88 protein-coding genes and 3 riboswitches (1 of these 91 cut by a window edge) are annotated in these 115343 nt (G+C 65.6%); of the genes, 57 read left to right on the top strand and 31 right to left on the bottom strand.

Annotated elements, in window-relative coordinates; translation table 11 throughout:
- On the bottom strand, positions 1-472 hold the 5' portion of the coding sequence (locus tag RAD10_RS21105; protein WP_461619095.1) for a LysR family transcriptional regulator. The gene continues 416 nt to the left of window position 1, outside the view; 472 of the gene's 888 nt are visible here — the first part of the coding sequence; its start codon is at positions 470-472; the stop codon falls past the left edge of the window.
- Between the two features lie 126 nt (positions 473-598).
- Here RAD10_RS21105 and RAD10_RS21100 point away from each other — a divergent pair, with 126 nt between their 5' ends.
- The 8 genes from RAD10_RS21100 to RAD10_RS21065 all read left to right on the top strand — a co-directional run bounded on the left by RAD10_RS21100 (position 599) and on the right by RAD10_RS21065 (position 10736).
- Positions 599-2020 (top strand): amidase, encoded by a 1422-nt coding sequence (locus RAD10_RS21100; protein WP_461619190.1) that lies wholly within the window; start codon positions 599-601, stop codon positions 2018-2020.
- 84 nt (positions 2021-2104) lie between these two features.
- Entirely contained in the window at positions 2105-3055 is a 951-nt protein-coding gene (locus RAD10_RS21095) for an ABC transporter permease (RefSeq protein ID WP_461619094.1), read from the top strand.
- A complete protein-coding gene (locus tag RAD10_RS21090) occupies positions 3052-3945 on the top strand; it encodes an ABC transporter permease (protein ID WP_461619093.1) in 894 nt (297 codons plus the stop codon). Before RAD10_RS21095 ends, RAD10_RS21090 begins: the two co-directional genes overlap by 4 nt.
- A 2-nt stretch (positions 3946-3947) precedes the next feature.
- A complete protein-coding gene (locus RAD10_RS21085; protein ID WP_461619092.1) occupies positions 3948-4961 on the top strand; it encodes an ABC transporter ATP-binding protein in 1014 nt (337 codons plus the stop codon).
- Positions 4958-5962 carry an ABC transporter ATP-binding protein gene (locus RAD10_RS21080; RefSeq protein WP_461619091.1) on the top strand — a complete coding sequence of 335 codons (1005 nt, stop codon included), beginning with the start codon at positions 4958-4960 and terminating at the stop codon, positions 5960-5962. The genes RAD10_RS21085 and RAD10_RS21080 overlap by 4 nt, the downstream gene beginning before the upstream one ends.
- A gap of 55 nt (positions 5963-6017) precedes the next feature.
- Positions 6018-7514 (top strand): ABC transporter substrate-binding protein, encoded by a 1497-nt coding sequence (locus tag RAD10_RS21075; RefSeq protein WP_461619090.1) that lies wholly within the window; start codon positions 6018-6020, stop codon positions 7512-7514.
- Positions 7515-8075: 561 nt separating this feature from the next.
- Positions 8076-9278 (top strand): calcium-binding protein, encoded by a 1203-nt coding sequence (locus tag RAD10_RS21070; protein WP_461619089.1) that lies wholly within the window; start codon positions 8076-8078, stop codon positions 9276-9278.
- 252 nt (positions 9279-9530) lie between these two features.
- Positions 9531-10736 carry a calcium-binding protein gene (locus RAD10_RS21065; RefSeq protein WP_461619088.1) on the top strand — a complete coding sequence of 402 codons (1206 nt, stop codon included), beginning with the start codon at positions 9531-9533 and terminating at the stop codon, positions 10734-10736.
- A gap of 149 nt (positions 10737-10885) precedes the next feature.
- Here RAD10_RS21065 and RAD10_RS21060 read toward each other — a convergent pair whose 3' ends face one another.
- The 3 genes from RAD10_RS21060 to RAD10_RS21050 all read right to left on the bottom strand — a co-directional run bounded on the left by RAD10_RS21060 (position 10886) and on the right by RAD10_RS21050 (position 13000).
- Positions 10886-11038, bottom strand: coding sequence for a hypothetical protein (locus RAD10_RS21060; RefSeq protein WP_461619087.1), 153 nt, complete (start codon positions 11036-11038; stop codon positions 10886-10888).
- 400 nt (positions 11039-11438) lie between these two features.
- Positions 11439-12065 (bottom strand): alpha/beta hydrolase, encoded by a 627-nt coding sequence (locus RAD10_RS21055; protein WP_461619086.1) that lies wholly within the window; start codon positions 12063-12065, stop codon positions 11439-11441.
- Entirely contained in the window at positions 12062-13000 is a 939-nt protein-coding gene (locus RAD10_RS21050) for a ring-cleaving dioxygenase (RefSeq protein ID WP_461619085.1), read from the bottom strand. The genes RAD10_RS21055 and RAD10_RS21050 overlap by 4 nt, the downstream gene beginning before the upstream one ends.
- Before the next feature lie 128 nt (positions 13001-13128).
- Here RAD10_RS21050 and RAD10_RS21045 point away from each other — a divergent pair, with 128 nt between their 5' ends.
- Together RAD10_RS21045 and RAD10_RS21040 are read left to right on the top strand one after the other, a co-directional pair.
- On the top strand, positions 13129-14061 hold the full coding sequence (locus RAD10_RS21045) for a LysR family transcriptional regulator (protein WP_461619084.1): 933 nt from the start codon (positions 13129-13131) through the stop codon (positions 14059-14061).
- A gap of 314 nt (positions 14062-14375) precedes the next feature.
- Complete coding sequence (locus tag RAD10_RS21040) at positions 14376-14852, top strand: hypothetical protein (protein WP_270169555.1); 477 nt, start codon at positions 14376-14378, stop codon at positions 14850-14852.
- 137 nt (positions 14853-14989) lie between these two features.
- Here RAD10_RS21040 and RAD10_RS21035 read toward each other — a convergent pair whose 3' ends face one another.
- From RAD10_RS21035 to RAD10_RS21025, 3 genes are all read right to left on the bottom strand, one after another.
- Positions 14990-15949 (bottom strand): c-type cytochrome, encoded by a 960-nt coding sequence (locus tag RAD10_RS21035; protein ID WP_461619083.1) that lies wholly within the window; start codon positions 15947-15949, stop codon positions 14990-14992.
- A 220-nt stretch (positions 15950-16169) separates the two neighbouring features.
- Positions 16170-18863 (bottom strand): hybrid sensor histidine kinase/response regulator, encoded by a 2694-nt coding sequence (locus tag RAD10_RS21030; protein WP_461619082.1) that lies wholly within the window; start codon positions 18861-18863, stop codon positions 16170-16172.
- Positions 18860-19891 (bottom strand): ABC transporter substrate-binding protein, encoded by a 1032-nt coding sequence (locus RAD10_RS21025; RefSeq protein WP_461619081.1) that lies wholly within the window; start codon positions 19889-19891, stop codon positions 18860-18862. The genes RAD10_RS21030 and RAD10_RS21025 overlap by 4 nt, the downstream gene beginning before the upstream one ends.
- 293 nt (positions 19892-20184) lie before the next feature.
- Here RAD10_RS21025 and RAD10_RS21020 point away from each other — a divergent pair, with 293 nt between their 5' ends.
- From RAD10_RS21020 to RAD10_RS21010, 3 genes are all read left to right on the top strand, one after another.
- Entirely contained in the window at positions 20185-20934 is a 750-nt protein-coding gene (locus RAD10_RS21020; RefSeq protein WP_461619080.1) for a hypothetical protein, read from the top strand.
- A gap of 69 nt (positions 20935-21003) precedes the next feature.
- Complete coding sequence (locus RAD10_RS21015; RefSeq protein WP_461619079.1) at positions 21004-38040, top strand: leukotoxin LktA family filamentous adhesin; 17037 nt, start codon at positions 21004-21006, stop codon at positions 38038-38040.
- Between the two features lie 11 nt (positions 38041-38051).
- Positions 38052-39740 carry a ShlB/FhaC/HecB family hemolysin secretion/activation protein gene (locus tag RAD10_RS21010; RefSeq protein ID WP_461619078.1) on the top strand — a complete coding sequence of 563 codons (1689 nt, stop codon included), beginning with the start codon at positions 38052-38054 and terminating at the stop codon, positions 39738-39740.
- Positions 39741-39904: 164 nt separating this feature from the next.
- Here RAD10_RS21010 and bluB read toward each other — a convergent pair whose 3' ends face one another.
- Genes bluB through cobU form a run of 3 tightly spaced genes read right to left on the bottom strand, consistent with a single transcriptional unit; the run spans position 39905 to position 41824 of the window.
- Complete coding sequence (gene bluB, locus RAD10_RS21005) at positions 39905-40537, bottom strand: 5,6-dimethylbenzimidazole synthase (protein WP_461619077.1); 633 nt, start codon at positions 40535-40537, stop codon at positions 39905-39907.
- A 4-nt stretch (positions 40538-40541) separates the two neighbouring features.
- The gene (gene cobS, locus RAD10_RS21000) at positions 40542-41324 is read right to left on the bottom strand and encodes an adenosylcobinamide-GDP ribazoletransferase (protein WP_461619076.1); all 783 of its coding nucleotides are present in this window, start codon (positions 41322-41324) and stop codon (positions 40542-40544) included.
- Entirely contained in the window at positions 41321-41824 is a 504-nt protein-coding gene (gene cobU, locus RAD10_RS20995) for a bifunctional adenosylcobinamide kinase/adenosylcobinamide-phosphate guanylyltransferase (RefSeq protein ID WP_461619075.1), read from the bottom strand. The genes cobS and cobU overlap by 4 nt, the downstream gene beginning before the upstream one ends.
- 121 nt (positions 41825-41945) lie before the next feature.
- Between cobU and cbiB the strand changes: the two genes are divergently transcribed.
- Entirely contained in the window at positions 41946-42887 is a 942-nt protein-coding gene (gene cbiB, locus RAD10_RS20990) for an adenosylcobinamide-phosphate synthase CbiB (protein WP_461619074.1), read from the top strand.
- An 11-nt stretch (positions 42888-42898) separates the two neighbouring features.
- Complete coding sequence (gene cobD / locus RAD10_RS20985) at positions 42899-43864, top strand: threonine-phosphate decarboxylase CobD (RefSeq protein ID WP_461619189.1); 966 nt, start codon at positions 42899-42901, stop codon at positions 43862-43864.
- Here cobD and RAD10_RS20980 read toward each other — a convergent pair.
- Together RAD10_RS20980 and cobO are read right to left on the bottom strand one after the other, a co-directional pair.
- Positions 43853-45301 (bottom strand): cobyric acid synthase, encoded by a 1449-nt coding sequence (locus RAD10_RS20980; RefSeq protein ID WP_461619073.1) that lies wholly within the window; start codon positions 45299-45301, stop codon positions 43853-43855. The genes cobD and RAD10_RS20980 overlap by 12 nt on opposite strands.
- A 5-nt stretch (positions 45302-45306) precedes the next feature.
- A complete protein-coding gene (cobO, locus tag RAD10_RS20975) occupies positions 45307-45942 on the bottom strand; it encodes a cob(I)yrinic acid a,c-diamide adenosyltransferase (RefSeq protein WP_028142439.1) in 636 nt (211 codons plus the stop codon).
- Positions 45943-45982: 40 nt separating this feature from the next.
- Positions 45983-46202, top strand: a riboswitch (cobalamin riboswitch).
- Positions 46203-46297: 95 nt separating this feature from the next.
- Here cobO and RAD10_RS20970 point away from each other — a divergent pair.
- From RAD10_RS20970 to cobJ, 7 genes are read left to right on the top strand one after another with little or no spacing between them, the layout of a single operon-like run.
- The gene (locus tag RAD10_RS20970) at positions 46298-46672 is read left to right on the top strand and encodes a DUF1636 family protein (RefSeq protein WP_461619072.1); all 375 of its coding nucleotides are present in this window, start codon (positions 46298-46300) and stop codon (positions 46670-46672) included.
- The gene (gene cobW / locus RAD10_RS20965) at positions 46669-47703 is read left to right on the top strand and encodes a cobalamin biosynthesis protein CobW (protein WP_461619071.1); all 1035 of its coding nucleotides are present in this window, start codon (positions 46669-46671) and stop codon (positions 47701-47703) included. The genes RAD10_RS20970 and cobW overlap by 4 nt, the downstream gene beginning before the upstream one ends.
- Positions 47703-50951 (top strand): cobaltochelatase subunit CobN, encoded by a 3249-nt coding sequence (gene cobN / locus RAD10_RS20960; protein WP_461619070.1) that lies wholly within the window; start codon positions 47703-47705, stop codon positions 50949-50951. The genes cobW and cobN overlap by 1 nt, the downstream gene beginning before the upstream one ends.
- Positions 50948-52111: a precorrin-3B synthase gene (cobG, locus tag RAD10_RS20955; protein ID WP_461619069.1), complete on the top strand. Its 1164-nt coding sequence runs from the start codon at positions 50948-50950 to the stop codon at positions 52109-52111. The genes cobN and cobG overlap by 4 nt, the downstream gene beginning before the upstream one ends.
- A complete protein-coding gene (locus tag RAD10_RS20950; RefSeq protein ID WP_461619068.1) occupies positions 52111-52740 on the top strand; it encodes a precorrin-8X methylmutase in 630 nt (209 codons plus the stop codon). The genes cobG and RAD10_RS20950 overlap by 1 nt, the downstream gene beginning before the upstream one ends.
- 2 nt (positions 52741-52742) lie before the next feature.
- Complete coding sequence (locus RAD10_RS20945) at positions 52743-53474, top strand: precorrin-2 C(20)-methyltransferase (protein ID WP_461619067.1); 732 nt, start codon at positions 52743-52745, stop codon at positions 53472-53474.
- Positions 53471-54205, top strand: coding sequence for a precorrin-3B C(17)-methyltransferase (gene cobJ, locus RAD10_RS20940; protein ID WP_461619066.1), 735 nt, complete (start codon positions 53471-53473; stop codon positions 54203-54205). Before RAD10_RS20945 ends, cobJ begins: the two co-directional genes overlap by 4 nt.
- Here cobJ and RAD10_RS20935 read toward each other — a convergent pair.
- The gene (locus tag RAD10_RS20935; RefSeq protein ID WP_461619065.1) at positions 54181-54924 is read right to left on the bottom strand and encodes a cobalt-precorrin-6A reductase; all 744 of its coding nucleotides are present in this window, start codon (positions 54922-54924) and stop codon (positions 54181-54183) included. The two genes, cobJ and RAD10_RS20935, sit on opposite strands and share 25 nt — an antisense overlap.
- Before the next feature lie 10 nt (positions 54925-54934).
- Between RAD10_RS20935 and cbiE the strand changes: the two genes are divergently transcribed.
- The 8 genes from cbiE to cobT all read left to right on the top strand — a co-directional run bounded on the left by cbiE (position 54935) and on the right by cobT (position 62136).
- Positions 54935-56116: a precorrin-6y C5,15-methyltransferase (decarboxylating) subunit CbiE gene (gene cbiE / locus RAD10_RS20930; protein WP_461619188.1), complete on the top strand. Its 1182-nt coding sequence runs from the start codon at positions 54935-54937 to the stop codon at positions 56114-56116.
- Positions 56113-56481 (top strand): cobalamin biosynthesis protein, encoded by a 369-nt coding sequence (locus RAD10_RS20925; protein ID WP_461619064.1) that lies wholly within the window; start codon positions 56113-56115, stop codon positions 56479-56481. The genes cbiE and RAD10_RS20925 overlap by 4 nt, the downstream gene beginning before the upstream one ends.
- Complete coding sequence (cobM, locus tag RAD10_RS20920) at positions 56478-57260, top strand: precorrin-4 C(11)-methyltransferase (RefSeq protein ID WP_461619063.1); 783 nt, start codon at positions 56478-56480, stop codon at positions 57258-57260. Before RAD10_RS20925 ends, cobM begins: the two co-directional genes overlap by 4 nt.
- On the top strand, positions 57260-58570 hold the full coding sequence (locus tag RAD10_RS20915; protein WP_461619062.1) for a cobyrinate a,c-diamide synthase: 1311 nt from the start codon (positions 57260-57262) through the stop codon (positions 58568-58570). The genes cobM and RAD10_RS20915 overlap by 1 nt, the downstream gene beginning before the upstream one ends.
- Positions 58567-59298, top strand: a complete 732-nt coding sequence (cobA, locus tag RAD10_RS20910) for a uroporphyrinogen-III C-methyltransferase (RefSeq protein WP_461619061.1) — start codon at positions 58567-58569, stop codon at positions 59296-59298. The genes RAD10_RS20915 and cobA overlap by 4 nt, the downstream gene beginning before the upstream one ends.
- Positions 59299-59343: 45 nt before the next feature.
- A riboswitch (cobalamin riboswitch) is annotated at positions 59344-59562 on the top strand.
- 37 nt (positions 59563-59599) lie between these two features.
- Entirely contained in the window at positions 59600-60277 is a 678-nt protein-coding gene (locus tag RAD10_RS20905; protein WP_461619060.1) for an energy-coupling factor ABC transporter permease, read from the top strand.
- Positions 60278-60323: 46 nt separating this feature from the next.
- Positions 60324-61073 (top strand): precorrin-6A synthase (deacetylating), encoded by a 750-nt coding sequence (cobF, locus tag RAD10_RS20900; protein ID WP_461619059.1) that lies wholly within the window; start codon positions 60324-60326, stop codon positions 61071-61073.
- 10 nt (positions 61074-61083) lie between these two features.
- Entirely contained in the window at positions 61084-62136 is a 1053-nt protein-coding gene (gene cobT, locus RAD10_RS20895; RefSeq protein WP_461619058.1) for a nicotinate-nucleotide--dimethylbenzimidazole phosphoribosyltransferase, read from the top strand.
- Here the strand turns inward: cobT and RAD10_RS20890 are convergent.
- On the bottom strand, positions 62129-62701 hold the full coding sequence (locus RAD10_RS20890; protein ID WP_461619057.1) for a histidine phosphatase family protein: 573 nt from the start codon (positions 62699-62701) through the stop codon (positions 62129-62131). The genes cobT and RAD10_RS20890 overlap by 8 nt on opposite strands.
- A gap of 72 nt (positions 62702-62773) precedes the next feature.
- A riboswitch (cobalamin riboswitch) is annotated at positions 62774-62975 on the top strand.
- A gap of 118 nt (positions 62976-63093) precedes the next feature.
- Between RAD10_RS20890 and RAD10_RS20885 the strand changes: the two genes are divergently transcribed.
- Together RAD10_RS20885 and RAD10_RS20880 are read left to right on the top strand one after the other, a co-directional pair.
- Positions 63094-65442 carry a TonB-dependent receptor gene (locus tag RAD10_RS20885; RefSeq protein WP_461619056.1) on the top strand — a complete coding sequence of 783 codons (2349 nt, stop codon included), beginning with the start codon at positions 63094-63096 and terminating at the stop codon, positions 65440-65442.
- A 12-nt stretch (positions 65443-65454) separates the two neighbouring features.
- Positions 65455-66876 carry a PepSY domain-containing protein gene (locus RAD10_RS20880; protein ID WP_461619055.1) on the top strand — a complete coding sequence of 474 codons (1422 nt, stop codon included), beginning with the start codon at positions 65455-65457 and terminating at the stop codon, positions 66874-66876.
- A gap of 49 nt (positions 66877-66925) precedes the next feature.
- On the opposite strand, the gene RAD10_RS20875 is transcribed toward RAD10_RS20880, so the two are convergent.
- The 3 genes from RAD10_RS20875 to RAD10_RS20865 form a co-directional block, all read right to left on the bottom strand.
- On the bottom strand, positions 66926-67681 hold the full coding sequence (locus tag RAD10_RS20875; protein ID WP_461619054.1) for a siderophore-interacting protein: 756 nt from the start codon (positions 67679-67681) through the stop codon (positions 66926-66928).
- A gap of 35 nt (positions 67682-67716) precedes the next feature.
- Positions 67717-68409: an O-methyltransferase gene (locus RAD10_RS20870; RefSeq protein ID WP_461619053.1), complete on the bottom strand. Its 693-nt coding sequence runs from the start codon at positions 68407-68409 to the stop codon at positions 67717-67719.
- A gap of 107 nt (positions 68410-68516) precedes the next feature.
- Positions 68517-69311, bottom strand: coding sequence for an AraC family transcriptional regulator (locus RAD10_RS20865; protein WP_461619052.1), 795 nt, complete (start codon positions 69309-69311; stop codon positions 68517-68519).
- 637 nt (positions 69312-69948) lie between these two features.
- Here RAD10_RS20865 and RAD10_RS20860 point away from each other — a divergent pair.
- From RAD10_RS20860 to RAD10_RS20840, 5 genes are all read left to right on the top strand, one after another.
- Complete coding sequence (locus RAD10_RS20860; protein WP_461619051.1) at positions 69949-71958, top strand: hydantoinase/oxoprolinase family protein; 2010 nt, start codon at positions 69949-69951, stop codon at positions 71956-71958.
- Positions 71955-73535, top strand: coding sequence for a hydantoinase B/oxoprolinase family protein (locus RAD10_RS20855; RefSeq protein ID WP_461619050.1), 1581 nt, complete (start codon positions 71955-71957; stop codon positions 73533-73535). Before RAD10_RS20860 ends, RAD10_RS20855 begins: the two co-directional genes overlap by 4 nt.
- Positions 73536-73545: 10 nt before the next feature.
- Positions 73546-74841: an aminotransferase class III-fold pyridoxal phosphate-dependent enzyme gene (locus RAD10_RS20850; protein WP_461619049.1), complete on the top strand. Its 1296-nt coding sequence runs from the start codon at positions 73546-73548 to the stop codon at positions 74839-74841.
- A gap of 130 nt (positions 74842-74971) precedes the next feature.
- Positions 74972-75904, top strand: coding sequence for an N-carbamoyl-D-amino-acid hydrolase (locus RAD10_RS20845; RefSeq protein WP_461619048.1), 933 nt, complete (start codon positions 74972-74974; stop codon positions 75902-75904).
- Positions 75901-76569 (top strand): flavin reductase family protein, encoded by a 669-nt coding sequence (locus RAD10_RS20840; RefSeq protein WP_461619047.1) that lies wholly within the window; start codon positions 75901-75903, stop codon positions 76567-76569. Before RAD10_RS20845 ends, RAD10_RS20840 begins: the two co-directional genes overlap by 4 nt.
- Here the strand turns inward: RAD10_RS20840 and RAD10_RS20835 are convergent.
- Positions 76566-77228 (bottom strand): aspartate/glutamate racemase family protein, encoded by a 663-nt coding sequence (locus RAD10_RS20835; protein ID WP_461619046.1) that lies wholly within the window; start codon positions 77226-77228, stop codon positions 76566-76568. The two genes, RAD10_RS20840 and RAD10_RS20835, sit on opposite strands and share 4 nt — an antisense overlap.
- Before the next feature lie 56 nt (positions 77229-77284).
- Between RAD10_RS20835 and hydA the strand changes: the two genes are divergently transcribed.
- From hydA to RAD10_RS20770, 13 genes are all read left to right on the top strand, one after another.
- Entirely contained in the window at positions 77285-78754 is a 1470-nt protein-coding gene (hydA, locus tag RAD10_RS20830; protein WP_461619045.1) for a dihydropyrimidinase, read from the top strand.
- Between the two features lie 16 nt (positions 78755-78770).
- A complete protein-coding gene (locus RAD10_RS20825; RefSeq protein WP_461619044.1) occupies positions 78771-79745 on the top strand; it encodes an NAD-dependent epimerase/dehydratase family protein in 975 nt (324 codons plus the stop codon).
- 1 nt (position 79746) lies between these two features.
- Entirely contained in the window at positions 79747-80496 is a 750-nt protein-coding gene (locus RAD10_RS20820) for an SDR family oxidoreductase (RefSeq protein WP_461619043.1), read from the top strand.
- Positions 80493-81929 carry an NAD(P)-binding domain-containing protein gene (locus RAD10_RS20815; RefSeq protein WP_461619042.1) on the top strand — a complete coding sequence of 479 codons (1437 nt, stop codon included), beginning with the start codon at positions 80493-80495 and terminating at the stop codon, positions 81927-81929. Before RAD10_RS20820 ends, RAD10_RS20815 begins: the two co-directional genes overlap by 4 nt.
- A 118-nt stretch (positions 81930-82047) precedes the next feature.
- A complete protein-coding gene (locus RAD10_RS20810) occupies positions 82048-83667 on the top strand; it encodes an ABC transporter substrate-binding protein (RefSeq protein ID WP_461619041.1) in 1620 nt (539 codons plus the stop codon).
- A 28-nt stretch (positions 83668-83695) separates the two neighbouring features.
- Positions 83696-84730 carry an ABC transporter permease gene (locus RAD10_RS20805; RefSeq protein ID WP_461619040.1) on the top strand — a complete coding sequence of 345 codons (1035 nt, stop codon included), beginning with the start codon at positions 83696-83698 and terminating at the stop codon, positions 84728-84730.
- Complete coding sequence (locus tag RAD10_RS20800; RefSeq protein ID WP_461619039.1) at positions 84727-85575, top strand: ABC transporter permease; 849 nt, start codon at positions 84727-84729, stop codon at positions 85573-85575. Before RAD10_RS20805 ends, RAD10_RS20800 begins: the two co-directional genes overlap by 4 nt.
- Positions 85572-87242: an ATP-binding cassette domain-containing protein gene (locus tag RAD10_RS20795; RefSeq protein WP_461619038.1), complete on the top strand. Its 1671-nt coding sequence runs from the start codon at positions 85572-85574 to the stop codon at positions 87240-87242. The genes RAD10_RS20800 and RAD10_RS20795 overlap by 4 nt, the downstream gene beginning before the upstream one ends.
- Before the next feature lie 141 nt (positions 87243-87383).
- The gene (locus tag RAD10_RS20790; RefSeq protein ID WP_461619037.1) at positions 87384-88985 is read left to right on the top strand and encodes an ABC transporter substrate-binding protein; all 1602 of its coding nucleotides are present in this window, start codon (positions 87384-87386) and stop codon (positions 88983-88985) included.
- 17 nt (positions 88986-89002) lie between these two features.
- Positions 89003-89944, top strand: coding sequence for an ABC transporter permease (locus RAD10_RS20785; protein ID WP_028142475.1), 942 nt, complete (start codon positions 89003-89005; stop codon positions 89942-89944).
- Positions 89941-90864: an ABC transporter permease gene (locus RAD10_RS20780; protein WP_461619036.1), complete on the top strand. Its 924-nt coding sequence runs from the start codon at positions 89941-89943 to the stop codon at positions 90862-90864. The genes RAD10_RS20785 and RAD10_RS20780 overlap by 4 nt, the downstream gene beginning before the upstream one ends.
- 15 nt (positions 90865-90879) lie before the next feature.
- Entirely contained in the window at positions 90880-91869 is a 990-nt protein-coding gene (locus tag RAD10_RS20775; RefSeq protein ID WP_442547257.1) for an ABC transporter ATP-binding protein, read from the top strand.
- On the top strand, positions 91866-92858 hold the full coding sequence (locus RAD10_RS20770) for an ABC transporter ATP-binding protein (RefSeq protein ID WP_028142478.1): 993 nt from the start codon (positions 91866-91868) through the stop codon (positions 92856-92858). The genes RAD10_RS20775 and RAD10_RS20770 overlap by 4 nt, the downstream gene beginning before the upstream one ends.
- Positions 92859-92948: 90 nt before the next feature.
- On the opposite strand, the gene RAD10_RS20765 is transcribed toward RAD10_RS20770, so the two are convergent.
- From RAD10_RS20765 to RAD10_RS20715, 11 genes are all read right to left on the bottom strand, one after another.
- Entirely contained in the window at positions 92949-93236 is a 288-nt protein-coding gene (locus RAD10_RS20765) for a YciI family protein (RefSeq protein ID WP_038970499.1), read from the bottom strand.
- Positions 93237-93309: 73 nt separating this feature from the next.
- Positions 93310-94284: a sugar ABC transporter substrate-binding protein gene (locus tag RAD10_RS20760; RefSeq protein ID WP_461619035.1), complete on the bottom strand. Its 975-nt coding sequence runs from the start codon at positions 94282-94284 to the stop codon at positions 93310-93312.
- Between the two features lie 44 nt (positions 94285-94328).
- A complete protein-coding gene (locus RAD10_RS20755; RefSeq protein ID WP_461619034.1) occupies positions 94329-95306 on the bottom strand; it encodes an ABC transporter permease in 978 nt (325 codons plus the stop codon).
- Positions 95303-96253 carry an ABC transporter permease gene (locus RAD10_RS20750; RefSeq protein ID WP_461619033.1) on the bottom strand — a complete coding sequence of 317 codons (951 nt, stop codon included), beginning with the start codon at positions 96251-96253 and terminating at the stop codon, positions 95303-95305. The genes RAD10_RS20755 and RAD10_RS20750 overlap by 4 nt, the downstream gene beginning before the upstream one ends.
- Positions 96246-97769 carry a sugar ABC transporter ATP-binding protein gene (locus RAD10_RS20745; protein ID WP_461619032.1) on the bottom strand — a complete coding sequence of 508 codons (1524 nt, stop codon included), beginning with the start codon at positions 97767-97769 and terminating at the stop codon, positions 96246-96248. Before RAD10_RS20745 ends, RAD10_RS20750 begins: the two co-directional genes overlap by 8 nt.
- Positions 97766-99160, bottom strand: coding sequence for an FAD-linked oxidase C-terminal domain-containing protein (locus tag RAD10_RS20740; RefSeq protein WP_461619031.1), 1395 nt, complete (start codon positions 99158-99160; stop codon positions 97766-97768). The genes RAD10_RS20745 and RAD10_RS20740 overlap by 4 nt, the downstream gene beginning before the upstream one ends.
- Before the next feature lie 58 nt (positions 99161-99218).
- On the bottom strand, positions 99219-100103 hold the full coding sequence (locus RAD10_RS20735) for an intradiol ring-cleavage dioxygenase (protein ID WP_461619030.1): 885 nt from the start codon (positions 100101-100103) through the stop codon (positions 99219-99221).
- Between the two features lie 16 nt (positions 100104-100119).
- Positions 100120-101022, bottom strand: a complete 903-nt coding sequence (locus RAD10_RS20730) for an NAD(P)-dependent oxidoreductase (protein ID WP_461619029.1) — start codon at positions 101020-101022, stop codon at positions 100120-100122.
- Positions 101023-101048: 26 nt separating this feature from the next.
- Positions 101049-102413: an amidohydrolase family protein gene (locus tag RAD10_RS20725; protein WP_461619028.1), complete on the bottom strand. Its 1365-nt coding sequence runs from the start codon at positions 102411-102413 to the stop codon at positions 101049-101051.
- Between the two features lie 4 nt (positions 102414-102417).
- Positions 102418-103497 (bottom strand): maleylacetate reductase, encoded by a 1080-nt coding sequence (locus tag RAD10_RS20720; protein WP_461619027.1) that lies wholly within the window; start codon positions 103495-103497, stop codon positions 102418-102420.
- Complete coding sequence (locus RAD10_RS20715; protein WP_461619026.1) at positions 103494-103817, bottom strand: Dabb family protein; 324 nt, start codon at positions 103815-103817, stop codon at positions 103494-103496. Before RAD10_RS20715 ends, RAD10_RS20720 begins: the two co-directional genes overlap by 4 nt.
- Before the next feature lie 107 nt (positions 103818-103924).
- On the opposite strand from RAD10_RS20715, the gene RAD10_RS20710 reads away from it, so the two are divergent.
- The 7 genes from RAD10_RS20710 to RAD10_RS20680 all read left to right on the top strand — a co-directional run bounded on the left by RAD10_RS20710 (position 103925) and on the right by RAD10_RS20680 (position 112423).
- Positions 103925-104848, top strand: coding sequence for a LysR family transcriptional regulator (locus tag RAD10_RS20710; protein ID WP_461619025.1), 924 nt, complete (start codon positions 103925-103927; stop codon positions 104846-104848).
- Positions 104849-104860: 12 nt separating this feature from the next.
- Complete coding sequence (gene xylB / locus RAD10_RS20705; RefSeq protein ID WP_461619024.1) at positions 104861-106306, top strand: xylulokinase; 1446 nt, start codon at positions 104861-104863, stop codon at positions 106304-106306.
- A gap of 130 nt (positions 106307-106436) precedes the next feature.
- The gene (locus tag RAD10_RS20700) at positions 106437-107960 is read left to right on the top strand and encodes a sugar ABC transporter ATP-binding protein (RefSeq protein WP_461619023.1); all 1524 of its coding nucleotides are present in this window, start codon (positions 106437-106439) and stop codon (positions 107958-107960) included.
- Positions 107953-108993 carry an ABC transporter permease subunit gene (locus RAD10_RS20695; RefSeq protein WP_461619022.1) on the top strand — a complete coding sequence of 347 codons (1041 nt, stop codon included), beginning with the start codon at positions 107953-107955 and terminating at the stop codon, positions 108991-108993. Before RAD10_RS20700 ends, RAD10_RS20695 begins: the two co-directional genes overlap by 8 nt.
- A 63-nt stretch (positions 108994-109056) precedes the next feature.
- On the top strand, positions 109057-110004 hold the full coding sequence (locus tag RAD10_RS20690) for an ABC transporter substrate-binding protein (protein ID WP_461619021.1): 948 nt from the start codon (positions 109057-109059) through the stop codon (positions 110002-110004).
- Positions 110005-110175: 171 nt separating this feature from the next.
- Positions 110176-110655 carry a MarR family winged helix-turn-helix transcriptional regulator gene (locus tag RAD10_RS20685; protein ID WP_461619020.1) on the top strand — a complete coding sequence of 160 codons (480 nt, stop codon included), beginning with the start codon at positions 110176-110178 and terminating at the stop codon, positions 110653-110655.
- A 67-nt stretch (positions 110656-110722) separates the two neighbouring features.
- Entirely contained in the window at positions 110723-112423 is a 1701-nt protein-coding gene (locus tag RAD10_RS20680; protein WP_461619019.1) for an FAD-dependent oxidoreductase, read from the top strand.
- Here RAD10_RS20680 and RAD10_RS20675 read toward each other — a convergent pair.
- Positions 112406-113941 (bottom strand): glucosamine inositolphosphorylceramide transferase family protein, encoded by a 1536-nt coding sequence (locus RAD10_RS20675; protein WP_461619018.1) that lies wholly within the window; start codon positions 113939-113941, stop codon positions 112406-112408. The genes RAD10_RS20680 and RAD10_RS20675 overlap by 18 nt on opposite strands.
- A gap of 29 nt (positions 113942-113970) precedes the next feature.
- Positions 113971-115146: a glycosyltransferase family 4 protein gene (locus RAD10_RS20670; protein WP_461619017.1), complete on the bottom strand. Its 1176-nt coding sequence runs from the start codon at positions 115144-115146 to the stop codon at positions 113971-113973.
- Positions 115147-115343: the final 197 nt, after the last annotated feature.

Below are 115343 nucleotides of genomic sequence, written 5' to 3'. Positions count from 1 at the left end.
CCACCTGGATCTCAGGATGGTTGATGGCCGGCATGCACAGCGCGACCGTGACGCTGCGGTCGAGCAGCCTGGCCTCGCGCGTCGATGCGCTGAGCTCGGCAAAATCGAGATCGACGCCCGGAACCGAGCGGCGTAGCTCAGGGATGAGCCGCGGCAGCATCGCATTCGCCAGGACGAACATGTAGCCGACCGAGAGCCGCCCGCGCTTGCCGGCGGCGACCGCGCGCGCGGCTTCGGCGCCGTCGACGGCCAGCGCCAGAGCTTCGCTCGCACGCGCCAGCAGCGCCTGGCCTGCCTCGGTCAGGTCCATGCCGCGGGTGCCGCGGCGGAACAGCGGCGCGCCGATCTCGGCCTCGAGCTTGCGGATCTGGACGGACAGCGGAGGCTGAGCCATCCGTAGCCGCTCGGCGGCCTTGCCGACGCTGCGGGTCTCGGCGACGGCGACGAAATAGCGGAGGCGGCGAAGATCCATTGGCATACCGTAAACGTATGGGTTGGCCATCAAAATCGTATTGGACGGCGAGTTAACAAAACTGTCATTCTCGCTGTCAATGCTTTGGGCCAACGGCGGCCCGCTTCGGAGCGTGATGTGACGACGATGAACGGCGATCCCTGTCTCCTGTCCGCAACCGAGTTGCGCGGCCTCATCGCCGAAAAGCGGATTTCGCCCGTCGAGATCGTCAGTGCCGTGCTCGCGCGCGCCGAGGCGCTCCAGCCCGAGTTGAACTGCTTCATCACGCTCTGCGGCGACGAGGCGATGGCGCAGGCGCGCGTCGCCGAGCGCAAAATGATGGCCGGCGAGCCGCTCGGTCTGCTCCACGGCATCCCCGTCACCGTCAAGGACATCGTCAACACCAAGGGCGTCAAGACCACCTTCGGCGCCGTTCCCTACAAGGACAATGTGCCGAACGAGGATGCCGTCGCGGTGGCGCGGCTGCGCGCCGAAGGCGCAATCCTGATCGGCAAGACCACGACGCCGGAATTCGGCAGCAAGTGCCTGACCGATTCACCTTTGTTCGGCCGCACCCGCAATGCGTGGGATCGGTGCCGGTCCTCCGGCGGCTCCAGCGGCGGCGCGGCAGTTGCCGTGGCCAGCGGCATCGCGCCGCTCGCGATCGCGACCGACGGCGGCGGCTCGACGCGAATTCCCGCCGCCTGCAATGGTGTGGTGGGCTTAAAGCAGAGCAACGGAGTTATCCCCCATAGTCAGGCGCTGGATGCGTTCGGCAACCAGACCTATGTCACGCCGACCACGCGGACCGTCGCCGACACCGCGTTGATGATGCAGGCGATGGCAGGCGAGGATGCCTGCGACCCCTGGTCGATCGGCGTTCCCGTGCCCGATTTCATCGGCGCGTCCGCCCCGCGCGGCGATCTGCGCGGGCAGCGGATCCTGTACTGCCTGACGCCGCCGGGCCGTCCGGTGTCCGCCGAGGTCGCAGCCAGCTTCAAGGCGAGCCTCGACCGGCTGGCGGGGCTAGGCGCCGAGCTCGAGGAATTCTCCGGCGACGGTTTCGACATCGAGCCGATCTGGCGCGCTATCAACCACACGGTCTGGCGCACGCGCTTTGCAAAACTCGCAGCCGAGCACAAGGACGAGCTGAGCGAGGCCTTCCTCAAGCAGCTCGCGCTTGCGACCGAAGTCAGCGGCGTCGACTACCAGGAGGCCATGTTCGCGCGCACCGCGCTGTTCCGCCGTGTGCAATCGCTGCTTGCGCGCGGACACTTCCTGGCGATGCCGACGCTCACGCGCACCGCGCTGCCGATCAAGCAGGATTTGTTCGGCTCCATCGAGATCGACGGAGCGCATTTCGACAGTGTCCGGCCGCACTGGTTCCCCTGGACCATGCCATTCAACATGACCGGCCATCCCGCCGTCAGCCTGCCCTCTGGCTTTGGCCGAGACGGCCTGCCGATCGGGCTTCAGCTCGTCGGCCGCTTCCGTGCCGATGCGGAATTGCTGCGCGTCAGCGCGCTGTTCGAGGCTTCAAGCGACCTTCTGTCCCGCTGGCCGGCTTGAGGAGATGGGCATGCAGCAAAAGGCTTGCCTCAGCCGCCCGGACATGTTGATCGTGCCGCAGCTGAGCCCTGAAGCCGAGCGCGCATGAGCGTATTTGTCCTCCGACGTCTGTTGACCTTGCTGGCGACGCTGGTCGGTGCATCCCTGATCATTTTCCTGGTGCTCGATGCTCTTCCCGGCAATGCCGCGCAGATGCTGATGGGCGCCGATGCCTCGGCGGATGCGGTCCGCGCGCTCACCGTCAAGCTCGGGCTCGACCAGCCGCTGGCGGTTCGCTATTTGCAATGGATCAAAGGCCTCCTCGTCGGCGATCTCGGCAACTCCTATGTCTACGGCACCCCGGTCGCCAGCCTGATCGCGGAGCGGCTGGTGCTGACCATTCCGCTCGCGATCATGGCCATGACGATCACGGTGACGCTGGCGCTCTCGGCCGGCATCTACACCGCCGCCAACCACAACAAGCTCGGCGACGTCGGCGTGATGTCGCTGACGCAGGTCGGCATCGCGTTGCCGAATTTCTGGTTCGCGATCCTCTTGGTGCTCCTGTTCGCGGTGCGGCTGCAATGGCTCTCGGCGGGGGGATTCTCCGCCTGGGAGGATGGCATCTGGCTCGGCGTCAAGTCGCTGCTGCTGCCGGCCATCTCGCTCGCGGTGGTGCAGGCCGCGATCCTTGCGCGGGTCACGCGCTCGGCGGTGCTGGAAGTGCTGCGCGAGGACTTTGTTCGAACGGCGCGCGCGAAGGGGCTCGGCAAGCGCGAGGTGCTGTGGAGCCACGTGCTGCGCAATGCGATGATCCCCGTCATGACGGTGATGGGGCTGCAATTCGCCAATCTGCTCGCCGGCACCATCGTGATCGAGAACGTGTTCTATCTGCCGGGCCTTGGCCGCCTCATCTTCCAGTCGATCGCCAACCGCGATCTGATCGTGGTGCGCAATTGCGTGATGCTGCTGGCGACCATGGTCGTCATCGTCAATTTCGTGGTCGACGTGCTCTATGCCTTCATCGATCCCCGCATCAAGGTCCACGACCTGTGAGCGCGCCCCTGACCACTCCGATTGACGCGCCGATCGCGGCGCGCCGCGTGCCGGCCAAGAGCTTCTGGGGCCGCGCGCTGCGCCATCGCAGTTTCGTGCTCGGCGGTTTGCTGAGCCTGCTGGTGCTCGCCTCGGCGCTGCTCTCGCTGGTGTGGACGCCGTGGTCGCCCTACGAGATCGACATCGCCTCGAAGCTGCGGCCGCCGTCGGCGGCGCATTGGCTCGGCACCGATTCCTTCGGCCGCGACATCGTCTCGCTGCTGCTCGCCGGCGCCCGCGCCACCATCATGGTCGGCGTCATCGCCGTCAGCATCGGTCTCAGCTTCGGCGTCACGCTCGGCCTGATCGCCTCGGCCCGACGCGGCTGGACCGAAGAGATCATCATGCGCTTCTCCGACTTCACCTTCGCCTTTCCGGCCGTGCTGTCCGCGATCATGCTCGCCGCGGTGGTGGGGCCGGGGATGGTCACCTCGATCGTCGCGATCGGCATCTTCCAGATCCCGACGCTGACACGGCTGACGCGTGGCTCGGCCAACGCGATCTGGGCGCGCGAATTCGTGCTGGCCGCGCGTGCTGCCGGCAAGGGCGCCTTCCGCATCACCATCGAGCATGTGCTGCCGAATATTCTGTCGATCCTGATCGTGCAGGTCACCATCCAGTTCGCGCTCGCGATCCTCGCCGAAGCCGCGCTGTCCTATCTCGGTCTCGGCACGCAGCCGCCGCAGCCGTCCTGGGGGCGGATGCTGAACGATGCGCAGACGCTGCTGTTCCAGTCGCCGATGCTCGCGGTCTACCCGGGTGCTGCGATCGCGATCGCAGTGCTCGGCCTCAATCTTCTCGGTGACGGATTGCGCGACCTGCTCGATCCCAGACTGGCACGGGAGCGATGACGATGGGCGAGCAACGCGTCATGCCGCTGATCGAGGTTGAAAATCTTGGTGTCCGCCTCAATACCAGCCGCGGGCCGGCGCAGGCCGTGCGCGGCGTCAGCTTTGCCCTGAAGCGCGGCGAGACGCTGGGACTGGTCGGCGAGTCCGGCTGCGGCAAATCGGTCACCGCGATGTCCCTGATGGGGCTGCTGCCCGATAGCGCCGTGGTCTCGGGCAGCATCAAGCTGGACGGCAACGAAATCGCGCGATTGCCGGATGCGGATTATTGCCGCCTGCGCGGCAACCGCATCAGCATGATCTTCCAGGAGCCGATGACTGCGCTCAATCCGATGCACACGATCGGGCATCAGGTCGCCGAGCCGCTGCGACGTCACAAGAAGCATTCGGCGGCGCAGGCGCGCAAAGAGGTAATAGCCTTGCTCGACCGCGTCGGACTCCCCGATCCGGCGCGGCGCGTCGATGCCTATCCGCACCAGTTTTCCGGCGGCCAGCGCCAGCGCATCACTATCGCCATGGCGCTTGCCTGCGAGCCTGACCTCTTGATCGCGGACGAGCCGACCACCGCGCTCGACGTCACCATCCAAGGCCAGATCCTCGACCTCATCGCCGATCTCGTCGAGGAGCGCGGCATGTCGATGATCCTGATCTCGCACGATCTCGGCGTCATCGCCGAGAACGTGCGGCGCATGATGGTGATGTATGGCGGCACCGTCGTCGAGAGTGGGTCGACCGACGAGGTGTTCCGCCGGATGGGGCATCCCTATACGCAGGGCCTGTTTCGCGCCCGGCCGAAGCTCGGCGCGCGCAAGGGGACGCGGTTGAAGACGATATCGGGCACGGTGCCAGAGCTTGCAGATCTGGCGGCGGGGTGCACTTTCTCCGACCGATGTCCGCTCGTGATCGATCAGTGCCGCGCCGCGCTTCCGCCGATGGTCGACGTCGGACCCGGGCACGTCGTGCGTTGCATCAGGACGGATGTCTCGATGGCTGAGAACGTCGGAGCGCTGACCGCATGACCGCTGCGCCTCTTCTCGACGTGAAGGATCTCGAACAGCGCTACGCCCTGCCGCGGGAAAGCCTGTTCCGTCCGCCGGGGCAGGTGCGCGCGCTCAATGGCGTGAGCGTGCGGGTTGCCGCCGGCAAGAGCCTCGGCGTCGTCGGCGAATCCGGTTCGGGCAAGTCGACCTTCGCGCGGCTGGTGATGGCGCTGGAGCGGCCGACGTCGGGCAAGGTCGCGCTGCTCGGCCGTGATCTCAATCGCATCTCGGCCGACGAACTGCGTCGCGCCCGGCGCGATTTCCAGATGGTGTTCCAGGACCCCTACGGATCGCTCGATCCGCGCCAGACCATCGCCCGCATCGTCGCCGAGCCGCTCACCGTGCTGGAAGACGCCGACCGCACCACCTTTCGCGCACGCGTCTCCGCAGTGTTGCGCCAAGTGGGCCTGCGCGATGCCGACATGGAGAAATATCCGCACGAGTTCTCCGGCGGCCAGCGCCAGCGCATCGCGATCGCACGTGCGCTGATTACCCAGCCGAAGCTGATCGTCGCCGATGAGCCGGTCTCCGCGCTGGACGTCTCCGTGCAGGCGCAGGTGCTGAACCTGATGCAGGATCTGCAGGAGCAGTTCGGGCTGAGCTATATCCTGATCAGCCATGACCTCGCCGTCGTCGACTATCTCTGCGACGAGGTCGCGGTGATGTATCTCGGCCGGATCGTCGAGCAGGGACGGCCCGAAGATCTGTTCGAGCACTGCGCCCATCCCTATACGCGGGCGCTGCTGGATGCCGTGCCGCGGGCGCGCGCCGGCGGCGGCCGGCGAAGACGCGGTGGCCAGGCGATCGCCTCGCAATCGGCGGCCACGACCGGATGCCCCTATGTCGCGCGCTGTCCGCTCGCCGACCAGCATTGCCGCGAGGCCCTGCCTGAGTTACGCAAGGTGGGCGAGGGGCACCTTGCCGCCTGCCACAAGGCGGAGGCTGTGATGGCGTTGCCGCAGGCGGCCATGGAAGGTTAGTGTCCGGAGCAGGATTGGCGTAAGCTTAAGAACAGAACTGGCCGGGGAGTTACGCATGTTCAGGAAATTGTCGATCGTTGCATTTGCCGCCGCGTTGGTCGCAACGCCTTTGCCCGTGCTGGCGCAGAGCAAGAAGGACAGCGTCGTCATGGCGATGGCGCTGGAGCCGCCGGGGCTGGATCCCACCAACGCCGCCGCGGCTGCGATCGCCGAGGTCACGCTCTACAACATCTACGAGACCCTGACCAAGATCAACGAGGACGGCTCCGTTTCGCCGTTGCTGGCGGAGAGCTGGACCGCCTCGCCCGACCTGAAGACTTATACGTTCAAGCTGCGCAAGGGCGTCAAATTCCACAACGGCGAGGCGTTCGATTCTGCCGCGGTGAAGTTCTCGTTCGAGCGCAATGCCGCGCCGAACAGCACCAACAAGGACAAGAGCCTCTACCAGGCCTTCGAGAAGGTCGAGGCGCCCGATGCCGACACGGTCGTGATCACCTTGAAATACGGCGAGCCGAACCTGCCGTTCCTGCTGGGGCAGGCGGGCGGCTCGATCGTCGAGCCGAAGAGCGCGGCCACCAACCTCACGCAGCCGGTCGGCACCGGGCCCTATCAGCTCGGTGCCTGGGCCAAGGGCTCCTCGATCACCTTGACCAAATGGGCAGGCTACCGCAACGCCGCCGCGGTCAAGCTCTCCAAGGTGACGATCCGCTTCATCTCCGATCCGGCGGCGCAGGTGGCAGCGCTGCTGTCGGGCGACGTCGATGCGTTCCCGCGCGTCTCGGCCCAGCGCACCATTGCCCAGTTCAAGGCCGATCCGCGCTTCACGGTGCTGGTCGGCGGCTCCAGGGCCAAGACCATCGTCGCGATCAACCACCGCAAGAAGCCGCTGGACGACGTCCGCGTCCGCCGCGCCATCCTCGCCGCGATCGACCGCAAGGCCATGATCGACGGCGCCGTCGATGGTTTCGGCACGCCGATCGGCAGCTTCTATGTGCCGGGGGCGCTCGGCTATGTCGACACCACCGGAATCAATCCCTACGATCCCGAGAAGGCCAAGAAGCTGCTCACTGAAGCCGGCGTCACCACGCCGCTCGAATTGTCGCTCAAGCTGCCGCCGCCGTCCTATGCGCGGCAGGGCGGCGAGATCGCCGCGGCCCAGCTCGCCAAGGTCGGCATCGTCGCCAAGATCGAGAACGTCGAATGGGCGCAATGGCTGTCGCAGGTGTTCGCCGGCAACGGTCCGCACAATTTCGATCTCACCATCATCAGCCATGTCGAGCCGTTCGATCTCGTCAAGATCACCGAGGCGGATTACTATCTCGGCTACAACAACGAGGCCTTCAACGCACTCTACAAGCAGATCGTGTCGACGCCGGAGGAGGCCACCCGCGCAAAACTGCTCGGCGACGCCCAGCGCATGCTCGCGACCGACGCCGTCTCCGCCTACCTGTACCAGCCGCAGCTCATCACCATCACCAACAAGAAGCTGAAGGGCGTCTGGAAGGACGTCCCGCAATACGAGAACGATTTCTCGACGTGGTCCTGGGAGTAGGGGCTGCATCGGCGCAGCATCCGTGTTGCTCTGCGCCCTCTCCCTTGTGGGAGAGGGCAACTCCTGTCCAAGACAAAAACCTGAAAAACAACCCCATGCACAGTAGCCGGGGATAGTCATTTCAATGGCTTGCGCGTTGCTGGTTCAACCGTCGGCGCGATGCGCTGGACCTTGACCCGTCGGCCAAAACACAACAACGCCTGTCGACGACAAGCCCGACCGACCACACCGGGTATGACGAGCGCTCCGCCTTCCTGACCGAGGTGGACGGAGGCAAGTTCCGCCTGGTGCCGTAGCAAGCAGACACGCCGACGTTCGCCAGCGCGCTTTTGCAGGCAGGTCATCAGAGCTTCACGGATGCGCAACCTGCGGCGAGGTTCCTCGCGATGTCAGCGCGGTTCCATGTGCGCAATCAAACTCTCTCCCGAATTCCTGCAAATCTCTGCCATCTACCAAAGGTAGATTCGCTCCCGGTGAAGCGTGGTCAACAACGCGTCTTGCAAAAAACGAAAGCTCTGCAGGCGTCAGGTCCGCTTCCGACAATGAAATGGGAGTTACGCCATGCAGCATCTGCCGAACGATACCCATGACGTCACGCTTGACCAATTTGGCCAAATCGCGACCGTCTACGGCGACCCCGGCTTTCCAGTAGCCACCGATGTCGTGGGCGGCAACGACACCGTGACGGCCACCGTCGCCGCGCTTAATGCCAAACTCACGATCTTCGGCGACGACCAAACGATGTTGCTTGGTCATTCCCAGGGCGGCAACGACACGCTGATCGCCGACATCGACGGCGGCTGGGACACCGCCATCGTGATCGGCGATACCCAATCGATGATCGATGATTCCAAGGGCGGCAACGACACCATCGTCGCGGATGCCGGCCGCACCGTCTACACGACGATCTCGGCCTTCGGGGATGCCGCGGGCGACATGTCAGGCAATGCGCAGGGCGGCCATGACGACATAACCGGCTCAATCGCGTGGCGCGGCGGCGCCAACTTGTTCGCCGGCGATGCCGGCGGTTCCATGATGGACACCTCGCGCGGCGGCAACGACACACTCGATGTCAGCGTGCTCACGACGGACGGCGGGGCGACTGTCAGCGGCGACGCCATCGGTTCCCTGAGGGGGCTCGCGCATGGCGGCAACGACAACCTGACCGTCACCTTGAACGGCGGCAGCGCCATCTCAGGTGGAACCTTGTTCGGGGATTCGGCTGAAACCCTGATGGACTTCGCCCAAGGCGGCGACGATGTGCTCACCGTCAAGCTCGACGGCCAGTACACGGATGCCGGCGCGCAGATGTACGGCGATGCGCCGACCATGGCGGGCAATTCCCATGGCGGCAACGACATCCTCAATGGCGGCGCGGGCCGCGATTTCATGTATGGCGATGCGCGAATCTATGAACCGGCGACACCAGGCTCGATCACCGGCGGCGCCGATATGCTGAACGGCGGGGCCGGCGACGATCGGATGTGGGGTGGGGGAAACAGCGACTTGTTCGTCTTCAACACCGGCTCGGGCAACGACACGATCGTGGACTTCGATCAGGGCAACAAGGCCGTCGGCAGCACCGCGGTGGAACAGGATTTGATCGACGTGCAGGGCTACGGCTTCGCTGACTGGACGGCGCTGTCGAAACTGATCAGCGACAACACCGCCGGCGATGCCGTGATTCATCTCTCCGCCAACGATTCGATCACGCTGGACGGGATTCACGCGGCAAACCTGCATCCGACCGACTTCATCATCTGACGAGGCAGAGCAGGAGCGGCGGTGTCGCCCCGCGACGCGCGGAGCGGCATCGCGATTGCGACTGCGCAATGACGAGTTTCGCCGCGTGGCGCAGCGAAACCCGTCGCGATCAAACTCTGTCCTGAATTCCAGCAAACCTCCGCCATCGACCAGAACTAGATTCGTCTCCGTGAAGCGTGGTCAACAACGCGTCTTGCAAGAAAATTCTGCAGGCGTCAGGCCCGCTTCCGACAATGAAATGGGAGTTACGCCATGCAACATCTGCCGAACGACACCATCGACGTCCTGCTCGACCAGTTTGGTCAAATCGAAACCATCTACGGCGATCCGAACTTTCCGACCACCACGGACGCCTGGGGCGGCAACGACACCGTGACGGCGACCATCAGCCAGCCCGAAGCAGAAGTCACGATGTTCGGCGACGACAATACGACGCTGCATGGCCAATCCCACGGCGGCAACGACTCGCTCACGGTCAACTTCAACTACGGCTGGAACGAAGCCCTCGTGGTCGGCGATGCCCAGGCGATGACCGACGACGCCAGGGGCGGCAACGACACGATCAATGTCCTGGCCGACTCAATGTACACAAACGTGCATGCTTTCGGCGACGTCGCCGGTGACATGTCGGGCAATTCGCACGGCGGCAGTGACACCATCACCGGCGCGGTGGGCTGGCGCAGCTACGATAATGTGTACGCCGGAGATGCCGGTGGTTCCATGAGCGGCACGGCGCAGGGCGGCAATGACACGCTCGACATCAGTCTGAACACCATGGAGGGCTCGGCGGTAGCCAGCGGCGACGCAATCGGCTCCATCAGCGGCGATGCGCATGGCGGCAACGACAACATCACCTTCATCTTCGGCACCGACATCGTCTGGACCGCCGGATTTGGCTACGGAGATTCGGCGACCTCGCTGACCGACAATGCCCAGGGGGGCGACGACATTCTCACGCTCAAGACCGATAGCCCCGACACCCTCCATTTTACGAACCCGGAGCTCTTCGGCGATGCGCGGACCATGTCCGGCAATGCCCAAGGCGGTAACGATATTCTCACCGGCGGAGCAACCAACGATCACCTCTATGGTGATGCCGCGAACTATGCCCCCGCGACGCCGGGCTCGATCACCGGCGGCAGGGATATCCTCAACGGCGGCACCGGCGATGACCAGCTTTCGGGCGGGGGGAACAGCGACACCTTCGTCTTCAACAAAGGCTCCGGCAACGACCTGATCACCGACTTCGATCAGGGAAACAAGGCGGTCGGCAGCACCGTGACGGAGCACGATCTGATCAATGTGCACGATTACGGGTTTGCGGACTGGGCGGCGCTGTCGAGCCTGATCAGCGACAATGCCGCCGGCGATGCCGTGATTCATCTCTCGGCGAGCGACAGCATCACGCTCGACGGCGTCCAGACGGCAAGCCTGCACCAGACCGACTTCCTCATCTGAGCGAGTTGCTTGGGGAGTAACGATCTCGCCCCGCTCACAGCGGGGCGAGACGCGGGTTGCACTCTTGGCCGCCCAGCAGCGCAACCACTTCCGCGCTTGGACGAGCGCTTCTGACCCGAAGCGGGCTTGCTGTGCCAGGCCGAAGCTGATTATTCAGTCTTATCAGCTGAACCCTTGCGCAGCGCCTCTAAGGCTATACGGGCGTGGTGGGCTGCTTTCTGGTTGCCCACCGTTTCGATCTTTTCCAGTGCCCAGGTCAAATACTGCATAGCAGCCTGGACGTCAGCACTTTGGTCGGTCATATGACCGTTTCTATCGAATTATGATCGGTTCGTCCCGCACTTGCTGCGCATAAGCGAGTTGCATCAGCGATGGCGGCTGTGGCCAAAAGTGAACAGTCTCGCGGTGACGGAAGGAGCATTATCGGCTGTTACTCCCCGAGTTCAGCGCCATACTCCGTCCTGAATTGATGCAGAGGTCACGCAGTGATCGAGGGTAGTATTCCCATTTTGAGCCCTTGGGCTAAGCGCCTCTTGCGGCGCTTAGCCCAAGGCTGCTCTGACCACACCATTGCGGTTCAGATCGGCGGAAGAGCTGATCAAGTTGGCGAACAGCGGAAGCGGCTGCTGGGTGCGACCTACGACGGGCGGTTCGAGTGAAGGAGGCGGCGCACCGTTTGGAAACGATGCGCCGCCTGCCAGGTCATGCTGCCTTGGCGTCGACGTTGCCGATCCAGTCGCGGGCGAGCGTCAAATCGGCTTGCGACAATTGATGGCCCGCCGGCAGGACCCTGTGGGTCACGCTCGCGCCTGCTTGCGAGAGCAGAGCCGCAAGCTTGGCTGAATTGCTGGCCGGCACGATCGGATCAGCCTGCCCGGACAGCAGCAGGATCGGCTTGCCTGCAAGATCGGCTGTGGGCGGATCCGACAGCGGCACCATCGCGCGCAGCAGGATCGCGCCGGCCAGAACGTCCGGCTTCAGCAGCAACAGCGCGGCTGCGATGTTGGCGCCATTGGAGAAGCCGACGGCGACCGGCGCGGCGATGCCGTAGCGCTGCCGCGCCGCGTTGACGAACTCGCCGAGCTCGTTCGCGCGGTGGCGGACGTCGTCCTCGTCGAACACACCTTCGGCGAGACGGCGGAAGAAGCGCGGCATGCCGTGCTCGAGCACGCGGCCGCGCGGCGAGAGCAGGGCGGACCCCGGCGCGATCATCTTGCCGAGCCCGAGCAGGTCGTTCTCGTCGCCGCCGGTGCCGTGCAGCAGTAACAGCGGAGGGGAGCCCGCGCTGGCCGCGGGCTCGAAACGATGGATGAATTCAGTCTCGGTCATGACACGGTCTCTTCCAGATTCGGCAGAACGCCCTCGATCTGCTTGCGCTGCGCTTCGAGGAAAGCAGGCAGCTTGAGGTCTTGTCCCAGCGTCGCGACAGGTTCGTCGACGGCGAAGCCGGGGATGTCGGTCGCGATCTCGAACAGCACGCCGCCGGGCTCGCGGAAGTAGATCGAGCGGAAGTAGTTGCGGTCCCTCTGCTCGGTCGGATGCAGGCCGTGATTGCTCACGAGCTTTTGCGCCATCTTGCCCTGCTCGGCATCGTCAGCCGCGCGGAACGCGATGTGATGCACCGAGCCGCCGCCCTGATGGCCGCGCAAGAAGCCCTTGGCTTCGTAGACGTCGACGACGCTGCCCTCGGCATCGCCGGGCGCCTTGAAGCGGATCACCGAGCCTTCGCGGCCGGTCTCCTTGAAGCCGAACACGTCGGTGAGGACAGCGGCCGTCTTCGCCGCGCTGTCGAGCAGCAAGGTCACGCCGTGGAAGCCGCGGATCGCATGCTCCGCCGGCACGTCGCCGTTACTCCAGCCGGGCTCGCTCTCGGCACCGGGAATGCCGACCAGCGCCAGCGCCATGCCGTCGGGATCGGTGAACGGCAGCACGGACTCGCCAAAGCGCTTTTCCAGCGCCTCGTAGGCAATGCCCTTCTCGGTGAAACGCTGGGTCCAGTAGCCGAGCGAGCGCTGCGGCACGCGGAAGGCGGTCTGATGAGTTTCGCCGACGCCGCGGCGCCCGGCCGGAACGCCCGCCCACGGAAAGAAGGTCAGGATGGTGCCGGGGCGGCCGGTCTCGTCGCCATAATAGAAGTGATAGGTGCCGGGATCGTCGAAATTGACCGTCTTCTTGACGAAGCGCAGGCCGAGATCCCGCGTGTAGAAGCCGAAATTCCTGATGGGGTCGCCGGCAATCGCGGTGACATGGTGCAGTCCAGACATTGTCGTCCTCCAGAGTTCGGGGAGCGTCTTGCTCTGCCCGGAAATATCGTTCCGCTTTGGATTGGAGACAATCCATGCAAATATGACGGCTATGTCTACGATTTGGAAACAATCGGCGGGGCCGGCCCTTGGATAAGGTCGCCAGCCTCCGCGCGTTCGTGAAAGTGGTCGAAAGCGGCAGTTTTGCCGAAGCGGGCCGGCAGTTGCGGCTGTCGCGCTCGGCGATCAGCAAATACGTCGCCGACCTCGAGGAGAGCCTCGGCGTCCAGCTCCTGAACCGGACCACGCGGCATGCCAGCCCGACCGAGAACGGCCAGCGCTATTTCGAGCGCGCGCTCGTCATCCTCTCGGAGATCGAGGCCGCCGACCAGGCGGTGACGCAGGCCCAGTCGGCGCCGCGGGGGCTGCTCCGCGTCAACGCGCCGATGTCGTTCGGCACGATGCGGCTCGGGCCCGTGCTGGCCGATTTCATGGCGCGCTATCGCGAGCTGCAGCTCCAGATCGTGCTCAGCGACGACCTGCTCGATCCCGTCCAGGACGGTTTTGACGTGACCTTGCGGATCGCGGAACTGGAATCGTCGAGCTTGATCGCGCGAAAAATCATGCCGGTGGCGCGCATGATCTGCGCTTCGCCGGATTATCTCGCACGTCACGGCACGCCAAAGCACCCGCAGGATCTGCGCGAGCACGCCTCGCTGACCTACGGCTTCCTGCTCACGGGCAATCAGTGGAAGCTTACCGGCGCCGATGGCGATCACTGGATCCAGCCGGCCTGGTCGCTCTGCGTCAACAATGCCGAGGTGCTGCGCGACGTCGCGATCAAGGGCAGGGGGCTGGCGCTGCTGCCGGAGTTCATCGCTGCCGACGCGTTGAAGAAGGGCGAGCTGCGGGCGGTACTGCAAGACTATTCCGCGCCGCCGCTGGCGCTCTATGCGGTCTATCCGCCGACGCGGCATTTGTCGGTGAAGGTGCGGCTGTTCATCGACTTTCTCGTCGAGCGCTTCAGCCGTGACGAGGACGAAGCCGGCGGCGTGGGCAGACGTGCGGAGACCAGGCCGTGACCCATAAATCTGCCGGGCGACTTGCCCCCGCTAAGCGAGTCTTGGTCAGCTTGATCATGTCGCCCGTATCGGCCCACTGAGAGTCCCGCGCAGGTGGCTGGACACTATTATACCGTAACGGAAACCTGAACTTTCTTCCCATCGCGCGGGACTCATACTTGCGTCCCGACATCTCGCCTTCAGATACGGACAGCTTCAGCCGCTGCCGGGGCGTCGCCGAGGGCCCTCTTTCGCGCCGCCGCGAAGAGCCGGGGCATGATGTGTGGCTCGCCGGCGCTTCTCGACTTTGATTTCAACAAGCTCAGGAGGAACACATGCGGAAGTCTCTCAGCTTTTTCCTTTCTGGCGTGGCATTGGCCGTCGCGGCATCGACTGCTGTAGCCGGTGAGCGGGTGCTTGAGTTCAAGCTGGTTACGAAGCCAATCGACCTCAAGGTCATAGAGGCCGCAAACGTCGAGGGACAGACGGTCGTGTCTGGCAAATTCTTTGGGGTCGCCGTCTTCAACGATGGCCGTATCGGAGTGAAAGAGTTCGTCAATAGTTCGGACTTGCTCAAAGGGTCGGGCCCCTTCTTCGGCTACAGCACGTACACGTTCGAGGAAGGCTCGATTACGGCGCGCTACACCGGTTCGGCCAAAGACGGCAAATCAACGGGCGAATACACCATCCTGTCGGGCACAGGTGCCTACGCGAACGCCACGGGTACGGGAACAATCGAAAGCGCGCCGAACCCATTCAAGGGCGTCAACCTGCTGAACATAAAGCTCGTCGTTAAAACGTCCGGTTCGTGACAGCGCAATGGTCACAGGCCGCAAAGGAAGTTGACGCGGCGCGTTAGCCCGGCCGGCGGCAGATTGCCGGCCGGGCGACCTGCCGAAGAACCGACCGCGCCAAGCGCGCCGGCTGGCTGCACAGCAACCGAAGAATTTCAGTGCTTGAGCGAAACTGAAAAGGCGACCAGTGCGATCATGTCGTCGACGCTGAGATTCTCGACAACCGGTTTCATGAGTTCGCTGTTGGCGCCCTTCCGCGCACCCGATTTGAAGTCATAGAGCTGCCGGAACATGTAGGTGGGCGAACGGGACGCAAGCCCCGGCGCGATGGCAGTCCCGTTGAGGTCAGCACCGTGACAGGTCCCGCACTGGACGCGCGGATCGCTGTTCGTTGCCAGCGTCCGTCCCTTCTCAACGCTGCCTACCGGGACGTAGGCGATGAAACGAGCGCGCGAGTCCCGGCTGACAAAGTGTTCAACGTTTTCCGGTATCTCGATGATGCGCTGGCCGATGGGCTCTTTCTCGGCGCCGTCCAGCGGAGCCAGGAACAGGTCTCTCACCTGCGTTCTTGGCACCGCCTCGGCCTCAACGACGACAATATTCGATCTCGGCTTGATGGAGGCGAAGTAGCCTGCCGCCTCTGCGAGTTCCTGATCGGTCACCGCTTTGGACAACTTGATCATCAGGTCGGTGGCGACGCGAGACGCAGAGTTCGTGCGCAGGCCCGTCTTGAACTCCGCCGTTTGCTGAATGATGTATTCCGCGGAGAGGCCAAATAGGCTGGCATTCTCAGGACCGCCCGGTCCGTCTGCCCGGTGGCAGACGCCGCACGCGAACACATCTGGCTTTCTTCCCCTCGCCACGATCTCTGGCATTGGTAGATGATCGTCCGGATGCCAGTCGGGCGCGGCGAACAGATCGCGCACTTGCGTGAGCGTAAAACCGGCTGCGCTGTCAGGAACGTGCCTGACCGTGCCATCGTCTGGCGTGCGTTGAAAATTGGGCGGGTTGACCGGGTAGGCCCATGCTGGCGGGCCCTCCTGGATTTGCGCACGCGCCCCCGCCGCGGTGAGCAATGCCAACGAGAACACCCACAGAGCGGTTGGAAATCTCATGGCTCTCGACCTCCCAGCGCGTCGGTGAAGCCAAACTGTACTTCCCGAAGGCGAAGATCAGGAGCGGCTAACCGACCGCTTGTCGGGCGACGGGACGCCGCAGCTCCTCCGCCACATCGAAAACACCATTCAACGCCGGGGACTCGCAGACGTCAATGTGCGATTTCAGCCGTCTTGGTCTGCTCCGGGGCAAAACGCTAAGAGCTCGATCTGAGCAAATCTAGCTGACCGACCGCTGCTCGGCGGGCCGGAGCAGATCGTCGAGCGCGCTCATCGAGGCTGCTCGCAGCGCGGCGAGCTCACGCGCGGCACTCTGGCACTCGGGTGGAGACATCGTGGCCGCCGCCAGCTCGATCTCGCGGCAGCGCTCGAACATGCTGACGAGGCCGAGCGCGCCGGCGGCGCTGCCGAGTTGATGTGCGTGTCGGGCGAGCTGTTTGTGGTCGCCAGTCGCGGCAGCCTTGGTGATGTCGTCGATCAGCTTTTCGCTGGTCTCCTCCAGCAAGTGGTGGAGCTTTGTGATTTGCGCGGCGCCGAGCAGCTCTTTCTGGTCGTCGAGATAGTGCCGGTCGATCAAGGCGCCCGCGGCGAGTTGCGCGGCTGCCGGCTCGACCTCCGGATCGTCCTCGATCGCCTCGCGCAACGCGTTGATCAGGATCGGCTTGCTGACGATCTGGACAATGCCTGCGTCGGCAAGCCGCTCGCGTGCGCTGGAGGACACGTCCGCGGTGACGGCGATGATGCGCGGCATCTTCGGCAGACCGAGCTTGCCGATCCGCGACGCCGCCTCGACGCCGTCCATGTCGGGCATGTGCAGATCCATCAGGATGATGTCGAACGTCTGACCGCTGGCGAGCTCAATGGCCGACGCACCGTTTCTGGCAATGATCGCGCGGTGGCCGAGCCGCTTCAGGATCGCTTCGCCGACCTCGCAATTGACGGGATCGTCGTCGACCAGCAGCACGCGAAGCTGCCGCGACGGCGGCGGAAGCGCGCCTTGTGCGATACCGCTCGCGGCGAGGCCGAGCGACACTTCAAGCATGAACGAGCTGCCCGCGCCCGGCGTGCTCGCCACCGTCAGCTCGCCGCGCATCAAACGGCTGAGACGCCGCGCGATTGCGAGGCCTAGGCCGGTGCCGCCGAACCGCCGCGCGATACTGTCGTCCGCCTGAACGAAATCCTCAAAAATCCGCTCGTGCATGTCGGGGGCGATGCCGATGCCGCTATCGCGAACGGTGATACGCAGCAGAACATGATCGTCATGGCGCTCGGCGGCTGCGTTGACGGCGACCCCGCCTGATGGTGTGAACTTGATGGCGTTGCCGATCAAATTGAGCAGGATGCGATTGAGCCGCACGGGATCGCCGTGCACGGAGGTATTGACCGTGGCATCGCAGGCGAGGTCAAAAGTCAGTCCCTTGCCGAAGGCCTGGGGTCGCATCAGGTCGGCGGCCGTCTCGATCAGCTGGTCGAGACGGAAATTACGCGGCTCCAGGGTTTCGGCGCTGGCCTCCAGGCGCGCATATTCCAGGATGGCATCGACCAGCGCGATCAGCGTCTCACCCGATGCGGCCGCGGTCGTGAGGTGGCGCCGCTGCGCTTCGCCGAGTTTGCCGTCGTCGAGCAGCTGCAGCACGCCCATGACGCCGTTCAGCGGCGTGCGCAGTTCGTGGCTGACGACGGCGAGGAAGCGCGATTTGGTCTCATTGGCCGCCACCGCCGCGCTGCGCGCGCGCTCGGCGGCATCGTGCTCGGCAAGGGCCTGATCGCGCGCTTTCTCCAGCTCGGAGGTGCGCTCGATCACCTTGCGCTCCAGCGTCGCGTAGGAATAGCGCAGCTGCGCGGCCATGCGGTTGAACTGGTCGCCGAGCGCTTCCAGCTCGTCGCCGGTCTTGATCGCGAGCCGCAGGCCGAGATCGCCGCTCCCGATCCGCCGTGCGCCCTGCGTCAGGAGCTGGATCGGCCCCGTCATGCGCCGGCTGAGAAAGAGAGAGACCAGCACCGCACCGGCCAGCAGGACGACGAGGAGAAAGGTCGAACGGCCAATCGATGCATAGATCGGCGCATAGGCCTCGCTGAGCGGCAGCTCGACGAACACCAGCAAGCCGAGCGAGGGGACCGTCGCATAGGTCGACAGCACGCGCTGGCCGGACAGATCCTCCTTGACCAGGCCGCCGGAGGGCGGCCCCACGCCGTCGAGCGCGGCGCGGACGTCGGCATGGCCGGAGAGATCGCTGCGTTGCAGGGCTCGCCACAAATCGGGATGCGCGATCAAGACACCCGTGCGGTCCACCACGTAGGCCTTGCCGGTGTTGCCGACCCTGATCCCGGCGACGAGGTCCCAGATGAAACGCAAATTGACCTCGGCGACGATCACATTGGGATTGCGGCCAATTCCGCGCGTGGCGAGCGTCATGAATGGTTCGGTGTCGCCGAAGAAGTAGACCGGCCCGTAATAGGCCCGGCTTTCATTGGCTCCGCGAAAGGCGGGCGAGGCGGAGAGGTCGGCTTTACTGCCGATTCGGTCTGCCACACGGCGGGACACACGCATCTGTTCAAGCCCGTGCGAGTCGAGCTCGGCGATTTCCGCGATCGCCGGAGAGAGGCGCAGGAGACGGATGGCGTTCAGGCGCTCGTCTTCGTTGGTCGACAGCTCCGGCGGCAGGCGCGAGAGCCATCTGATCTGGTTTTCGATCTGGCCGATGAATTGGCCGATCTGAATCGCCGCGGACGCTGCCTGCTCGCGCTGGGTCGCCGCAAGAAGCTGCTTCTGTTCGCGATAGGAGAACCAGACGTCGAAGCCGGTGTTGATGGCGAGTGCGGCGAAGGCGAGGGCGACGATCGAGTAGAGATATTTGCGGAACAGCCGGCCGGGAGGCGTTCGCAAATGTCCCTGGTCGACCGTTTCGTTCACTCGCGGATCTCGTCGGCGCGCGCGAGCAGCGTGAATGGGATGGTCAATCCCAGCGTGCGGGCGACCGTGCGGTTGATCAAGAGCTCGTATTTGCGCGGCGATTGCACCGGCAGGTCGCCGGCCTTGGTGCCGCGCAGGATGAGATCGACATAGTCGGCCGAGCGCACTTCCAGCGTCGGCCCGTAGCTCATCAATCCGCCGGCCTCCATGAAGTAGTGGAACGGATAGATCGTGGGCACGCGATACTTGGCCGCCGCCGCAACGACCGCCTTCCGGTTGACGACCAGGAAGCTGTCGACCAGCGCAATCATTGCCGCCTTGGGCGGCTCGGAGAAGCGCCTGACGGCTTCGTCGATGTCCGCCGGCGCGTTGACGGGGGCGGGGATTGCGGACACTCCGGACTCGGCCGCCTCTTGCTCGATCGAGTCGAGGAAGAAGCGCCCGCCGCGAGGGGTGGTCGCCGGGTTAAACAGGATACCGACGCGCGCAAGATCAGGCACGGCCTCGCGGATCAGCTGCAGCCATTTGCCGCCCATCTCGGCGGTGCTGTTGGTGAAGCCGGTGACGTTGCCGCCGGGATGCGCAAGGCTTTCGACGAAGCCATTGCCGACGGGATCGTTGGCGGTCGCGAAGACGATCGGGATGGTCCTGGTGGCGGCAAGGACCGCCGCGGTTTCGACCGTCGACCCCGTCAGGATCACGTCCGGCTTCAGCTCCAGCAATTCCTGAATCGCGGCCTTCAGCCGGTCCGGTCCGCCGAAGGTCGAACGGAGCTCGAGGCGGAAGTTGGCGCCTTCGACCCAGCCGCGCTGCCTCAAGCCGGCGACGAGGCCACCGAGGCGGGAGGTCGTGCTGTCGATCAGGCTCCGCCGGGTCAGCTCGTCGTCGAGCGGCAATGCGGTCAACGATGCGACGATCCGCATGCGATCCGACGTTGCGCCGAGCGCGACCCATCCCGCGGCGGTTGCGCCCGCAAGGCGAATGAACCCGCGGCGATCGACCGCGAGAGCGGAACGCCGTTCGGTCATGATACTCTTCGCATGATGGCTTGCCCCGGAGCGGATGCTTAGCGCGAACGGCCGGCATCCACAATTGATGAAAAAATGCGCTTATGAATGCTCATTCGCAGCGTTTGGCAGCCCGATACCGTATTCCTACGCTGCCAAAGAGTCGCTGTTTCGAGCGTTGTCTCCTTCGTGACGCCTTGTAACGCCTTCGCGTTGCAACATTTTCCGTCTCGGTTGCGACGACGGTTCGCGGAAGGTGATTTCGCAGCTGCCGATTTTTGAAGCGTTGTTTCAAGTTTTTTCGAAGGTTTTCGATGCGCAAAATCTATCTCATCCCGGCCGTCGTCGGCCTGCTCACCTCCATTGCAGCCGGGCCGCTCGCGGCCCAGGGCGCCGTACCGAAGCAGAAGGCTGCGCCGGCACCTAGAGCCGCCGCGGCCGGCGCTCCCGCTGCAGCCGGCACGTCCGTCGCCGCCGGGGCGAATTCAGCCGAGACACCGGCCGCGGACGACAAGATCAAGGCGATCGACGGTTTCCGCTCCGCCAAGTTCGGCATGAACGAGGCCGATGTGCGCGCGGCGCTGACGAAGGATTTCAACGCCAAGCCCGACGCCATCAAGGCGCAGGACAATGCGTCCGAGCTGACGCACAGCCTGCTGTATTCGGCTCCCGACCTGCTGCCGAACGGCGGCACCGCCGAGCTCTCCTACGTGTTCGGCTACAAGTCGAAGTCGCTGATCCAGGTCGGCGCGGTCTGGTCGAAGGGAACTGACGCGGCGATCACGCCGGAGAAGCTGTTCTCCAACGCCAACATCCTGCGCGCCCATTTCATGGGCGAAGGCTTCAAGCCGGACTCCATCGCCGTCAACATGCCCGTGGCCGGCGGCATCGTGATGTTCCGCGGCAGCGACGCCAAGGATCGCTCGGTGATCCTGCTGCTCCAGGGCACGTTCGAGAACAAGGAGAACAACCAGCGTGTGCTGACGCCGACCAGCCTGCTGCTGTTCTACGTGGCCGACGCCAAGAGCCCCGATATCTTCAAGCTGCCGCCCGGCCAGTTCTGATGTCGGGATCGCACGACATTCTCCCACCCGGTTGTGGATCGGCGCCAATGCCGATGACGAGGATCTGAAATGCGCGGACCATCTGCGGCGCGAAACGATGACGAGCGGACGACGCTGCGCCGGCTGGCGCGGTTCCGTTCGATGTCGCTGCTCTGCGCGATGCAGATGGTCTTCCTGCCGGTGTTCAGCGTCCGCCTTCAGGCGCAGACGGCGAACGTCATCGTTCCCGATGGACGGACCGGGACCAGCCTTCAGACCTCCGGCAGCGTCACCAATGTCACGACGTCGACGGTCTCGGGCAGCAACGCCTTCAACTCGTTCTCGCAGTTCAGCGTCGGGCAGGGCAATACGGTCAATCTGCAACTGCCGACCGGGACGCGAAACCTCGTCAACATCGTTCGCGATGCGCCGGTCTACGTCAACGGCACGCTGAACTCCTACATGAACGGCTCAATCGGCGGTAACGTCTATTTCGCCGATCCCAAGGGGTTCGTGGTCGGCCGCAGCGGCGTCGTCAATGTCGGCAGCCTCAACGTCTCGACACCGACGCGCGAGTTCACAGACAGCCTGATCGGTCCCGGAGGCGCGATCAACGGCACGGCGGTCGGCAATCTCATGGCGGGCTCGTTCCCGGTCTCGCCCGACGGCAACATCCGCATCTACGGCCGCGTCAATGCCCAGGACGGCGTGCGGCTGACCGGGCAGAACGTCTTCGTCGGCGGCGCCACCCAGCGCGACATCGCCAATCTCGACCACGCCGCAAAGTTCGCGGCCTCGGTCAATTCCAAGGGCCTGCGCAGCGCCAGCTCGATCACCGTCAGCAACGGTTCGATCCATATCGGCGCCGTCAACAACGCTCGCGTCAACGGCCGCCTGACCGCGCACAGCAAGACCTCGACGCCGAGCAACATCACGGTGCAGGCCGGCAACAACATCGATATCGGCAAGAACGCCAGGCTGAATATCGCGAGCAGGACCGGCGATGCCGGCGAGATCCGCCTGAAGGCGGCGCAAAACCTGACCGTGGCGGGCGGGGCTAGGTTCAACGCCAGTTCGAAGACCGGCAATGCGGGCCTGGTCGATTTCAGCGCGAACGGGATCATCGATATCGGCCAGGGCATCAAGGTCAACCTTAGCGCGGCCAACGGCAAGGCCGGCACGCTGCTGATCGATCCGACCGACCTGGTTGTCGGCGATGCCGCCCAGGGCGACACCGGCGTGACGCTTTCGAACAGCTCCGTCGCGGCTGCGCTCGCCGGGCTCAGCGCCGGTGCCGACTACCTCATCCAGGCCGATCATTCCATCACGCTCGCCGCGCATGCGGTGATCGATGCCCGTCGCCTCGACGGCTCCGGCCATTCGACCGGCAATGCTAACAACGTCATCATCGACGCGCCGAACATCGAGATCATGAATGGCGCGCAGATCCTGGCCCAGTCGGTCAATTTCGGTGGGACGACCTATACCGACGGCAATGTGACGCTGCGGGCGACGGCGAGCGACATTAAGCTGTCCGGCCAGGCCACCGCGGCGACGGCGATCACCGTTGACGGCAAGATCACCGGCGGCACCGTCTCGATCACCGCGACGTCGACGGCCGTTTCGAGTTTCCTGGACGGTTCGGCAGCCGGTGCTTTCGCGCTCGTCGGCTCGACGCTCGCCGCCTCGCTGCTCGGGCTCAATGGCGGCTATGTCGCGGCCAGTGCCACGGCGACCATCAACATCAACAGCCATGCCGACATCAACGGTCGCGGCGATGTCAGTATTTCCGCGCATGCATCGGAGACCGCCTCGGATCCGGCCGTCGCGTCCACCTTGCTCGGCAGCCTGACGCCGGTCGCGGCCGGCGTCGTCGTTGGCAAGATCGACGGCACTGCCACCACCAACGTGGCCTCGGGCGCCACGATCAATGCCGGCGGCAACCTTGAAATCAAGGCGCTCAATGATGCGACCATCGCCGTCTCTGCCCTCGCGGCATCGACGAGCGCGCAGATCGTACCGACGGTGGCCTATTCCAAGGGCTCAGTGACCACGACCGCCAACGTCGAGACCGGCGCGCATCTTGCGGCGGGTCTGGTGAATACGAGCGGCAGCACCCTGAAAGTACGCGCGATCAACAACAACTCGTTCTCGACCAGCGCAACGTCGGTTGCGGCACCCGGGACGGGTGCGAGCGGCGCCGTCGGCGGTGCGTTGGCCATCAGCGACATCACGACGTCCGTGACCGCAACGCTCGGCGCATCGCTCGGAACCGATGCGGCCAACCGGATGAACGGCTCCGTTCTGGTCGAGGCGACGTCCGACACCACGAGCAATTCCACGATGGCGTCGTCCATCGCCGGTCTGCCGGCGCTGATCGCAGCGATCGAACGAGGACTGCGCGCCGTCACCTCGCCGACGTCGATCATCAGGGATCACATGGGATCGCTGGTGCCGCTGAACTTCGATTTCAAGGTTGCGGGCGCACTCTCGCTGGCCAACAGCACCCAGAGCGCGACCGCTGCGATCGCGCAGAATCCGAGCGGCGGCGCGCCGAGCATCTATGCCAGCGGCAACGTTGCCGTCGCCAGCAACGTCATCGATCGCGGCGTTCGCAGCAATGCGACGGCCAGCGCGATCACGAAGGACCCGGTGTCGGGTGAGAGCACGGCGATCAGCGCGGCGGTTGCCTGGGGCAATTTCACCCACAATTCGAACGCCTATGTCGGCGGGGGGACCCGAATCAACGCTGCGAACATCGCCGTCGATGCCACCACCGAATTGCCGATCACCAACACCTGGCTGAAGTGGGATGGGCTGGGTGCGGTGCTGAGCCATCTCAACGGCAATCTCGGCGTCGGCGGCAACATCCTGACCAGCTATGCCAATGCCACGGCCGACGCCGGCGACACGATCGGCATCGCCGGTTCGCTGAACCATTTCGTCGTGAACAACAACACGACGGCCTGGGTTGCCGGCGATGCGAATCTGACCACGACCTGCACGAGTGCGGCCTGCGGCAGCAGCTGGTCGGCCGGGATGGATAATGGCGACGTCCACACTTACAATGCCAGCCTTCAGGTCGTGGCCACAACGACCACGGCGTCGATCGACGCGGCCGGCAATGTCGGCACGCTCGGCTTCCTCCCGGGCAACACGTCGGGCGGCTCTTCGGTCGGCGGCGCGCTCAATATGGTCCAGTTCAATACCAACACGATCGCCGGCATTTCGGACGGCGCGACGGTGCGGGCGGCGGACGACATCGCCGTCAACGCGACCACGTCGGATCAGTTCGTGGCTGTCGCGCCGACCAACGGCAGGGCCGCCGGCACGCTGGCCCTGAACGGCATCACCTCGCTCGGCTTCCTGAACAACACGACGCACGCCTCGATATCGAGCCAAGCCACCGTCTATGCGCCGACAGTCGGCATCCTGGCGCAGCAGGATCTTTCAGTCGTCACGCTGGCCGGCGCGATGAGCCGAAACACCAGCGGAGGTTCGGCGGTCGGGTTGGCGGTCGCCTATCTGGGCGCGAATACCGACACCTCTGCCTATATCGGCGACAACCATTCCGACATTCGCCCCGGCCCGTTCAGCTCCAACGATCCGTTTGCCGGCAATGGCGGCGGCAGCGGAGCCGTCAATGTCGACAATCTCACGCTCAGCGCGACCACCTCCGGGCGCATCACCGCAGCCGCCGTCGCGGCATCGATCTCCGAGCCGCAAGCGTCCAGTTTCTCCGACAAGGCGGGTGCAGCGGGCGCCGGCGCGACCGGAGGGGCCGCCGGCGTGGCAACGGCTGCAAGCAAGATCGGCTCGACCTCGGGATCTAGCACGAGCGGCTTCAGCATCGATCTCGCCGGTAGTTCGTCGATCAGCGACGTTTCGCTCGGCACCAGCGCCTATATCAGGAATACGACGGTCAACAAGTACACCACGACCGGCACCGTGGTGACCAATACGATCGTTCAGGCGCTGAACGACACCATGCTTAACAACGGTTCCGGCTCCGCGGCGCTCAATCTGGCCGGGGCATCCGCCCAGGGAGCCGCGATCGGCGGTGCGATTGCCGCGGCGATGTCGAACAATGCGACGCTCGCCTATATTTACGGCACCACCCTGAACAACCAAAGTTCGGTGACCGTGCAGGCGCTCAACGGCGGCTCGGAGACCGTCGTTGCCCTCGGCGTGGCGGGATCGAAGTCGAATGCGGCGTCGCTGTCGGCCTCCGTCGGCATCATCACGGACAGCGCCAACGCCTATATCGAGAGCTCGACGATCACGGGCCAGTCCGCTGGCGTCAATCGCGCGCTCGAGGTCGATGCCTACCAGACCACGAACATCGCGATCGGCGGCGGCTCGCTCTATATCTCGGGCGGCCAGGCCGGCGTCGGCATCGGGCTGACCTATGCGTCGATCGCCGATCCCACCGGCGGCAACGCGACCGACGCGCATATCCGCAGCACCTCGATCTCGAACTACGACACCCTGCTGGTGCTGGCCGACAGCGCCAGCGTGATTGCGGCCGGTGCGGCCTCGGGCGGGGCGGGGTCCAACGGACTTGCCGGCGCGATCGTCGTCAGCGAGATCTCGCCCACCACGACGGCCTACATCAACAGCGGCTCGACGGTGAGCATCAACGTCGGGCGCGTGACGGTGCTCGCGGACAGCGGCGCGGTGTCGGCGCTGGATACGGCGCTCGGAAACCTCGTCAGGACGTCGAACAACAATCATCTCGCCACAGACACCTGCACGGTTGCCGGCGGCACGGGCGGGCAGAACTGCATCGACTTCAGCGCGGCGGCGCTTAACGACGGCACGGGGAATGGTCCGGGCGCCAGCATCGTCTCCGTCGCGGGCCTCATCCAGGCCGGCAAGAACAATATCGGCGCCTCCATCGTGTACGACACCATCGCAACGACGCATTCGGCCTATATCGCCAATGTCCTGATGTCGGCGGTCAGCAATGTCAGCGTGAGCGCGGTCGATTCATCGAAGATCCAGTCTGTCTCGATCGGCCTCGGTCTGGCGACCGGACAGTTTGCAGGCGTCGGCGGCACGACGATCAGCTCGATCGCCAATACCGTCTCGGCGGCCATCGGCAACAATCTGTCCAGCACGACGCAATCGTCCGTCACGGCCCGCAACATCTCCGTCAGTGCGACCGACAATTCCAGTATCACCGGAACCGCCGCGATCGCGAGCGCCTCGTCGCAAGGCAGCGCCGCAGGTCTGGCGCTGGTCTACAGCAGCATCGCCAACAATGTCAGCGCCGGCGTCACCGGCTCCAAGCTGACGGCCTCGGGCAGCGTTGCCATCGGTGCGAACTCGAACGCCAGCATCTCGACGGTCGCCGTCGGTGTCGCGATGTCCTCGCAGGTCGGGCTGGCCGGCTCGGTCGCCACCAATCTGATGGGAACCAACGTCACTGCCAGCATCACCGCTGCCGGTACCAACGGCATCAATGGCGCCGACGTCACCGCCGCCAATAATGTCGGCGTGATCGCCGGCAACAACGACAAGGCGGCCGTGTTCGCCGGCGCCTTGTCGATCAGCAAGGGCGCGGCCGGCGGCGCAGGTTCGCTGGTGACCAACCAGATCACGGGAACCACCGCAGCCTATATCAGCGGGGCGAACACCAAGGTCGATGCGCTCGGAACCAGCTCGTCCGATACGCTGTCGGTCAACAACGGCACGCTCGTCCACGCGTTCGATCTCGGCACCGCCCATGCGCCGACCGACACCACGCCCGACCTCTCCGAGAACCAGGACACCGTGCGCGGCCTTGCCGTGGTCGCGAGCTCGCACCAGGCGGTCGTGACCAACGTCGCCTCGCTTGCTGCGAGCTCCAGCATCGCCATCATGATCAATCCCATCACCAATGTGATGAGCGGGTCGACCAGGGCCTATATCGACAGCGCGAGCATCGACACGCGCCTGGCCTCGTCGACGCTGGCGCCGCAGATCGAGGTCGCCGCGTCCAGCTTCTCCTATTCCGGCGCGTTCGGTGCCGGCATCGCCTACGGCAGCAGCGGCGGCGGTGGCGCCACGATCATCTCGACGACGATGTCGCGCGAGACCTTGGCCTATATCACCAATGCCACGGTCGGCGGCGTGCAGTCGTCGAGCGCGACGGTCGGCGCCGTGACCGTGAAGGCCAATGCCGAGCAGGATGCGTCCTCGATCGCGATCGGCTTCAACACCGGCTCGGTCGGGCTCAACGTCTTCCAGGCGACCACGGAAGCCTATGTCGACGGCGGCGCGCTGACGGCCGCGTCCCTGACGGTGAATGCCACCAACAACACCGGCATCTTCTCCGCGAACGGCTCCGGCGCCTATGGCAGCCAGGCCGCGATCGGCGCGGCGTTCCTGGTGCAGGTCTCCTCGAACCGGACCGAGGCTTATGTCGGCGACGAATTCCACTATCAGGGCAATGGCGCGGCACACACCACCGCGCTCAACCTGAGCGGCGCGCTCGACGTCGAGGCCAAGACCAAGAACCGCTTCGAGGCCTATGCGATCGGCGGCGCGCTCTCGACCGGCACGGCTGCGATCGCGGGCATGGCGAACATCGAGATCGCCAACAACACCACGATCGCCGGCGTCTACGACACCACGCTGCAATCGGTGACGGGTGGTGCGGCGGGCGCGGTCACCATCAACGCCAACGAGGACGTGGCGATCAAGGAGATCGCGGGTGCGCTCGCGGTCGGCGCCAGCGGGGGAGGCGTCGGCGTCGGCGCCGCAGCCAACGTCATCGTGTTCAAGAGCCGCACCGTTGCCGAGAGCTGGAACAGCAATCTGAACTCGTCAGGCGCGATCAACGTCAATGCGCTCAGCACCAAGGAGGTGCTGTCCTACGCGGTCACCGCCGGCATCGGCGGCAGCGTCGGCATCGGCGCGACCGTCGGCGTCATCATCATCGGCACCAACACCGCGGATGCCGACACCCAGGGCCAGCAGACCGGCCAGCTCAACCAGAACGGCAACGGCACCATCGCGTCCGTGAACAATCGCACCAGCAACGCGCAGGGCAGCAACGCCGTCGCGAGCGGCACCGCTGGCAATCCGAACAGTGCCAATGTCAGCTCGACCTACGACGTCAGCAATGTGCTGAGCGGCGGCAACGACGTCGTCGTCGCGCAGATCGCGGGCGGCAACGTCACGGGCACACAGGTCAATGTCGCCGCGACCAGCGCCAACGCGGCCAAGATGTATCTGCTCGGCGCGGGCTTTGCGAAGAACGTCGGCATCGGGGCCGGCATTGGCTACACCAGCGTCAACAGCACCGTGCTCGCCAATCTGAGTGACTACGGACGCAACGGCTCCGGCGTGCTGGTGGCGGCCGATACGCCTTTGGCCGTCACGGCACCGATTGTCACCGTTGCGGCGGTCGTCAAGGACGCGACTACCGGGCCTTATGCCGGCAAGACCATCGACACCGAGGCCATCGCCGGCGGTGCGGCGCTTTACTTTGGCGCCCAGGCGGCTGTCGCGGTCGGCAATGTCAGCAACTCCGTGGTGGCGCTGCTCGGCGGCCAGATCACCGGCGCGAGCGGCACCGGCAATGGCGCCGCCGTCATGGCGCAGGATTCGACGACCCAGGTCGTCTTCACCGGCGGTGTCACCGGCGGTGCCGTGGCGGTCGGTGCTTCGGTCGCAACGGCAAGCCGAGCGAGCTCTGTCGCCGCGAGGGTTCTGAACGGCTCCACGGTCAACGTCGCGACCCTGGCAGTTGGCGCTAGCGGCGCCGGCACGCTGACGACGACGGCTACCGCGCTCGGCGGCGGCATCGTCGCAGGCGTCGGAGCGGATGCGGAGGCGCACGAGAACTCGTCCGTGCTGGCGGAGATCGGCAGCAGTGCCTCGATCACGACATCCGCGACCGGCGTCGGCACACTGGTGTCGGCCTCGATTACGCCCAATCTATCGAGCGAGGCGATCGGCGTTTCGGTCGGCGGCGGCGCGGTCGGCGTCGCCATCGCCCAGTCCACGGTCGGCGCCACGGTGACGGCCGATGTCGGCGACGACGCCAGCTTCTCGGGCGGCGCGCTCGGCGTGACCGCGATGGCGCTCGTCCCAATCATCGGCACGCAGACTAACGCTGACGGAACCACGACGACAATCTATGGCACGACGACCTACGCCAAGGCGCTCGCCGGCGGCGGCGGCTCGCTGATCGGCGCGCAGGGCAGCTACGCCAAGGCGTCCGAGAACGCGACGGTCAGCGCCTATGGCGGGACGGGGATCAGGCTTCCCAACGCGGACGTGACCATCGCAGCCGAAAACGACAGCGCCCAATATGCCGAGGCGACGGGCCTCTCGAGCGGATTCCTGGCGCTCGGCGCCACCGTCGCGCAGACCTCGTCCAGCGCGCACACCTATGCCTATCTCGGCGCGCCTGCCGATATGGATGCCCTGAATCACGGCAATTACACCGGCATCCTCCGGATCACGGCCACCGGCACCGATACCAACGTCTCCAACGCAACGGTCGGCGCGGGCGGCACCTATGCCGGCGCGGCGGCGGTCGCCACCACCAGCTCGACCGCCGTGACCAACGCGCGGTTCGACGGCGGAACGACGGACGACACGCTTTATTTCGGCGGTCTTCGCATCAACGCCCTGCACACCACCAATTATGCCGCGAACGGCGATGCCTATCAGGCGTCCACGGCCGGCGTCTCGGCCGGCAAGGCGCAGAACGACGTGAACTCGACCACCACGGCCGAGATCGGAACGCACCTGATCATCAATTCGGCGGGCGGCAACATGGTCGTCGTCGCCAACGACGTCGTCAACCAGGGCGGCGGCGGCGCGCGCTCGGGTTCCGGCGGCACGTTCTCGGGCGCGGCCGCGCTGAGCACCTCGACCGTCACCCAGACCGTCAACACCAATATCGGCGCCGGCACGGTGCTGAGCCTCAACGGCGATCCGCGCACGTCGGCGGCGTTCATCAATATCGAGGCCTACAACACGCTGAACACCAACGACACGGCGAGCCTCGCCACAGCCAGCTTCTTCGCCGGTGGCGGCGCCGAATCCAACATGACGGCGAATGCCACGCTTGCGGTCAACATCAATGCCCGCGAGCTGTTCAGCGCCGGCAAGATCTATATCGGCACGGCCGCGAAGATGGCGGCGGCGAATAACGCCAATGCCAGCCTCTACGGCGCGATCGCGGGCGTCGGCGCCAGCACCAACAGCTGGGTTCACGCCAACCAGTCCGTCAATGTCGGCGACGGCGCGAAGATCGTGGCCTGGCGCGACATCAACATCTACGCCGGCCTCGCCGGCGACGGCAGCGTCTTCAGCAGCGTGCAGGCGACGGCGACGACGGTCGTCTACAACAACACCGCCGTTCCGATCTCCGCGCTCTACCGCGGCACGGCCAATGCCGACGACACCACGAGCCTGACGCTCGCGCCCACCTCGAGCATCCTCGGCGCGCGCGACATCTATCTGGGCGCAACGCAGGGGCAGGTCACGGCGGCCGGCAACGGCAGCAATTACAATCCGTATCTGGACATCTTCAGCGCCAAGAACAGCGACAATCACAGCCACACCAGCGGAACCGGCGATGTCGCGCTCAACGGCCTGGTTGTGGCGGGCATCAACAACGACGTGACGATCACGATCGAGCTCGGCGCGAGCACGCCAACCCTGAGCACGACGAGCCCTTACTCTGCGCTGACCCTCGAGTCCGTTTCCGACGTCAATCACTTCAGCCCGGTGATGAGCTGGAACCACCAGACGGTCCAGTACACCGTGGTCGGCAACTTCAATCCCTACCAGCTGGTGGTCAACCAGCTGGCGTCGCTGACCGGCCTGACGGAGGCGCAGGTACGCTCCCAGCTTGCGGCGGCGACGCCGACGGCGCCCGCGACGATGGCTCCGTCCGGCACCGATCCGACCGGCGACATCCAGCGCCAGATCGACACCTTGATCAAGCAGGCGCCGTTCACCACCGACGCGCCCGGCAACGCCTTCGCGTTCGGCGACATCATGGTGTCCGCCGGCAACGTCTCGATCCTGGCCCAGAAGCTGACCGGAAACAGCGGCACGAATCCGGCCGCGCCGGCGGTGATCGCCCGCAGCTCGCCCTTGATCAAGATCGAGAACAAGGGCCTCGACTTCATGAGCCTCGGCAACCTCACGGTCACCGATGTGAGCGGCGGCACCATCACCTACCGCCAGACCGACCATGTCGACCCGGACTCGCATTCCAACGTGACCTTCACCGCGATGCCGAGCGCCACGCCGGTCATCGATGTCTCGGCCACCTACAACCGCCTGGATCCCGACTCCGGTCAGGGCATTGACCAGAACGGCAATTTGCTGACCCGCACGCCCGACATCTACTTCAACGGCGCCGCCAACAACGCGAACGGCCTGCTCAAGATCGTCAACAACCTCGGCAGTGTCGTCGCATCGCAGTCGCTCAGCGCCGCGACCGTCCAGATCGTGGTGCCCAAGGGCACGTTCACCTTCCTCGGCGGCATCGGGAGCTTCTACGACAGCGGCAGCGCGGTCACCTCGCAATGGGCGAGCACCGAAAACAGGCCGGAAGACGCGCTGACGGCGGTGATGACGGCGGCGACCTATCTCGGCGCCTACGGCGACTACTACACCGCTCCGCATATCGGCTCGGGATCGGATCATCCGTATTTCTACTATTGCTGCGCCGACGGCAGCCACGGCATTTATCAACCCGTCGGCAACGCCGACGCCAGCACGATCTTCACCGCGCGCATGCTGATGACGTATTACGACGGCACCTCGCTCTATTCGTCGATCTTCCTGCCGGTGGGCAGGGGTACGCCTGGGAACACCAGCACTCCCGATGCCGGCAGCGTGCCTGATGTCGCGACCCTCAAGATCATCGAGGGGCAGTCGCCGGACTCGACCAATGTCGTGCTCGCGCAGTGGAAGAAAACGACTTATGACGGCCGCAACGTTTACACGGATAGCGGTCCGTACAAGACGCCGTTCAATTGTGCGTCAGCCTGCGACAGCTCGGGCTTCTTCCAGGTCATCAACATCCAGCCGGATGCGATCACGCCGAAGACCGCGAATTCGCCGGCCACCGCGACAGCCACCCGGACCATCACCGGCCAGGCGGTCATCATCTCGGCGTCGGTGATCAACATCAACGGCACCATCCAGGCCGGCTCGAGCAGTAATTACTCGGTTAACATCGGCGCCGCGGCGTACGATGCCATCTATGGCAGCAACGGCCTCAAGAATCGCAACGGCGGCGCGGACTTTGCCGCGGCCCAGGCCAATGCGCGGAACGGCGTCTATTACGACGTCTCGGGCTCCGTGACGGCGTCGGCCAGCGGCGATGCCAAGATCGGGGTCAGGTACAACGCTCTCACTGACCAGCTCATCCTGAACGGCGTGGCGCAGGGCGCCGGCGGCTACGTCTATCTGAACGGCAAGATCATCTCGACCTCGACCGACAGCACCCAGACCCAGGGAAACATCGAGATCAAGGGCGGCGCCGGCACGGTCACGGTCAACAACACCAGCGGGCTCCAGCTGGTCACCAATACCATCAATACCAGCGCCACCGCCCAAAGCGTGGTCGAGATCGTCGATCAACTGAAAGGGAAAACGACGTGGTGGGTCTACGATCCCAAGGCGGCGAGCAACCAACAGGTCTCAAAGTACGAGGTCAATAGCGTCAATGCGGCCGCGATCGACCCGTCGATGCTTACAGCCAGGACCGGTACGGCAGGCATCCAGTACGCGACGCAGGAGAACATGCTCTATCAATGGGTCGACACTGCGACCCTCGATCGTCTGACCACCAGCACGCAGTTCGACTACGGCTGGCAGTTCACGCCCAATCAGGCCACCGGGGCAAACTGGACCACCACGACCAGCCTGGTTTCGGGCGTGCAGAGCACCAACTACCAGAAGGTCACGACCGCCACCGGCAGCTATCACTGGGCGGGGGGCGTGAACCCGGACGGGAGCCCCGTTGGACTCAATACCCACTCCAACGCTTGCTGCGGCGCGGATGCCCAGTACAACTGGTACCAGGCGATCTATGATCACCTGACGCTCACCCTGACCAACACCGTCAAGGCGTCGAACCCGATCAACATCAAGTTCACCGGCGGCAGCAGCAGCGACGTCGTGGTCAATTCGACCTCCGGCATCGTCATCAACGGGTCGATCAACAACCAGCAGGGGACGACGACGCTCGCCGCCACCGGCGCCAACTCGTCCATCACGGTCGGCGCCAATGCCAACAACCCGGTGATCTCGGGGACGAGCGTGACGCTTCGGGGTGACGGCGGCATCGGTACGCTCGGCACCAACAGGACCCCGGTCCAGGTGCAGCTCTATGGCGGCAGCCTGACGGCCAGCTCGATCGACCACGACATCGCGATCGCGGCCATCGGCGCGCTGTCGATCAACCAGGTGAAGGTGAATTCGGCAGGCGCCACGCCGCAGGGCAACGTCTTCCTCTCGGCGACCGGCGACATCAACTCGGCGGCCGCCTACAACCCCGCCAATCCCGTCGTGATCGGCAAGAACATCGAGATCAACTCCGCCTCGGGTGCGATCGGCGCGAAGAGCGCCGTCGTCAATGGCGCGTCCACCCTGACCAACATCAATCCGCTGGTGATCCAGGCGACGGGGACGGTGCAGGCGGGCGGCAACGTCGATGGCGGCGTGCTCGACAGCGCCTCGGCCACCGGCACCTACATCGTCCAGTCCAAGGGCGACCTCCGCCTCGGCACGATCCAGTCGACCGGCGGCCCGGTCTTCCTGGAAGCCGCCGGCTCCGACGGCAACCAGGCCAGCATCCTCAACGGCCGGGCGGCGGTCGGGCTCACCCAGGCGCAGAGCCAGCATCTCCAGGACGTCTGGGCCAGCCTCGACCTGCTCAGCGGCAACGCCGCCACCAACGCCGTCAACAGCTACCAGTCGATGGTGACGTCGGCCTATAACGACTACTTCCAGCTCAAGAACATCGCCTTCCCGAACGGTAGCACCTACAACCCGACGTCTGTTGGGCTGACGGTGCTGCGGGCGCAGGTGGCGGCCAAGCTCGGCATCGACCCAGCCAACGTCACGACGACGCAGATGAAGACCGAAGCCACGACGCGGTTCCTGCGGGATCAGTTCCTGCTCGGCCAGATCAATACCGCCGAGCTCAAGACCTCGCTGACGACGTTGCTCGGAACCGCACCTGCGGACCCGCTGGCGTCAGTGTTCGGCAGCTCGCTCTCGACGACCCTGTTCACCAAGCTGTTCGACGGTGTCGCAACCAATCAGCAATACCTGCCGACCAATGCTGCGCTGCAGTCCGCCCTGCAACCCGGCCATTTCAGCTCGAGCTACACCTATACGCTGGCATCGACCGAGCGGGTCTACGGCATCATCACCGCGGGCTCGCAATGGACCCAGAGCCAGCTCGCCTACACGGTGTCGTCGTCGGCTGTCGGCGCGGCACCGCCGCCGATCGACGACAACGTCATCGCCAATGTCAGCGCCAACCAGATCATGCTCTACGCGCCGCGCGGCTCGGTCGGCAATTCGGCGGCGCCCCAGACGTTCACCTTCACCAGCGTCGATTCCTCGTCGCTGACGCCGGAGCAGAGGGGATTGCTGGCCACAGCTGGTCCCGGCCAGCTCACCGTCGGCGCGGTCACGGACCCGACGACCCACGTCACGACCTATACGGTCAGCCTGTCGCAGCAGAACCTCGTCGTCGTCGACAATCCGATCGCGATCTCGGCCAAGGCGCTGACCAATGTCTATCTCGGCAGCAAGAACAGCCTCGCGCTCGGCGGCGTCACCGCGAATTACGGCCCGATCACGGCGGCGCAGGCCAACGGCATCGAGGTGACCGGCCGCGGCGACGTCAAGCTCGACGCCGTGACCAACATCTCCGCCAATGTCGGCGGGGCCGTGATTTCGGGCGACATCGCCAACCTGACCCTGATCGCCGAGCACGGCAATGTCGGCGCCCCCGGCGCCGCCGGAAGCAATCCCGCGACCAACGCGAACGCGCTTCAGATCGCGTTTGCCGACCCGGGTAACGACCAGCTCGACCAGGTCTCGTCGGCGCAGGGCATCTATGTGAAGCAGACAACCGGCGATCTCATCCTCGGCAACATCGCCGCCGGCAATGCGATCCAGCTCGCCGCGACCGGCAGCATCTACGCCGAAGCCGGCTTCACCGACCGCTCCGCGATCCACATCCTAGGCACCGACCTCGACCTGCGCGCCGGAGGCAGCATCGGCTTCAACGGCTCGACCTTCCAGCCGCTGCAGGTGAACATCTCCGGCGCGGTGACCGGCTCGGCGGTCGGCGATCTCAGCATCCTCGCGGTGACCGGCGATCTCGCGGTCGGCACGAGCGGTCCCTATGGGGCGCTGACGGCCGGCGGCGCGTTGACGCTGAACGTGGCGCGCGGCGCGCTCACCATCAATACTGGCATCACCAGCGCCGGCCTGATGCAGCTGCTCGCCAATCGCGGCATGACCTTCGCGGCCGGCACCAGTGCGGCGCCGGTGGTTGCGACCAGCAACTCGGGCGGCGTGACGCTGGTGGCTTCCACCCTGTCGATGGGCGCTTATTCGGCCGTCAACGCGGCCGGACTGATCTCGGTGACGACCACGGGCGATGCGACGATCGGCCAGCTGAATTCGTCGCTGTCCTATGCGGCCGCCTCGAACACCCCGTCGATCGTCGTCACCGCCGGCGGCGTCGCTTCGCTCGGCGCGATCATCGACAATGGCGACGGCCAGACCAAGTTCGTCGCCTCCGGTGCGGGCGCCGAACTCTCGCTGAGCGCATCGAACGGCATCGGCAGCGCGACCGGCCGGTTCACTCTCAGTGCCGCGCGTCTGTCGGCGAGCGCGAGCGCCGGCGACATCTACATCAGGGTTCTCACCGACAGCGAGGTGAGCCAGCTGTCCGCGGTGAAGGGCAGTGTGGACATCATCGGCACCGGCGGACTGACGCTCGACCAGGTGCTGGCGGGCACGGCGACGGGCGCGAGCGGATCTTTCCGCGCCGTCGCGAACAATGGCAGCATCCTCATCGGCACCGCCGACAGCAGCGGTTCACAGACGATCCACGCGACCCAGAACGTGACGTTCAAGTCGCTGGCGGCCACCGGCAACAGCGGCGATGCCGGCAGCATCAACGTCACGGCCGACACCGGCTTCATCCTGGCGCAGACGGTGACCTCGGGCGGCGTGACCACGCTGGGCTCGGTCTCGGCCCATGGCTCGGCGACGCTGCTGGCGGCGACGACCATCACCGGCAACACGCTCGCCGCCACGACCGGCTCGGGGCTGCTGACGGCCACCGGCCCGATCAACTGGAGCGCCCTCAATGTCGGCACCACACTGGGTGCGACGGCGAGCCAGAGCAGCATCACGTTCCAGACCGCGCAGAGCGGCGGGACGCAGACCATTCATGCCCACGACAACGTCACCTTCAACGCGCTGACGGCGATGGGCATCAACGGCGATGCCGGCAGCATCAACGTCACCGCCGACCACGGCTTCATCCTGGCGCAGCCGGTGACCTCGGGCGGCGTGACCACGCTGGGCTCGGTTTCGGCCCACGGCTCGGCGAGCCTCGTTGCGGCCACGACCATCAGCGGCAACACGCTCGCGGCTTCGACGGGCTCGGGCCTGCTGACTGCCGGCGGCCCGGTCAACTGGAACGTCCTCAATGTCGGGACGACGCTGGGCGCGACCGCGGGGCAGGGCAGCATCACGTTCCAGACCGCGCAGAGCGGCGGCACGCAGACCATCCGCGCCCATGACAACGTCACCTTCAACGCGTTGACGGCGACGGGCATCAACGGCGATGCCGGCAGCATCAACGTCACCGCGGACAACGGTTTCGTCCTCGCGCAGACCGTGATTTCAGGCGGCGTGCCGACGCTGGGCTCGGTCTCGGCCCACGGCTCGGCGAAACTGATCGCGGCGGGTGCGAACACCGGGCATAACCTCACGGCCACGACCGGCAATGCAGTCCTCAGCGGCACGGTCGTTCATTGGGATAATCTCAACGTTGGCGGCGCGCTCGACGTCACCGCGACGACCGGAGGGATCACCGTCGGCACCGCCATCAGCGGCGGCACGCAGACCCTGCATGCCGTGAACGACGTCGTCTTCAGCCAGCTCACCACGACGGGGATCCCGGGCGATGCCGGCGATCTCAACATCAAGTCCGACACGGGCTCGCTCCGCGGCGGATCGATCTCCGCCCACGGCGATACGCATTTCGATGTGGTCGGGCCGGTCTCGCTCGACCGGATCAGCGGCGACATCGTGAAGATGACCTCGTCGGGTGATTTGACGATCAACTGGGTCAGCGTCGTGCGGGAGCTCGACCTCGCGGCTGATACGATCAACGTCAAGGGCGAGCAGATCCGTTCGAACCCGGCGGTCCCGCTGATCCTGAACGTCACCGGCTACAACGGCGGCGTTGCGAAGTCCGCCAACATCTCGATCGACCCCGACCACATCATCGTCAACCAGTTCAGAGTGGTGGACGCGACCTTCTGGACCGATGCGCCGGCTGTCTCGATCCTGAACGGCTATGTGCCGGGCCAGCTCATGCTCACCACGGCGACCCAGCAAATACTCCTGAACAACCGTACGCCGGCGCCGTCCAATTGGCCGTCGCTGCAGCTCTACCAGCCGGGCGGCGTGTTCACGATGAGCCAGGTCGGCAACGCCAATGTCAGCAATGCCTATGTGGTGTTCTACACCGGCGACGTCTCGGCGACCGTCACCAATTACGGTTCGACCCACACCTGCTGCAATGTCTTCACCGGCGCCAGCATGATGCGCAACATCGCGGTCGACGGCGAGGGCAGCGAGAGCATCGAGACCTGGCTGGCGAAGAAGGACGGCGGCACGTTCTACCTGCTCGGTCTCTCCGGCCAGGCGCGGCTCGACGCGCTGCTGACGCCACGGCCGGTCGAGGCCGTCGGGTCCGGCCCCGCCGTCAACATCGAAGGGCTCAGCGACATGCGCAAGCTGCGCCAGAAGGGGCAGCGTGCGGGACGTCCGGGCTGGAAGGATGCGGCGGTTGAAACGGCGAAGCCGGCCGTTGGCCGTCTCGCACAGGCATGGTAATTGGATTCGGGATGCGGATTCTGGGGGCATCGTTGGGGATCGGGCTTGCAGCTTGCTGCATCGTGTCCGCGCGCGCCCAGTCGATCAATCCCGGCGTGATCCAGAACGATGTCGACCGCCAGCGGCGGCAGCTCGAGCAGCAGAGCGCGCCGCCCAAGCTCACCGGGCCGGCGGTGATCGGCGGCGAGCGGGAAAAGTCCCAGCTCCTGAAGCCAGGCGGGCCGAAATTTCGCCTGCGCAAGGTCACGTTCGACGAGTCCAAGTTCATCACGCCGGCGGAGCTCGACGGGATCGCGAAGAAATATGTCGGCAAGGACGTCGACATCGCCTCGCTGTTGCAGCTCGTTGCCGACATCAATGCGGTCTATGCCGCGCGCGGCATCGTCACGGGCATCGCGACCCTGCCCGAGCAGGATGCCAAGGGCGGCGTCGTCCGCGTCAAGCTGACCGAGGGACGGCTGCAGAAGACCACCGTCGAGGGCAACAAGCAGACTCGCACCGACTACATCCTCGATCGCGTGAAGGAGCCCGAAGGCGAGGTCCTTGACGTTCCAAAACTCAACCGCGACGTGATCTGGTTCAACCGGACCAACGACGTCCAGATCAAGGCGCTGCTGCAGCCCGGCACGAGCTTCGGCCTCACCGACCTGCAATTCGCGGTGATCGAGCCGCCAGTCGATACCTTGCAGCTCTTCACCGACAACCAGGGCTCCGAGAACACCGGGCGCTGGGAGGGTGGTGCCTTCTACAAGCGCCACGGATTGTTCGGCGTCGACGACCGCCTGACCTTCTACGGCGTCCGCTCCGACGGCAATCTCAACGGCAATGTCGCCTACAGCATCCCGGTCAATCCCTGGGGCGGCCGCGCCGGCGTCAGCTATACCGAAGGCAAGATCAAGATCGTCCAGGGACCGTTCGTCGCGCTCGACGTCACCGGTCGCTCGAGCCAGGCCGCTGTCAATTTCAGCCAGCCGGTCTGGGTGACGCAGGACTGGCTGGTGTTGCTCAACGCAGCCTTGACCGAGGGCAAGACCGTTAGCCGCTTCGCCACGGTCGCCGTGACCGACGACCACTACGACAAGACCACGGCTGGAATCTCGGTGACCAAGTCCGGCAACACCTATTCGATCACGGTCTCGCCGGCAGTGAACTACATCGCGTGGCATGACTATGTGCTCGGCAACAACCGTGCGTTCAACACCTATACCGGCTCGCTGATCGCGACCAGCGCCGCAGGGCCCCAGAACTTCAGCGCCAATGTGCTGGCGAGCTGGCAGTACACGCAGGAGAAGCTGCTGCCGGGCGATCAGATCTTCTCGATCGGCGGTCCCACCACCGTACGAGGTTATCCCTCCAATGCGGCCTCCGGCGACAGCGGCTATTATTTAAACGCCGAGCTGCACTACAACTGGTCGCAATGGCTCAGGGGTTTCGACACCTACATCTTCACCGACTGGGGTGCGGTGTATTCGACCTTCCCCGGCGTCACCGAAATGGCCTCTGTCGGCGTCGGCTTCTCCTGGACTTATGCGTCGTTCATGACGTTCGAGGCGAATTACGCGACGCCGCTGAAGATGGCGGTCTCGACCCAGAACCATTACGAGGCCTATGGCCGCGTCATCTTCCGGCCGCTGCTGATGTTCCAGAAGCCGGAGCCACCCGCGCCTGTGGCGGCGGTGGCCGGCAGGAGCAGGTCGTAGCGGAAGGTTGTGCCGCTCTCTCCGCCGTCATTGCGAGGAGCCCTTGCGACGAAGCAATTCAGAGTCTTTCCGCGGAAAGATTCTGGATTGCTTCGCTTCGCTCGCAATGACGGAGGATGGATCGACTGCCGATATCTGACTGGCGAGCTTGGGGCGCGATCCGCTTAACGCCGCAACGTAAACTCATCCGCTCCGCGCCGGTGCTCCCATTTCGCCTGCTCCAGCTCGGGCTGGTCGCATTCGACTTCCGGATAGCCGATGCAGAGATAGGCGATGAACTTCCAGGTATCGGGCACGTCGAGAATGGCGTGGATGCGATCCGGATTGAGGATCGAGACCCAGCCGATGCCGATGCTCTCGGCGCGTGCGGCGAGCCACATCGCGGTGATGGCGGCGACCACGGAATACTCGGTCGTCTCCGGCATGGTCGCACGGCCGAGGCCGTGGCCGATGTCGCTGCTCTTATCGGCGAACACGGCGAGGTGACCGGGGGCCTGTTCGAGGCCCGACAGTTTCAGCGTGGCGTAGCGGGCCGCACGTTCGCCGGAATAGCAATTCAGTGCTTCGGCGTTGCACGCCGTGAAATCGTCGATGATGGCGCGACGTCGCGCAGCATCATCGACGGTGACGAAGCGCCAGGGCTGGCTGAGGCCGACCGAGGGCGAGAGACAGGCGGTCTCGATCAGACGATCGATGGCGCCGGCCGGCAGCGGGTCAGCTCGAAAGCGGCGGACGTCGCGGCGCCACACGAACAGCTCGCGCAAGTGCTGACGGAAGGTGTCGTCGAACTCGACCATGAGATCAGCCTCCCATCCGGAAGGATGCCGCGACCAGCAGAATAAGGATCTCGCCGATCTGCTCGAATGCACCGAGGATGTCGCCGGTCTGCCCGCCGATCTGGCGCACGGCAAGCCGCGCCAGCAACAGGCCGGCGAGCGACAGCAGGATCAGGCCGACCAGCGCCTTGCCCGGCCCCAACGCGAGAGCGAGCGCGAGCGTTCCAAGAGCGAAGGCGATGGCGATGCTGCGGCCCGGCGGCGATCCCGCGCTCGCCGACAGCCCGTCAGGCCGCGCTGGCGGTACCAGTGACATGAAGGCCGGCACGCCGGCGCGGGCGGCGGCATGCGCTGACAACAGTGCACATGCCACCAGCAAGGGATCGGCGATCGCCGCGAGTGCGCTCCAGCGCAGGCCGAACGACAGGATCAGCGCGCAGACGCCGTAGGTCCCGATCCGGCTGTCGCGCATGATCTCGAGCTTGCGCTCGCGCGTGCGGCCGCCGCCGAGCCCATCGGCGGTATCGGCAAGACCGTCTTCGTGCAGCGCGCCGGTGATGAGGACGGTCGTGGCCAGCGCGAGCAGGGCGGCAATGTTCGGCGTCAGTCCGAAGCGGATGGCGACCTTGTAGACGAAAGCGCCGGCAAGGCCGACCAGCAGTCCGGCCACGGGTAGCGCCCATGTCGCACGCGCGACGGCGCCATCGGCCGCAGGCTTGGACGATGCCACGGGAAGGATGGTGACGAACGACGCCGCCATCCGGAGATCGGCGACGACGTCCTTGAAGGGCTCGGCGCGCGGCATCATTTCAATTTCATGGGCAAACCGGCGACGACGAACTCGACCTCGTCGGCGGCTTCGGCGATGATCTGGTTCATGATGCCGGCGGCGTCGCGATAGCTGCGCGCCAGCGCGTTGTCGGGGACGATGCCGAGACCGACTTCGTTGGTGACGAGGACGACGGGGCTTTTCAGGCGGGGCAGGGCGGCGGCGAGTTCTCCGACTTCGCGCTCCCAGTCGCGCTCGGCATGCATCAGGTTGGAGAGCCACAGCGTCAGGCAGTCCACGAGCGTTGCGCCGCCACCGTCGGTCGCGATCAGCGCGGGGACGAGATCGAGCGGCACCTCGCGCTCGATCCAGTCGGTTCCGCGGCGCGCGCGGTGCTTGGCGATCCGCGCTTCCATTTCGCTATCAAGCGCCTCAGCCGTCGCGACATAGACGGGCTGCCCGGGGAAGGCGCGCGTGCGCATTTCCGCACGCTTGCTCTTGCCCGATCGCGCTCCGCCCGTGATCAAGATGACGGCCATAAAGGTCTCCTGTGAGCCTGACTAATCACCAAACGCGGCCAAAGACAAAGCCGAAATCAGCCGGGCGGGGGCTTGCGCTCTGCCTTCGCTTTGCGCAACAGGGGCGGGACAGGAGGCGTGTGTGGGCTTTGCGGGTGCGATGGTGGTGGCGATGGCGGTGGATGCCCTCCTGGGCTGGCCGTCGTGGCTGTTCGCGCGGATCGGTCATCCCGTGACCTGGCTGGGTCGGCTGATCGGTGCAATCGATCGCGGCTGGAATCGCGCGTCAGATCCGCCGGCGCTCCGCCGCGCTGCTGGTGTCGCCGGAGCGCTCCTGGTGATCACATTTTCCGTTGCGATCGGCTGCGCGCTTCAGGCCTTGCTTTCCTCGAGTTGGATCCAAATCGTGCTGGTCGGTATCCTGGCCTGGCCGCTGGTTGCGCTGCGCTCGTTGCATGATCACGTTGCCGCCGTCGCAAATCCCCTGCAAGCCGCCGACATCGCCGGTGCGCGCGAGGCGGTCTCGCGCATCGTCGGCCGCGATCCCGCAGCGCTCGATGAAGCCGGAATCGCGCGCGCGGCGATCGAGAGCCTTGCGGAAAACGCCTCCGACGGCATCGTAGCGCCGGTGTTCTGGGGCGCGCTGTTCGGCCTGCCGGGCATCCTCGGCTACAAGGCGATCAACACGCTGGATTCGATGATCGGCCATCGCAGCGAGCGACATGAAGCCTTCGGCTGGGCGGCCGCGCGCATCGACGATGTCGCCAATTTCATTCCGGCGCGGCTGACCGGATTTTTGTTCGTGCTGCTAGCGCCGCGGCGATCGGAGGCGCTGTCGTGCATGACGCGCGACGCACGCCGTCACCGCTCGCCCAATGCCGGCTGGCCGGAGGCGGCCATGGCGGGGGCGCTTGGCGTCCGGCTCAGCGGCCCCCGCATCTATCACGGCAGCGCGACCGATGAGCCTTGGCTCAACGAGGGCGCGCGCGATCCGCGCGCCGCTGATATCGCCGAGGCACTGACGGTCTACCGCCGCGCCATGGTGCTGCTCGCTGGCACCCTTGCGATCCTGGCTTTCGCATGAAAGAACGGGACATGCTCGAGCACGGTGGAAATCTGGATCTGGCACAGCAGCGTTTCGGCGGACGCGCGGAAGACTGGATCGATCTGTCGACAGGGATCAACCGGCTGCCTTATCCCGTCGGCGAGATCGATGCGCACTATTGGAATGCGCTGCCCTCGCAATCCGACATCAACGCCCTGCATCAGGCGGCGCAGCATGCCTATCGCACCAGCGCACCGATCGTTGCGATGGGCGGCGCGCAGGCTGCCATTCAATTGCTGCCGCAGCTGGTACGAACCGGCCGCGCCCGCATCCTCGGACCGACCTACAATGAATACGCAGGGGTTCTGTCGACTGCAGGCTGGGATGTCGAGGAGGCCAGCGAACTCGACGCGCTGGCAGGCGCGGATCTCGCCATCGTCGTCAATCCCAACAATCCCGGCGGTCAGCATCATGCACCAAAGGATCTGCTCGCACTGCTGCCAAGCGTCGGCCGCGTCGTCATCGACGAGAGCTTCGTCGACGCCGTTCCGCAGCTGTCGCTTGCATCGGAGGCCGATCGGCCGGGACTGCTGATCCTGCGCTCGTTCGGAAAGTTCTATGGCCTTGCCGGCCTGCGGCTCGGCTTCGCGATCGGCAATGCCGCCGACATTGGCAAGCTTGCGTCGATGTCGGGTCCATGGCCGGTTTCGGGAGCGGCGATCGCGATCGGCTGTCGTGCGTTGCGTGACGACGCCTGGGCCGAGACCACGTCAGCGCGACTTGCCCGGGACTGTGTTCGCCTCGATGCCATAGCGCAAGCGCAAAGCTGGATGCTGCTTGGGGGGACGCCGCTGTTCCGTCTCTACGAGACGCCCGACGCGCTCGCCGCGCAAGACAGATTGGCACGAAGCCAGATCTGGTCGCGCGTCTTCGCGCAAAAGCCGACATGGCTTCGGCTCGGGCTTCCCGGCAGCGAAGCCGAATGGATGCGCCTTGCCGAGGTGCTAGCGCGCTAGCGCGAGCAGTCCTTCCAGGTCGAGATGCTTTTCGATGTGGTCGGCGAGCGCATCGAGCGCACTCTCGACCCTGGTGTGGTAGGGCTCGTTGCCAGCGGGAATGTCGAGCTTTGCCAGATACGCCTTGCGGAAATCATCCGACGTGAACAGGCCGTGCAGATAGCTGCCCTGCACGCGCCCGTCGCGCGAGATCGCGCCTTCCGGCTCGCCGTTCAGCTTCGCGAACGGGCGCGCACGATCGGGCCCATCGGTACGGCCGATGTGGATTTCGTACGCCTCGATCGGCTGGTCCGTGGCGGCATGCACAGCCGCGACGCGCGTCAGCGTCTTCTGCGGGTTCATCACCGTGTCCACATCCAGTAGGCCAAGGCCCGGCGTGTCGCCTGCGGTGCCTTCGATGCCGTCAGGGTCGGCGACGCTGCGCCCGAGCATCTGATAGCCGCCGCAGAGGCCGAGCACATGGCCACCCCTGCGGTGATGCGCGATCAGATCGATGTCCCAGCCTTGCGCGCGCAGGAAGGCGAGATCGCCGCGGGTGGACTTTGAGCCGGGGATGATGACGAGGCGGACATCGCCGGGGATCGCTTCGCCGGGGCGTACCATCACGAGATCGACGCCCGGCTCGAGCTTGAGTGGATCGAGATCGTCGAAATTGGCGATCCGCGACAGCGCCAGGCAGGCGATCTTGCATTGGCCGGGCTTGCGCGCGTCGCTCAGGCCGAGCGCATCCTCGGCCGGCAGCTCGCCGGCGCGGGCGAACCAGGGCAGCACGCCAAGGCCGCGCCATGCGGTCTTTTGCTCGATCAGATTGTAGCCATCGTCGAACAGGGTGGGGTCGCCGCGGAACTTGTTGATGACAAAGCCTCGGATCATCGCGGCATCGTTGGGGTCGATCACGGTCTTGATGCCGACCAGCTGGGCGATGACGCCGCCGCGGTCGATGTCGCCGACCAGCAAGACCGGCACGTCGGCCTTGCGCGCAAAACCCATATTGGCGATGTCGGCCTTGCGCAAATTCACCTCGGCCGGACTGCCCGCGCCTTCGACCAGAACGAGATCGGCGCGCGCCTTCAGCCGCTCAAAGCTCTCCAGCACTGCGCCCATCAGTGAGGGCTTCATGGCCGCGTAGTCGCGCGCACGCGCGGTCGCGATGCGCTTTCCGTGGACGATCACCTGCGCGCCGACATCGGTCTCGGGCTTGAGCAGCACGGGGTTCATGTCGGTGTGCGGCTCGACGCGAGCGGCCAGCGCCTGCAACGCCTGGGCGCGGCCGATCTCGCCGCCATCGACGGTGACGGCGGCATTGTTCGACATGTTTTGCGGCTTGAACGGGAGCACGCGCAGGCCGCGCCGCGTGAAGGCGCGCGCGAGGCCGGCGACGATGAGCGACTTGCCCACGTCCGAGCCGGCCCCCTGAATCATCAGCGCGCGTGTCATCGAACTCAGAACTCGACGCCGGCCTGTGCCTTGATGCCGGAGCGGAAGGGATGTTTCACTAGCGTCATCTCGGTGACGAGATCGGCGATCTCGATCAACTCGTCCTTGGCGTTGCGGCCGGTGAGCACGACATGCGTCATCGGTGGCTTCGAGGTGGTCAGAAACTCGACGACCTCGGCGATGTCGAGATAGTCGTAGCGCAGCGCGATGTTGATCTCGTCGAGCACGACCATGCGCAAGCTCTCATCGAGAATCAGCTCCTTGGCCTTCTCCCAGCCGGCGCGCGCGGCGGCGATGTCGCGGGCGCGGTCCTGCGTCTCCCAGGTAAAACCTTCACCCATGGCGTGGAACTGGCAGAGGTCGCCGAAATGGCCGGTGAGCAGGCGTCGCTCGCCGGTATCCCAGGCGCCCTTGATGAACTGCACGACCGCGCAGGGAAAGCCGTGCGCGACGCAGCGGACGATCATGCCGAAGGCCGAGGAGGACTTGCCCTTGCCGGCCCCGGTGTGGACGATGATGAGGCCCTTTTCGCCGCTCTTGGTCGCCATGATCTTGTCGCGGGCGGCCTTCTTCTTCGCCATTTTCGTGGCGTGGCGAGCATCGGTTTCCTCGGCCGTTTTTGTATCCGGTTCAGGCGTCATCGGTCCCGGTCCTTCGGCTTGACAAGTGGCGGCCACCGGCAAATGGTGGCCCGGCGTTGGTTCCTGTCCTATGACAGGCGAAGAGGGAATGCGATAGGGTCCGAATCGGCAAGATTTGGGTCCAAAATGCAGCCGCCCCCGCGACCGTGACCGGAGAGATGTCCGAAGCCACTGATTCCCGCGGGAATCGGGAAGGCGGGGATCGAAGGGGAAAACCCTGCTCCGCAAGCCGGGAGACCTGCCAGCGCGGACGAGTTTTGGACCGGCGGACGGGGTGTTCCGCGACGGGGAAAACGGGCCTCCAAAAGTGCGGTCCGTGTGCCTCATCGCCTCCCGCTGTTATCTGGAAGAGGCGATGACCGTCACACTTCACGTCTGCATCACCTGCCGTGCCGGCGAGACGCCCGGCGAGGGCGAGGCGACGCCCGGCAAGCGCCTGCATGGGGCGATCCTCGAGGCCGGCGTGCCCGAGGGCGTCAATGTGGTTCCTGTCGAATGCCTATCGGCCTGCAATCAGGGCTGCTCGGTCGCGCTCAGCGCGCCTGGCCGCTGGTCCTATGTCTATGGCCGCCTGTCGGATGCGAATGCGCAGGATGTGGTCGCGGGCGCCGCGGCCTATGCGGCCGCGCCTGACGGCCTCGTGCCCTGGCGCAGCCGGCCGGAAATATTCCGCAAGCAGTCGCTTGCCCGCATTCCCCCTATTGCCGTCGTGCCGGAGGCCGCTGAATGAACTCGCTCGCAAAAGTCCCGGTTACGGTGGTCACCGGTTTTCTCGGCTCCGGCAAGACGACGCTGATCCAGCATCTGCTCAGCAATGCCGGCGGCAAGAAGCTCGCGGTACTCGTCAACGAGTTCGGTAGTGAGGGCGTCGACGGCGAGATCCTGAAATCCTGCGCCGATGCCAATTGTCCGGAGGAGAACATCGTCGAGCTCGCCAACGGCTGCATCTGCTGCACCGTTGCCGACGATTTCATTCCGACCATGGAAAAACTGCTGGCGCGGCCCGTGCGGCCCGATCACATCCTGATCGAGACCTCGGGCCTGGCGCTGCCCAAGCCGCTGCTGAAGGCATTCGACTGGCCGGAGATCCGTTCGCGCATCACCGTCGACGGCGTGATCGCGCTCGCGGATGCCGAGGCTGTCGCCGCTGGCCGCTTTGCGCCGGATCCTGACGCCGTCGAAGCGCAGCGCGCCGCGGACGAGAATTTGGACCACGAGACGCCGCTGTCGGAAGTGTTCGAGGACCAGATCGCCTGCGCCGACATCGTGCTGCTGACCAAGGCCGACCTCGCTGGGGCGGCGGGACTTGAAGCGGCCAAGGCTGCCATCACCGCCGAGATGCCGCGCCGTGTGCCGATGCTCCCCGTGACCGACGGTGCGATCGATGCGCGCGTCATCCTCGGTCTCGGCGCTGCCGCCGAGAACGATCTCGCCGCGCGTCCCTCGCATCATGACGGCGAGGAAGAGCACGAGCACGATGATTTCGCCTCGGTCGTGGTCGACCTTCCTGAAGTCGCCGACGTCGATGCGCTGGTCGCATCCGTCCAGAAGCTGGCACGCGAGCAGAACGTGCTGCGCGCAAAAGGCTATATCGCGGTTGCGGGCAAGCCGATGCGCCTCTTGCTGCAGGCGGTCGGCGAGCGCGTGCGCCACCAGTTCGACAAGCCCTGGGGTGCTGGCAACAGGCGGTCGAAGCTCGTCGTGATCGGCGAGCACGGCGATATCGACGAGGCCGCCATCAAGGCAGGACTAGGTATCTGATGCACGTCGTCTTCCGCGAGAGCCGCGGTCTGGAGGAGACCGCGACGCCAAGGGATATCGGCCAGGACCCGGCCGATCTCGTGGTGCTCTCGTATTCGGATTCGGATCTCGCGGCGTTCGCAGCCGGCTGGCGGCGTGGTCGCGAGAGCCTGCCGACGCTGCGGCTCGCGAATCTTGCTGAGCTGCGTCATCCGCTGTCGGTCGACACCTATATCGAGCGCACGCTGTCGCAGGCGCGTGGCATTCTGGTGCGGTTGATCGGCGGTGAGTCCTATTGGTCCTATGGACTTGCGGCCCTGCAACAGCTCGCCAGGGATCGCAATATCGTGCTGGCCGTGCTGCCGGCCGATGGCCGTGACGACACGCGGCTCGATGCATACTCGACCTTGCCTGTCTCGACGCTGCGCCGGCTCAAGGTGCTCTGCGACACCGGCGGCCCGGTCGCGGCGCAGGCCGCGATTGCACAGCTCGCGCTGGCCTCGGGACTTTATGCCGGGCCAGTCATCGGCGAGACGACCGTGCCCGAGATGGGGTTTTACGAACCCGCGCGCGGCGTCATTGCTCCACCGGTGCACGGCGAGGGCAGGCCGCGCGCTCTGGTAACGTTCTATCGTTCATATCTTACCGCTGCGGACACGGGCCCGGTCGATGCTCTGATCGCAGCGCTGCGCGAGCGCGGCTTTGACGCCTGCGGCGTGTTCGTGACCTCGCTGAAGGCTGCGGGCGTCGCGGATTGGTTGCGGGCGCAGCTTGCGCAAAACCCTCCGGCGGCGATCATCAACGCGACGGCGTTCTCAGCGGCGGGCGACGACGGCATGACGCCGTTCGATGCCGCATCGTGCCCGGTGTTCCAAGTCGCGCTCTCCACCGCCCGGCGCGAGGACTGGACGGAGTCGCTGCGCGGCCTGTCGCCCGGCGATCTCGCGATGCATGTGGTGCTGCCCGAGGTCGATGGCCGTCTGTTCGCGGGCGTGGTGAGCTTCAAGTCGGCCGCCGAGCGCGATCCCGATCTGCAATTCGCGCATCTGGCGCATCGCGCCGATGAGAAGCGCGTGACGGCCGTCGCCGCGCGCGTCGCGGGCTGGCGGCGGCTCGCTGAGACGCCGGCCGGTGAGAAGCGGCTGGCGCTCGTGCTCTCGAACTATCCGGGCCGGCCGCATCAGATCGCGCATGCGGTCGGTCTCGACGCGCTGGCCTCGGTCGAGGCGTTGGTGTCCGATCTCGCTGAGGCCGGCCTCGATGTTGTTCCGGTCCATGCGCTCGGCGAGGCGCTGCTCAAGCAGAATCTCACTTGGAGGGTCGCAGACTACCGCGCGGCGCTTTCGCGCCTGCCGCAAGCCTTGCAGGATGATCTCGCGCAAGCCTGGGGCGCGCCGGAGGATGATCCGAGCTGCCGGGACGGCGCGTTTCAATTCGCAGCCGTCGCTTGCGGCAAGTCGATCATCGCGGTTCAGCCGGAACGCGGCGATGCGGCCACGCGCGATACTGATTATCACGATCTCGCCCGCACGCCGCGCCACGCCTATGTCGCGTTCTATCTCTGGCTACGGCAGCAGGCCTGCGATGCCGTCGTGCATATGGGCGCGCATGGCACGCTGGAATGGCTGCCCGGCAAATCCGTGGCGCTGTCGTCCGCGTGCTGGCCGGAAGCTCTGATCGGCGGTCTCCCTGTCATCTATCCTTTCATCGTCAACGATCCCGGCGAGGCCGCGCAGGCCAAGCGGCGCTTAGGGGCCGTCACCATCGGCCATCTGCCGCCGCCGCTCGCCGCATCCGCGGTGCCGGAAGGCTTGCGCCGGCTCGAACAGCTCCTCGACGAATATTCGACTGCCGATGGTCTCGATCCCGCGCGCCGCCAGCGATTGATCGCAGCGATCCGCGACGAGGCGCGCGTGGCGGGCCTCGAAGACGATCTCGGTTTGGATGCTTCGGCCGCGCCCGCCGAGGCCATTCCGCGGATCGATCGCTTCGTCTGCGATCTCAAGGAAAGTCAATTCGGCGACGGCCTGCATGTGTTCGGCCGCGGGGCCTGCGGCGATGCGGAGCGCGACGCGTTGCGTTCGGCACTTGCCGGCCAGCGCGTTGCGCCGGGACCGTCGGGCTCGCCCTATCGCGGCCGTCAGGACGTGCTCCCAACCGGCCGCAATCTCTTTGCCGTCGATCCGCGCGCGGTGCCGACGCCGTCGGCACATGCGCAGGGCATCAAGCTTGCGGAAGAGCTGCTGCGCCGCCACCTGCAGGATCATGGCGACTGGCCGAAGGGGCTCGTGGTCGATCTCTGGGGCTCGGCGACGATGCGCACCGCGGGCGAGGAATTTTCGATGGCGCTGCATCTGGCCGGCCTTGCGCCGCGCTGGGACCACGCCTCCGGCCGCGTCACCGGCTACGACGTCATCGCGCCGGCCGAGCTCGGCCGGCCCCGCATCGACGTCACGTTGCGGGTGTCGGGCCTGTTCCGTGACGTCTTCGCAGGCCTTGCGCAATTGTTCGAGGCCGGCTCCGAAGCGCTTGCGGCGCGCGAGGACGAGGGCGACGAGAATCCCTACCGCCACCGCGCCTCCCGCGTGTTCGCGCCGCGCCCCGGACAATACGGCGTAGGCCTATCCGCGATCCCCGACGCCTTCACGCCGGAGACGCGCGAGGCCGCCGGCGAAGCCTGGTTGTCGGCATCGTCCTGGGCGTTCTCGGCCGACGGCGAGCTGCAGCCGAATCGCGCCGGCATCGAGCAGCGCCTCGCTGCGGCCGATGCCTTCGTCCACCTCCAGGACTTGCCGGAAACCGATCTGCTGCTCGCCGCCGATTATGCCGCGCATGAAGCCGGTGTTGCGGCGGCTGCGGCGCATCTCGGCGCGGCAGGGCCTTCGCTCTATCACCTCGATACGACGCGTCCCGAGCAGCCCCACGCGCGCACGCTGATCGAGGAGATCTCACGCGTCGTCCGTGCGCGCGCCGCCAATCCGGCCTGGATCGCCGGCATGATGCGTCACGGTTTTCGCGGCGCCGCCGAGATCACGGCGACGCTGGAGCACATGGCCGCTTTCGCTCATCTCGCCGGTGCCGTGCCGCCACATCTGTTCGACCTCTACTACGATGCGACGCTCGGCAATGACGACGTCCGCGCTTTCATGGCGCGTGAAAATCAGTCCGCGCTCGCCGCGATGGAAACCTGTTTCGCGCGCCTGCACGATGCGGCGCTTTGGCAAACGCGCCGCAATTCGATCGCGGCGGCGCTGCGGGAGGCCTCATGAGCGCGGCCACGGTCAAGGGCTGGTGTCCCGGCGCGCTGCGCCCGATGCTCTCGGGCGACGGGCTCGTGGTGCGCGTGCGTCCGTTCGGTGGGCGGCTGGAAGCACCGCAAATCACAGGACTTGCCGAGCTCGCCGGGCAACACGGCAATGGTCTGATCGACGTGACGAGCCGCGCCAATCTGCAGATCAGGGGCGTCAGTGAAGAAGGCCATCGGCCGTTGATCGACGGCCTTGCGGGATTGGCGCTGCTCGATCCGGATCCGGCGACGGAAGCCCGTCGCAACATCCTCGTCACGCCGTTCTGGCGCGCTGGCGACGCGACTCAATCGCTCGCCGCCGAGCTTGAAGAAGCGCTTGAGGATAATTCGCTCGCGCTTCCAACGAAATTCGGCTTCGCCATCGATGACGGGACCTCGCGCGTGCTCGCCGGCGATTCCGCAGACATACGCATCGAGCGCGATCGTACAGGCCGTCTCCTGGTGCGGGCCGATGGCGCAAAGCTCGGCCGCTCCGTCGCACGTGGAGAGGCCGTGAGCACGGCGCTCGCGCTCGCAAGCTGGTTCCTGGTCTCCGGCGGCGCGACGGGCGGGCGAGGGCGCATGGCGGCGCACATTGCGTCCGGCGCGGCATTGCCTCAATCGCTGCGCGGCGAGACCGAACCCGCGCCCGTGATGGCCGCGTCGCGGCCAGGGCACTATCCGCAAGGCGCGATGGTCGGCGTCGCGTTCGGGCAGATGCTGCATACGACGCTGCATCAGTTCGCCGGTTGCGGACATGCGCTGCGCATGACGCCCTGGCGGATGGTGCTGAGCGAGGGCAAGCGCGAGATGCCGAGCGCGCCGGGCCTGATCACCGAGCCCTTTGATCCCGCGCTGCGCGTCATCGCCTGCAGCGGCGCACCGCGCTGCCGCGAAGCCCATGCCGATACGCGCGCGCTCGCAGCAGCGCTTGCCCCGCGCATCGCCGCCGATACGCGGCTCCACGTCTCCGGCTGCGGCAAGGGCTGTGCCCATTCCGGCACGGCCGCGGTCACGCTGGTGGCGACCCGTGCCGGATTCGATCTCGTCCGTGACGGCTCGATCCGCGACGAGCCGGTGCTGCGCGGCCTGAACGGCGCCGACATCGTCAGCGATCCCTCCATTCTAGTGGGAGGGAACTGATGCCGCACACTTACGAGACCGATGGCGCTGCGATCTACCGGCAGTCCTTTGCGACCATCCGCGCCGAGGCCGATCTTGCCCGCTTCACGCCGGACGAAGAACAGGTCGTGGTGCGGATGATCCATGCCGCCGGCATGGTCGGCCTGGAGGCGCATATCCGCTTCACTCAGGGCATGGCGACCGCTGCGCGCGCCGCCCTGCAGAGAGGCGCGCCGATCCTGTGCGATGCGCGCATGGTCTCGGAAGGGATTACGCGCGCGAGGTTGCCGGCAGCCAATACCGTCATCTGCACGCTCGGCGACGAGGCCGTTCCAGCGCTGGCGCAATCCATGCGCAACACCCGCTCGGCCGCGGCGCTGGAGTTGTGGCGGCCGCATCTCGATGGCGCGGTCGTTGCGATCGGCAATGCGCCGACCGCGCTGTTTCATCTGCTCAACATGCTGGAGGACGGCGATTGCCCGCGGCCCGCGGCGATCATCGGCTGTCCCGTCGGTTTCGTCGGCGCTGCCGAGTCCAAGGCCGCGCTGGTGGCTGATCCGCCTGTGCCGGCGCTGACGGTCGAGGGCCGCCTCGGCGGCTCCGCGATCACGGTTGCCGCGGTGAACGCGCTGGCGAGCCGGAGCGAATAGCGATGGGACACATCATCTGCTGCGGTCTCGGCCCCGGCGATCCTGATCTGATGAGCGTGCGCGCCGATCGCACCGTGCGCGGCGCTAGCCACGTCGCCTATTTCCGCAAGAAGGGCCGGCCAGGCCAGGCGCGTCGCATCGTCGAGGGCATGCTGGCGGCCGACGTCACCGAATATCCCATGGAATATCCCGTTACGACGGAGATCGCCTTCGACAGCGCCGAGTACGTGCAGCTGCTGGCCGGCTTCTACGACGAGTGGGCGGAGCGTCTGGCGCGGCTTTCGCGCGCGGTCGACGTCGTCGTACTTTGCGAGGGCGATCCCTACTTCTACGGCTCCTTCATGCATCTGCACGCGCGCCTGCAAGGTCGGGTCGAGATCGAGGTGATCGCCGGCATTCCCGGCATGGTCGGCTGCTGGAATGGTGTCGGACAGCCGATCGCGCTCGGCGATGACGTGACGACCGTGCTGATGGGGACGCTGGCCGAAGACGAGCTCGAGCGGCGTATGCGTGATTCCGATGCGCTCGTCGTCATGAAGACCGGCCGCAATCTCGCAAAGGTGCGCCGCGCGCTCAGCTCAGCCGGCCGGCTAGATGATGCCTGGCTGGTGGAGCGCGGCACCATGGCGGGCGAGCGCGTGGTGCGGCTCGCCGAGGTCGATGGCGCGGACTGTCCCTATTTCGCGATCGTGCTGGTGCACGGCAAGGGCAGGCACCTGGACGCCGCCGAATGACGGGCACGCTGACCATCGCGGGCCTGGGGCCGGGCAGCGATGCTCTGGTGACGCCCGAGGTCACGGCTGCGCTGGCCGCCGCAACCGATATTCTGGGCTATGCGCCCTATGTCGCGCGCGTGCCGCCGCGTGCTGGGCTTAAGCTGCATCCCTCGGATAACCGCGAGGAGCTGCAGCGCGCGAGCGAAGCTCTGCGGCTCGCCGCAGAAGGCGGACAGGTCGTCGTCGTCTCCTCGGGCGATCCCGGCGTCTTCGCGATGGCCTCTGCCGTGTTCGAGGCGCTCGAACAGGCGCCGCAATGGCGGGATCTTTCGATTCGCGTGCTGCCTGGCATCACCGCGATGCTGGCAGCGGCCGCACGCGTGGGCGCGCCGCTCGGCCATGATTTCTGCGCGATCAATCTCTCCGACAATCTCAAGCCGTGGGCAGTCATCGAGAAGCGGCTGCGGCTCGCCGCCGAAGCCGATTTTTCCATTGCGATGTACAATCCGCGCTCGGCAAGCCGGCCGGAAGGATTCGGCCGCGCACTCGCGGTGTTGAAAGAGGGCGGCTGCGGCGAGCGCCTCGTGATTTTTGCACGCGCGATCAGCACAGCTGACGAGAGGATCGAAACTGTCACGCTGCACGAAGCTCGGCCCGAGATGGCCGACATGCGGACGCTGGTGATCGTCGGCAATTCGCAGACGCGCCGCGTCGGCCGCTGGGTCTATGCGCCGAGGCGGGTAGAATGACCGAGCCACTGCATGATCTCGGCCACGCTCTCGACCCGCAGCCGCTCGGGCAGCTTCGGCCGCGAGATCATGAGCACGGGCAGGCCGAGCAAGCGAGCCGCGTCGATCTTGGCGCGCGCGCCATCGCCGCCGGAATTGCGGGCGACGATCCAGCCGATGCCGCGTTTGCGCATCATCTCGATCTCGCTATCGAACGTGAACGGTCCACGCGACACGATCACGTCAGCCGGGAAGGGCAGCGGCGCCTCGGGCGGATCGACGAACCGCAGCGTGTAGGCATGCGGCTTCATCGCAAATGGCGCGATGTGTTGGCGGCCGATGGCGAGGAACACGTTTGCGGGCGCCTCGGGCAGCGCGGCCGCCGCGGCGCTGACATCTGCGACTTCAATCCAGTTGTCGCTGGACATCCTGGCCCAGGGCGCGCGCTCCAACGCGATCAGGGGCGTATTGGTTGCCGCGCACGCCTCGACCGCATTGCGGCTCATCTCCGCGGCGAAAGGATGCGTCGCGTCGATCACATGCGTAATGCCCTCGCTGCGAACGTAGTCGGCAAGCCCGCTCACGCCGCCGAAGCCGCCGATGCGGGTCGGCAGCGGCTGGTCGGCGGGCGCGCGGGTGCGACCGCCATAGGAATAGATGGCCTCGATGCCTGCGCGCGCGATCGCCGCGGCAAGCTGGCTCGCATCGGCCGTTCCGCCCAGAATGAGGGCGCGCGTCATGGCTGATTCCTTGGCTGATCCCTGGCTGACCATCATCGGTATCGGCGAAGATGGCCTTGCCGGGCTGTCCGAAGCAAGCCGAAAGGCGCTCAATGAGGCCGAAACCGTCTTCGGTGGTGAACGGCATCTCGCGCTTGCCGGCGTCGGCAGCCGCGGCCGTCCCTGGCCGGTGCCGTTCGACGCCGACGTCGTTCTGGGCAGCCGCGGCCGGCCGACGGCGGTGCTCGCCTCCGGTGATCCGTTCTGGCATGGCGCCGGTGCAGCTCTCGCCGAGAGGCTGCAAGCCGGCGAGTGGATCGCGCGTTCGGCACCGTCGACCTTCTCGCTTGCGGCCGCGCGGCTGGGCTGGCGGCTCGAATTCGCCGTCTGCCTCGGGCTTCACGCCGCACCGTTCGAACGTCTCGTTCCGCATCTGGCGCGAGGGGCGCGCATTATCTGCCTCGTGCGCGATGGGAAAGCGGCAAGCGATCTTGCAACATGGTTGAGCGAGCGCGGATGGGGCGCCTCGGCCTTCTGGACGCTCGCCGCACTCGGTGGGCCGCGCGAAAGCATCCAAGAATATCGCGCCGACGGTTTCGCCGGTGATCCCGCTGGAAACCTGGTCGCAGTCGCCGTTGAGGCGAAGGGCACGCAGGGCATCCCCCGCAGCTCGGGAATTTCGGACGATCTGTTCGTCCATGACGGCCAGATCACCAAGCGGCCGGTGCGCGCGCTGGCGCTCTCGGCGCTGGCGCCGCGTCCCGGCGAGCGGCTGTGGGATATCGGCGCCGGTTCGGGGTCGATCTCGGTCGAGTGGGCGCTCTGCGGCGGGACGGCGACAGCAATCGAGCCGTGCGAGGATCGCGCCGCAAACATCGGCCGCAATGCAACGGCGTTTGGGCTTTCGCACCGGATCACCGTCGTCACAGGGAGGGCGCCTGAAGCTGTTGCTGCACTCGAAGCACCGGATGCGGTCTTCATCGGCGGCGGTCTCGACATCGCAATGTTCGATGCGATCTGGTCGCGGCTTGCGCCAGGCACGCGGCTGGTTGCACATTCGGTCACATTGGAGACGGAAGCGTTGCTCGGCGATCTGCACCAGCGCCACGGCGGTGAGCTGATGCGGGTGGAGATCGCGCATGCTGGCCCGCTCGGCCGTTACCGGTCCTGGGAGGCGTCGCGGCCGGTGGTGCAGTGGAGTACGGTCCGATGAAGGTGGCCGGGTTTGGGTTCAGGAGAGATGTCACTCTCGCTTCGCTGCGCGAAGCGCTGCTGGCGGCGGGTGATCCCGAAGGCCTCACGGCGATGGCAACTGTCAGCGACAAGGCCGACGCGGAGCCGCTGCAGCAGCTCGCGCGCGAGTGCGGTGTGCCAATCAAGGCTGTTCCGGCCGACATGTTGGCCAGGATCGCCACGCCGACCCGGTCCAATCTTGTGGCGGAGAAGTTCGGCACTGGATCGGTCGCCGAAGCCGCGGCACTCGCTGCGGCCGGGCCGCGCGCACGGCTGATCGCGACACGCGTTGTCTCGCAGGATCGCACCGCGACCGCCGCGATCGCGGAAGGAGACGGCGCATGACGGTGCATTTCATTGGGGCAGGGCCGGGCGCGCCTGATCTGCTGACATTGCGTGGCCGCGACCTGATCGCGGCCTGTCCGGTCTGCCTCTATGCGGGCTCACTGGTCCCCGAAGGCGTGCTCGCGCATTGCCCGCCCAACGCGCGTATCGTCAACACGGCGCCGCTGTCGCTCGACGAGATCATCGCGGAGATCGCCGCCGCGCATACAGAAGGCAAGGATGTCGCGCGGCTGCATTCCGGTGATCTCTCGATCTGGTCCGCGATGGGTGAGCAGCTGCGCCGCCTGCGCTCGCTCGGCATTCCCTACACGGTTACACCTGGCGTTCCCTCCTTCTCGGCTGCGGCGGCAGCGCTCGAGGTCGAGCTCACGCTGCCAGGGCTTGCCCAGACAGTGGTGCTGACGCGCACGCCGGGCCGAGCCAGCGCCATGCCTGAAGGCGAGAAGCTTGCGGCATTCGCTGCCACCGGCGCTGTGCTCGCGATCCACCTGTCGATCCATCTGCTCGACAAACTCATCGCCGAGCTATCGCCACATTATGGCGCGGATTGTCCGGTCGCGATCGTCTGGCGCGCGAGCTGGCCCGATCAGCGCATCATCCGCGCTACGCTAGCAACGCTCGATTCTGCTATTGCTGGCGAGATGGAACGCACTGCGCTGATCCTGGTCGGCAGGACGCTGGGCGCTGCGGATTTCGACGAGAGCCGTCTCTATGCCGCCGACTACGACCGCCGCTACCGCCCCGTCGGTGTCGAGCCGCGCTTTCCGGAGGTCTCGTGATGGCGGCAGGGCTCGTCATCTCCGCACCGGCTTCCGGCGTCGGCAAGACCACGGTGACGCTGGCGCTCGCGCGCGCCTGGCGCAATCGCGGATTGAACGTGCAGTGCTTCAAGAGCGGTCCCGATTACATCGATCCCGCCTTCCACGCCGCCGCCACGGGACGCGCTTCCGTCAACGTCGATAGCTGGGCGATGAACCGCGGGGCGATCTCGCATCTCGTCAGTCGCGGTGCGGACGCCGATATCGTGCTCGCCGAGGGCTCGATGGGCCTGTTCGACGGTGTCGCCGCGCCCGGTGTCTCCGGCACCGGTGCCACCGCCGACATTGCGGAGATGCTGGGCTGGCCGGTGCTGTTGGTGATTGATCCCTCCGGCCAGGCGCAGACCGCGGCGGCGATCGCCGCGGGACTTCGCGATTATCGCCCCGGCGTGCGGCTTGCCGGCGTCGTGCTCAACCGCGTCGCCAGCCCGCGCCATGAAGACCTCGTGCGGCGTGCGCTCGACGATTCCGGCATTGCCGTGTTCGGCGCGCTGCCGCGTCATGCCGGGATCAGCCTGCCGAAGCGACATCTCGGCCTGGTGCAGGCCGAAGAGCAGGCCGAGATCGGCAAGCTGATCGACGAGGCCGCGCGCTTCGTTGCCGAGCATGTCGATCTCGATGCGGTGCTGGGATCGGCTGCCAGCTGGTCGCCGCAACCTGCCGCGAATGGGCTGAACGTGACACCGCCGGGGCAGCGCATTGCGCTGGCCCGCGATGCGGCGTTCTCCTTCATCTATCCGCATATGCTGGAAGCCTGGCGCGCGGCGGGCGCGGAGATCTCGACATTCTCGCCGCTCTCCGATGAGGCGCCCGACGCGAGCGCCGATGTGTGCTGGCTGCCCGGCGGCTACCCCGAGCTCCATGCCGGCAAGATCGCGGCCAATGCGCGTTTTCGCAGCGGCCTGCGCGCGTTCGCCGAAACGCGGCCGGTGCACGGCGAATGCGGGGGCTATATGGTGCTGGGAACCGCTCTGACCGACGCGGACGGTGTCCGCCACGAGATGACAGGCCTGCTTGGCCTGGAGACGAGCTTTGCCAAGCGTCGCATGCATCTCGGTTATCGTCTGGCCGAACTCGCCGCGCCGATGCCGGGACATCGCTCCGGCGCGCGCTTGCGCGGCCATGAGTTCCACTATTCGACCATTCTTGCCCAGCCTGATACGCCGCTGGCAGTCGTGCATGATGCGACCGGCGCAGTCATCGCCGAGACCGGCTCGCAGCGCGGCCACGCCACCGGCACCTTCTTTCATCTGATCGCGGAGGACCGGTGAGCGGATTCGTCTCCTTCATCTCCGCCGGGCCCGGCGACCCCGAGCTTCTCACGCTCAAGGGCGCAGCGCGGCTGCGCGAAGCCGACGTCGTGCTCTATGACGATCTTGCCTCCGGCGCGATCCTCGATCTCGCCCGGGCCGGCGCCAATCTCGTCGCGGTGGGAAAACGGGCAGGGCGTCCCTCGACCAAGCAGCACCACGTCAACCGTCTGTTGGTCGACTATGCCGCAACTGGCGCGCGCGTGGTGCGGCTCAAGTCGGGCGACGCCGGCATTTTCGGCCGGCTCGAGGAGGAGCTGGAGACGCTGCGTGAGGCCGGTATCGGCTACGAGATCGTTCCCGGCGTGACATCGGCCTGCGTTGCCGCGGCGCAGGCCGGCATTCCCCTGACCCGGCGCCATACCTCGCGCCGGGTGCAGTTCGTCACCGGCGCCGATGTCACCGGCGAGCTGCCGCCCAACCTGAACTGGGGGGCACTGGCCGACCCGGAAGCGACGACCGTGGTCTATATGGGCCGGCGCACCTTCCCGGCGCTTGTCGCAAAGTTGATCGCGCACGGGCTCGCTGCGGATACCCCCGCGCTGTTCGCCGAATCCCTCGGACGCCCCGACGAACGGCTGGTCCGCACCACCATCGCCGAACTTGCCGAGCAGCTTGCGCGCGGCGGCGCCGCCTCGACGGCCGCCGTGATCCTGTTTGGGGCGCTGGCGGGGGATTATCCGTCATGACGGCCTTGGCCGCCGTTCGCCCCTTGACGCAGGCTCAGCGAAAGGGGCACACAAGAGAAGCATGGTGCTCGACGCGGCGCAAAGCGCCGGAGCATAATCGGGAATGGGGGTGGGCGGACCCAGTTGCGGCGCCCAAAACCCCAGCCGCCCCCGCGACTGTAAGCGGTGAGGGACTCCGATCAGCCACTGGGCCGCAAGGTCCGGGAAGGCCGGAAATCCCGGGGAACCGCGAGCCAGGAGACCGGCCCTGCACGTTTTGAGGCCAAGGCCGTCGGGTGTGACGGCAGGAAGGAATTGAGCCATGCATATCGAACCCGGCATAGTGACGGGCGCCAAGCTCGTGTTGAGTTACGCAACCGGCATCGCCGCAGGCGGCGTTGCGCTGAAGCTCGCGGTGGAGACCGTGCGTGAGCAGGGCATCACGTCGTTCGCGGCGCGGACGCTCGCCACCACAGTCCTCGTCTTCACCTTCTTCGAGATCCTGCCGCACTTCCCGGTCGGCGTCTCCGAGGTGCACTTCATTCTCGGCTCGACACTGTTCCTGCTGTTCGGTGCGGCGCCCGCGGCCTTCGGCCTCGCATTCGGCCTGCTGCTCCAGGGCGTGTTCTTCGAGCCCGCTGACATCCCGCAATACGGCATGAACGTCACCACACTGCTGGTGCCGCTGTTCGCGATCCAGGCGATCGCTTCACGGATCATCTCGCGCAACACCGCCTATGTTGATTTGAAGTATCGGCAGGCGCTGGCGCTTTCGACGACCTATCAGGCCGGTGTGATCGCCTGGGTGGCGTTCTGGGCGCTCTATGGTTCCGGTTTTGCCATGACCAATCTCGCCAGCATCGCGACGTTCGCGGCGTCCTATGCGCTGGTCATCGTGATCGAGCCGCTCGCCGATCTCGCGGTGCTGGCGCTGGCGAAGTCGCTGCGCGGCGTCACCGCGCCAGGCCTCGTCACCCCGCGCCTGCATAACGCGGCCTGAGAGACAAGCGAACGGGCGGCCTGCAGGGCCGCCCGTCGCGTTCGCGATGCTCACGCTCTCTTTGATAGGCATCGGTTGCGGTGATCCCGACCAGCTCACGCGCGCCGCTGTTCGAGCGATCAACGCCGCCGATCTCGTCCTGATTCCGCGCAAGGGGACGGCGAAGTCCGATCTCGCCGATCTCAGGCGGACGATCTGCGCGGATGTGCTGACCAGCGACAAGACAGCCATCGCTGAGTTCGACCTTCCCGTGCGCGACGTCGCTGAAGCTGACTACCGCAAGGGCGTGGACGATTGGCACGACGCGGTTGCCGCGACCTGGTCGCAGACGATCGCAAAGCATCTCGAAGGTGAGGGCAGGGTTGCGCTGCTGATCTGGGGCGATCCCTCGCTCTATGATTCCTCGTTGCGCATTGCGCGGCGGCTCAATCCCTTGCCTGACATCGAGGTCGTACCCGGCATCACGTCGATCCAGACGCTGTGCGCGGCGCATGCGCTGCCGCTCAACGACATCGGCGAGCCCTTTCTGGTCACGACCGGGCGGCGCTTGCGCGAAGGCGGCTGGCCGCAAGGTGTCGACACCGTGGTGGTGATGCTCGACGGCGGCACGGCGTTCCAGTCGCTCGATCCGGAAGGCTTGCAGATCTGGTGGGGCGCCTATCTCGGCATGCCCGACCAGATCGTCATGTCCGGCGTGCTCGCCGAGGTCGGCCCGCGCATCGTGGCGTTGCGTCAGGAGGTGCGCGAGCGGCATGGCTGGATCATGGACAGCTACATTCTCAAGCGCAGGCCGTAAGCGAGGCAGTATGCTCCCCGAATGGGTCACCCAAAATTGCCCCGATGTCTCCGTAGTGCATCGCGAGGCGGCCATCGCGCGGCAGGCGCAATTGACAAAGCCGACCGGTGCACTCGGCCGGCTGGAGCAGCTCGCAATCGAGCTTGCGGGCCTGCAGGCGACCGAGCAGCCGCGTGCCGCACGGGTGCCGATCATCGTCTTCGCCGGCGACCACGGCATCGTCGCGCAGGGCGTCTCGGCCTATCCGCAAGAAGTGACCATCGCGATGATGGCGAATTTCGCCGCTGGCGGCGCCGCGATCTCGGTGTTGGCGCGCGAGCTTGGCTCGAGCCTGGACGTCGTCGACGCCGGAACGCTGGCAACAGAGGCAATGGCGGGTGTCATCACCGACAAGCCGCGCCTTGGCACGCTCGATTTCAGCGTGGACGCCGCGCTGACGCCTGCGGAGCTGGCGTTCGCCTTCGAGGCTGGCCAGAGCGCGGTTTCACGTGCCGAGGCGGGCAAGCCGGATCTGCTGATCTTCGGCGAGATGGGGATCGGCAACACCACCACGTCGGCGGCGATCGCGGCGAGCCTGCTCGGCATCAGCGCCGAAGAGATCGCGGGCAGCGGCACCGGCGTCGATGCGGCCGGCCGTGCGCACAAGGCCCGTGTCATCGATGCTGCGATCGCGCGTCACGGCGTTGGCGGCGCTTCGCCGGAAAAAATCCTATGCGCCGTTGGCGGCCTGGAGATCGCGGCGATCTCAGGTGCGATCATCGCGGCCGCGCAGCGCCGCATCCCTGTATTGATCGATGGCTTCATCGTATCGGTGGCAGCGCTCGCAGCAGTGCGGCTTAATCCGTCGTGCCAGCCGTTCCTGCTGCCGTCGCATCAATCGGCGGAGCAGGGGCATCGGCTGGTGTTGCGCGCGCTGAACGTGCAGCCGTTGATCAGCCTCGATCTCAGGCTCGGCGAGGGATCGGGTGCCGCCATCGCACTGCCGCTGGTGCGGCTCGCCTGCAGCCTTCACAACGGCATGGCGACGTTTGCGCAGGCCAATGTGCCTGACAGACCTAACTGATCCGCTGATTGACGGAGACGACGCGCCAGCCGCTCGCAAGGCGATCGATCCGGGTCAGCGACAGCGGATCGACCACGAAGCGCAAGGCGGCCTGCGGCGTCAGATCCAGCGCGATGCAGAGCGCGGCGCGGATGGTGCCGGAATGCACGACGAGCGTGGCCGATCCGGCTGCGATCCGCGACAGGCCGAGCCGCACGCGCACGACCTGATCCGCAAAGCTTTCGCCGCCCGGCGGCCGTCCGGCAGCCGGATCGCTCCAGAACCGCGCATAGGCGTCGCCGCCGCTCTCGGCGAGTTTGTCGTGCCGGTGGCCGGTCCAGTCGCCGAAATCCTGCTCGCGGAATTCGCTGACGGGCTCCGGCTCGAGCCCCAATGCGCGCGCCGTCTCGATCGTGCGCCGCGACGGGCTGGCATAGCTGGCGGCATCCCGCGGCAGGCGCCGCCGCAGAGCGTCCAATTGCACGCGATCGCCGAGGTCGGCCGGCGCGTCGGCGGCGTGGATGGTGCCCGTCACACCCGCGACGGGCGCGTGCCGTATCAACCAGAGGAAGGTCTCGCCTTCCATGCTCATCTCCAAGGAAGTTGCTCGCTGTGGCCATAACGCCGCAACTGGCACATTGACTCTGTTGTTATGGTAATCCTAGATGCTTGCGACGGTTTCCCCGAGAGGGGATGAAAAGGGAATACGGTGCGGGGACATTGTCCCCAACGCCGTGGCTGCCCCCGCAACTGTGAGCGGATAATCCTTCGTCAGAAGCCACTGGGTCCTCGGTCCCGGGAAGGCGACGAAGCGGTGATGACCCGCGAGCCAGGAGACCTGCCGTCAGCCGTGGTCACACGCGAAGATGTCGGTCGGGGAGTACAGACATTCGGCTTCATCGGACGGCTGAAGGGCCAAAAGGTGAGACCTCGTTCGCTGTGACGTGCCACTGACGTCATACCGAGGTCCGAAAAACCGTGTCTTCCATCCGTATCGTACGACCGCGAAAATTCCTGCTCGCCTCCGCCGCGCTCACATCCTTTGCCGCTCTCGATCTGCCCGCTGCGCTGGCGCAGCAGGCCCGTGAACCCCTGCCGCCCGTCGAAGTATCGCCGGCGCTATCCCGCAAGCAGGCCAAGCCTGCCGGCCGGGAGGCGCAGAGCACGCGCCGCGCAGCAGCGCGCAGGCCGGCGGCCGCAGCAGCGATGCCGAAGCCCGTCGTGCCGGCTGCGGCACCTCCGACGCCGCTCAACAGCAATGCCGTCGCCGAAAGCGCATCGCGGCTCGGCCTGACGGTGCGCGAGACGCCCGCGACCGTTGAGGTGATCTCCGCCGAGACCATGCGCGAGCAGGGCTATCGCACCGTGTCCGACGTGGCGCAGGGGGCGGTCGGTGTTACCTCCGGCGATAATCCGGCCGAGCCTTCCGCCTTCTCGATGCGCGGCTTCACCAACAGCCAGATCAACACGCTCTACAACGGCATCAAGATCGGTCCGCAGAACATGACCTCGCGGATCATGGACACCGCCAATCTGGAGGCCGTGGAATTCCTGAAGGGCCCGGCATCGCTGATCTCGGGCGAGGGCGCCGCCGGCGGCGCGATCAATTTTGTGACCAAGCAGCCGCACACGGGACCGATCCGGAACGAAGCTGATTTCTCCTGGGATTCGCTGAACTCGTTACGCGCGCATTACGGTTCGGGCGGCAGCACCAATGTGCAGGGCCTCGACTATCGCTTCGACATCAGCCGTTCGGCGCTCAACGGCTTTGCCGACGACACCAATACCAAGATGCTCGACGTGTCGGGCCAGCTCAACTATCGCATCTCCGACAGTCTCAAGATCTGGGGCGCGATCGAGTATCGCGAAGACCGCTCCAAGGCCTATTGGGGCGCGCCGCTGGTGCCGATCGCGTTCAGCGGCTCGCATGCGACGTCGGGGATCGTCTCAGGCAATTACTTCAACAGGACTGATCTTGGGGCTGTCACGATCGACGACCGCACCTTCAACACCAACTACAACGTCCTCGACAACCGCAATGTCGCGCAGGAGGTGTGGCTGCGCGGCGGTTTCGAGCTGAAGCTGGCGCCGGACCTGACCTTGAAGAGTCAGGCCTATGGTTACGGCGCCGAGCGCACCTGGTTCAACAACGAGATCGAGGCGTTCGATTCCACTAACAACCAGGTGTATCGCGAGCGCTTCTATGTCGCGCACAGCCAGCGCCTCGTCGGCAACATCACCGACCTGATCTGGGACGCGAATATCGCGGGCTTCGACAATCGCTTGGTCACGACGCTGTCGTCGAGCTATCTTGATTTCGTCAGGCCGGGCGCGGCAAACTTCCCGAACGATTATGTCTCGCTGGTCGATCCCAACCGCGGCTTCTACGGTCTGCTCACGACCAAGCAGCAGACCGCGCGTATCGACAACGAGGCGCTGTCGTTCGAGGACAGGCTGAAGCTGACGCGGACCTTCGCGCTGATCGGCGGCCTGCGCGTCGAGCACATCGGGCTCGATCGCAACTCGACGGATACCGCCGGCCTGGTGAACGCGGGCTTCCCGTTCACGAAAGACTGGGCGCCGGTGACGGGCCGCATCGGCTACACCTGGGAGGCCGTGCCCGGCCTGACTTTCTTCAGCCAGTACGCCACCGGCGCCGACGTCTCCGCGAACACCAGCTTCCTGTTGTTGCCGACCCAGCCGCTCGACCTCACGACCTCGCGGACCTACGAGACCGGCGTCAAGCATCTGTTCTGGGACAACAGGGCGGAGTGGTCGTTCTCGGCCTACGACATCGTGCGCAAAAACGTCTATGCCGCGGCCGGCGGCATGGCGCTCAACATTGCCGGACGCCAGGAGTCGAAGGGCGTCGAGCTCGCCGCCTCGGTCCGTCCGATCGATCCGCTGCGTCTGTGGGGCAACATCGCCTATGTCGACGCCCGCTATGCCGACTACAATTTCGCCGGCGGCTCGTTCTCCGGCAATACGCCGCCGAACGTGCCGCGCATCGTGGCGAATGCCGGCGCGTCGTACCGGTTCTTCACGCCCTGGCCGGTAGAGCTCGGCATCACCGGCCGCCATGTCGGCGACCGCTACAACACCGATGCCAATGTCGTGACGATGAAAGCGTATACCGTCGCCGACGTCTACGCCTTCGTCGACATCCCGAAGACGGTGTTCAGCGCGGTCGATCAGGCACGCCTGACCTTCCGCGTCCGCAACATCACTGATAAGCGCTATGCGATCTGGGGCGATCCGTTCTATCCCGACCAGATCCTCTTGGGCGCGCCGCGGACCTACGAGCTTTCGGCCGCGTTCAAATGGTAGGGCGCTGAACGGATGATGGGCGCGATCGTCCTGGTGCACCGCTGGCTCGGGATCGCGTTCTGCCTGCTGTTCGCGATGTGGTTCGCGACGGGGATCGTAATGCACTTCGTTCCGTTTCCGTCGCTGACGGAAGCGGAACGGTTTGCCGGTCTCGCGCCGGTGGATCGCGAAGCGGCGAGGATCCCGCTTGCGGAGGCGGTCGCTGCGAGCGGGGTCGCGGGCGCCGTGCGCGTCCGGCTGATCCAGCGGAGCGATGCAGCGGTCTACATCGTGTCGGGATCATCGCGCGTGCGCGCGGTCCGCGCCTCCGACGGAGGGGATGCGTCGGTCGCAACTGCCGATGCCGCGCTTGCCATCGCGCGGGAGCACGCGCGCAATCGCGGGCTCGATGCCGCGCGGGTCGCGGTCGTTGCGTTCTCGGACCATGATCAGTGGAGCGTGCCGAACGGCTTCGATCGCCACCGGCCGCTGTTTCGCGTGGCCCTCGGCGATGCTGCCGGGACGGAAATCTACGTCTCCTCGGCCACCGGCGAGATCGTCCTGGACACGAGGCGGCGCGAGCGGGGCTGGAATTGGGCCGGCAGTGTGCTGCACTGGATTTATCCTACGGTCCTGAGAAGCAACTGGTCGCTGTGGGATCGCGTCGTCTGGACGCTGTCATTGCTGGCCTTGCTCGCGGCGATGCTTGGTGCGGTGCTCGGGATCGCGCGGGTGAAGCTGCGAGGGCCCCGGATGTCCACACCCTATCGTGGCTGGCACGCGTTGCATCACCTCATTGGCCTCGCGGCAACAATGTTCGTGCTGACATGGAGTCTCAGCGGCTGGCTCTCCATGGATCACGGCCGGCTGTTCTCGCGCGGACAATTGACCGCGGCCGAGTCCGGCGTGATGAAGGCATTGCCTGATTGGGCGGCGGCCTCATGGCTCGATCGGCAGCCGATATCGCCCTCGGCCCGGGAGATCGAATGGTTTGCCTTTAATGGCATTGTCTACCGGCGCGACCGGGTGAGCCTCGACCATCAGGTCTTGATCAAGGCAGGGGACGCGCTCCGCGATGAACCGACGGGATTTCTGGAGGTTCATGAGATCCAGAATCTGGTGGCGCGCCTCGCCGCCGGCTGCGGCGCGCCGTCCGTTCTTGCTGGCAACGACGACTACCCCGCGCAATCGGCTGTCCCGGGTGCGCCCGCCTACCGCTCGCGCTGCGGCGACCTCTGGTTCGATATCGACGGTGCCGATGGCAGTGTGCTGCAAAGGCTGGATACCTCGCGGCGGGCCTATCGCTGGTTCTACAGCGCGCTCCACACGCTCGATTTTCCGGTCCTGCTGGCGCATCCACGTCTGCGCGATGTCCTGATCGTCGGACTCTGTGCGTTGGGACTGGCGTTCTCCGTCACCGGGATCGCGATTGGCTGGCGGCGTCTGCGGTCCTGACCGAAACCGCGTGTCTTGTCCAACGGCCGTCGGTTACATCGGCTCCTCTCTAATCCAGACCGGTCTTGCCCGGTGCCCAATAAGCTTTTGCCCTGATCCGCGATGAGGCGACGCCGGCGGCCTTCAAGGCGCGGCCGATGCGCTGGATCGAGGATGCCTTGCCGGTCAGGACGAACTGTGCGCCGTTTGCGGCAAGGCGGAGCAACTCGGATTCGGCGGTTGCAAGATGGGTATCATCGGCGCTGCATGCGATTAATCTGGCCTGGCCGAGGCCGATGGAATCCAGCACCAGTCTCGACTCCGCGACATCGGTGGCTTCGAACACATGCAGCGCGCCGCCAGCCTGCAGGCTGTCACGCAACGCCGCCGCAAGGCCGAACGAGGTTTCATCGCCGAACAGAACGATGGGCGCTCCGAGGTCGGCAAGGTCGAACGAGCGGCGTGGACCAAAGAACTGGCAGGTGTCACCTTCGCGCAAACCGCCGGCCCAGCGGCTGCCGGGGCCTTCGCCATGTGCAAAGGCTAGGAGCCGCGTTCTGCCCTTGCCGGCGTCCCACGACATCGGCGTAAAGGTGCGCGCGCTCAGGCCCGAGCCCATCGCGACCTGGATCTTGTCGCCGGCCGTCCAGGCAACGTTCCCGAGCGCTTCGCCTTCGAGCTCGACGAGCCGGAAGCGCGGCGAGAGCGTCCTGACGCCGGCGACGCGCGCCGGGCGCATCAGCCATCGCAGCAACATCCGCGTGAGCCGTCCCTGCGGTGCCCGCGATGGCTCGGACGTCTGTGGCTCGTGAGCGGCCTCGTTCAAGTTTGGCTCCATCACAGGTTTCACCGCCGCGCCGATCATCTGGTCTTGATCGTGAATTCGTTGCCACGTCCCGGGTCGAACGGCAGCGACAGTGAGAGGTAACCGTTCTCGGGATCGCGCACGTAGTCGATATAGCCCGAAGCTTCCTCGAGCGCGTTCTCGCCGACGATGAGCGCGCCGCGCTTCAGGTGCGGCTCCAGCAGCCTGAGAATGGGAAGATAGAGAGTGAAAGCGCCATCGAGCATCACCATGTCGATCTCGCCGCCGAGGCCGGAGCTGAGCGTTTCGCGCGCATCGCCGTGCCTGAACTCGACGAGGTCGGCGAGCCCCGCGGCAGCAAGGTTCGTCCGCGCCCGCTCGATCTTGCCGGGTTCTAGATCGGTCCCGATCAGGCGGCCGCCACCGATGTCGCGCAGGCCCGCCGCCATGTAGATCGCGGAAATCCCCATCGAGGAGCCAAACTCGACGATGCGCTTTGCCTTGGAGGCGCGGACGCACATGTAGAGGAAGCGTCCGAACCGCGGAGAGACGCTCAAAAAATTATCCGCAAGTCCGCGATAGACTTCGTTCAGATCGCGGCTCTCGGCTGCGATGGCCTTGCTGATGATCTCATCGCGGCCCTTCGCTTCCTTCGCGAAGGTTTGCATCAGTTGCCCGTCGGCGATCTCCGCTTCCTGGTGAAGACGAAGGAGGACGTCGGTGACGACGCCTCTGCTGAGTGAATCCATGTCGGTCGGCTCCTTGCCAATGCGCCCGCCGGGCGCTTCGGAGCCTGGATACGAAATGGTCCCTCAGATCGCATTCCGCGAACGGGACAATCGATTGCGAATTCCGGTCAGTGTGCGCCGATGCGGCGTTCGGCCAGATATCGCGCCGGCGGCTTGCCCAGCGCCTTGCGGAACATGGTGACGAAGGCGCTGGCTCCCTCATAGCCGAGATCGAGCGCCACGGCCTGGACCGATGCGCCCTGGTCGAGGCGCTGAAGCGCGATCAGGATGTGGAGCTGCTGGCGCCAGCGGCCGAAGCTCATGCCGGTCTCGCGTTGCAGGATGCGGGTGAGGGTGCGCGGCGCGACGGCCATGCGCCGGCTCCAATCCTCGATCGTCGCGCGATCGGAAGGATCAGTCATCATCGCGCTGGCGATCCGGCGCAGCCTGGCATCGGCCGGCATGGGGAAGCGCAGCTCTTCGGCGGGAGCCAGCGACAGCTGGTCGAGCAGCACCGCGGCGATCCTGCCGTCGGCGCCGTCGAGATCGTACATCACTGGCATGTGGGTGGCATGCACCAGCAAACGCTCGAGCAAGGGCGAGATCGTCAGCGCGCAGCATTGCCGTGGAAGCGCCGGCACCGCCTCCGGTTCGACGAACAGGCAATGCATCTCGACGTCGCCGGCGACGCTGACGCTGTGTGGAACATGCCCGGGAATCCACACCGCACAGCGCGGCGGGACGATCCAGACGCCGTGTCCGGCCTCCAGCCTGACGAGGCCGCGCATGGTCAGGACGAGCTCGTCCTTGCGATGCTCGTGCATGGCCAGCTCCATGCCCTTGGTGACCATGTGGCCCCCGAAAGCGGCGACGGCACGCGGCACGTTTTCTGGATCGAAATCCCCGAGATCATCGGGGTTCATATGGTCGTCATTGAGCCGGAAGAAGGGCATGGCAGGCGATGGTCGATCCGAACATGACTGGCGGGTTCAGGCAATATCTGGCCCGTGATCACGACTTTCAACGCAGGACGCCCGAATCTCGATGGCTTCTAACCAACTCGTCTCGACGGATAGCTGCGCTGTCGCCCACCGATTGGACCGGAGGATATCCTCGCTTACTGACCGTACAATAAAGAAAGGCTGAGCCGCCTGCCGTGCATAGCTCATAGGCATCCGAACCTCGCGCCGCGCTCTCCGATCGCCTGCAAATTAGACAGGTGATTTTAGACATTCGGATTGCAGTGCAACGGACGTGACGGTTTGCGCCGAAAAATCCGTGGTGCGATGCACTCTGCTGGCGTCCAGCAGTCCACGTCTGCATGCTCTCCGCGCGGGCACAGCTGCACCAAAACGTGCAACCGAATTTGCGGCTCGCGGCGCGGCCCGGTGATTTGCGACAACTCTGGCTCTATCCCGACCTGACCGCTCTGTCGCACACTCGCGGACAATGGCAAGACAAGGGATGCATGATGAGCGCTCTCGGTTGGGCATTGGATGTCGCGATGGACGGTAACAGCCCGGCATCGGGTTCGGATCTCATCTGTCGCTGCCCCCGCACATGAGCTCCTCCGAAAATCACTGGGAGGTCGGCACCGATATCGGTGGCACCTTCACCGACATCATCGCGATCCGGCGCGATTCATCGGAGGCACGGATCGCAAAGGTGCCGTCGCGCCCCGACGCTCCGGTTCAGGCGATGCTGGAAGCGATCGACGCGGTGGGCCTGCGCAAAAGCGAGGTCAGGCGCTTCGTCCACGGCACCACGCGCGTGACCAACGCCATCGTCGAGGGCCGGCTGCCGAAGGTGGCGCTGGTCGCGACCGAGGGATTTGCCGATGTGCTCGAGATTGCGCGTTATCGCCGCCGCGATCTCTACCGTCTCGACGTTCCGCCGAAATCGCCGCCGCTCGTGCCGCCTGAGCGCTGCTTCGGGCTCGCCGAGCGCCTCGATCACGAGGGACGCGTGCTGAAGCCGCTGGAACAAGCGGAGATCGAGCGCCTGGTGGCCTGGCTGAAGGAGACCGGCGTTCAGAGCGTCGCGGTGGCTCTCCTTCACGCCTATGCCAATCCCGTGCACGAAAAAATGCTCGGCGAGCGCCTCAAGGACGTCGTCGCCCATGTCTCGCTGTCACATGAGGTCAACCCCGAGGCACGCGAGTATGAGCGGACCTCGGCGACCGTGTTCAACGCGGCCGCGATGCCTATTGCGGTCGAGTATCTGAGCGAGCTGGAGCAACGCCTGCCGATTGGTCCCGGCCTGCAGGTGTTCCATTCCGCCGGCGCCATGATCCCGATCTCCGCGGTGAAACGTCGCCCGCTTGTGATGGCAATGTCGGGCCCGGCTGCTGGCGTCTCGGCGTCGGTCAGCATCGCACGCCAGCTCGGCACGCCGCGCATGCTGACCTTCGACATGGGCGGCACCACGACGGACGTGTGCCTGATCGTCGACGGCCAGGCCGAGATGACCGACGGCCGCATGCTCGGCGACAAGCCGCTGCGCCAGCCTATGCTCGCGGTTCACTCCATCGGGGCGGGCGGCGGATCGATCGTGCGCAGCGGCCCGGGTGGCCTGACGGTCGGGCCGGAGAGTGCCGGTTCCGAGCCGGGTCCGGCCTGCTACGGCCGCGGCGGCGCCGAGCCAACCATCACCGACGCCAACGCCGTGCTCGGCTATCTCAATCACGAAACGAAGCTTGGCGACCGCATCGGCATCGACATCGATGCGGCCAGGCGCGTCATCGAGCCGATCGCGGGGGCGTTGGGGCTGAGCCTGACCGAAACGGCGCTCGGCATCATCAAGGTCGCCAACGCGACGATGGCCCGTGCGCTGCGCCGCGTCACGGTCGAGCGCGGCATCGACGGGCGCGACTGCACGCTGCTCGCCTTCGGCGGCGGCGGCCCCATGCATGCCGCGGGGCTCGCCGATCTCTATGGGATTGCGCAGGTCGTCGTGCCCAGCGCATCGAGCGCGTTCTCGGCGCTGGGCTGTCTCACCGCCGATTTCAGCTTCCTGCAGCAGCAGACCTTGCGCGCTGGCCTCGACGGCATCGATCTCGTACGCGTATCGGAGCGCATTGGAGCGTTGATCGACGATGCTTCGGCGCCGCTCATCGCCAACGGTGTCGCACAGGAGGAGATCGAGATCGAGCTGGTGGTGCTGATGCGTTACGCGGCGCAGAATGACGCCATTCCAGTCCCGCTCGCACTGCCGCTCGACGTGATCAGCCTCAAGAGCGATTTTCTGGCGCGGCATCACGAACTCTTCGGCTATGCGACGAGCGAGCCCTGCGTCATCGAATCCGTGCGGGTACAGGCGCGCCGGCCGTCGACAACGGTGGTGAGCCGGCCGGCGACGGCGGCGAGGGCGCTGTCGTCAGGTACGCGCCTCTGTTCGTTCGATGGCTTCCACGACATCGCGACAGGAATCATCGACCGTGCCTCGCTGGCCGACACCGTCTGCGGCCCGGCCATCATCGAAGACGCCTGGTCGACGGTGGTGGTGCCGCCGGGCTGGCAGGCGAGGCCGGACGTTTCAGGCAATCTATTCCTGACGCGGAGGGCAACATGAAGCTCGATCCGTTCGTCGTCGAAGTCATCAGGCACGGGCTCTCCGCCGCGGCCGAGGAGATGAGCCTGGTGATGACGCGCTCGGCGCGCTCGCCGCTGCTGCGCGAGGCCGGCGATTTGTCGTCGGCGATCACGGATGGTCGTGGCGGCCTGGTCGGGCAGGGCCGCGACATCCCGATCCACCTTGGCGCGATGGCTTACACAGTCCCCGAATTGCTGAAGGTGGTGCCGCGCGACAGCCTGAACGACGGCGATGTGCTGATCTACAATGTCGGCGCGCTCGGCGGCAATCATCTCAACGACGTCAAGGTCGTGCGCCCCGTCTTCGTCGACGGCGAGATCGTGGCGTTCGCGGTCAGCCTCGCGCACTGGCCGGATATCGGCGGCACCTGGCCAGGCAGCTATTTTGCCAAGGCGATCGACACGTTCCAGGAGGCGATGCGCATCCCGCCGGTGCTGATCGCGACCGCGGCCGGCGTCAACGCGCCGATCGTGCAATTGCTCAAGGCCAATGTTCGGGACGCCGAATCCTGTGAGGGTGATCTGCTTGCGCAGATCGCGGCGACCAAGGCCGGCGAGCGGCGCATCGTCGATCTCTGCCGCGAGCACGGCAAGGCAGTGTTCACCGCGACGCAGTCGCGCCTGCACGATCTCTCCGAAATCGAGATGCGCGAAGCGTTGCGCGCCTTGCCGGATGGCGTCTACGAAGGCGAGGACCATCTCGACGACGGCAGCGTGAACGACGCGCCCGCGCGTATCCACGTCAGGATTACCATTGCCGGTGACGAGGCGACCTTCGACCTTTCGGGGAGCTGCGACCGCGTCTCGAATTTCTGCAACACGACCCCGTTTATGGCGCGTTCGGCCGTCGCCTATGCCGCGCGAATCATGAGCGGGCGCGACATGCAGCAGAACGCCGGCGCGCTCCGCCCCCTGACCATCATCACCCGCCCGGGCTCGATCCTGGAGCCGGGTTGGTCGGCCTCCGTCGCCGCCGGCAACCACGAGACGTCGATGCGCATTGTCGATGCGATCTTCCGCGCCATGCAAGACACCATCCCCGAACGATTGTCCGCGGGCGGCGCGACCACCGCGGGCGTCCTGTTCTTTGCGCAGCCGCGGCAGGACGGTTCCTGGAAGATGCTCTATGAGGTCCACGGCGGCGGCGAAGGCGCGCGTCACGATCGGGCCGGCATCTCGGCGACCCGGGTGCATCTGTCCAACACCTCGAACACGCCGGTTGAGGTGATCGAGGCGAACTACGCGATCCGCCTCGAGCAGCAGGCCATCCGTCGGCAATCCGGCGGCGCCGGCGCCTTCCGCGGCGGCGATGGAGTCGTACGCGCTTACCGCATTCTGGCTCCGTCGATGCATCTGACCACCTGCATCGAGCGGATGGTGATTCCGCCGTTCGGCATGCAGGGCGGTGAACCCGGCAAGGCCTGTCGCATCTCGCTTGTCAGGCAGGGCGCAAACGTCGCGATCGACGGCAAATCCAACCTGGTGCTGCAGCACGGCGATCTCGTCACCGTCGAGACTTGCGGCGGCGGCGGCTACGGCGCTGAAGCTGCGGAGTGAAGGGATTGCGATGAGCAAATTGTTGCGAACCGGGCTGAACGCGGGCGACAGCGCGCCCATGGCCGTGGTCGGCGGCGAGGGCGTCTATTTTCATCTTGCGGACGGCCGCAAGCTCATCGACGGCAGCAACACCGGCGGCGGTCTCGGTCACCGTCATCCCGCGATGGTGGAGGCGATCCGCCGCGCGGCGGATACGCCCGTCGTCAACGAGGGCTGGACCTGGGTCGGCCGCGAGCGGGCCGCCGACGACCTGATGGCGATGGCGTTCGGCTGCGAAGAGGAATGGGTCGGCGCGGTGCGCTTTTGCATCAGCGGCAGCGAGGCCAACGACATGGCGCTGTCGCTCTGCCAGGCCTTGACGCAGCGCTCGGCGCTGGCAACACGCGAGCGTGCCTATCACGGCATCACGGGCCTGTCGCGCAGCATGACCGTGCAGCCGCAATGGCACGGTGGCCTTGCGGTGCACTCAGGCGGCTCCAGGCTGCCGGCGCCGATGGCGCCGGTGCGAATCCTGCCGGCGCCGGATGGCGCGATCTACGGTGGGCCGGCAAACAACCAGCCGCCGAGCGAATATCTGGCCGACGCCACGCGTCTGCTGTCGGATGCCGCGGCAACGATCATCGACTACACCCAGGGCGGCATCTATTACGACGGCGCCTATCAGGACGAAGTGGCTCGCTGCGCGCGACAGGCCGGTTCATACTGGATCGCCGACGAGGTCGTCACCGGGGCGGGTCGCGCCGGGCGCTGGTTCGCGTTTCAGGGCGCCGAAAGTCGCCCCGATATCGTGACGCTCGGAAAGTCACTCGGCGGCGGCGCGGCCGCGGTGGCGGCGGTCGTGGTGTCGAAAGAGCTCGTCGAGCGATTGAAAGGCACGAGCTGGCAGAATTACGGCACCTTGCGGGGCCACCCGATCAGCATGGCCGCGGTCAGCGCCTACCTGAAGGTCATCAGCGAAGAGAAGATTCTCGAGCATGTGAAGAGCCTCGAAAAGCTGTTCAGCCGCCGCCTGCTCGCGATCGCGCAGAAACATCCCAGTGTGCAGCGCGTAGCGGGGCAGGGGCTGCACTGGACGGTGGAGCTGCACGGACCGGACTGGCGCTCCTGGCACGCCGACACCACCGAAGTGCCGATCGCCTCGCGCGTCGCAACGCGGACGCTGGAAGCCGGCGCGGTGATCGGAACCAGCGGCGAGCAGGTTTCGCTGTTCCTGGCACCGCCGCTCGTCATGTCCGAACGTGAGGCCGACCAGCTTCTGGACGCGCTCGACTACGGCCTCGATGTTGCCGATGAGGAGCACGGATGAGCGCCGATCACGCTACAAAAACTGTCCAGCCCATCCGGCTGGAAACCTTCGGCGGTGCCGCGTTATGCTGCACGCGCCGGCAATTCGTTGAAGCTTTCACTTCCTCCAAGAGATCACCGGGAAATCGCTGATGCGTATCGTCAATGTTGCCGCCGCCCAGATGGGCCCGATCCAGAAGGCCGATAGTCGCGAGGTCGTAGTCAAGCGCATGATCGCGCTGATGGACGAAGCCAAGAGCAAGGGCGCCGATTTGATCGTCTATCCGGAACTGGCGCTGACGACATTCTTTCCGCGCTGGTACGCGGAGGACCGCGCCGAGTTCGACATCTGGTTCGAGCGCGAGATGCCGAACGCGGCGACGAAGCCGCTGTTCGAGCGCGCGGCGCAGCACCAGATGGCGATGAACTTCGGCTATGCGGAGCTGACGCCGGACGGCCATCACTTCAACACGGCGATCCTGACCGACAAGTCCGGCAAGATCGTCGGCAAATATCGCAAGGTCCATCTGCCGGGCCATGTGGACTACGACACCAAGCGCTCGCACCAGCATCTGGAGAAACGCTATTTCGAGCCCGGCGATCTCGGCTTCAACGTCTGGCGCGAGCTGGGCGGCATCATCGGCATGGCCATCTGCAACGACCGGCGCTGGCCCGAGACCTATCGCGTGATGGGCCTGCAGGGCGTCGAGATGGTGCTGATCGGCTACAACACGCCCTCCGTCAATGCGGAGCGAAGCGAGGAGGGCGTCGAGAAGCGCCTGTTTCACAACCGCCTTTCCGTGCAGGCCGGCGCCTATCAGAATTCGACCTGGGTGGTCGCGGTGGCCAAGGCCGGCAATGAGGATGGCCATCCGCTGTTCGGCGGCAGCCTGATCGTCGATCCCAACGGCGAGATCGTCGCGGAAGCCAGGACGGAGGACGACGAGCTTCTAGTCCATCCCTGCGATCTCGACGCCACAAATTTCGGCAAGACCACGATCTTCAATTTCGCGCAGCATCGCCGGATCGAGCATTACGGCCTGATCACCAGCCAAACCGGCGCGGTGCCGCCGCCGGAGAAATGACGCCGATGTCGGATCATGGCATTTCCTTGCGCGAGCTTGATCCGCGCGATCGCTACAAGCTGCTCTGCGGCGTAATCGTGCCGCGGCCGATCGCGCTGGTGACGACGTTGGACGAGAACGGGGCGGTCAATGCGGCCCCGTTCAGCTTCTTCAACGTGTTCTCCGAGAGCCCCGCGCTGATCGTGCTCGGTCTTCAGCACAGGCCGGATCACAGCCCGAAGGACACCACCCGCAACATCCATCGCGACGGCGAGTTCGTCGTGCACATGGTGGATGAGGCGCTGTCGGTGACGATGAACGACTGCGCGGTCGATTTCCCCTCCGGCGACAGCGAGGTCGCCGCGACCGGGCTCGCAACGCTTCCCTCCGTCGATGTGAAAGTGCCGCGCCTCGCCGCCGCACCCTTCGCGCTCGAATGCCGGCGCCACGTGGTGCTCACCTTCTCGCCCGATCGCGAATTGCTGGTCGGCGAGGTACTCAGGGTTCACGCCCGCGAGGGGCTGGTGGATGAGGCCAACATGTATGTCGATCTCGACGCCTACCGGCCGATCGGCCGCATGTTCGGCAATCTCTACACCACCCAGCGGGATGTTTTTTCGCTGGCGCGCGAGAGCCACGCGCAATGGCGCGCGCGGCAGGACGCCAAAGAGCTGAAGGACGCCTAGTGAGCCGAGAACTGCACCGTACCCAGCGCCATGGTGACCGCCGCCTGTGTCGGGTCGATCACGGGGATACCGAGCGCGTCTTCGAGCGGGCGGCGGTGCCGCGCCATGCCGGCGCAACCCATCACGATGGCGCGAGCGCCATCTTCGTCGCGCAGCGCGCGGCCGATTTCGATCATCTTCGCCAGCGTGCCTTCGCCCGAGGCGGTCTCCGCGACGCTCATGTTGAGCGGCCGTTCGCCGGCGAGGCGATCGGTCAGGCCCATCTGCCTGAGATAGCGCATGTGCCGCGGGATCGAGCGCTGCGCGATAGCGATGACGCCAAAGGTCTCGGCGCGGGCCAGCGCGGTCAGCACGCCGCACTCGGCAATGCCGAATACGGGCCGGTCGGTGCCTTCGCGGCAGACCTGAAGGCCGGGATCGCTGTAGCAGGCGATGACAAAAGCCGAAGAGCTGTTGTCGCTTTCGACCAGCCGTCGCAGCGGCATCGCGACGCCGTCGACGTCGGCCTGGCTCTCAATGCCGAACGGACCCTCTGCCAGCGTCTGGCAGACGACTTCCGGCCCGCCCTCGAAATCGAGCGGCTTCAACGCATCCTCCAGCCCTTGCGTGACTGCAGGGTTGGAGTTCGGATTGATGACGAGAATGCGCGGCCGGGACATGATGGTCTTCCTGCGAACTTGGAGATCATTTGCCCAAGCCTATCACGGAGTGCCTCATGACTGAACCCACCTACGACCTGATCATCCGCGGCGGACGCGTCGCCACCACCACCGATGTGTTCGAGGCCGACGTCGCCATCTCAGGCGAGACCATCGCAGCCATCGGCCGCGGGCTTCCGGCGGCCAGGCGCGAGATCGATGCGCGCGGCAAGCTGGTGCTGCCGGGCGGCGTCGACAGCCACGCCCATATCGAGCAGCTGTCCGCCGCTGGCATCATGAACGCCGACACGTTCGAGAGCGCGACGGTGTCCGCCGCATTCGGCGGCACCACCACGGTGATCCCGTTCGCCGCCCAGCATGTCGGCATGAAGCTGCCGCAGGTGGTGGAGGATTATCACGCGCTGGCGAAGAAGGGCGCCGTGATCGACTACGCCTTTCACATGATCATCGCGGACGCGACCAAGGAGACGGTCGAGGAGCACATTCCGGCGCTGGTGAAGCAGGGCCACGCCTCGATCAAGATTTTCATGACCTATGACCGGCTCAAGGTCGACGACGAGCCGCTGCTCGACATCCTGCTCGCCGCGCGCCAGTCCGGCGCGATGCTGTGCGCACATGCCGAGAACCACGGCATCATCGCCTGGATGGTGAAGCGCCTGCTCGCGCGCGGCTACACGATGCCGAAATACCACGCCGTTAGCCATGCCCGTGTGTCGGAAGCGGAAGCCTTCACCCGGCTGATCGGCATGGCGGCGCTGATCGACCAGCCGATCATGATCTTCCACGTCTCGACCGCAGAAGGCGCGAAGGTAATCCGCGACTCCCGCGGGCAGGGGCTGAAGGTTTTTGCGGAGACCTGTCCGCAATATCTGTTCCTGACTGCCAATGATCTCGACAAGCCCGGTGCGGAGGGCGCCAAGTGGATGTGCAGCCCGCCGCCGCGCACGCATGCAGATCAGGAGGCGCTGTGGCAGGCGCTGTCGCTCGGCGATCTCCAGACCGTCTCGTCGGATCACGCGCCCTATCGGTTCGATGAGACCGGCAAGCTGCGCGCTGGACCCAATCCGAACTTCAAGCAGGTCGCCAACGGCCTGCCGGGGCTGGAGCTGCGGCTGCCGCTGCTGTTCGACGCGATGGTCTCGAAGGGGCGGCTGGGCCTGGAAAAGTTCGTCGAGCTGACGTCGACCGCGCCGGCAAAGATCTACAATCTGCACCCGCGCAAGGGCTCGATTGCGGTCGGGGCCGATGCCGATATCGCGATCTGGGATCCCAACCGCGAGGTCACGATCGCGAACGAGATGATGCACGATCTCACGGGCTACACGCCGTTTGCGGGCCGCAAGCTGAAGGGCTGGCCGGTGTCGGTGCTGTCGCGCGGCCGGGTGGTCATCGACGGCAACGAGTGCCTCGCGGATGCCGGCAGCGGAAAATTCCTGGCGCGCAGCGGTGGCGAGGCGGCCAAGCCCACCGGCCGTCTCGTCGCCGACATGGATCCGGAACGGAACTTTGGAGCAAAGCTCCTGTGATGGTGGATCGCGCCCGATGAGGATCGTCATCTTCGGCGGCACCGGCTTTGTCGGCCTCAACCTTGCCGAGGTGCTGCTCGCGCGCGGGCATGAGGTGACGTTGTATGATCGCGCGCCGCTGCCGCCGACTGCGCAGCGATCGCTGGCCGATTGTCGCGAGCGGCTGAAGGTCGTTCAGGGCGACATCACCGACGCGGAAGGCCTCGACGTCCTCATCGCCGGGGGCTGCGATGCGATCGTGCTGGGCGCGGCAGTTACGGCCGGTGAAGAGCTCGAGCGGGTGTCGACTGCGCGTGTTCTCGAGATCAACGTGATGGCGCAGATTCCGATCCTGCAAGCCGCGATCCGCCATGGTGTTCGCCGTGTCGTCAATCTCTCGTCGGCGTCGGCTTATGGCGCTGCGGGCCAGCGCGTCACGGTGCTCGACGAGGAAACGCCCTGCGATCCCGTCTCGTTCTACGCCATCAGCAAGTTCACCTCGGAGCGCTCCGTGGCACGCCATGCCGAGCTCTTTGGCGGCGACTTCCTGAGCGTCCGTCTGAGTGCCGTGTTCGGTCCATGGGAGCGGCCCGGCTCCGTGCGGGACACGCCGAGCCTCCAGTTTCAGATTCTGGCAGCGTTCGCGCGTGGCGAGCCAGCCCGCTTGCCCGCGCCGGGAATGAAGGACTGGACCTATGCGCCGGACGCCGCCGAGGCCGTGGCACTGCTGATCGAAGCCGAGCGGCCGCGCCACCGGCTCTACAACATCTCCAGCGGTGCGGCCTGGTCGGCGCTGCAATGGGGCGAGGCCTTTGCGGCGTTGCATCCGGGGCTGGTGTGTCGGCTCGCGTCTCCCGGAGAGAAGACCTTCATCAAGCTCCACGGCGGGGATCGGGCGCCGCTGTCGATCAAGCGGATGGCCGATGAGTTCGGCTGGCGCGCCCGGTTCGGCTGCGCGGAATCGGCCGCTGCGATGAGCGCTTGGTGGATGCAGCACAAGGACGGGATCTGACATGCGGCTGCAGGGGCGCACGGCCATCATCACCGGAGCGGGCTCGGGCATCGGCCGGGCCAGCGCAAAGCTGTTCGCGGAGGAGGGCGCACGTCTCGCTCTGGTCGATCGCGATGCCGCGGGGCTCGAAGAGACGTTGCGCTTGGTGGGCGAGGCCACGACGCATATCGGCGATGTCGGCGAAGCCGCGTTCGCGGAGACTGTCGTAAGCGATGTCGTGTCCCGGCACGGCCGGATCGACATCGTGATGACGGCGGCCGGATTCTCCGTCGGTGGCACGGTGCTGACGACGAGCGAGGACGATTGGGACGCCGTGTTCCGTACCAATGTCGGGGGCACCTGGCTGTGGGCGCGGGCTGCGGTGCCGCAGATGCAGCGGCAGAACAGCGGCTCGATCATCACGCTGGCCTCGCAACTTGCGATCGCCGGCGGCAAGGGCAACAGCGCCTACATCGCCGCCAAGGGCGCCATCGTCAGCCTGACGCGCACGATGGCGGTGGATTTCGCCACCGACGGCATCCGCGTCAACGCGATCGCGCCGGGTGCAATCGATACGCCGATGCTTCGTCGCAGCTTTGCCCGGCACGCCAACGCGGACGAGGTGCGCGAAGCCTCCCGCAACCGCCATGCCATGAAGCGGTTCGGTGTGGCCGAGGAGATCGCGCAGACCGCGCTGCATCTGGCGAGCGATGCCTCCTCGTTCACGACCGGCACGGTGATGGTGGTCGACGGAGGTTGGCTCGCGGCATGAGTGATGCGCTGACACAGCTCGAAGCGGGCATTCGCGCCGATCTCGCCAGGATCGCGCATCCCGGCGCCGCCTGGCTGGAGCCGAAGATGGGCCCGGACGGCAAGCCTGCGCTGGACGTGCTCATCGTCGGCGCCGGCCAATCCGGCGTAGCTATCGGCTTCGGTCTGATGCGCTCGCGCGTCAGCAACATCCTGCTGCTCGACAAGGCCGCGGAGGGGAAAGAGGGTCCGTGGCTGAGCTATGCCCGCATGCCGACGTTGCGCAGCCCGAAGGATTATACGGGGCCCGATCTCGATATCCCGAGCCTGACTTATCAGTCCTGGCATGAAGCCCGCTTCGGCAAGGAGAGCTGGCAGGGGCTTGGCCTGATCGAGCGCGAGCATTGGGCGGACTATCTGCTCTGGCTGCGGCGCACGATAGACCTACCTGTGCGCAACGGCTGCGAGCTTCTGGAGATTGCGCCGGCAGCCGACGGCCTGCTGGCTGCCGTCGTGAAGAGTGCCGATGGCGTCGAGACGCTCCATGCGCGCAAGATCGTGCTGGCGACGGGACAGGAGGGCATGGGCGGCTGGATGATCCCCGAGCCGCTGCGCGATCTTCCGGCACGCTCGGTCGCAACCGTCGCCGACGAGATCGATTTCGAAAACCTTCGCGGCAAGCGCGTCGCCGTGATCGGGGCCGGCGCATCAGCGTTCGACAATGCGGCCACGGCGCTGGAGGCGGGCGCCAGTGAGGTGCACCTGCTCTGTCGGCGCGCGCAGATCCAGGTGATCCAGCCCTATCGCTGGCTGACCTTCCGCGGCTTCCTGCGTCATCTCAGCGATCTCGATGATGCCTGGCGCTGGCGCTTCATGCGCACCATCCTCGAAATGCGGGAAGGATTTCCGCAAGCGACCTATGACCGCTGCGCGCGCCACGCCAATTTCACGTTGCACGAGGGCGCGCCGATCGAAGCCGCGCGCGCGACCGGAAAAGGCATTGAATTGTACACGCCGCGCGGCACTGTCGCGGCCGACTTCGTCATCTGCGGCACCGGTATCGACATGAACTTTGCCGCGCGCGGCGAGCTCAGCCGATTTGCCGGCAATATCGCGACCTGGGCCGACCGTTACCTGCCGCCGGACAACGAGCGCAACGCGCGGCTCGGCCGTTTCCCCTATCTCGCCGACGACTTCGCCTTCACCGAGCGCGTGCCGGGTGAGACGCCCTGGATTTCCGACATCCATCTGTTCGCCATCGCCTCGACCATGAGTTTCGGCCCGTCGGGTTCATCGATCAACGCGATGACGACCGCGGTGCCAAAGCTGGTTCATGGCCTGACGCGCGGCCTGTTCCGCGCTGATGTTGCGCGGCACTGGGCCTCACTCAGCGCCTACGACGTGCCGCAGGCGGTGGTCACGCGGCAAGCGCGAAACAGTGGGGAATTGCGATGATCATCCATGCGCCACCGCGACGAAGCGTCCGCGACAGCGCTCCATGAGACTGGCGCGCAACTTGCTTCTTTCTTAACCTTCCTTGCTGGCGTTGTTGTCGAAATCTTGGGGAAAACGAATGCGTTTTGTGTCTTTCAGGCCGGCGTCCTCCGTGCTCGCTGCCACTGCGCTGTTGCTCATCGCCACCGCGCCTTTGCAGGCGCAAACCCGGGCGGAGACGCTGCGCTATGTCACCGGTGCATCCGTCAATACGCTCGATCCCAACATCCCGGGCTCGACGCGGGAATCGTTCGCGCTGAGCATGAGCACGTACGACCGGCTCGTGGCGTTCGGCCGCAAGCAGCTCAATGGCAAATGGGTGTTCGATCTCGACAAGATCACCGGCGAGCTCGCCGAATCCTACGACGTCAGCCCCGACGGATTGAAGCTCACCTTCCGTCTGCGCAAGGACGCAAAATTCCAGGACGGCTCGCCGGTCACGGCCGAGGACGTCAAATGGTCGCTCGATCGCTGCGTCACCGCGCCGATCCTCGGCAAGGCGCAGCTTCTGACCGGCTCCCTGACGTCGGCCGACCAGTTCAAGGTCATCGATCCCCTCACCATCGAGGTGACGTTGCCGAAGCCCGACAAGCTCGCGCTGCCAAACTTGGCCACCGTCTATCCCATGATCATCAACTCGAAAGTGGCGAAGGAGCACGCGACCGCGGATGATCCCTGGGCCACCGCCTGGCTGAAGGAGCACACCGCCGGCAGCGGCGCTTACATGATCGAGACGTTCAAGCCGGGCGAGCAGGTGATCGTCAAGCGCAACGAGGCCTGGAATCGCGGTTCGCCCGACAAGCCTGCCTTCTTCAAGCGCGTGATCATCCAGTCGGTGCCGGAGCCGGCGACCCGCGCCAATCTGGTCGAGCGCGGCGATGCCGATCTCGTGGTCGATCTCCAGGCCAGCGACGTGCAGTCGTTGGAGGCCAAGGGCAAGTTGACGGTGATCTCGACGCCGCAATACAATTCGATCACCTTCGTCTCGATGAACAACCAGATCCCGCCCTTCGACAACGTCAATGTCCGCCGCGCCGTCGCCTTTGCGCTGCCCTATGACGACATGTTCAAGGCCGCTCTGTTCGGTCGCGGCGCGCCGCTGTTCGGTGCGAGCTGGCCGGACGGCAAGCCGCTGAACGGGATCTATCCGTTCCAGCAACCCGTCAAGATCGATCTCGACAAGGCCAGGGAATATCTCAAGGCCGCGGGGCTCCCCGAAGGCTTCTCGACCACTTTCAGCTTCAATGTCGGCCAGGCCTCGACCGCCGAGCCGATGGCGGCGCTGGTCAAGGAGTCGCTCGGCAAGATCGGGATCAAGGTCGACATCCAGAAACTGCCGGATGCGCAGATGTCGACGCAGATCAACGAGAAGAAGCTGCCCTTCTACACCGAAGGCATCGTCGCCTGGTTGCCGTCCACGGACTACTTCTACCGCAACTTCTACACCGGCAATCAGCGCTGGAATTACAGCTCGATCAACAACCCGGACCTTGCCGCGATCGCGCAGGAAGCCCGCTTCGAGTCGGATAAGGCGAAGTACGAGGAAGCGGGCCGCAAGCTCAACGCGATGCATTTCGATTTGATGCCGCAAATCATGCTGTGGCAGCCGAACCAGGATGCGGTGATGGCGTCCTCGATCGAGGGTTACACCTACGAGTTCCACCGCCAGGTCGACTATCGCGACGTCAGCCGCAAGTGATAGCGTCATGCGAAAGGAGCTCTGAAAGGTGATGACTGGTCTCGGCGCAACGATGGTGCGGGCGGGCAGGCGGCTTCTATCGTCGCTGCCCGCGCTGTTCGGTGTGCTGGTCTTCACTTTCCTCCTGATGCGCGTCCTGCCCGGCGACCCCGCGGTGTTCTTCGCCTCGGGGCCCAATGCCGGCAAGGAGGAGATCGAGCAGATCCGCAAGCAGATGGGGCTCGACAAATCGGTGCCGGAGCAGCTCGTGTTCTATCTCTCCGACATCGGCCGCGGCAATCTCGGCCGCTCCATGATGACCGGGCAGCCGGTTTTGAAGGATCTGCGCGAGCGGCTGCCGGCCTCGCTCGAGCTCACCTTCACCGCGCTCCTGATTGCACTGATCGCCGCGGTGCCGCTCGGCGTGGTCGCGGCCTTGAGGCCGGGCTCCGTCGTCGATCACGGCGTCCGGCTGTTCTGCGCGCTCGGCGTCTGCGTGCCGACCTTCGTGTCAGGCCTGCTGCTGATCTATGTCTTCTACTATCTGCTCGGCCTTGCACCCGATCCGACGGGGCGGATCGACGTCTTCACGTCGCTGCCGCCGCAGCGCACCGGGTTCCTCTCGATCGACTTCCTGCTCGCCGGCGATTTCGAGGGCTGGTGGGCGGCCTGCAAGCAATTGATCCTGCCGGCGGTGAGCATGGCGCTGTTCGTGATCGCACCGCTGGCGCGGATCACGCGTGCCTCGATGCTGGTCTCGCTCGGCAGCGACTTCGTGCGTACCGCGCGATCGGTCGGGTTGTCCTGGCGCAAGGTGGTCGTGACCTATGCGCTGCGCAATGCGATCCTGCCCGTCATCACCATCGCCGGCATCGTGTTCTCGACCATGCTGGGCGCCAATGTGCTGGTGGAGAAAGTGTTCTCCTGGCCCGGCGTTGCCTCCTATGCGCTCGATGCGCTGCTGTCCTCCGACTATGCGCCGGTGCAGGGCTTTGTGCTGCTGATGGCCAGCCTGTTCGTGCTGGTCAACCTGGTTGTGGACATCTGCTACGGCATTGCCGATCCCAGGGTGTCGATCGGATGACCAGCTCGACCCTCCGCCATTCGGTCTGGATCCTGCGCGGCAACCCGCTCACCGCCGTTGCCGCCACCGGCGTGTTGCTATTCGTGCTGGTCGCGATCTTCGGACCGTGGATCGTGCCTTACGATCCCGTAGCCTCCAACGTCTCGGAGGCGTTACTGCCGCCGAGCGCGGCGCACATTGCCGGCACCGACCAGCTCGGACGCGACGTGTTCAGCCGTCTCATCATTGCCGCGCGGCTTGATCTCGCGATTGCGGTCTCGGCCGTCGGCATCTCCTTCGCGATCGGTGCTGTGGTCGGTTCGTTCTGTGGCTATGCCGGTGGTCGGCTCGATCGCGGCGTCGGCCGCTTCGTCGACGTGATGATGGCCTTTCCGCTGTTCGTGCTGGCGATGGCCATGGTCGCAGCCCTCGGCAACCGGATCGAGAACATCGTGATCGCGACCGCGATCATCAATCTTCCCTTTTACATCCGCTTCGCGCGGGCCGAGGTCAATGTCCGCCGAAATGTCGGTTGGGTGGAGGCGGCGCGCGCCTGCGGCGAGAGCCATTTCTCGGTGGTGCTGCGCTTCCTGCTGCCGAACATCCTGCCGGCGATGGCGGTGCAGATCTCGCTCAACCTCGGCTGGGCCATTCTCAACGCCGCGGGCCTGTCCTTCATCGGTCTGGGCGTCAAGCCGCCGACGCCGGAATGGGGCATCATGGTCGCGGAAGGCGCGCGCTTCATCTCGACCGGGCGGTGGTGGCTGGTCGCATTTCCGGGGCTGGCGCTGATGATGGCCGTGCTGTGCTTCAATCTCCTCGGGGACGGGATGCGGGACATTCTCGACCCCCGCATGCGCACATGAGCGAGGCGCTGCTCAGGATCGACGACCTCCACGTCGCATTCTCGACGCGCCGCGGCATGGTCGAGGCCGTGCGCGGCGTGACGCTCACGGTCGGGAAGGGCGAGATGCTCGGCCTTGTCGGCGAGAGCGGCTCGGGCAAGTCGGTGACTGGCTTTGCCACGACGCGGCTGCTCGACGCAGCAGGGCGCGTCACCGGCGGCAAGATCCTGTTTCGTGGGCAGGATGTGACAAAGCTCAGGGGCGACGACCTTCGTCAGCTCCAGGGCGCCGCGATGTCGATGATCTTCCAGAACCCGCGGGCGGCGCTCAATCCGATCCGGGCCATCGGCCTGCAGATCGCGGACGCGATCCTCACCCATAAGCGCATCTCAAAAGAGGCCGCGCGGGGCGAGGCGCTGGATTTGCTGCGCGCCGTGCAGATCCGCGAGCCCGAAGCGCGGATGAACGCCTATCCGCACGAGCTTTCGGGGGGCATGTGCCAGCGCGTCATGATCGCGATCGCGATCTCCTGCAATCCCGCGCTGCTGATCGCGGACGAGCCGACCACCGGCCTCGACGTCACCACGCAGAAGGTGGTGATGGATCTCCTGGCGGATATCGCCACCGCGCGCGGCATGGCGACGATCCTCATCACGCACGATCTCGGGCTCGCCGCACGCTATTGCCGCCGCATCGCCGTGATGGAACGCGGCCGCATCGTCGAGGAGGCGAGTCCCAGGACACTCTTCAGCGCGCCCCAGCACGCTTATACCAGGCGCCTGGTCGCGGCATCGCCGACCGCGACGTCCCGTATCGAAGACCTCGTGACGGAAGAGGAAAGGGAGCGCACCGCGACCGTCGCCGGCAAGCCCCGAGCGGAGCTCGCGCACGGCACGCCGCCGCTCCTGGAAGTGCGAAAACTCGCAAAACGCTTCGATCAGGGCTCTGCTGCGGTGGCCGACTTCTCGATGACGATGGCCGGCGGCGAGAGCGTCGGTCTCGTCGGGGAGTCCGGCTCCGGCAAGAGCACGACGTCGCGGATGATCTGCCGGCTGATCGACCCGAGCGAAGGCGACATCGTGTTCGACGGGCATTCGATCGGTCACGTGGCCTCGCGCGACTTTCACCGCTCGCCCTTGCGCAAAGACATCCAGATGGTGTTTCAGGATCCGAACGAGAGCCTCAACCCGCGCTTTACGGCGTTCGATTGTATCGCCCACCCTCTGATGCGGCTCGATGGCATGCGTGCGGGTGACGCGTTGCGCGAACGGGTCGAGGAATCTGCCGTGCGGGTTGGATTACCGCTGGATCTGTTGCCGCGGTTTCCGCACCAGCTCTCCGGCGGCCAGAAGGCCCGCGTCGGCATCGCCCGCGCCATCGCCTGCCGGCCGCGGCTCCTGGTGCTGGACGAACCGACGGCCGCGCTCGATGTCTCGGTGCAGGCGGTTGTGCTGCAACTGCTCGATCGCCTCAGGCGCGAGAACGACATCGCGCTGCTGTTCGTCAGCCACGATCTCAACGTGGTGCGCATGCTCTGCGACCGCACCATCGTGCTGCGCAATGGCGGAATCGTCGAGCAGGGCGAGAGCCGGGCGCTGTTCGACAATCCGAAGACGGACTACACGCGCAAGCTGGTCGAGGCCATCCCGCATATCGAGACCGGCGAGATGCTGGCGGCAGCTCTGTGAGGCCTGGTCCGGTCCAAAAGACGTTGAGATCCCGCTGGCGAAGGTCCGGTTAGTGGCATACCATTTGCACGCCAACGGGTTCTGGTTTCACCTGCTCTTGGCCAACGATGGCCGGCATCACGGCATTACTGGGAGGACTTCATGGATCGCAGGACCGTATTGAAGGGACTGGCTGGCGCGGGCGGTCTGGCATTGACGGGCCTCTCGGCCCCCGCGATCGCGCAAGGCGCATCAGCCCGCACCCTCCGCTTCGTGCCGCAAGCCAATCTCGCCAATTTCGATCCGATCTGGGGCACGCAATATGTCGTGCGCAATGCCGCCGCGCTGGTCTGGGACACGCTTTACGGCATCGATTCTTCGCTGCAGCCGCAGCGGCAGATGATCGAGTCCGAGGAGACTTCCGACGACGGCAAGACCTGGACGTTCCGCTTGAGGCCCGGTCTCAAGTTCCACGACGGCGAGCCCGTGCTGGCCAAGGACGTCGTTGCGAGCCTGTCGCGCTGGGCTGCGCGCGATCCGATGGGGCTGATGATCATTTCGATCCAGCAGGAATTGACCGCCGTCGACGACCGCACCTTCAAATGGGTCTTGAAACAGCCCTTCCCGAAGATGCTCTACGCGCTCGCCAAGAACAACGCGCCGTGCTCCTTCATCATGCCCGAGCGTATCGCCAAGACCGATCCGTTCAAGCAGATCACCGAATATGTCGGCTCGGGTCCGATGAAATTCGCCAAGGGCGAATGGGTCCCCGGAGCCAAGGCGGTGTTTGAGAAATTCGCCGATTATGTCCCGCGGCAGGAGAAGGCCTCCTGGCTTGCCGGCGGCAAGCAGATTCTGGTCGATCGCGTGGAGTGGATCGTGATGCCGGATCCGGCCACCGCGGCGGCCGCATTGCAAAACGGTGAAGTCGACTGGTGGGAGAATCCGATCGCCGATCTCGTGCCCGTGCTGAAGAAGAACAAGAACATCAGCGTCGACATCGGCGATCCCCTCGGCAATATCGGCTCGTTCCGCATGAACCATCTGTTCGCGCCGTTCAACGACGTGCGGGCGAGGCGCGCGGTGCTGATGGCGCTCAGCCAGGAAGATTATATGCGCGCGATCGTCGGCGACGACAACGCATTGTGGAAGGCGCTGCCCGGGTTCTTCACGCCGGATACGCCGCTCTACAGCGAGTTGGGCGGCGAGATCCTGAAGGGCAAGCGCGATTTCGACGCGGCCAAGAAGCTGCTGGCCGAAAGCGGCTATTCCGGCCAGCCGGTGACTTGTCTGGTGGCGCAGGATCAGCCGATCACGAAGGCGCAAGGCGACGTGACTGCGGATCTCCTGAAGCGGCTCGGCATGAATGTCGACTTCGTCGCCACCGATTGGGGCACGGTCGGCTCGCGCCGCGCGGCGAAGACGCCGCCCGGGCAGGGCGGCTGGAACATGTTCCACAGCTGGCATGCCGGAGCCGACTGCATCACGCCCGCCGCCTACACCGCCATCCGCGCCAATGGCGAAAAGGCCTGGTTCGGCTGGCCCAATAGTCCGAATACCGAGAAGGAGATCACGACCTGGTTCGACGCCAAGAATCTCGAGGAAGAGAAGGCGGCGATCGGGCGGGTCAACAAGGCGGCGCTTGAGGATGTCGTCTATGCGCCGACCGGCTTCTTCCTGACCTACACGGCCTGGCGCAAGAACGTCTCCGGCATCACCAAGGGGCCGCTGCCGTTCTTCTGGGGCGTGTCGAAGTCTGCATGATCGTGCGTTGAGGCCAGATGCTCTCCTACATCCTCCGTCGCATCGTCGCGACCCTGCCGGTCATGGCAATCGTCGCGCTGTTCGTGTTCAGCCTGCTCTACATTGCGCCGGGTGATCCCGCCGTGGTGATCGCGGGCGACCAGGCGAGCCCGGAGGATGTGGAGCGCATCCGCCAGAGCCTCGGTCTCGATCGTCCCTTCCTGGTCCAGTTCGGAGGCTGGGTCTGGCGCATCCTGCACGGCGATCTCGGCACATCGATCTTCACCAATTTGCCGGTCTCGGCGATGATCGGACAGCGCCTCGGGCCGACGCTGTCGCTGATGATCGTCACGCTGCTGCTCACGATCGTGGTGGCAGTGCCGCTCGGCGTGGTGGCGGCCTGGAAGGCCGGCAGCCTGATCGACCGCGTCATCATGGGCTTTGCCGTGTTCGGATTCTCGCTGCCCGTCTTCGTGGTCGGCTACATGCTCGCCTACATCTTCGCGCTTGAGCTCGAATGGCTGCCGGTGCAGGGCTATACGCCGCTTACGCAAGGCTTCTGGCCGTGGCTCGAGAACCTGATCCTGCCCGCGATCGCGCTCGGCTGCGTCTACATCGCCCTGGTGGCGCGCATCACGCGCGCCGCAATGCTCGAAGTCCTGCAGCAGGACTATATCCGCACTGCGCGTGCCAAGGGCCTCGGGCAGGGCGGCATCCTGTTCATTCACGCGCTGAAGAACGCGGCGGTCCCGATCGTCACCGTGATCGGGATCGGTATCGCGCTGCTGATCGGCGGCGCGGTGGTGACTGAGAGCGTGTTCGCGATTCCCGGCCTCGGCCGGCTCACGATCGATGCCATCCTGCGCCGCGACTATCCCGTCATCCAGGGCATCGTCCTGCTGTTCAGCTTCGTCTACGTCCTCGTCAATCTGATGATCGACGTCATTTATACGCTCGTTGACCCGAGGATCCGCTATTGACCGACACGACCGTCAATCCGCAATCGCTCCCGGCCGGCCTCGTCCTTGCGCCACAACTGCCTGAAATCCTGCGGCCGGTCACGATCCGGCGCGGCTTCATCGGGTTCTTGCGTGGCCATCCGACGGTCGCGATCGGCGGCGCGCTGCTGCTGGCGCTCGTCCTGATCGCGATCTTTGCGCCCTATCTCTGGACGGTCGATCCGACAGCGCTCGCCCCCGCCAAGCGCACCCGGGCGCCGTCGGCCGATTTCTGGTTCGGCACCGACGTGCTCGGCCGCGACATCTACTCGCGCGTGCTGTTCGGTGCGCGGGTCTCGCTCACGGTCGGCCTGTCGGTCGCGATCTTCGCATCCGTGGCCGGCCTTGCCATCGGCATGGTCTCGGGCTTCATCCGCTGGGCCGACGGCATCCTGATGCGGTTCATGGACGGCTTGATGTCGATCCCGCCGATCCTGCTGGCGATCGCGCTGATGGCGCTGACGCGGGGGAGCGTCGGCAACGTCATCCTCGCCATCACCGTCGCCGAGATCCCGCGCGTTTCGCGGCTCGTGCGCAGCGTGGTGCTGTCGCTGCGCGAGCAGCCCTATGTGGATGCCGCGGTCGCCTGCGGCACGCGCACACCGATGATCATCCTCCGTCACATCCTGCCGAATACGCTGGCGCCGATGCTGGTGCAGGCGACCTATATCTGCGCCAGCGCCATGATCACCGAGGCGATCCTGTCCTTCATTGGTGCCGGCACGCCGCCGACCATTCCGTCCTGGGGCAACATCATGGCCGAGGGCCGCGCGCTGTGGCAGGTCAAGCCCTACATCGTGTTCTTTCCGGCGGCCTTCTTGTCTGTCACCGTGCTCGCGGTGAATTTGCTCGGCGACGGCCTTCGCGATGCGCTCGATCCGCGCATGGCTAAGCGTCTCTGACCGGGGCTGATCGCGATGGCGCTGCTCGAAGTCGAAAACCTCCAGACTCATTTCCGCACCCCCGGCGGCATCAACCGCGCGGTGGACGGGGTGTCCTTCCATGTCAACGAGGGCGAGACGCTCGCCATCGTCGGTGAATCCGGCTGCGGCAAGTCGGTGACGTCGATGTCGCTGATGCGGCTGATCCCGGAGCCGCCGGGCAGGATCGCAGGTGCGATCCGCTTTGCAGGGAGAGACCTGCTGCAACTCTCCGATCGCGAGATGCGCGCGATCCGCGGCAACGACATCTCGATGATCTTTCAGGAGCCGATGACCAGCCTCAATCCGGTTCTGACCGTCGGCCGGCAGATCCGCGAGACGCTGATGATCCATCAGGGCCTGGACAAGCAGGCCGCCGAGGCGCACGCGATCGAGATGCTGACGCTGGTCGGCATTCCCGAGCCGAAGCGGCGCGTGCGCGAATATCCGCACCAGCTCTCCGGCGGCATGCGCCAGCGCGTGATGATCGCGATTGCGCTGGCCTGCAATCCGAAGCTTCTCATTGCCGACGAGCCCACCACCGCCCTCGACGTGACGATCCAGGCGCAGATCCTGAAGCTGATGCTGGACCTCAAGCGCCGTGTCGGCGCGGCCATCATCCTGATCACCCACGACCTCGGCGTCGTCGCCGAGATCGCCGAGCGTGTCATGGTGATGTATGCGGGCCGCAAGGTCGAGGAAGCGCCGGTCGCGGAACTGTTCCGCTCGCCGCGTCATCCCTACACGCAAGGCCTGTTAGGTGCGGTGCCGCGGCTCGGCTCGTCGCTCACGGGCACGGCAAGACGGCTCGCCGAAATTCCCGGGCAGGTACCCGATCTCAGAAAGCCGATCACCGGCTGCGTCTTTGCCGGCCGCTGCGCGCTTGCGACCGATCTCTGTCGTCAATATGCGCCGGGGCTCGAAGAGAAGGGCCCTCGTCACGTCGCCGCCTGCCACTACGCGGCCAAGGGAGCTGTCGCGGCATGAGCCCTCCGCTGCTCCAGGTCAACGACCTCAAGAAGCACTTTCCGGTCAAGTCCGGCCTGTTCGGCCGCAAGTCCGAATTCGTCTATGCGGTCGACGGCGTCTCCTTCGAGATCGCACGCGGCGAGACGCTATCGCTGGTCGGCGAGTCCGGCTGCGGCAAGTCGACGGTCGGCCGCGCCATTTTGCGGCTGTTCGACATCACCGCAGGTCAGGTCATCCTCGACGGCCAGCGTATCGACGACGCACATCCGGGCACGATGCGCCAGATGCGCCGGCGCGTGCAGGTGGTGTTCCAGGATCCGTTCTCCAGCCTCAATCCGCGCATGCGCGTGCGCGACATCCTGGCCGAACCAATCCGGAATTTCGGCCTCGCCAAATCCGCCGAGGATCTCGAAGTCCGCGTCACCTCTCTGATGGACACCGTGCGCCTGCCGCGCGAGGCGCTGAACCGCAGGCCGCACGAGTTCTCCGGCGGCCAGCGCCAGCGCATCGGCATCGCGCGGGCGCTCGCGGCCGAGCCCGAGCTGATCGTGTGCGACGAGGCGGTCTCAGCGCTCGACGTCTCGGTCAAGGCGCAGATCGTCAATTTGCTGCAGGATCTCCAGAGCGAGTTCGGCCTAGCGTTGCTGTTCATCAGCCACGACCTCGCGATCGTCGAGCACATGACCCACCGCGTGGCCGTCATGTATCTCGGCAAGATCGTCGAGATAGCGCCGCGCCGAGAGATCTTTGCCGCGCCAAGGCATCCCTACACCAGAGCGCTACTGTCCGCGGTGCCGCTCCCCGAGCCCGGCGCCCAGCGCAATCCCATCATCCTCAAGGGCGACGTGCCGAGCCCGATCAATCCGCCGAAGGGATGCCGCTTCCACACCCGCTGCCCGCTCGTCTTCGATCGCTGCCGGGTCGAAGAGCCGGTGCTTCGCGCAGTTGGGACCGAGCAGTGGGTGGCCTGTCATCTCGAAGACGGAGCTGTGGCGACGAGCGGCTGAAGGGGGAGGTTCGCGTCGGAAATTCGTCAGCAAAAACAACCCCATTCTACTGTGCATGGGGTTGTTTTCGCATTTTTGATTTGGCCGGCCTCAACCCTGCCGGCGCAGGAAGCCCGTGATCGTGACCTTCTCCCAGATGCCGGCCGCGGCAAAGGGGTCGGCACGGTTGAAGGCCTCGACGTCGCCACGGCCGGGCGCCTCGATCAGGAACAGGCTGCCGATCATCGTTTGACCATCGTCGGAGACGAGCGGCCCCGACATCACGATCTTGACGCCGAAGCGCGAGGTGTCGCTCAGGAACGCCTTATGGGCATCGTAATTGGCGAGCCGGGTCGGCAGCGCGCCGGCGCGGTCGACGGCGTGAATGGCGAACAGCATGGTGGTCTCCGTTTCCTAGCTCGGTTCTTGGGACGGCCGCCGCGACGGCCGTCCGAGATTATCGTGAATGCGCTTACTTCGCGCTGAGCTTGCCTGCTTCCTCGAAGGTCGGGCAGGTCCGCTGTTCCAGCGGCACGTCGAAGGGCCCAAAATTGTCCTTGGTGATGACGGTCGGCTTCAGCACGATCTCGCTGATGACCGGCTGGTTGCGCAGGGATCGGATCGCCATCATGGTGCCGAGGCAGCCTTGCGCAAATCCGTTGTAGTCGCCGCTGGCGAGCAGCTTGCCGGACTTGATCGCGTCGATCGCCTCCTTGGTGCCGTTGATGCCGATGACCTGGGCCTTGCGGTTGGCGCCGTCGAGGGCCTCGATCGCGCCGACCGCCATGGCGTCGTTGGCCGCCAGCACGCCGTCGATCTGCGAATTCGACTGCATTAAATTTTCCATGACCTGGAGCGCCTGGAGCCGCTGGTAGTTGCCCGGCTGCGAGGCCAGGAGTTTCGCACCGGGGGTCTCCTTCAGCGCGTCGTTGAATCCGCGGACACGGTCGACATTGGTCAGCGAGCCCTTGACGCCCTCGATGATGACGATGTTGCCCTTGCCGCCCAGCGACTTAAGCAAGTAGCGCGCGGTCTCGAGCCCGAGGCTGTAATCGTCGGCGCCGACGAAGGAGAGGAACTTGCCGCCCGCGGAGCGGTCGGTGATGTTGACGACGGGGATCTTGGCTTCGTTGATCTTCTCGACCCCGGGCACCATCGCCTTGTAGTCGACCGGCGTGAACACGATCGCGCTCGGCTTCTTCACCACGACGTCCTCGATCTGGCTCAGCTGCTCCGGGATCGAATCCGGCTTGGTCGGGATGTATTGCAGCGTCTTGGCGTTCAGCGTCTTCGCCATGTTGTCGGCGCCGACGCGCACCGTCTGGAAGAACGGGTTGGTCTGGTTTTTGGTGAAGACGGCGATGGTCTCGCCGTCGGCACGCACCTCGCTGGTGAGCGCAGCCGCCATCAGCAGCGGCAGCGCAAGGTAAGTCAGTTTCTGTCTCATATTGCCTCCATCCCTCGTTTTGCTTGTTGGATATCGAAAAACACCTACTGCGCGCGGCGGCGGGTCTTCATGTCGAGCCAGACCGCGAGAATGACGATGATGCCTGTCACCAGCGGCTGCCAGTTGGCGCTGACCGAGAGCAGGTTCATGCCGTTCAGCACCAGCGTCAGGATCAGCGCGCCGATGAAGGTGCCGAACACGGTGCCGACGCCGCCGAACAGCGAGGTGCCGCCGATCAGCACGGCCGCGATCGCGGGCAGCGTCAGGCTTTCGCCGATGTCAGCCTCGGCCGAATTGAGCCGCGACAGGAAGATGATCGAGGCAAGTCCGGCCATGGTGCCTGATACCGCGTAGACCAGCAACAGGCGCCGCGCGACTGGGATACCGGAGAGGCGGGCTGCGAGCGGATTGGCGCCGATCGCATAGATCTCCTGGCCCCAGATCGTCCGTTGCGCAAACAGCGTTCCGATCCCGAGGAACACCAGCAGCAGATAGACCGGGATGGGCAGGCCGAACAGATAGCCGCTGCCGATCTGTCGGAAGCCCGCCGGGAAGCCGTGCAGCGTCTCGCCGGCCATGTACCAATAGGTGAGGCCGTTCAGCACCCAGAGCATGCCATAGGTGGCGATGAAGGAGGGGATGCGCAGCGCGGTGACCATGATGCCGTTGAGCAGGCCAACGATGCCGCCGCAGGCAAGCCCGGTGAGGATACCGAGCGCCGGCGAGCCGGTCTTGTGGATCACGGTCCCGGCGATGCAGGCCGACAACGCAACATTGGCGCCGACGGAGAGATCAAGGCCGGCCGTCAGTACCACCAGCGTCAGGCCGGAGGCGATGAAGAAGGTCAGGCTCGCCTGCCGGAGCACGTTGAGGATGTTGCCGAGGCTCAGGAAGGAATCGCTGAGCACGGCCAGCACCGCGCAGATCAAGAGGGCCGCGAGCAGGCGATAGAACACCTGGATCGCGTCCTGCGATAGGAAGGAGCGGGGCGGCATCATCGCCTCTTTCGTGATGTCGGTCATGCCCGGCTCCTGAGTCCATCGAGGAACAGCGCGACGATGACGAGCACACCGACGCTTGCGACCTGCACCGAGGAGGGCAGCGAGATCAGGTTCAACCCGTTGCGCAGCACGCCGACCGAGAGGACGCCGAGCAGGGTACCGAGCAGCCAGCCATTGCCGCGCTCGAACGAGGTGCCGCCGACCGCGACGGCGGCGATGGCATCGAATTCAAGTCCGAGGCCGGCGGTGGGGTGGCCGGAATTCATCCGCGCGGTCATCAACAGGCCCGCGATGCCCGCCATGGCGCCGCCGATCGCGTAGACCGCGATCAAGAGCCGGTTCGGCGAGAGCCCGGCGTAGCGTAGCGCTTCGCGGTTACCACCGAGCGCGAAGATGTAGGTGCCGAAGCGGGTGTGATAGAGCAGGCCGTGAAACGCGGCGTAGGTCACGAGCGCCATCACGATCGGCACGGGCACGCCGAGCAGTGTCGACGAATAGATGTCGCGGACGCTGTGGGGGATGCCGACCACGCTCTGGCCGTCGCTGACGATGAGCGACAGGCCCTGCGCCATGCCGAGCGTACCGAGCGTGGCAACGAAGGGAGGAATGCCCAGGATCGCCACTAGCCAGCCGTTGGCGACGCCGAAGGCCGCGCCGACCAGCAGGCCGGCGCCTAAACCGAGCAGCATCGATTTGGTGGCGAGCGAGACGATCGCGACGCAGAGCGAGGTCAACGTCAGCACCGCGCCCATCGAAAGGTCCAGCCCCTCCGTCATGATGATCAGCGTCATCGGCAGCGCGAGCATGGTCAGGATGGTCGACTGCACCAGCACGTTGGAGAGGTTGGCGACCGACAGGAAGCCGGGGGCGATCGCGCTGAACAGCGTGATCAGGAGCACCAGCACGATGGCAACGCCGGGAATGCGTTGCAGCGGGTTGGGCTGTGAAACGACCGCGGCCTCACGCATGATGCATCCCCAGTCGCACGATGTTCTCCTCGGTCAGTTCGTTGCGGTTCAGGTGGCCGGCGATGCGCCCCTCGCGCATCACATAGGCGCGGTCGCAGACATGGCAGATCTCGACCTGTTCGGACGAGATCATCAGTGCCGCCGCGCCTTCCGCGACCAGGCGGTCGATCAGCGCAAAAATCTCGGACTTGGCGCCGATGTCGATGCCGCGCGTCGGCTCGTCGAAGATGAAGAGCTTTGAGCCGGCCGCCAGCCATTTGCCGATCACGACCTTCTGCTGGTTGCCGCCCGAGAGCAGGCCGACGGTCTGACGCGCACTCGGTGTCGCGATCCTCAATTGCCGGATTAGGGCGTCGGAGGTGCGCTGCGCACCGCGCTGGTCGAACAGCCCGCTCGGGAACAGTTTTCGCAGCGCCGACACCACAAGATTGTCGCTCACCGAGCGCAGCAGCGCGAGGCCCTCGCTCTTGCGGCTCTCTGGGATCAGCGCGATGCCGCGGCGGGCGGCAAGATCAGGCTCGCCCGAGATGGCCTTGCCGTCGAAGATGATCTCGCCCGACGTCACGGGATCGGCGCCGAAGATGGCGCGTGCGACTTCGCTGCGGCCCGAGCCGACCAGGCCGCACAGGCCGACGATCTCGCCCCGGCGCACCTCGATGTTGATGTCGGAGATGCCGGTCGAGGCGGTCAGGCCCTTGACCTCGAGCAGTAGCTCGCCGGGCTTGTCGGCAAAATTGCGCGGATAGGTCATGTCGACGTTGCGGCCGACCATCATGCGGACGAGCTGGTCCGGCGTGACGTCGGCGGGCCGGACGCCGTCGATGCGCCGGCCGTCGCGCAGTACCGTGATGCGATCGCCGAGTGCGAACACTTCGGCCATGCGGTGCGAGATGTAGACTATCGAGACGCCGTCGGCCTTCAGCCGTGCGATCAGGGCAAACAACAGCTCGGTCTCGCGGTCGGACAGCGCCGCGGTCGGCTCATCCATCACGAGGATGCGGGCGTCCTGGCTGATCGCCTTGGCGATCTCGACCATCTGCTGTTGCGCGACGCCGAGCTTATCGACGATGGTGGAGGGATCGATGTCGAAGCCGATGGTGTCGAGCACGCGCTTTGCGTCAGCCAGGATCTTGCGGCGGTCGATGGTGCCGGGGATGTGGCCTTTGGGCTCGCGGCCGAGAAAGATGTTCTGTGCGATATCAAGATAGGGGACCAGCGAGAATTCCTGGAAGATCACGGCAATGCCGAGCTTCTGCGCATCCGCGGTCGAGGAGATCGCGACCTTCTTGCCCTCATAGTAGAACTCGCCGGCGTCGGCGCGGTAGGCACCGCACAGCACCTTCATCAGGCTCGACTTGCCGGCGCCGTTCTCCCCCAGCAGCATGTGGACTTCGCCGGGGTAGACGGCAAAGGACACGTCATCCAGCGCCTTGACGCCGGGAAACTCCTTGCTGATGCCGCGCAGTTCCAGCAACGGCGTGGGCGAAGTAACTTCGATGGGGAGCGCGTCACTCATACCTTGGCTCCGCCTGAAAAGATCTTTCCGGGATTCATGAGACCATTCGGATCGAGCGCGACCTTGATGGATCGCATCACATCGACGGCTTCGCCGAGCTCGTCGGTGAGATAGCCGATCTTGCCGAGTCCGATGCCGTGCTCGCCGGTGCAGGTTCCGTCCATGGCGATGGCGCGGGCGACCATGCGGGCCTGCAGCGCCTTGGCGCCTTCGGTCTCCTCGGGCTTTGCGGGGTCGATCAGGATCAGCATGTGGAAATTGCCGTCGCCGACATGGCCGACGATCGGCGCGGTAAAGCCGTGCTGGTCGGCGTCACGCCGTGTCTCGGTGAGGCATTCCGCCAGCCGCGAGATCGGCACACAGACATCGGTAATCATGGCGCGTGCGCCGGGCCGGAGGCCCAGGCCCGCATAGAGCGTGTTGTCGCGGGCGTGCCAGAGCCGGCTGCGGTCTTCCGGCGCCTTGGCCCAGGCAAATTCGTGGCCGCCATGGTCGGCCGCGATCGCCTGTGCCGCCTCGGCCTGCTCGGCGACGGATGTCTCGGAGCCGTGGAATTCGAAGAACAGGGTGGGGGCTTCGCGGTAGCCGAGCTTGGCGTAGGCATTGATGCCGCGCATCATGACGTCGTCGAGCAGCTCGATGCGCGCCACGGGGATCGCGCACTGGATCACGGAGATCGCGGTATCGACGGCGTCGTGCAGGGTGTCGAAGCTGCAGACCGCGGCCGAGATCGCCTGCGGGACGGGGTGCACCTTCAGCGTGATTTCGGTGATGATTCCGAGCGTGCCCTCCGCGCCGACGAACATGCGCGTCAGGTCGTAGCCGGCCGCCGACTTGCGTGCGCGCTTCGCGGTCCGGATCACGCGGCCGTCGGCCAGCACCACCTCGAGCGCCATGACATTGTCCTTCATCGTGCCATAGCGCACCGCCATAGTGCCGGAGGCGCGCGTGGAGGCCATGCCGCCAATCGAGGCGTCGGCGCCGGGGTCGATCGGGAAAAGCAGGCCGGTATTGCGCAGCTCTGCATTGAGCTGCTTGCGGGTAATGCCGGGCTGCACCACGACATCCATGTCGCTGTCGTGCACGCTGAGCACCTTGTTCATGCGCGCGAAGTCGAAGCAGACGCCGCCCGCGACCGAGGCCGCATTGCCTTCGAGCGAGGTGCCGGCGCCGAACGGGACGATCGGCATGCCCGCGCTCGCGCACAGCTTGACGATCTCCGCGACCTCCTGCGTGGTCTCAGGGAAGACGACGATGTCAGGCGGCAAATTGCGATAATGCGACTCGCTCTGCCCGTGCTGATCGAGCACGCCGCGCGCAACGCTCGCGCGCGGGCCGATCATGCCCGTGAGGCGCTCGGCCAAGATGCTCGTGCTGACCCGCGGTCCCATCCTCAGCTCCCGTCTGCTCCCTGTTGCCGGACTCTTGCTGGTCCGTCGCCGCTCTAGCTTAAGCGGCTCTTGCGTTGCTCGCGACCTGCTTCAGGCCGAAATCATAGTTGAGATGGAAATACTCGCTGTCCACCATGCGACCATCCGGCGCACGGCCGGCCGGATGCCTGGTGAATTCGCGGATCAGGCTGTCTTTGACGCCGAACACAACGTCCGAGTCGAGATACTGGTCGCCGGCGACGAACACGTGTGTCACGAGCTGCTCGAAGCCGGGCGCGGAAATCATGAAATGCACATGCGCGGGGCGCCAGGGATGGCGGCCCTGCGCCTCCAGCATCTCGCCGACCGGGCCGTCATGCGGAACGGGATAGGCGGCCGGCTTGATCGACCAGAAATGGAATCTGCCGTTGGCGTCGGTGTGGAAGCGCGCGCGCATCGCGAGATCGCCAATGGCATCGAGCTGCTGCACGTCGTAATAACCATCATCGTCGGAGTGCCAGACGTCGACGACGGCACCCACGAGCGGCTTGCCGTCGACGGTCGACACCGAGCCGGTGACCAGCATCGGTTCACCCTCCATCGGACCGGAGATATCCGCGCCGCTGTCCTTCTCCGGCGCGGCCTGGACGAAGAACGGGCCGAGCACCGTGGTTTCGGTCGCGCCCTCCGGCACCGGATGGTTGATCGCGTCGACCAGCATGGAGACGCCGAGCGTATCCGACAGCAGGATGAACTCCTGGCGCTTGTCGTCGCACATGTGGCCGGTGCGGGTCAGGAAATCGATGCCGAATTCCCATTCCTTCTGGGTCGGACGGATCTCGCGGACGAAGGCATGAAGGTGGCGCACCAGCGCTTCGCTGACCTGCTTGATGCGCGGATCGGTTGCGTCCTTGATCCGCTCCAGCACGGCGTCGGTGATCGTGTTCTCGTTGAAATTGCGCATATGTGTCTTCCGCCGATCAGAGTTTAGGCTCGCCGAGCCCGGACAGCCGTTCGAGGTGCTTGACCGTCGCGATGAAGTCGGTGTCGCCGTCGCCTTTCGCGACCAGCGAGCCATAGGTTTCGCGGACTTGGGCCGCGAGCTGCAACGGCACGCCGACGGCATGGCCGGCACCCAGGATCAGGTCGAGATCCTTGGCCATCTGCTTGCAGGAGAAGGTGGACTCGAAATCGCGGGTTCGTAGCGGCGCGGTCTTGTATTTCACCATCGGCGAGGCAACCGCGCTGTCGTCGAGCACCTTCAAGATGTCCTGCCAGGCGATGCCGCCCTTGCGCGCCAGCGCCAGGCTCTCCGCCATCATCGCCGCCGACACCGCGATCATCAGATTGACCGAGAGTTTCGCGTAACGGGCTTCCTCGGCCGGCCCGAGATAGGTCTGCGCGCGGGTGAAGGTGGCGAACAGCGGCTTTGCATTTTCGAAGGCTTCATTCGGCCCCGAGACGAAGCAGGTCAAGGCGCCGGTATGAACTATGCTGGCATTGCCGGAGACCGGTGCGCGCAGATAGGCAATCCCGCGGGCGTGTGCCGCGGCGGCAACTTCAGTGGAAGCCTCGACACTGACAGTGCTGGTTTCGATCAAACTGGCGCCTGGCGCCATCGCGGCGATGACGCCGGTGGGGCCGAGCAGGGCGCCGCGCAACGCGACGTCGTCGGGCAGGGAGGTGACGACAGCCGCCTTGCCGCTCACGGCCTCGGCCGGCGATGCGGCAATCGCAATACCTTGCGCGCGTGCCTCGTTGATCCGCGCCGCGCTCTGGTCGAATGCGGTGACAGCAAAACCGGCCTTGGCGACGAGCGCCGACATCGGCAGACCCATCTTGCCGATCCCGACGAAAGCGATGTTTTTCGAGGTGTCTGTCATTGTTGTTTTGTTGTCCGTTGGCGCCTTCAGGCGGCGCGTCCCTGTCGTTCAATGTCCTGCACCAGCCGCCGGCCGGATTGCGCCAGCAGCTCTTTCTTCGTTCCCAACCCGTCAACCAGCAACTGGCCATTTCGCTTCTTCCAGTCGCCGCCGATCATGACGGCCTCGATGTTGGCGAGGCTCGTCTGCATCACAACGGTGGCGACGGGATCATGCACCGGGAAGAGATTGAGATCGGAGGCGTTGATGATGACGAGGTCGGCAAGTTTGCCCGGTGTCAGCGAGCCGATCTGATGTTCGCGGCCGAGCATGCGAGCGCCTTCCGTCGTGATCCAGCGCAACGCTTCGCGTACGGGAATCGTGGTCGTTGCGGGGATGGTGCCACTGGTCTTGCGGGACTCCGCATTGTCGAGTGACCGCTGCATCGAGAGCGCAACGCGTGCGGCGGAGAACAGGTCGCCGGCCAGGATGGATTCGAGGTCAATGCCGATGGTCGGCCGAACACCACGCTTGAGCAGCCGCCCTGTGATCGGAAAACCGTGGCCCTGGATCATCTCGTTCTCGGGCGTCACCGAGAAGGAGACGCCGAGATCGACCATTTTGTCGAGGAGATCATCAGGCAGGTCGTTGCCATGGACGATGTTGACACCCGCGCCGACGAGCCCGGCCTCGATCAGCTTCTCCCAGCCACCGGGCGTCTTGGCCGGACCGCCGCCCTGATGCATCGATGCGATCAACTTGAGCTCGCGCGCCATGCGGAAGTCGTGCATGGCGACGTCGAGCGTCGAATAATGTGGGCCAAGGATCGCAAGGCCCAGCGTGACAAGGCCGTCGTGGTCGGCGAGGGGACCCGCGAGCAGCCGCTCGACCTCGCGTCGCGGATGCGGGACTTCCGAGAAATGCGGCTCTCCGGGCTTTGGTTCCGGTTTTGGCGAGCCATGGAAGAACGCGGCGCGAATGCCGCTCTCGATCAGGCCGCGCACGGCGGCGTCGGTATGATCAGGCGTCGGATTGTTGTGGCACCAATCGACCAGCGTGGTGGTGCCGCAATTGATCTGGTTCAGCGCGCCGACCAGCGTCGCGATATGGATGTCCTCGGGACGGAATACGGTCGCGAGGCCGGAATGCATGCGGCGGAAATATTCCAGCAGGGTCCAGTTCGCGGCATAGCCGCGCAGGCCCGTCTGCCAAGTGTGCATATGCGCGTTGATCAGGCCGGGAATGACGATGCGGCCATTGCCGTCGACGATCTCCGTGTCGGCCGCGACGTCGATCGATGGCCGCACGTCGGCGATACGGTTGCCCTCGATGAGCACGTCGCCGGTGCCGAGGTCGCCGATCGCATCATCCATGCTGATGACGGTCGCGGATCTGATCAGCGTGCGCCGCATGGTCTCACGTCGCCGTTTTGACAGCGCCCGGCGGCTCGCCGGCCCAGGCGCGCGCGATCAGGTCGCGGATGGCGCCGCGATCGAGCGGGCGCGGATTCCAATAGGCGTTGGTGACGGCAAGATCAGCCGCCTTGTCGATGCCGCTTTCGGGCATGCCGATATCGCGCAGCGCCGTCTTCGCACCCAGCCGCTTCGCAAGTTCGAAAAGTCCCTGCGATGCATTGGCGGCGCCGATTGCGCGCGAGATGCGTGCCATCGCGTCGGGCACGGCTGGCGCGTTGTAGGCCAGCGCATGCGGCAGCACGATGGTGTGGGTCTCGGCGTGCGGCAGGTCGAAGGTTCCGCCGAGCGTGTGGCAGAGCTTGTGATGCAGCGCCATGCCGACGGTGCCCAGGCAAACACCGCACAGCCAAGCGCCGTAAAGCGCTTCGGTGCGAGCTTCGCGGTCGTCGCTTTTGGCGGCGATGGCGGGCAGGGCGCGCGCCAGTGCGCGGATGCCTTCTTCCGCCATCAGCGACGTCACGGGATTGGTGTCGCGCGCGTAAAGCGCTTCCACCGCGTGGGCGATCGCGTTGATGCCTGATGTCGCGGCGAGACCCGCCGGCAGCGTCAAAGTGAGATCGACATCGTAGATCACGGTCTCCGGCAGGATAGCCGCATCGCGCACGGTGGTCTTCAGGCCGTTCTCGGTCTGGCCGACGATCGGCGTCATCTCCGAGCCGGCATAGGTGGTGGGAATGCAGAGCTGGTTGATTCCGGTGCGCAAGGCCAGCGCCTTGCCAAGGCCAGTGGTCGAGCCGCCGCCGAGCGAGACGACGCAGTCAGCCTCGCACGCCTTCATCGCCGCGAGCGCACGCTCCGTGACCTCGACCGGCGTGTGCATGGTGGCGCCGGGAAATATGCCGGCATAGAGCGAGCCGAGCGCCGCCCCAAGGCTCTTGCCCTGCGCCTCCTGCTGCGGTGTCGTCAGCACAAGCGCGCGCTTGCCGCCGAGCCGCTCGACCTCGGCCTTGGCGGAGCCAAGCGTTCCGCTGCCGAAGACGACGCGGCAGGGCAGGTTTTCAAAGGTGAACGAACCGATCATGCGCCGGTCTCTTTGATGGGATAATCGACCTGGAAGCGCCCGATCCGCAAGTCGCCAAGCGCCTCGCGCACGCGCAGATGTTCCGGATGGTTGGCATAGGCCGAGAGCGCGGCCTGGTCGGTAAATTCGGAGAACAAAACGACGTCGCAGGCGTAATCCACCGCGCTGACATCAACGCCGACTTCGATATGGGTGAGGCCGTCGATCTGGCCCTTGAGGCCCTCGAACAGGGTCTTGACCTTGACCCGGGCGGCGGAGCGCTCCTCGGGGCTTTCCCCGCGCAACCGCCACATCACGATGTGCCTGATCGGGCCCGACATTTCCTGATTTCCTCGCCTGCGATTATGTCTCGTTGTGGCTATTTTGCCTTGCAGAAAACGGAAATAAAGGCCAAAATTTGTAAGTCTCTTTTCCTCTTTTCGCAAAAATGGACCGTCTGCTCCAACTCGAAGTCTTCTCCAAAACCGCTGAGCTCGGCAGCCTTTCCAAGGCGGCCGAAATCCTGCGGATGTCGAACGCGGCCGCCAGCCGCCACCTCAGCGCGCTAGAGGAGCGGCTCGCAGTCCGGCTGATCGAACGCAACACGCGTCGGCTATGGCTGACGGAGGCAGGGCAGGAGCTCTTGCAGCGCTGCGGCACATTGTTGAACGAGCTCGCCGAAGCCGAGGATGCCGTCTCCGACCGCGCGCTGTCGCCGAGGGGCATGCTGCGCGTGACGAGCTCGCTGTCCTTTGCGATGATCTATCTCGCGCCGATGCTGCCCGCCTTCCGCGCGCTCTATCCTGATCTCAGCGTGCAGATCATCAGTGCGAACCGCTATCTGGACTTCATCGAGGCCGGCATCGACGTGGCGATCCGCACGCGCGAGCACGAACCGGATTCCAACATCATCGTCCGCCGCATCGGCCAGATGCACCGCGTGCTCGCGGCGGCGCCGTCATATCTGGAGAAGCACGGCCGGCCGGAGCACCCTGCCGATCTCGCCCGCCACAACATGCTGATCTACAATCTCGCCAACGATCCCTATTCGCTGCGGCTCAGCCAGGGCAGCACGACGCAGACGGTGCGGATCGCGCCGACGCTCGACAGCAATGATGGCCAGATCATCTGCGGTGCGGCACGCGCGGGGCTCGGCATCCTGATCCAGCCGCTTTACATCGTGCAGAGCGATATCGCGGCCGGCCGGCTGGTGCCTGTCCTGATGGGCTGGGAGCTGCCGCTGCTCACCATGAACATCGCCTATCAAAACCGCGTCCGGCTGCCCGCCAAGATCAGGGTGTTTTCCGACTTCCTGGTCAGCCATATCCGTGAGCATTCGAAGCCGGGGATCTGGATCGACGCGGCGAAGTGAGCGGAAGCAGTCATGTATCTCGGCATCGATCTCGGTACCTCCGCAGTCAAGACCGTTCTCGTCGACGGTGCCCAGCGCGTGATTGCAAGTGAGAGCCGGCCGCTGACGATCACCTCGCCGCAATCAGGTTATTCCGAGCAGGATCCCGCGCAGTGGATCGAGGCGACCTTTGCCACGCTTGATGCCCTGAAGGTATCGCACGGAAAAGAGCTCGCGGCAGTCGAAGGCATAGGGCTGTCCGGCCAGATGCATGGCGCCACGCTGCTCGATGCGAGTTCGAGGCCGCTGCGGCCCTGCATCCTCTGGAACGACGGACGCGCCGCCGCCGAGTGTCGCGTCCTGGAGCAGCGCTGGCCCGCCTTGCGTGCCGTGACGGGCAATAAGGCGATGCCGGGATTCACCGCGCCAAAACTGCTCTGGATCGCGAGGCACGAGCCTGAAATTTTCGCAGCGACGAAATTGGTGCTGCTGCCAAAGGCCTATCTGCGCCTGGTATTATCAGGCGAGGCCGTCGAGGACGTTTCGGACGCGTCGGGATCGCTGTGGCTCGACGCCGCGCGCCGGGACTGGTCGGATGCAGCGCTCGCCGCGACTGGACTGTCGCGCGAGCACATGCCGCGTCTGGTCGAGGGATGCGCGCCTGCAACGACGCTGCGCAGCGAGCTCGCGCGACGCTGGGGTATGACCCGGCAGCCGGTGATCGCGGGCGGCGCTGGCGACAATCCGGCGGGCGCCGTCGGCATCGGTGCGATCCAGCCGGGAACCGCGTTCGTATCTTTGGGAACCTCGGGTGCCCTGCTGGCGCCGACCAGTACAATCGCCGCCAATCCGGACCGGGCGGTGCATACGTTCTGCCACGCCATTCCCGGCATGTGGATTCAAGCCGGCGCGATCCTGTCGGCTGCTTCCTGCCTTGCCTGGGCCGCGCGCCTGTTCGGCGTCACCGAAGCCGAGTTGCTGGCGCCGCTTGGATCGCATCCACAGGCGCCGTCGCCGGTGAGCTTCCTGCCGTATCTCGCGGGTGAGCGGACGCCGCACGACGATTCCGTCGTGCGCGGCATGCTCGATGGTTTGAGCCATGGCACCGATCGCGGGGCGATCGTGCAGGCGGTGCTCGAGGGCGTTGCCTTTGCACTGGCCGATTGCCGCGACGCGCTCGCCGATGCTGGCATTGTGATTACGGAAGCCGATGCTATTGGCGGTGGTTCACGGTCCGGCTTCTGGCTCACGGTGCTGGCGAACGTGCTGAATGTTCCGATCCATCGCTTCGCCGGAGGTGAGACCGGCGCCGCGTTCGGTGCGGCAAGATTAGGGCGACTTGCTGTCACCGGTGAGGCGATTGCCGCCGTGTGCACGCGACCGCAGCGCATCGAGACGTTCGAACCTGACACCGGGCTGACTGATGCTTATGCCGAACGGCTTCCCGCGTGGCGCGAACTGTATCGGCCCCGCCACTAGCATCGCCTCGATGCTACATTCCCGTCTGTTCGGTATTGCCCTGTGCCGCTGCCTTTTGTTTAATGCGCAAGCCGCGCTGACAGAATGATTGAGACGCGGGTGGGAAACGCATTGTGCGCCGGGAGGCACGATGAACGATCCGATCCTCGAGATGCGTGGGGTCTCAAAATCCTTCTTCGGCATCAAGGCGCTGCGTGCCGTCGATCTCACAGTCTATGCCGGCGAAATTCATGCCCTGATGGGTGAGAACGGCGCCGGCAAGTCGACGCTGATGAAGATCCTGTCCGGCGCCTACAGACCAGATCCCGGCGGCGAGATCCGCATCGAAGGACATCCGGTACGGATCGAAGGCCCGCTCGGCGGCCGCGCGGCGGGCATCTCCATCATCTATCAGGAGCTGTCGCTCGCACCCAATCTCAGCGTTGCCGAGAATATCTATCTGGGACGCGAGATATCGCGGACTGGCTTGCTGGCGCGCGGTGCCATGCGCGAGGCCGTCGGTCCCATCCTGAAACGGCTCGGCGCGGACTTCCTGCCGTCGACGCTGGTGACGCATCTGTCCATGGGACAACGGCAGCTGGTCGAGATCGCACGTGCGCTGCACGCGAGATCGAAGATCCTGATCATGGACGAGCCGACCACGGCGCTGTCGGCCGGCGAGAGCGCACGGCTGTTCGCACTGATCCGCCAGCTTCGCGCCGAGGGCCTCGCCATCATCTACATCTCGCATCGCATGGACGAGGTCTACGCGCTCGGCGACCGCGTCACCGTGCTGCGCGACGGCCGGCTGGTCGGCTCGCTCGACAAGGCCGAGATCCGTGCAGACACCATCGTGCGGCTGATGGTCGGGCGCGACGTCTCATCGTTCTACAAGAAGGACCATGATCCGGAGGCAGGACGCGGCCATCCCGTGCTCGCCGCGATCGACATGGCCGATGGCCTGCGCGTCAAGGGCTGCTCGCTGACCGTGCATGCGGGTGAGGTGGTCGGTCTCGCCGGCCTGATCGGCGCCGGCCGCACCGAGCTTGCGCATCTCATCATCGGCGCGTTGCCAAAAACCTCCGGCCGGCTCGAGCTGGAGGGGCGCCCGGTCGAGATCCGCACGCCGGGTGAGGCGCTCGAGGCCGGGATCGCCTATCTGACCGAGGACAGGAAGGCGCTCGGCCTGTTTCTGGACATGTCATGTCTGGACAACATCAACCTCGCGGTGCTTGGCCGCGATGCGAAGCTCGGCTGGTTCCTGGATCGCGACAAGGCACGCGAGCGCGCCGATCGGGCCTTCGTAGGGCTCAGCATTCGCGCCGCCAATATCGGCGTTCCCGCCGGTGGCCTGTCCGGCGGCAACCAGCAGAAGCTGCTGCTGTCGCGGCTACTTGCCATTGCGCCAAAGGTGCTGATCCTCGACGAGCCAACGCGCGGCGTCGACGTCGGCGCCAAGTCCGAGATCTATTCGATCATCGACAATCTCGCCAAGGCTGGCACCGCGATCCTCGTCATCTCGTCCGATCTGCCGGAGATTATCGGCATCTGCGACCGCGTCGTCGTCATGCGAGCCGGGCACATCGCCGGTGAGGTCAGGCGTGAAGCTGCGGTCGCACTGAACCAGGAAGACATCATGGCGCTTGCCACGGGGATGGAGCATCTCGATGCCTGACAATGGTGCTTCGCAGGCCAAGGCGGCATCGACGGCGACCAACGGTGCTGCCGCAGAGTCAAAGCGCCAGCGGGTGAGGGTGCTGATCAGCGCGCTCGGTATGTTGCCGGTGCTGCTGATCCTCTGCGGCGGCTTCCATTTCCTGTCCGAGGGCCGCTTCTTCACCGGACAAAATCTAGGCATCGTGCTGCAGCAGGCCGCGGTGAACACCGTGCTCGCCGCGGGCATGACCTTCGTCATCCTCACCGGCGGCATCGACCTTTCGGTCGGCTCGATCCTGGCGGCTTCCGCGATGGCCGGGTTGACGCTCTCCAAGATGCCGGAGCTCGGAATGCTGTGGCTGCCGGCCGCGCTGCTCACCGGCCTTGGCTTCGGTGTCGTCAACGGCGCGCTGATCGCGCTGCTCCGATTGCCGCCCTTCATCGTCACGCTCGGCTCTCTCACCGCCGTGCGCGGCCTGGCGCGACTGCTCGGCGCCGACACCACGGTGTTCAATCCCTCGATTCCCTACGCCTTCATCGGTAACGGCTCGCTGACGCTCGTTCCCGGCGTCGCCTCGATCCCATGGCTCTCGGTGATCGCCCTGCTCGTCATCCTCGTCTCGTGGCTGGTGCTGCGCCGGACCGTGCTCGGCGTGCACATCTATGCGGTGGGCGGCAATGAAAGCGCGGCACGGCTTGCCGGCATCAAGGTCTGGGCCGTGCTGATCTTCGTCTACGGCGTCTCCGGGCTTTTCGCCGGGCTCGGCGGCGCCATGCAGGCGGCGCGGCTCTATGCGGCCAACGGCCTGCAACTCGGACAATCCTACGAGCTCGATGCGATCACCGCCGTGATCCTGGGCGGCACCTCGTTCGTCGGGGGCATCGGCTCGATCTGGGGCACGCTGGTCGGCGCGTTGATCATCGCCGTGCTCTCGAACGGCCTGATTCTCGTCGGCGTTTCCGACATCTGGCAATATGTGATCAAGGGCCTGGTGATCATCGGCGCTGTTGCGCTCGATCGCTACCGGCTGCAGGGCTCCGCCAGAACATGAAAGGTTCCGGTGCGGCTACTGGTCTGCCGTGCCTGACATGAAGACAGACCAGGGAGGAAGCCAATGTTGAAGACGATCACGCTCGCCGGCGCCGCGACGGCGCTTGCCCTAAGCGCCGCGCCATCCTTCGCCAAGGAGCTCAAGTCGATCGGCGTCTCGCTGGGGTCGATGGGCAATCCGTTCTTCGTCGCGCTGTCGAAGGGCGCCGAGTTCGAGGCGAAGAAGACCAATCCCAATGTGAAGATCACGTCGGTCGGCTTCGAATACGACCTCGGCAAGCAGGTCACCCAGATCGACAATTTCATCGCCGCCGGCGTCGACCTGATCCTTTTGAACCCGGGCGATCCCAAGGCGATCGGGCCGGCGATCAAGAAGGCGCAGGCGGCGGGCATCGTCGTCGTCGCAGTCGACACCGCAGCCGAAGGAGCCGATGCCACCGTTACCACGAACAACGTGCAGGCCGGCGAGATCTCCTGCCAGTACATCGTCGACAAGTTGGGCGGCAAGGGCGATGTCATCATCGAGAACGGGCCGCAGGTCTCGGCGGTGATCGACCGCGTCGTCGGCTGCAAGAACGTCTTGTCGAAGAATTCCGGCATCAAGGTGTTGTCCAACGACCAGGACGGCAAAGGCTCGCGCGAAGGCGGTCTGACCGTCGCGCAGGGTTATCTGACCCGCTTCCCCAAGATCGACGCCATCTTCGCGATCAACGATCCGCAGGCGATCGGCACCGACCTTGCGGCGCGCCAGCAGAACCGCAGCGGTATCGTCATAACCGCGGTCGACGGCGCGCCCGATATCGAGGCCGCGCTGAAGGATCCGCAGTCGCCGCAGATCCAGGCCTCGGCTTCGCAAGATCCGTTCTTCATGGCGCGGCGGGCCGTGCAGGTGGGCGTCGGCATTCTCAATGGCCAGAAGCCGGCCTCGACCGTCGAGCTGCTGCCGTCCAAGCTGGTGACCAGGGACAACGTCGCCGAGTATAAGGGCTGGACCTCGGATCGTTCCCAGTAAGATGCCGTCCCTTGCCGGGAGCGCTTGAAACGGGGATGGCGGGCGGCGTTTGAAACCACGCCGCCCGTCATGCCAAAGCCAATGTACGTGCCGATCTGCTGTCCGAGCGGGCGGGCTGCCTCTTGTGTTAGCCTCGCGCAACCTCGACTGGTCGAATCGGAAGCATATCTCGTGAAATCCAGGACATCGGGCACCGCATCCGGCACCGCGTGGCGTCATGCCAATGTCGGGCGTCTGCTCAACAATGCGGTACGCCGCTTCGAAGGCCGCGTGCTCGAATTGATGAGCGAACGAGGGCACGATGAGACGCGCATTGCGCATGTCAGCCTCACCCGCAATCTCGACGTGGAGGGGACGCGGCTCACGGAGCTCGCCCGCCGGGCGTCCATGAGCAAGCAGGCGATGGGCGAGCTGGTCGATCAATGCGCCGAGCTCGGCCTCGTCGATCGCATCCCCGATCCGACCGACCGGCGCGCGCGCATCGTCACGTTCACATCGGCCGGGCGCAAATGGCTCGACGCGTTCCGCGATGCCGTCGACATCGCCGAGCAGGAGATGCGCGTCGAACTCGGCAAGACCGGCATGGACGCGATCCTGAAAGGGCTGACGGTCTACGGGGCGAAGTTCGACACGCTCAACGATACCGATTAGTCAGGAGGCTTGACGATATCGTCAGGCAACCTTACCATGCAAGATAGTGCTGGTGGGGAGAAGCGCCTTGGAAACACGTCTGACGGCCTCGGTGCTCATCGTCGGCGGCGGGCCCTGCGGGCTGATGTTGGCCAACGAGCTCGGCCGGCGCGATGTGTCCGCGATCCTGATCGACGAGAAGCCAGGCACCGCATTCAATCCGCAAGCCAACGCGACGCAGGCGCGCTCGATGGAGCACTACCGGCGGCTGGGTTTTGCCGACGAGATCAGGCGCGAGGGCCTGCCCGCCGATTATCCGACCGACGTTGCGTACTTCACCCGCTATGCCGGTTACGAACTGGCACGCTTTGCGCTGCCGTCATCTTCGCGCGCGGGCGAGCTGATCAAGGGCATGTCGGGCTCCTGGAGTGCGGCCGAGCTGCCGCACCGGGTCTCGCAGAAATACGTCGAGGCGGTGCTGCGCCGTCATGCCGAACGGCTTCCAGGCATCACGCTGAACTATGGCCACCGGCTGGTCAGCTACGTCGAAAGCGACGACGGCATCGTCGGCGAGATCGAATGTCTCGACAACAGCCGCCGCTTTCAGGTCCGGGCCGACTTCCTCGTCGGGGCCGACGGGCCGCGCTCCCACGTCCGCCAGTCGCTCGGCATCGTCTATGGCGGCGAGACCGGGACGCAGCGCGATTTCATGGGCGGCCGCATGCTGGCTGCGTATCTCCGCTCGCCGGAGTTCTACGCGAGCATCCCGCACGCCCAGGCGTGGATGTACAACTGCTTCAATGGTGACCGCCGGGCCTTCATGGCCTCGGTGAACGGACGCGACGAATTCGCGTTTCACACCCAGCTGCGGCCGGGCGAGGACGAGAGTGCGATCACGGTCAACGAGGCCAAGGCCGCGTTCCAGCGCGCCTGCGGCGCGGCGATCGAATGCGATGTGCTGTCGTTCCTGACCTGGACCGCCGGTCACGCGCTGGTCGCGAACGGGATGCAGCGGGGCAGGGTGTTCCTCGGCGGCGACGCGGCGCATCTGTTCACGCCGACCGGCGGGCTCGGCTACAACACTGCGATCGAGGACGCGGTCAATCTCGGCTGGAAGCTTGCAAGCGTCGTCAAGGGCGTAAGCCCGGTATCGCTGCTCGACAGCTACGAGGTCGAGCGGCGTCCGGTGGCGCTCCGCAACACCGACTATGCCCGGCGCTTCGCGGATTCCCTTGGTCTCTTCGCGCCCGCGCCAGACATCGAGGACGCCACGGACGAAGGCAACGAAGCGCGGCGGACGGCAGGCATCTATCTCGAACAGCACGCCCGTGCCGAATTCAACATTCCCGGCGTCACCTTTGGCGGGCGTTACGACGGCTCTCCGATCATCGTCTCCGACGGCAGCCAGCCGCCGCCTGATGCTGCGAACGTCTACATTCCCAGTGCCTGTCCCGGTGGCCGCGCGCCGCACGCGTGGCTGGACGACGGCGTGTCCCTGTACGATTTGTTCGGATTCGAATGGACGTTGCTCCAGTTCGGCGAGGTCGCGCCGGCGCCCGCTGCGGTCGCCGACGCCGTCCGCATGCTCGGGGCGGATGTGAAGCTCGTCACGCTGCCGGGATCCTTGCGCGAACTCTATGATGCCGACCTTGCTTTGATACGTCCCGACCAGATCGTGGCCTGGCGTGGCAGCGCATCACAGGCCGGAACGATCGGGCGTGTCCTCGCCCGCGCGCTTGGGTACAGCGCAGGCGAGGGCGCGCCAGCGGCTTCAGCCGGCGGTGTATGAACTGGTGCGCGGAGACTGAACGGCGGACGGAAGCTTGCTCGCGAAGGCGCGGGTCTTGGGCTGGACACGCGATCCGTCGATCACCTCGAGCCGGCCGCAGCGGTTCAGGGTGTGCAGCTTTCTGCCGGGCCATACCGGTCCGGGCTTCAGGGAATGGCGGACGATCTGCCTGAAGGCCGTCGGCGACAGCTCGATCACTTCCGCCAGCGCGAGCGCCGCACCGTATCCGTCGGCACAGTTCTGGACCGGGCGCCACAATTGGTCATTGATGGTCACGAAATTCCCCGCCGGCCGCGTGCTTGCACGGTCGATCAGGACCGGATTGCTGGCATGGGGCAACCAGGGCCCCAGGAGGTGCTCGGCGTAATAGATCGCCAGCGAATCCGAGTAGCCGCCGGTCCCGTCGCGCCAGGCGCCGAACAGATAATGCAGGCCATTGTGCTGCGTGATCGTGACGTCGGCGAGCTCAAGGCCTGAAAGGAGCGTCGCGTGTCGTTCCCATTTGTCCGGGAACCGAACGCATTTGTAGAGTGCGACGTCCCCGTGGATCGAGCTCTCCGGGATCATCCACAAATCGCCGCCGTCTTCGATCAGGAAGGGATAGGAGAGGTGCCAGGGCTCCTCCAGCACGGGCACAACCTCGCCGGTCGGCCCATAGTCGCCGAACTCGATCGCCGAAACGATGCCCTTTCCAACCCGGTGATCGAGGTCTTCGAAGAAGACGAATGTTCGGCCCTGCCACGTGACGGGAAAGGGATCGGCGTAGAAGCGATGGCCTGGATCGGGAAGAATGTTCCAGCCCGGTCCGGACAGATCTCCGGTCTGCCAGACGCCTGCACCCGTGTTGAAGCGCCATCCGACATGCCAATGCGGGGCATAGCAGCAGAGGCGATAAATCTCCTTGGCGATCGACACGGCAAGGCCGCGCGCGACATAGCCAGCGGGACCCCGGCGCGGGCCCTCTCCGGCGGGACGCGCCAGTTGCGGCACAATCCGCGGTCGTCCCGACAGGATCGCCGCCACCATGGTCAGCGTTCGCGCCATGACGGTTTCGAGTGCTCCGCTGAGGCCTGCGGCAATTTCTCCGGATGGATGGCCGCGATCGACGAGCGAGCCGTCGACTTCGTTGACGATGTCGATCACCGGCAGGTCGCCGGTCAGAATGGCGGCGAGCGCGGCGTTTTCGCCTGCAACTCCATTGAACAGCGGACGGAGATACAGCCGGGCGGAGTTGTTCGGATCGCGCGCGGCGCCGGTGAAGTCGACGACCACGTCGGCCGTCCCGGCGCGAACCTGCGTCTGTTCCGGAGCGATGTTCAGCCTGTTGGCGCCGCTCTGTTTGCCCTTGTGCAACACCAGGCGTTCGAGCTCGAACAGGGCGTCGAGACCTGTGGGGCGCGGCTCTGCAGTCGCCGTCCACGCGATTTGAACCGGAACTTCCCGGCCGTCGATCAACAGCGTCTCGCGGCCCATCCACCGCCGCGCATGCTCACGTTCACAGCGAAACTCGATGATCATGTCGAGCCAATCTATTCCAACGTATCAGGTCAAATGACCTGGCCGAGAATCCGAACGTATTCCTCCACCATGGCATCTACCGAATAGCGCAGCCGCAGGCCTTTGGCGTTTTGTCGCAGTTCGTCGCTTAAATGTTTGTCCGACAGCAGCCTGGAGACGGCTGCAGAGAGCTTCGCATGATCGGAGGCGTCGACGAAGAGCGCAGTCGGTCTTCCTTCGTAGGACAACACTTCGCGCAGGACGGGAAGATCGGTGACGACGGAGGGAACACCGGCGTTCGCAGCCTCGACCGCGGCCAGACCGAAGGTCTCGGCCTGTGTCGGGAATACGAACACGTCCAGGCAGGCGAGAAAGTCCGCCATCCGGCTGGGGGGAATCTCCCGGAGCAAATGCAGCCTGTCCGAAACCTTCAGTTCATTCGCCAGCAGTTTCAGCCGGGCCTCGTCGGCTCCCTGGCCGGCGAGCGCGAGGTGCCAGGACGGTTGGTCCGGCAGCAGACGTATCGCCATGTCGAGCCGCTTGTGCGGATGCAGCCTCGCTGCGCAGCCGAGCAATATGCGATCCGGCGGCAGGTTGAACTTTTGTCGTGCGGCTTCCTTCGACAGGGTGAGGGCCTTGTCGTCGAAGCCGTGCGGGACATGCACCATGCGCGACCGGTAGGCCGCGGGGTAGCGCGAATATTCGCGCTGCATGTCCTGCGAATTGAGCGTGATGCGGTCGAAGAAGCCAAGGCTACCCATGACGATGTCGGCCGTGCGGACCGGCCAGCTCATCGACAGCGCGGATGAAACCTGATTGGCGATGACAGGTGCGCGGCTGACGAGGCGCGTCACACCGCCGCCGATGACGTTGCCGAAATGCTGGAAGGTCAGGACGGCGTCGGGTTTGATGGTGCTGATATGGCGGCCGAGTGTCCACAGCATCCGCAGCAGCGCCATCGGATTGCCCGGGCGGCTCGGCGCGCAATAGAGCGTATCGGGCGGCTCATCGAAGGAATCCGATTTACGGAAGAAGAAGAGATTGGTGACGCGGTAGCCGCGCGCGGTTAGCCCGGCTCCAAGAAGCCTGGAGATCTCCTGCGCTCCGGCGTTCTCGGCCTGGGTTTGCGCGAGAAGCACGTGCAGCTTTCGTCCGCTGCCGTTCGACCGCGCGGGTGCCGTCGCGGTCGTCTCGCCCAATTCCTTATTCGGCTGATAGTGGAGCACCGATCCCGACCCGCTAAAGAAACGAAATCTTCACCTTCTTAACTCCGTACCTATCATGCGGGCATCGCGCGGACACCGACTAGCAACAAACGGAGTTAATGCCAGGCTTGGCAGTCGACATCGTTCCCGCAGGCATTTCACTGGTTCCCGAATGCTGCGCAGCGAGCGCGTTAACCAATCGACCTTGCGCGCGGCCA

The organism is Bradyrhizobium sp. 23AC (assembly GCF_054863025.1).
The sequence above is the reverse complement of the archived record's forward strand: the minus strand, read 5'-3'. Positions and strand labels throughout refer to the sequence as shown.

Excerpts from the sequence above, each read along its gene's own strand:
- cobM (WP_461619063.1), top strand. The coding sequence starts at position 56,478 with ATGACGGTGCATTTCATTGGGGCAGGGCCGGGCGCGCCTGATCTGCTG.
- RAD10_RS20835 (WP_461619046.1), bottom strand. The coding sequence starts at position 77,228 with ATGTCCCGGCCGCGCATTCTCGTCATCAATCCGAACTCCAACCCTGCA.
- RAD10_RS21015 (WP_461619079.1), top strand. The coding sequence starts at position 21,004 with ATGCGCGGACCATCTGCGGCGCGAAACGATGACGAGCGGACGACGCTG.
- RAD10_RS20905 (WP_461619060.1), top strand. The coding sequence starts at position 59,600 with ATGCATATCGAACCCGGCATAGTGACGGGCGCCAAGCTCGTGTTGAGT.
- RAD10_RS20815 (WP_461619042.1), top strand. The coding sequence starts at position 80,493 with ATGAGTGATGCGCTGACACAGCTCGAAGCGGGCATTCGCGCCGATCTC.
- RAD10_RS21055 (WP_461619086.1), bottom strand. The coding sequence starts at position 12,065 with ATGACCGAGACTGAATTCATCCATCGTTTCGAGCCCGCGGCCAGCGCG.
- RAD10_RS20740 (WP_461619031.1), bottom strand. The coding sequence starts at position 99,160 with ATGGGACCGCGGGTCAGCACGAGCATCTTGGCCGAGCGCCTCACGGGC.
- RAD10_RS20765 (WP_038970499.1), bottom strand. The coding sequence starts at position 93,236 with ATGCTGTTCGCCATTCACGCCGTCGACCGCGCCGGCGCGCTGCCGACC.
- RAD10_RS20800 (WP_461619039.1), top strand. The coding sequence starts at position 84,727 with ATGACCAGCTCGACCCTCCGCCATTCGGTCTGGATCCTGCGCGGCAAC.
- RAD10_RS20695 (WP_461619022.1), top strand. The coding sequence starts at position 107,953 with ATGCCTGACAATGGTGCTTCGCAGGCCAAGGCGGCATCGACGGCGACC.
- RAD10_RS20915 (WP_461619062.1), top strand. The coding sequence starts at position 57,260 with ATGGCGGCAGGGCTCGTCATCTCCGCACCGGCTTCCGGCGTCGGCAAG.
- RAD10_RS20760 (WP_461619035.1), bottom strand. The coding sequence starts at position 94,284 with ATGAGACAGAAACTGACTTACCTTGCGCTGCCGCTGCTGATGGCGGCT.
- RAD10_RS21085 (WP_461619092.1), top strand. The coding sequence starts at position 3,948 with ATGGGCGAGCAACGCGTCATGCCGCTGATCGAGGTTGAAAATCTTGGT.
- RAD10_RS20790 (WP_461619037.1), top strand. The coding sequence starts at position 87,384 with ATGGATCGCAGGACCGTATTGAAGGGACTGGCTGGCGCGGGCGGTCTG.
- RAD10_RS20735 (WP_461619030.1), bottom strand. The coding sequence starts at position 100,103 with ATGCGCAATTTCAACGAGAACACGATCACCGACGCCGTGCTGGAGCGG.
- RAD10_RS20675 (WP_461619018.1), bottom strand. The coding sequence starts at position 113,941 with ATGATCATCGAGTTTCGCTGTGAACGTGAGCATGCGCGGCGGTGGATG.
- RAD10_RS21025 (WP_461619081.1), bottom strand. The coding sequence starts at position 19,891 with ATGACCGAACGGCGTTCCGCTCTCGCGGTCGATCGCCGCGGGTTCATT.
- cobD (WP_461619189.1), top strand. The coding sequence starts at position 42,899 with ATGCTCGAGCACGGTGGAAATCTGGATCTGGCACAGCAGCGTTTCGGC.
- RAD10_RS20720 (WP_461619027.1), bottom strand. The coding sequence starts at position 103,497 with ATGATCGGTTCGTTCACCTTTGAAAACCTGCCCTGCCGCGTCGTCTTC.
- RAD10_RS20795 (WP_461619038.1), top strand. The coding sequence starts at position 85,572 with ATGAGCGAGGCGCTGCTCAGGATCGACGACCTCCACGTCGCATTCTCG.
- cobU (WP_461619075.1), bottom strand. The coding sequence starts at position 41,824 with ATGGCCGTCATCTTGATCACGGGCGGAGCGCGATCGGGCAAGAGCAAG.
- RAD10_RS21070 (WP_461619089.1), top strand. The coding sequence starts at position 8,076 with ATGCAGCATCTGCCGAACGATACCCATGACGTCACGCTTGACCAATTT.
- RAD10_RS20935 (WP_461619065.1), bottom strand. The coding sequence starts at position 54,924 with ATGACGCGCGCCCTCATTCTGGGCGGAACGGCCGATGCGAGCCAGCTT.
- RAD10_RS20880 (WP_461619055.1), top strand. The coding sequence starts at position 65,455 with ATGATGGGCGCGATCGTCCTGGTGCACCGCTGGCTCGGGATCGCGTTC.
- RAD10_RS20810 (WP_461619041.1), top strand. The coding sequence starts at position 82,048 with ATGCGTTTTGTGTCTTTCAGGCCGGCGTCCTCCGTGCTCGCTGCCACT.
- RAD10_RS21100 (WP_461619190.1), top strand. The coding sequence starts at position 599 with ATGAACGGCGATCCCTGTCTCCTGTCCGCAACCGAGTTGCGCGGCCTC.
- RAD10_RS20825 (WP_461619044.1), top strand. The coding sequence starts at position 78,771 with ATGAGGATCGTCATCTTCGGCGGCACCGGCTTTGTCGGCCTCAACCTT.
- RAD10_RS20890 (WP_461619057.1), bottom strand. The coding sequence starts at position 62,701 with ATGGAAGGCGAGACCTTCCTCTGGTTGATACGGCACGCGCCCGTCGCG.
- RAD10_RS20945 (WP_461619067.1), top strand. The coding sequence starts at position 52,743 with ATGGGACACATCATCTGCTGCGGTCTCGGCCCCGGCGATCCTGATCTG.
- cobW (WP_461619071.1), top strand. The coding sequence starts at position 46,669 with ATGAACTCGCTCGCAAAAGTCCCGGTTACGGTGGTCACCGGTTTTCTC.
- RAD10_RS20700 (WP_461619023.1), top strand. The coding sequence starts at position 106,437 with ATGAACGATCCGATCCTCGAGATGCGTGGGGTCTCAAAATCCTTCTTC.
- RAD10_RS21020 (WP_461619080.1), top strand. The coding sequence starts at position 20,185 with ATGCGCAAAATCTATCTCATCCCGGCCGTCGTCGGCCTGCTCACCTCC.
- xylB (WP_461619024.1), top strand. The coding sequence starts at position 104,861 with ATGTATCTCGGCATCGATCTCGGTACCTCCGCAGTCAAGACCGTTCTC.
- bluB (WP_461619077.1), bottom strand. The coding sequence starts at position 40,537 with ATGGTCGAGTTCGACGACACCTTCCGTCAGCACTTGCGCGAGCTGTTC.
- cobG (WP_461619069.1), top strand. The coding sequence starts at position 50,948 with ATGAGCGCGGCCACGGTCAAGGGCTGGTGTCCCGGCGCGCTGCGCCCG.
- RAD10_RS20870 (WP_461619053.1), bottom strand. The coding sequence starts at position 68,409 with ATGGATTCACTCAGCAGAGGCGTCGTCACCGACGTCCTCCTTCGTCTT.
- RAD10_RS20775 (WP_442547257.1), top strand. The coding sequence starts at position 90,880 with ATGGCGCTGCTCGAAGTCGAAAACCTCCAGACTCATTTCCGCACCCCC.
- RAD10_RS20950 (WP_461619068.1), top strand. The coding sequence starts at position 52,111 with ATGCCGCACACTTACGAGACCGATGGCGCTGCGATCTACCGGCAGTCC.
- RAD10_RS21065 (WP_461619088.1), top strand. The coding sequence starts at position 9,531 with ATGCAACATCTGCCGAACGACACCATCGACGTCCTGCTCGACCAGTTT.
- RAD10_RS20820 (WP_461619043.1), top strand. The coding sequence starts at position 79,747 with ATGCGGCTGCAGGGGCGCACGGCCATCATCACCGGAGCGGGCTCGGGC.
- cobJ (WP_461619066.1), top strand. The coding sequence starts at position 53,471 with ATGACGGGCACGCTGACCATCGCGGGCCTGGGGCCGGGCAGCGATGCT.
- RAD10_RS20845 (WP_461619048.1), top strand. The coding sequence starts at position 74,972 with ATGCGTATCGTCAATGTTGCCGCCGCCCAGATGGGCCCGATCCAGAAG.
- cobN (WP_461619070.1), top strand. The coding sequence starts at position 47,703 with ATGCACGTCGTCTTCCGCGAGAGCCGCGGTCTGGAGGAGACCGCGACG.
- RAD10_RS21050 (WP_461619085.1), bottom strand. The coding sequence starts at position 13,000 with ATGTCTGGACTGCACCATGTCACCGCGATTGCCGGCGACCCCATCAGG.
- RAD10_RS21080 (WP_461619091.1), top strand. The coding sequence starts at position 4,958 with ATGACCGCTGCGCCTCTTCTCGACGTGAAGGATCTCGAACAGCGCTAC.
- RAD10_RS20860 (WP_461619051.1), top strand. The coding sequence starts at position 69,949 with ATGAGCTCCTCCGAAAATCACTGGGAGGTCGGCACCGATATCGGTGGC.
- RAD10_RS20755 (WP_461619034.1), bottom strand. The coding sequence starts at position 95,306 with ATGACCGACATCACGAAAGAGGCGATGATGCCGCCCCGCTCCTTCCTA.
- RAD10_RS20855 (WP_461619050.1), top strand. The coding sequence starts at position 71,955 with ATGAAGCTCGATCCGTTCGTCGTCGAAGTCATCAGGCACGGGCTCTCC.
- RAD10_RS21095 (WP_461619094.1), top strand. The coding sequence starts at position 2,105 with ATGAGCGTATTTGTCCTCCGACGTCTGTTGACCTTGCTGGCGACGCTG.
- RAD10_RS20785 (WP_028142475.1), top strand. The coding sequence starts at position 89,003 with ATGCTCTCCTACATCCTCCGTCGCATCGTCGCGACCCTGCCGGTCATG.
- RAD10_RS20980 (WP_461619073.1), bottom strand. The coding sequence starts at position 45,301 with ATGACACGCGCGCTGATGATTCAGGGGGCCGGCTCGGACGTGGGCAAG.
- RAD10_RS21035 (WP_461619083.1), bottom strand. The coding sequence starts at position 15,949 with ATGAGATTTCCAACCGCTCTGTGGGTGTTCTCGTTGGCATTGCTCACC.
- cobT (WP_461619058.1), top strand. The coding sequence starts at position 61,084 with ATGCTCCCCGAATGGGTCACCCAAAATTGCCCCGATGTCTCCGTAGTG.
- RAD10_RS20690 (WP_461619021.1), top strand. The coding sequence starts at position 109,057 with ATGTTGAAGACGATCACGCTCGCCGGCGCCGCGACGGCGCTTGCCCTA.
- RAD10_RS20745 (WP_461619032.1), bottom strand. The coding sequence starts at position 97,769 with ATGAGTGACGCGCTCCCCATCGAAGTTACTTCGCCCACGCCGTTGCTG.
- RAD10_RS20850 (WP_461619049.1), top strand. The coding sequence starts at position 73,546 with ATGAGCAAATTGTTGCGAACCGGGCTGAACGCGGGCGACAGCGCGCCC.
- RAD10_RS21010 (WP_461619078.1), top strand. The coding sequence starts at position 38,052 with ATGCGGATTCTGGGGGCATCGTTGGGGATCGGGCTTGCAGCTTGCTGC.
- RAD10_RS20750 (WP_461619033.1), bottom strand. The coding sequence starts at position 96,253 with ATGCGTGAGGCCGCGGTCGTTTCACAGCCCAACCCGCTGCAACGCATT.
- hydA (WP_461619045.1), top strand. The coding sequence starts at position 77,285 with ATGACTGAACCCACCTACGACCTGATCATCCGCGGCGGACGCGTCGCC.
- RAD10_RS20925 (WP_461619064.1), top strand. The coding sequence starts at position 56,113 with ATGAAGGTGGCCGGGTTTGGGTTCAGGAGAGATGTCACTCTCGCTTCG.
- RAD10_RS20770 (WP_028142478.1), top strand. The coding sequence starts at position 91,866 with ATGAGCCCTCCGCTGCTCCAGGTCAACGACCTCAAGAAGCACTTTCCG.
- RAD10_RS20865 (WP_461619052.1), bottom strand. The coding sequence starts at position 69,311 with ATGAACCCCGATGATCTCGGGGATTTCGATCCAGAAAACGTGCCGCGT.
- RAD10_RS20730 (WP_461619029.1), bottom strand. The coding sequence starts at position 101,022 with ATGACAGACACCTCGAAAAACATCGCTTTCGTCGGGATCGGCAAGATG.
- RAD10_RS20725 (WP_461619028.1), bottom strand. The coding sequence starts at position 102,413 with ATGCGGCGCACGCTGATCAGATCCGCGACCGTCATCAGCATGGATGAT.
- RAD10_RS21040 (WP_270169555.1), top strand. The coding sequence starts at position 14,376 with ATGCGGAAGTCTCTCAGCTTTTTCCTTTCTGGCGTGGCATTGGCCGTC.
- RAD10_RS20715 (WP_461619026.1), bottom strand. The coding sequence starts at position 103,817 with ATGTCGGGCCCGATCAGGCACATCGTGATGTGGCGGTTGCGCGGGGAA.
- RAD10_RS21075 (WP_461619090.1), top strand. The coding sequence starts at position 6,018 with ATGTTCAGGAAATTGTCGATCGTTGCATTTGCCGCCGCGTTGGTCGCA.
- cobO (WP_028142439.1), bottom strand. The coding sequence starts at position 45,942 with ATGACGCCTGAACCGGATACAAAAACGGCCGAGGAAACCGATGCTCGC.
- cobS (WP_461619076.1), bottom strand. The coding sequence starts at position 41,324 with ATGATGCCGCGCGCCGAGCCCTTCAAGGACGTCGTCGCCGATCTCCGG.
- RAD10_RS21060 (WP_461619087.1), bottom strand. The coding sequence starts at position 11,038 with ATGACCGACCAAAGTGCTGACGTCCAGGCTGCTATGCAGTATTTGACC.
- RAD10_RS20710 (WP_461619025.1), top strand. The coding sequence starts at position 103,925 with ATGGACCGTCTGCTCCAACTCGAAGTCTTCTCCAAAACCGCTGAGCTC.
- RAD10_RS20970 (WP_461619072.1), top strand. The coding sequence starts at position 46,298 with ATGACCGTCACACTTCACGTCTGCATCACCTGCCGTGCCGGCGAGACG.
- RAD10_RS20840 (WP_461619047.1), top strand. The coding sequence starts at position 75,901 with ATGACGCCGATGTCGGATCATGGCATTTCCTTGCGCGAGCTTGATCCG.
- cobF (WP_461619059.1), top strand. The coding sequence starts at position 60,324 with ATGCTCACGCTCTCTTTGATAGGCATCGGTTGCGGTGATCCCGACCAG.